This window comes from Sporolactobacillus pectinivorans, from assembly GCF_002802965.1.
In the GTDB taxonomy this organism is placed as follows: Bacteria; Bacillota; Bacilli; order Bacillales; family Sporolactobacillaceae; genus Sporolactobacillus; species Sporolactobacillus pectinivorans.
Map to the genome: position 1 here is coordinate 3605073 of NZ_NXGA01000001.1, position 115343 is coordinate 3720415.

The window sequence follows — 115343 nt, forward strand, 5'->3', positions numbered from 1 at the left end:
CAGCAGGCGTTCCATTTTCATGAACCGATTGATCTCTTTGTTATTCATGCTGACGAAATCGCCCATCAATTTGTGATTGACCTCATGGAGAAACTCAGAAAAGGTCATCACGATCGACTCACTAATCGCCTTAAGGCTGACTTCCTGCTCATTTAAAAGCAGCTTGAAGCCCATAAAAAAGCGATTGTCGATTTGATTTTCACCAATCATTCCGACTAACGCTTCGGTTTGCTCATCGATTTTCCGGTACGCCACGTCTTTCAATTTTCCGGTGATCGCTTTCTTACTGCACTCCTGCGTGGCCCGGATACTGGATTCGGTCGCAATCTGCAAGGCATGGATTTTTCCATCGCGACTCTGGGCGATCAACTGGCGAAAATGGTCATGAACTTCGCTTTTTTCTTCCGGACTCAGAAATGAGTAATTGTAGGGGATCAGCTCATAATAGGCGAAACACTCGCCGTCATGGTTAAAGACGAGGTTGTTCTCAATATACTTGATCGGATACGGCATCGCATTCACTCCTCACAACGGTAATCGCTCCACCAACGATTTCTCTTTTCAGCTTCACAGGCTTTCCAGCGAAGGTGACTTTGGGGCGGAGCAGGTAGGAAAATACGGATTTGAGAAAGCCATAGGGCTTTTTCCCATCAAAGGTCTTCTGTGACATGAACCACGTGAGACCAACCGGAATGCCCACATATTTCAGCAGTACACCATGGATGAGGGAGAGAGGCGGCACGTTGGCAAATAAAATCACGAGCAGCAACGAACAGACAAACCACGCCATCTGCGTGAAGGTGACCGGAAAAGGGAGTTGGAAATCGTTAATGGCGTAAATCACTTTTTCGACGTTCCAGATACTGGTATAACTTCTGATTTTTTTCACCCGTCATCAATCCTTTCTGTTAAAAAATTTCATAAAAAAAGCAGCCCATACAAAGAAAGTACAGACTGCATACCCAAGAAACTTTTTAGTCAACTGGCGTATTCAAAAACACCGTGGGAAGTGACGAGAAAATTTCCTTCTAACTCCAAATCACGCCCATAGGCCTCATAGTCAATATAGTTTTGTAAATGGGAAGGAACTTCGCCGAGCGTGCCGGATTCTTCCAGAAGATAACGGGCCACGTCTTCCATATCGTCACAGTCCGGATAACAGATGATGTCATCTTTATGTTCCACCATTTCTTCAAAGCTGCCGAAAAAAGCGTTCTGGATTTCCCTCATTTCTTCCTCAATCGGCGTGCCTTCCAATTCCTCCGCCAGTGCACACAAACGATTGATTTCCTCAATGAGTGTGTACTCGTCAATGTCAAAAGGTAATTCGAAGTCGTGAATGGCATATTCTTTATACTCGTTATTGAGCCCGATACGTTCCTTGACATCCTCCATATCTATAGGTGGGGTGAACCACGCACCAACTAATTCGCCCTCGTTGTATTTACCCAAATTGGCGATATAGACTTTCATTTCCATGGATTGATCCCTTCTTTTTTCCAAAAAATGTGTACAAAAAAAGCAGTAGATTTTTTGTCTACTGCGCCATGATTACCAGTCAAATTCATTTGGATTACCCGGCATTACATCTATCAAATACCGGATAAAGTCACGATAGATTACAAAGTCATTTTCCAAATCATAAACTGTTCCTATGTCTTTATAGTTGAAAGCATGAATGGCATTTCTCCGATGTTGTATACTTTCAATCCAATTAATAAATTTTTGTCCAGGAGATAAGTTCAAGATATGACTCTTAAAATATATTCTCAGTTTTTCAAATGACAATTTTTCTGGTTTAATGAATTTTCCCTTGCAGTCTAAAATGGGATTATTATTATAATCTTCCAAATGAATAACAAGGAACAATTTTAACCAATCTTCAACCAGTGCTCCTAAATTTGTTCTAGCAAGAATCAATTCTCCATCAGTTAAATCGGCAGCTTTCTTACCCCAGATATCTAAACACTCCGTCAAACTAATAATCCAATCCATCATTATGTGTTCAATCTTATCCGACACTTCATCTGGTGCATATCCTCTTGCTTTTTTCCAAGCGCTCAATTCACGTTCTGTAATTTCTTTGATTTGCTTGATTACCTCTTCATTATCCATGATGGCCTCCCATTTATAAGCCCTATATTTTATATAGTAACATTAGGCTTAAAATAAGAGCGCATCTCCTGCCGCACTTCGTTTGGCGTCCCTGTTTTTTGGGCTGCATAAGAAAGCGTTTATACAACCCAAAAGAACAGGTGTTCAGCTTACGCACCCACCACTCGGTTAAACAGATTCAAAAGGACATCTTTAACCCCAGCCGCATTGAAAACTAAACCCACGGCAATCAGCGCAATGACGAGAAAACCGATAAGTTTGGAAAACTCTCGTTTAAAACCAAGGTAAAGTCCGATGACGACAATCGCCATCAAGACGAGAGACTGGGCATTATTTAAAAACCACGTATATAAATTCCGTCCAAAATTCATGAGCGATTTCTCCTTTTCATCATCCAATTTGTGATTAAAAATTCATTGATGCATCGTTTAAAAATCAAATTTGCCGATGATGATTGGTGATCATCTGTTCTGCCGCATCGGCCTGCTGTTGGACTATTTTTTCGTGGCGTTTCGTGAGCTTTGCATGCCGGATCATGTCATCAATGACGGTCGTGTCTTTAATCTGGTCCAGCCAAAGCGCCACTTTTAATGTTGGGGCTACTTGTCGCTGTAACCAGCCTAAGGTTCGATCAAAAGAATACGGTTCCGGTTGCGTGGTTAATTTCAATTTTTCCCGGTTCTTTCCAATAAACCAAGCCCAGTTTTTATTCATTTTCCATGTGCTGCGTCGTTTATTTTCCACTTTGTCTACAAAACGCAGGTAACGGTTGATGATGGAAAAAGCCGTACGCTCTGCATCGTGGTAAGCCATCAGGTCAAGGATGGCGTGATCGGCACGTTCGTTTTTCAGCCGGATTTCAAATCGGTTTTTGACCTCGGCTTCCTCAATCGGAATATCACTCTTCACATACTGCTCGTAGTCCTTTTCATAAAGGCAGAAATAGATTTCACTTTTTAGAGAACCGATATAGAGCGTGTGCCCCATGGCTTCCTTTTCCTCTCGGCGGATCAGCTCGCCGCTACGGTAACTTTTAAAGCTGCGAAACACAGAAATGCATTCTTCGTTTCGGCATTTCTCCGTCAGCTGCGGAATATCCAGGATGCCTGCCTTGTCATTGATCGCTAAGTCTAACCGTTTGAATACGCCACCCTCGCTGATCACGGTCATAAAAAAATCAAACCAACTTCGGTGTTGCGCTAAAAGAAAGCCTTCGAACTGGCGACACCCTCGACCTTTGAGTTCTAGCAGTACGCCTTTTTGTTCGTCGGGAGAGGCCATCACGAAAATGTCTCCTAAAGCATAATGTTCCGTGTAGGAATAGAAGCCGTAGTCTTCATGGAGCATGTATTCCATTTTCAGAAGCAGCATATCTTCGATGACATGCTGGACGTCCGTGGTGGGGAACCGTATCCGCACGTAGTCAAACAGCATCTCAAGCGGTGCATCAGGGTTGAGTCGTTCCAGTGCTTTCAGCAGAGACGTTTTGATGTCAGTCGACGGGGAAGCTCGGCCATTTTCAATGTCGTTCAAGTACTGCCGGGTCATACCGGCGACGACGGCCAGACGATTTTGCGAAAGGCCATAGGACAATCGCTTTTCTTTCAATCGCTGAACCCAAGTATCAAATTCACTCAATGATCACCCTCCAATCAAAAAGAGGATGTCAACTAAACAAGCGGTAGTTGACATCCTCTAAAAACGCCGGAACCTTCGATCAAATCGAGGGTTCCCTGGATTTTGAAACGGTTTTTTATTGTATTTGTGCCCCCCTGTTAGATACGGGGGGCTAAACCTCTGGCGTGGCTAACGCCACGCCAGCAGCAGACTAGTCCGTCCCTTCGGCTTTCGCTTCGCACGCCGCCGGTCCGTCCAACCTGCTTCTGAGCAGTTTTCCGATTTCATCAATAAAATCATGTCCTTTGGGCACTAAAGGAGTATAAAACTCTGAAATGACACTTCTGCCTGTATCCACATAGCCTCGCCCTTTGATTGGTTTGAGGAAAAAATCTTTTTCAACCTCGCCGAACATCATGTTATAGCCCATTTCCGACATCCGACCCAACGCCACACGGAAATTAAACTGATCGCGAATCCCATCGCCTAAAAACTTGGCATCCGGGCGTTGGCAGGCAAGGATCAGGAAATATCCGGCCTGCCGTCCAAGCATGACGATCTGCTTGAGTTTACTTAAAACCTTCGTGCTTTCTTTCCCAATCATCTCCATGAACGCTACGTATTCGTCAAAGAAGAGAAAGTGGGGCGGCAGACCCAGATACGCATAGTTTTCTCCCGTTTTGTAGCCATTCATCTGTTTCATGGCTTCGCTGCGTGCGATCATCCCTTCATAAAATTGGTTCAGACACGTGATCATGTCCTCTTTCCGGTGGTATACGTTCGGCATCACTTCGGAAAGATCGGCAAGATCCGCATTCTTCGGGTCGAGGACGTAAAGCTTGGCGTCGGTGCGCGCTAAGGCTTCAATAAGTGAGAAGATAAAGTAGGTTTTCCCGCCACCCGTTCCGCCAGCGATCAGCATGTGGGGAAGCTGATCGTAGTCCCACCAGACGTTTTTCATGAGTTTGAGCTTGCCGCGCTCTACGTTGACCTCACGAATCGTAATCCGGTTGGCAATCATATCGTAGAACAGCGTATATTTCACATAGGCATCCTTAAGCTCTTTGTCCACCAGCTCACAGTACAAGCCGCTTTCCAGTTTCTTCTCTAAATGCAAGAGCTGATCTTGATATTTCCCTAATGTGATTTCAACATGGATATGAATCAGCCCGTCTTTCAGTCGGTAATACATCTTTGGAAAGTGGGTGATTTTCTCTTTTGGCTTCCCAGACGACCAATCATTAAAAAATCCGTCATGCTGGACCTGTTCGAATTCATACCATTTATTCTCTAAGATCATTTTTGCCAGCTTTTGACGATGAATAAGCTGTTTCACGCGATCCCGTCGAAAGTGACCATAAAGGAGGGCAACAAGCACGCTCACTCCTACGGCTGCAAGGACACTAAAGATAAGATAGGGTGTGATCGACAGCTGCAAATGGCCATCACGAAAAAGCTGGAACTTCTGCCAATCCAAAGACATGAGCTGCTTCCCATGAAAAGCCAGAACAACGAACAGAAAAACGAGAGTGAGTGAGGTTGCAGCAAAACGAAAGACAAGATGTTGATCGCTCACTCGAATCCGTTTTCCTTTATAGACAAAGTGGTTCATTGGTGATCCTTTCCGGAAAACATAAACGTATTATTTTCCTTTCGCTTGTGGTTGGGGAGTCGCTTGTTTCTTTTTCAGTACAATGTCATCAGCTTTGATATACCAATCCACATCGGCACCTCGGAACGTCGCAGTTGCCACCGTATTTGCCACTGGGTTGACCAGTTCGACTTCGGCATTATAGTCATACTCTTTTAACGGGATGGCGGCCGGAATACTGACCTGTATCATCTGTCCTTGTCCACGGGATTTTAAGTCATAGGTACGTTCCTTGATTTCGTCACTGATTGTGCCATCCTCATTATTCACGCGCACTTCACGGCGGAGTGCGGAGAACTTCAGTGCGCCAAATGTCTTGTCCTTTTCAATCACAATGCCTTCAGCTAATCTCATTTTTTTCCCTCCTTATGATTTCACCAGATCATCTGCGTACAGAATATAATTTGTAAAACCACGAGCACCAATTTTATAGCCTTCCGCAGTAATACGAGGATTGATCAGTTTCACTTTGTCTTCAACTTCAAAATGTTTTTCACCGCGGTGGCAACACCAAAACGATATCGTCTGCTCGCTGGATGTCGGAATACAAATTGTAGCTGCGGGAAAGGATCATCGTCCGACCATTTACTCTGCGCTGTTCCACATTGCCTTCTCCAGCATATTCGAGGTTTCCAAATGTCTTTTCCACGTTTGGGATAATGTGTTTCAGTTCCATATGTTTTACCTCTTTTCTTTGTTCACCATTTTTCTACTATTGATTCCTTGTTCTGCCTGATGAAGAATACCTTCCTGATTTACGCATAAAAATAGACGCTCATTTCTGAACGTCTGAACATGAAGACGAATACTGTTTTCAATCAGTATTCTCTTCATAAAACCTATTCTCTTGTATCCCCACACTCCAGAGGAACAACCACCGAAACCTTGATATGATTTTTTATCACTTTATTCCGCATATTATCGCCCTCTTCCGTGAAGACGAAATGCTTGAAAAAGTGCTTGAAATCAAGGATTTCTACATATCCATTCGTTGTAGTCCCACAACAGTCTCGATGTGCATTGTCTGCGGAAACATATCAACCGGCTGAACTTTTTTTATCTCATATCCACTAGGGACAAGTAGTTTCAGGTCCCGCGCAAGTGTCGCCGGATTACAGGAAACATAGACAATCCGTTTCGGCCGCATCGTGATCATCGTCTTGATCAGAGATGCCTCGCAGCCTTTGCGTGGGGGATCAACGACAATAACATCCGGTTCGATGCCCTGATTTCGCCAATTTGGAATCACATCTTCAGCTTTTCCTGCTTCGAAATAAGCATTGGTAATGTGATTCAGTTCTGCGTTTTTGCGGGCATCTTCAATGGCCTCGGGGACAATTTCAACACCGTAAACCTTCTTAGCTCGTTTTGCCAGAAAAAGCGAGATTGTGCCGATGCCGCAGTAGGCATCGATGACCGTTTCTTCACCGGTCAGCCCGGCATAGTCTAGTGCTTTCCCGTAGAGCACTTCCGTTTGCACCGGGTTGACTTGGAAAAAAGACCGGGCAGAGATCGCAAAGGCCACATCACCAATTTGATCATAGATGACATCGCGCCCCCACAGTGTTTTTGTTTTTTCGCCCAGAATGGCGTTAGTCCGTTTCGGATTGATGTTCTGGACGATGGACTTAATTTCCGGGTGTTTTTCGGTCAGTTCTTTGATAAAATTTTTCCGGAACGGTAGATCTTCGGTTCTCGTGATCAGCACAACCATCACTTCACCGGTTTTCTTGCCAACCCTTGCCATCACATGGCGAAGAATGCCGCGGTTTTTTGATTCGTCATAGGGCGCGATACCTTTTTCTTCAGCAATTCGGCGCACGGTCTGTACAATGTCGTCAATCACCGGATCTGTAATGATGCAGTGATCCATGTTTACGATTTCGTGGCTGTGTTTTTTATAGAAACCAAAGGCGAACCGGCCATCCTGCCAGGCAACGGGCACCTGTATTTTATTGCGGTAATTCCATGGTTCATCCATTCCAAGTGTGGTGTTAATCTCTACATTGGAGAATCCACCGATGCGCTCCAGCGCGTCTTTGACCACTTCTTGCTTATGATCGAGCTGACCTTGCGCACTGAGATGCTGAATGGCGCAGCCGCCGCACTGGTCATAAATCGGGCAGGGCGGATTGGCACGTTCCTCACTCTGCTGAGTCAGCTGGATTAATCGTCCGTATCCATAACCCTTTTTAGTTTTAAGGACTTGAATGGTGCCTTTTTCACCCGGGAGCGCGCCGGGAACAAACAAAGTGTAGCCATCCACTTTTGTGACTCCGGACCCATCCTGAGTCAGGTCGGAAAAAGTAACGTCAATCTGATCATTTTTTTCTACAGGTATTGGTTCAGGCATGATGAGCGCTCCCTTAAATCGATAATGTTGATAAAATATAGGAATCTACCGCAGTTTCTCAGTCTTCCCATGCCTTATCGGTCATTTCAGTATTGGCAATTTAGCAGCCGATTCAGATTTTATAATAAAAAAGCGTACCCCTTCACTTGTATTGGGCACACCTGAACGGTTGAAGATTTATCATTCCGGTGAAGGTTCACTCTTTTCGAATTTTGCAGACTGGGCCTCTGCAACTTCTTTCGGCACCATGAGATGCAAATGTTGATAGAGATTGACGATCTCGCCAGGCAGATCGCCACCGTATTCACCGTCAATATTCAGCTGCATTTTCTCATCCGTCTCAATTCTGACCCGGCTGGCCTGCGCGTAGATTACTTTTGGATCTTTCATATGTTCACCGCGTGCGGCAAGAGATGCCAGGCGGATAAAATCTGCCAGATTAGTTGCCTTTAAAATAACGAGATCAAACATACCGTCATTCAGACAGGCATCAGGTGCGAGTCTCTCAAAACCACCGACGGAATTTGTATTGGATACGAGGAATAACATAATATCGCCGGAAAATGTCCGATCGTCATAGTGAATAGTCACGTTTGTCGGCCGCAGTGATGGGAGCATTTCAATGCCCTTAATAAAATAGGCCATCTGCCCAAGTATGGTTTTCAGCTTGCTGGGCACATCATAGGTCAGTTCAGTCAATTTTCCTGCGCCGGCAATATTAATAAAATAATGGTCGTTGACTTTTCCGATGTCGATCGGCATGTCGTAACCGGCGCAGAGTACATCGCACGCTTTGACGATATCACGGGGAATATTAACGGCCCGTGCAAAATCGTTTGTTGTTCCAAGCGGGAGCACGCCAAGCTTCGGACGAAACTCTTTTTCTGCCAGACCGTTGATCACTTCATTAATTGTTCCGTCACCGCCCGCGGCGATGACCAGATCGAATTTGCGCCTGACAGCTTTTCTCGCGCCCTTTGTGGCATCACCCTTGCTTTTTGTTGCGTAAGCGGAGGCCTCATATCCTGCGTCTTCCAGTCGGTCAAGAATATAAGCAATATTTCTCTTCGCTAATTCTCTTCCAGATGTCGGGTTATATATGATCCGTGCTTTTTTCATAATTGACCACCCAATCAATCTCTATATCCAGGTCCGCCCCCATTCTGTGGAAGCGCTATAGTAAATATCACGATGTCCCTCATGTCTTGTTTTATTATATTGTAAATATTTTTTAAAAGCAAAAAGAGCGGAGGCCGAGCACTGATTGAATCCACTATGTTCCGGATGATTTAAGTTATGGAGGAGTTGCTCCGGAGTACGAACCAGCCAGAATCTTGTTGTTCCATCAGATCCACCGGAAAATAGTCTTGGCCGATATTCTGCTCAACTCGGTTGATCATGTTCACCGATCCACCTCTAGTGAAATTCTTATTTTATTGAACCCCCCCCATTTTCGTTGATAAGAACACAGATCTTGTTGATCGCTCGCCACTTTTTATCGACAGATCGCGAATTTTAGTTGATAATGTTCCCGAATTTATTGATAGTCTCTATTGGATCAGGATTGGAGGTTCACGCGGTCAATATTTTTGATATGTATTCTGTTTTTCACATCTTTTTGCACATAATTTGTCTCCCGCACTGAAACATGGATTAAGCGAAAAAGCCGGGCATCTCAGCCCGGCTTTCTGCTTCACATTAAATATTACAGTTTTTCAATTTCCTCAAGGATGATCTTATTGACCATATTCGGGTTGGCTTTGCCGTGGGACTCTTTCATCACCTGGCCGACTAGGAAGCCAAGCGCACGGTCTTTGCCGTTTTTGTAATCAATCATGGATTGTTTATTGGCTTCGAGGATCGGATCCATCAGTGCATGGAGGGCTCCCTCATCCGAGATCTGGACAAGACCCTTCGCTTTGACGATATCTTCCGGATCGCCGCCTTTTTCAATCAGCGTTTTGAAAACTTTCTTGGCAATCTTGCTGGATATCGTTCCTTCTTCGATCAGCTGAACGAGTTTGGCGAGCGCCTGCGGTGTCAGCGGCACCTCGTCAATGGTTTTATAGTTGCTGTTCAGGTAGGCGGACACATCACCCATCAGCCAGTTGGCGACGAGTTTTGCATCGGCACCACCGCTGATCGCACTTTCAAAGAAGTCGGACATCGTTTTCGCCTGAGTCAGAACCATCGCATCATACTCGGTCAGACCAAGCGCTTCGACGTAACGTTTCTGGCGCGCATCCGGAAGTTCCGGAATCTCATTATGAATTCGGTCAATCCAATCCTGATCGATTTTCAGCTTGATGATATCCGGTTCCGGGAAGTAACGATAATCGTCCGATCCTTCCTTACCACGCATCAGCGTCGTTGTCTTTGTTGCATCATTATAGCGCCGTGTTTCCTGTTCTACCACTCCGCCGGAAAGGAGGATTTTCTCCTGACGCCTCTCTTCAAAAGCAAGCCCTTTTTCAACAAAAGTGAAGGAGTTCAGGTTCTTCAATTCGGTCTTAGTACCGAATTCATTCTGTCCGTATGGGCGGATCGAAATATTGGCATCGCAGCGCAGCGAACCTTCTTCCATCTTAACGTCGGAAACACCGATGTACTGCATGATCGCTTTCAGCTTATCAAGATAAGCATAGGCCTCCTGAGGTGTCCGCATATCCGCTTCGGACACAATTTCAATCAGCGGCGTGCCAACACGATTAAAATCGACCAACGATCCTGAACCGTCTTCGAGATGATTCAGCTTGCCTGCGTCCTCCTCAAGGTGCAGCCGGTGCACGCCGATTCTTTTCTTTTCACCGTCAACTTCGATTTCAATATAGCCATTCCTGCCGATCGGCTGATCGAACTGCGAAATCTGATAAGCTTTTGGGTTGTCCGGGTAAAAGTAGTTCTTGCGGTCAAATTTTGTTTCCCGTGAAATGTCGCAGTTCAGTGCAAGCGCCGCTTTAACCGCATAGTCTACGGCCTGCCGGTTCAGAATCGGCAGAACGCCAGGATGTCCAAGACAGATCGGGCAAGTATGGGTATTCGGCGGCGCGCCGAATTCATTGGCACAGCCGCAGAATGCTTTCGTTTTTGTTTTCAGTTCAACATGGACTTCGAGGCCGATTATCGTTTCAAAATTGCTCATTAGTCATTCGCCCCTTTGATTGCCGGCGCAAGTTTGAATCCGGCTGTCTGCTCGTAGGCATGTGCCGCGCGGTAAAGTGTTTCCTCACCGAACGGCCGGCCGATCATCTGCAGGCCGACCGGAAGGCCGTCCGCCAGGCCGCACGGAAGGCTGATCGCCGGAATGCCTGCCAGATTGACCGGAATGGTCAGAAGATCATTGGCATACATCGTCAGCGGATCATCAATTTTTTCGCCGATTTTGAATGCGGTTGTCGGCGTAGTCGGTCCGACGATAATATCATGATTTTCCAGAACTTTTTCAAAATCCTGTTTGATCAGCGTACGCACCTGCTGCGCCTTTTTATAATAAGCATCGTAATAGCCGGAGCTTAAAGCAAATGTTCCAAGCATGATCCGGCGTTTAACTTCATCGCCAAAGCCTTCGCTTCTCGACCTCTTATACATTTCGATCAGATCGTTAGACTCCGCACGCACGCCATAGCGCACACCGTCAAAACGAGCGAGGTTTGCCGAAGCTTCCGATGAAGCAAGAATATAATAGGTCGGCACCGCATATTTTGAATGCGGCAGCGACACTTCTTCACAGACCGCGCCAAGTGATTCAAGCTGACGGATCGCCGCCTTGATCTTATCTTTTACCGATTCATCGATGCCTTCACCGAGATATTCTTTCGGAACCGCAACACGTAGGCCTTTGATGTCGCCGTTCAGTGCTGCCGAATAATGCGGTACCGGAACATCAGCGCTCGTCGAGTCATGGGCATCCAAACCGGAAATGGTTTCAAGCAAGTACGCATTGTCCTCAACTGTTCGGGTGATTGTTCCAACCTGATCCAGTGAAGAAGCAAAGGCAACGACACCGAAACGGGAAACCCGTCCGTAAGTCGGTTTCATGCCAACAACACCGCAGAATGCCGATGGCTGGCGGATTGATCCGCCAGTGTCCGTTCCGAGTGCGAACAGCACTTCACCGGCAGCAACTGAAGCAGCTGAGCCGCCGCTTGAACCGCCGGGCACCCGGTCCAGATCCCACGGATTATGCGTGATGGCCATACTCGAGTTCTCCGTTGAAGAACCCATAGCGAACTCATCCATATTCAGCTTGCCGATCGTAATGGCCTTCTGAGCTTTGACTTTCCCAATCACTGTCGCGTCAAAAATCGGATCATAGTTTTCAAGAATATGGCTCGCGCAGGTCGTTCTCAGGCCCTTGGTCACGAGATTATCCTTAATTCCGATCGGCATGCCGAGAAGCACCGCGTCATCTGCCGTCCCGTTTTCATCAATTGCACGGGCTTCATTCCTTGCCGCCTCTTCGTTCAGCGTCAGAAAAGCCTTCACTTTGCCGTCCACTTCGCCGATGCGTGAGTACGCTTCATCGACGAGATCGGATGCCTTAATTTCCTTGCTATGTATCTTCTTTTTAAGACGCACAAAGCCTTCTTCAAAAAGTGGCATCTTCCGTCTTCCTCCTTCAGTTTCGATCAGTCAGCTTCCATAATCAGCGGTACTTTAACTTGCCCGTCTTCCTGAACAGGCGCGTTCTTCAGCGCCTCTTTGCAGGGCAAAGAAGGCTCTACAACATCATCGCGCATGACGTTGTACATATCGAGAACATGCGTGGTCGGTTCAATGCCTTCCGTATCGAGCTCGTTCAACTGTTCTGCGAAGCCGATGATCTCGTCCAGCTGTGTCGTAAACCTTTTGATTTCTTCTTCATTAAATGAGAGCCTTGCCAGATGAGCAACATATTTAACCTGTTCCTCAGAAATCCTGCTCATAAAATCACCTCCACCTACATTGTTCCGGGGCTTGCCACTCGTCACCGCAAACTCCAACAATGACTTAATCATATCAAATTCTACCAGTTGTGTGCAATCTTGCGGCAGCCAAACTGACTAAATCCGCAATTATTTTAGAACTTCGATCAGGCATTGCATTGAACTAAAGTTCTTACTGAGAACTCTGTAGCACATTAATACACGAACTGCGAAACATAACTCGTCTACCCATGCCATTTTTATAGAACTAATTTTATGCAAACGCCACTTTTTACACTTTCGATTCGTTTTCAACTTGATTTGGTTCGATATTTTCTTAATTCAATTCGGTTTTAATTCGATTCGGTTCGATTTTAAAAATTCGTATGTTTTCCTGAATCGCTGCTTATTTTAACGGAAAAATGCTGCTTTGGTGCCGTTCTGAGTAAAGAACTTGTATTTATATCAGGAACGGGTACAGCGCCCCCGTTCCAAAACCGATAATGACAAGACCGGATAAACGGTTGATCCAGGTCAGCGCTCTCCTGTCCATCTTTTCCCGAAGCATTCCGACTAATACACTCAACAGGAACCACCATGAAGCAGACCCGCAGAAGACACCGGCAACCAGTAATAGCGAGGATAGGGTACCGCCGTTCCCGTCGGATAAACCAATCCCCGCGAAAATACTAACAAAAGATAAAATGGTCATCGGATTCGTGATTGTCAGAAGCAGCGTTGAAGCATACGCAGCAAACCGGCCGCCGGATCTGCGTGAATCAGCCGGTTTATCCGCCGGCTTCGAAAGCAGTGTCACCAGGCCTAAATAGCATAGGAAGCATCCGCCTGCAAACCGGAGCCACGCACTTTGCCCTGTCAAGAATGCGGAGATTGCGGTCAGTCCAAATCCGGCGATTGAACCGTAAAAAGCGTCAGCTGTCGCAGCACCGATCCCGGAGAGCAGGCCGGACATTCTGCCTTCCGCGAGCGTCCGGCGAATACAAAGCACGCCGATCGGACCGACAGGCGCTGCGATCGCAAGGCCGACGGCAAGCCCTTTAATAAAGAATGGGAAATCCATTTCATTCCCCCTTCTCTCGAAAAAGATCCGGTTTCAATGGAACGCGCGTTGATTCTTTTAGTGTGTTCATTACAATGGTTGTCCGCGTTCTGACCCCGGTCAGTCTTTTTAATTCGCTGCTGATTACCCGGTCAAGATCTTTCGTATTCAGGCAGCGCACTTTCAGCAGATAATCGTAATCTCCAGCAATATGATGGCACTCCTGAACTTCTGCAAGATTTCCGACAAGATTTAGAAAACTGTTCCGCTGCTCGGCGCTCTCCAGTGTTACTGCGACAAATGCGGTGCACGAACAGCCGGCAAATTCGGGATCTACCGCCGCCTCATATCCTCTGATGACCCCTCTTTCTTCAAGCCGGTGTACACGATCCGCAGTCGCGGGGGAAGAAAGGCCAATCATTGCCGCAAGATCCGACCATGTTACCCGGGCATTTTCCATGAGTACGGTCAAAATCTTATTATCGTAGGTATCCAGTCTTATTCACCTTCTTTTATAAATCATTTATATTGTTTTTCTTTAAATATGAATTATTTTATATCATATATTTTTTATATATAAGTGTCAAATAAAGTTTTCAAAAAAAAACTACAGCTTTGCGCTGCAGGAAAAAAATCGAATACCATTAATGCTGATAAATTGAAACATAAGCGTTGTTCATGCTTGGCGTGCGTTCAATCAGTGCATCCTGGACATCGCCTGTTGTAATGTAAATATGAACCGGAACCTGATTTGAAAAGCTGAAGCTGTTATTGACGATTGATGCTACGTAATTTGTAAAACCAATAATCTCTGTCTGATCAACAAATTTATTGAAGTTGATATTCAGTGTTAAATCTTCCAGCGTCTGATCCTGATAGTAGCCCTTTCCGATGACGCCAACATAATCCGGGAAGTATTTCTGTACAGCACTGCTAAAATTGTTGAATTTGCCCGAATCCGATTTGTACTGTGAAGATGCCGTATTTGACGGAAAAATCACATGATTTTCATTCACAGCTGTCCAATTGCCGATTGTTGAAGAACCATTGCCGACATAAGTGCTGGCAAAGAAATTCCCGGAAACCAAAGCTTCCGGTGCGGCGGCCAGATACAGCGTGAAAAAGATCGGCACTTGCTGAAGTCCGCTGACGCTGCGGATCCGCTGCAGAATCTGCTGGGCATGTGCTTTACCCCACGCCTCGACTGTGGACGGATTGAGCTGTTCAGAAATCGGGTTGATAAGGCCCTTGCTGTCCGTAATGCTGTCTGTATAGACAGAATTCAGAGAAACGGCGATTGATACACCACCCAGCGTATATTTTCCGTTCTTGGCTTTTTTCAGATAATCCTGTTCCAGCACATAATTCATATACTTTGGACTGTTCTGTGCCTGCTGCACTGGATTAGAGCCCTTAGCAAGCGGAGGATTGAGCCCGGGCAGGACCTTGCCCTGCTGTCCGCTGCTCTGACTCTGGCTTTTTTCCTGTCCCTGGCGGTAAAGGATGCCGTTTATATCGCTAGGTTTAAGGTACTGGCCACTCTGAAAAACGTATTGATTCGGGCTGAAGGCACTCTTCGACAGATCCATCAGACCAACTTCCAGCTGATCACTGTCTACAAGGTTTGTCTCTCCATACTGAATGTAGCCGCGGACTGGATCATTAGTCTGCGGCCAGAGCATCTTATAATCCTGGTTGCTCTCCCCGGGAACGATTTGCACCGTTTCTGTTTTCCCTGTATTTTTATTTACAACCTTATTTACTGAACTGTTATTAAACCAACAGCCCGACAGAACGAGCTGCAGGCTGAGCACAACAGCAACTGCCGCGCCCGTCTTTTTATATTTCAAACAGGACCCCTCCTCAATCCTTGAGCGCTTCAATAAAATGCGCTTCGTCCCAAATTTCAATGTTCAGATTTTGTGCCTTTGTCAGTTTAGATCCGGCGGTCTCTCCGGCAACGACGAGATCCGTACTGGCGCTGACACTGCCAGTCACCTTGCCGCCGCGCTTCTCAATTTCATTCTTTGCTTCAGTCCGGGTCATTTGCTCCATCTTGCCGGTCAATACAATCGTTTTACCGCTGAACGGCGAATCTGCGGCTTCGGTCTCGTCAGGATCGGGTCCGAGATAACTCATATTCAGACCAGCCATTTTTAATTCACTGATCAGAGCCAACACCTCAGGTTTAGCAAAATAAGCAACGATTGAATCCGCCATTTTTTCCCCGATTTCATCGACCGCCATCAACTCTTCAAGCGAGGAAGAAACAAGCCGGTCCACTGTCCTGAAAGCGCGGGCAAGAATTTGTCCGGCTTTAGCTCCGATAAACCGGATACCGAGGCCGAACAAAAGCCTTTCCAGAGAGTTCTGTTTGGAGCGTTCTATGGCCTCAAGAAGATTTGAAACCGACTTCTCACCCATCCTGTCCATCACAATCAGATCGTCATAGGTTAATTTATAGAGATCGGCGACATCATGGATCAGCTGCTTCTCAAAAAGCTGCGTCATCACTTTTTCACCCAAACCGTCAATATTCATCGCGTTGCGGGATACAAAATGGATCAGCCCTTCACGAATCAGCGCCGGGCATTTCGGGTTAATGCAGCGGAGTGCCACCTCCTCTTCGAGCCTGACAAGTGCACTCCCGCATTCAGGACAGTTCTCCGGCATAGAGAATGGTTTTTCGCTGCCTGTCCGCTGCTCCGCAAGCACATTGACCACTTCCGGGATGATATCTCCCGCTTTACGGATCACGACACGGTCACCGATGCGCAAATCTTTCTCCCGAATTAAGTCTTCGTTATGAAGTGAAGCTCTTCTGACCGTTGTTCCCGCAACCAATACAGGAGTCAGTACGGCAGTTGGCGTGACTGCCCCGGTCCGGCCGACGCTGATTTCAATAGCTTCCAGCGTCGAAACAACTTCTTCAGCCGGAAACTTATAGGCAATCATCCAGCGCGGTGATTTCACGGTATGGCCGAGCTGCGCCTGCTGCGCCATTGAATCCACCTTGACGACAATACCATCAATACCATAGGTCAGCGCGTCACGCTTTTCCGTATATTCATGTATATAGTCAAATACTTCCTGCATGCTTTTGCATCGGCGTGATTCCGGGTTAACCGGCAGACCGAGCGCTTTAATCGATTCCAGCAGTCCATAATGCGATGTGATTTTCTCTCTGTCAAATCTTCCGGCACTGTAAAGAAAAACGGCCAGCCGCCTCTTAGCTGTGATTTTCGGATCAAGCTGGCGAAGCGAACCTGCTGCCGCGTTGCGTGGATTGGCAAAAAGCACCTCTCCATTTTTGCGTCTTTCTTCGTTCAGTTTTTCAAATGACTTTTTGGGCATATAACATTCACCGCGCACTTCGATATCCTCATCGTCCGGAAGCTTCAGCGGAAGTGAGCGCACAGTGCGCAGATTGTTGGTAATGTTCTCGCCAGTATAACCTTATGGGTAAAACAAATATTGTATAAAAGCGTGTACGTATTGCAAAATCAACTTCCTTTTATATAATATTATTCTTTTCTCGCTTAGACAACCTTAGTATATATTTTTCAATATACAGCCTTCTTAAAGTGCCCTATTATGGGCAGCTGAATATTATAGGTAAAATTGCATTTGTACATTTTTGGAAAATATGATATCGTTCAAACATCATATACTTCACAGTTGGTGATTAAACGATGTTTTTAATCAAAGAATATGTTACTCAAAATGGTATTTTCTATAAAAAATTCGTTCTTAGTAGTGACTCAAAAATCGAATTATCAGAAGTTGTGCAAATAATAAACGCCAAAGTTTTGTATGAAGGCACTGAATATGTTTTTCTTTATGATATGGAGATGAATCCCATACCGGAAATTTTTGATTATATAAATTTTGAACTTCAAGATGCGTCTCCCAATTATCGTTACACCGCTTTAAATGCGTTAAAATTTCTATATTATTTTTTATATCTCTATAACCTAAACCTTAGATCTCTTACCAAGAATGACATCAATAACTTTTTATCCTTCCTTCAAGGAGTATCAAGAGATGGCACTTTATATAGGCTAAATCTAGTTACATCACGTGCCCATTCAACAATACAAACCTATATCCCAATTTATCGTAATTTTGTGACATATTTGGGGTATAAAGAATCCCCCTTCTTAAAAAGGAGTAGTAAATATAAACTCATTTATAGTGCCGATTCAGATAGTCCTCTGAAAATCAATCAATACGAAACGAGCATTTCGAATTACAAACCCGAGATTAGTACCCCGAGATATATTAATGTTTTGGAATTCAAACAAATACTTGAAGTAATTAGGGAAGATTTCACTTTAAGAGAAGAATGTATTGTACGTTTGATGTTTGAAAATGGGCTTCGTATTGGAGAAGTATTGGGGTTAACTAATGAAGACATCGTTGAGAATGAACAAGGTAATTTTTTATACATACGTAATCGATGTACCGACTCTTTTGATCAGTTGGCAAAAGGATGCATGAACGTTAAAAACAAGAGAACATATACTTCGAGAGCTTATAAAACAAAAGATATTGGTTATCAGGTCGTATACTTGAACGATTCATTACTAGAAAAAATCAATGATTATGTTAATGAGTATCACACGAATAACAGCCTCAAATTTAGAGAGCGTTATGAAAAGTTAACTTATGCTGATAATATCGAAAAAGGTAGTAATCAAAATTTCTACTTATTTATAAACAATGTTGGCAAACCGTTAAGTGAGAATCTCTGGGGAAAAATTTTACGAAGCATATTTCATAAAGCAGGATTAAATATAGATAAAAAACGTAGAGAAACAAATTTAAGTCACAGATTCAGGCACGGATTCGCTATGTTTATGGTTAAATATAAACATGTTGACGAACGCACTTTACAACTGCTTTTACGGCATCGTAGTATAAATTCAGTTAAGTATTACTATCGGCCTACTGATGAAGAAGTCATACAACTGAGGACAGATTTTGTTAATTCTATGTATACGATTATTCCGGAGTTGAGAATTTAAGGGGGACATATTTTTGCGACACTTTAAACACATTTCCTCAGATATAAGTATCCAGAAAGCGGTCGAGGCATTTGTACATAAAGCAAGCCATAGTTTCTACAAATTTCATCTGGACGATGCCCTGCAAATAGTTAGTCTTCTCCCTGAGAATATCAATATAGATTCTGTCAATTGGAGCTTTCTTCAAGAGTTATTTAATAAGGGCACTGTTATAAAGAAAGCTGAAGGTGTTTGTAAATTAATTAACGAGCTAATCAAACATGATTGCTACTCTGGAAATTATTCGACAATAATTAGTACTTATAAAAGTACCATTAACTTAAGTAATGAATTGCCTTGGCTCTTCAAAAATCACCTTCAGCCCTTTAATCTAATTGTTATAAAGAAGAACACAGGTACGAAGGCACGAGTTGCATGTTTCAAAAACGATTCCTCCAATTTATTTCTATCTAATTTATTGAAAAATTTTGCAGAAAAAAACATAACAGGTAGTCGAGATAGATACCCTTTTTATACATGTTTTCAACAGAGTTTAGGTAATACTCTAATTGCCGACGTAAAGAGTTTTAGTGCCAACACTTTTAAACAACAATTCTATTTCTTTAAGAAATTGGATAATTCAAATTACAGTCATATATTGTTAAAAAAGTTTTATCTATGGCTGTTAAGTTTAGAAGATGGAAAAGACATTTTGAAGTGGCAGGATGGCATTGATCGAAACATGTTAAAATCTCCTTCCTTTAATATAAATTATGACAAAGGTTATTTGCCTATTCCCCTAAATCCACTGGATCCCATTCCAATATTTGATAAATGGTTGATAATTCCAAATGGAGCCGAAGAAATTTCCACTAAAATTAATAGTTTTTCATATAAACCTATCGACTTCTCCATTGCAGCCGATCAAAAATTAAAAATTTGTCTGAAAAATTGGTTCTGGAATTCTACTGTTTCTTTATCTACAAGAATTGATCAGGCAAATATAGGTTTAAAATTCATTAATTTCATTTGGAATCTCCGTAATAAACATAATATTAAGGAGGTAGCATTTTCTCAAAAAGATGTTGATAATTTGAGCGTCGAAGAAATATTCTCCTATGTTCAATTCATTCGATCAACCAGACGAAATATAATCTATATCTATTTTATCCGAACCTTTCTTACATACATTTCCGAAAACAACTTACACCATGTTGATCCAAGTGTGTTCAAATATTTAGTTGCTTCTCCAAATACTGCAAATAATATGGCCAAAGATATTCCCGATAAAGAGCTTATTCAATTGGAAGCAAGAATTAAAGCCAATGCAAATGGAAATTATCTTAACACTATCTATTACATCATTTTTCACATTGCTTTAGCTACGGAATTCCGAATTTCACAAATTATTAATCTCAAGATTGATTGCTTAGTAAACGGTGTAAAAAATGATTATTATTTAATTTCAAACACAAAAGTATCTAGAGGAAAAAAACTAAAAATACCAATCATCGCTTATACTCGAAGATACATAGAATTGGCCATCAAATTCACACAGCCTGTTAGGGATGAATGTACGGATCGTTCTGTAAAGCAACACATTTTTATTCATAACAAAAACGCCTTAAATGTTCGGGTAGCTGTCGTCCGTTCATTTTCGGATTACTTAAAGCGAACGTGTCATAAATTGAATATTCCTGAATACTCTTCACAAAATCTACGAGACACCTATATGACCAAGTCTATAGAGTACGCAATAAAAAATAAATTATCCGATTTGGAAGTCCGAGTTTTGACTGGTCACAAACAAATTAGCACAACTACAAATCATTATGTTGCTGAAAAAATTAAAGATTATCTCGAAGCAACCCATATGGTGGTCATAGGTAACCCAACAATTAATGGAAAAATTCAGCTGAATACTCACTATCAACAAAAAGATTTAGTCAACGACCAATGCGGATATTGTTCTCATACGTCCTGCATAAAAAAAGACGGAACTTTAGATTGCTTAATGTGCTCAGGTTTTATTGCCACCGTTGATAGAATTCCTTTTTATCAAGAAAAAATAGACAGAATTAACAATGAAATTAAATTAACCAATCTGTCTGCAGAAAAAGAACGACTGGTAACAATAAAACGTCTTTATTTGGCTTATTTTGAAAAATTGTTAGAACTTAAGGAGGACTGTTTATGAATAACCAAGTGCAAAATATTCATAACATCGGCTGGCATTTTAGTCATGAATACGATGATATGGTTCTACATGGGATAACTTCGAACAATGTTTTTGAGCATATCAAACGTATAAACAAATTACCAGTTGTATCCAGCGATATATATTTTACCGATGAAATATGGGACTTCCACTCGGCAGCTCTTGAAAGTGTTCCAAAACGGAAATCAACATTTATTTTTACGGATGTTGATACAAATTTTAAAGAAAAAACAAAATTTTATGTATTAACCAAAATGTGGGTTGATAAGGATAAAATCCAAACAATCTACGTATTTTTTTCCAATATCAAACGTTTTATTAATTATTTAGTTTCCAAGGAGATTTATAATCTAGAATACTTAAGCTTATCGACGATCATTGATTTTTTCGAAACTATTAATATGTTAGCACCAAATACCATTCAAAGATATAAAGTAGCAATACAAGATTTTTACGTTTTTTATTCGTCTAATTACGGGCGATTGGACTGGAAAGAAATTAATGCGTTCCTTTCCAAAGCAGACAGTCATGCTCTAAAGGCACAACGGAAAAATAATAAATGGGATACAATCCCTAATGATTATTTTGATCGCCTGCTATCTTGCTTAGTCAATGTTATGAATAATAAAAAGGCTGCTGTGAACGACAGGGGCATAGCAGCAATGACTATCCTTCTTTCTCAAACCGGTTTGAGAAATGGTGAAATAAGGGATATCCCAGCCAACAGTTTAGAAAGCATCCAAATATTAGACGGAACAAAAACAGCCTATCATTTGAGATACCATACTTCAAAAGGTGTTCGCGGTAACGGGAATTATAAAGAAGTATACACTGTTATGACTGAGTTAGCTTGTAAAGCTTATACAGTGTTAGAAAAATTATACGCAAAAAGAAGGGCGGAGATTGGCACTGACCTCCTTTTCGTTCCCCTTAAGGCAAGAACATTGCCTGTTACAGAAAATGTTTTATTTACTATGTTAAAGAGGCTTTGTGTCATTCATGGGCAAGAAATTGGCTGTATTAATGTAAGGGAAAAGTATCCTACATTGTATCATTGTGCCATGAAAACCTACATGAATCGTGGACTGTGTTCAAGGATCTATTTACAACATTATAAACCTACCGATACCATTAGCGTGCCCCGTCCACATCAATTTAGGGTTAAATTATGCAATGAATTAGTCAGCCAAGGGGTTTCAATTTATTATATCCAGAGACACATGAACCACTTAAGAAAAGAAATTACATACAGCTACTTTAGACAAGAACATGAGGGCAATCAGGATAGAATTTTCGCAGAGTCTGTAATGAAGATGCTCGTAACGGGTGAAACTCAAATACTTGGACAAAGCAAGGATTTATTGCTTTTACGCATTAATGATTTTATAAAAAAATCAAAACTAAACGTTGCCACCAATTTAGAAGAAATCATTACCAAGTTGACGAAAGAAATACCCATTAGAGCGAAAAACGGTGGTATATGCATAAAGAGCGGTCCTATTCGTGAATGCAATAAAAATGATGAAACAGATAACTTCTATTGTGCTTTTGGTATGTGCCCCAACCTGTTTCATTCCTTCTTCATGGTTGACATTAATTACGAGAAATATAAAACTTTGATACAGACTATCAAATACAATCATGAGAAAGGATTTATAAAGGCTGCAGAAAAAGAGACGGAGAAACTAAAATGGATTGCAAAGAAATTTTTAATTCCGGAGTTAGAGGAATTAAACGCTGAAATTAATCATAAGGGCGAAGTAACCATAAAGAAAAAGTTCCCTCAAACATCATTTTTTGTAGATAATTATGATCATGTTTATTCGGAGGTCAAGTCATGGCTGATTTAAATCAATCAATTCGTATATTCTTAGAACAAATGAATGTAGATCCCAAATTAGTTGAGCCTAAAAATTGGGATCATCTAGCAAAAATAGAGAAAGTTTTTAATGAACTATTCCTGATTCAGACGGAAAATAACAATGTAATTAAAAGCAATAGACCATCTATTAATAATATAGCTGTAAAATCGAAAATAGCTAGACAAACCATTTATAATAATGAATTGTTAAAAAAATACATTGAATTTAGAATAGACCAATACGACGAGTCTGATCCGTTAAAAAAGAATGATCAACTTCGAGATAAAATTTTGCACCTGGAAAAGCAAATAAGAGCTATGGTCGTCAGAGATGTTAATCTTGAATTAATGCGAAGGAAAATCACTTTGTTGGAGAATGAAATAAAATTAATCAAGCAAGAAAAAGACGAAATACAAATTCGTTATAATAACTTAAAGCAGAAAGCAGATAATATCCAAACACTTGAAAAAAAAGCGGAAGTACTCCCTTTTAATAACAAACAATGACACACATTCTGTTTTTGTATATAGCCACCACAAAAACCTCCCTAAATTGGATGACAAAAAGTATCTCATGGCTCAAGCTTGGGATACCTTCTATATTTTCCTCAATACCTCTCATCTGACCCATACGGTGTTTTTGACTTATGGTTTTTTATGATCTGGAAAGTTTTAGAATAAATTAGACTTTATACTTAAGTCTTGATTTACGCGAATCATTTTTTCATCATCCTTTTTCTGTCTCAGCCAATATAACCAATCAGGGATCAATATTGCTTGAAGTCGATTAAAAATAAAGATAGCATCTTGATATTTTCTACAAGTATGTTTGTTAATTAGATCAAGCTTATTATCATAAAATAGTTCAATAATACCAGCACCCAATGTGTCTATTTTTTTACACTGATCATTTAATTCGTTAGTCGTTTTGAATCCGTAAAGCAACACAGAAATGGAAGGTAATAGCACCTTCAAAATATAGTCTTGTAGGATCATCTGTGTAAAAATGCCTAAAAGCACCGAACAAATTAAATAAATGATGGAGGCAGCATACACCAATTTTGAAAAGTTTCGTTTTAAAGATATTGCCCACATTAAGTTGCTTCGTTGAGCCAAGAGTACATTTGCATAGAAGTGATTTGAAGATACCCCACCATACCAATCTTTTAATTTATTACTATTACCCTTGAAGGACGAAGAATATTCTTTAATCTCTTCAGGCGGTATTTGGGAACCCGCTAGAACTTTGTTCCATTGCAGTTTAAATAAACTGATATCGAACATTTCTTGTATTTTTGTGCCTTTTAAAATATATTTTTTTTCATAAACATCTAATCCATAAGCCAGTAACACCCATATAGACCCAACTGCAGAAAACCATAGACCAGAATTTGATAAATAAATGAACTTACTACTTTGATACACTAAATAACATGCAATGGACATAATTGGGATAATCACACTAACACTTAACCGTGCTGTACTGAACATTTTTGCTTTGTTATAGCAATATCTCATTGCTTTCAAAAGTTCTATATTTCCTTCGCTATTTTGATTCTCAAACAATAAGTGCACTTCCTATCCTTACTTGTTTAGAAGTTACTCCCGAAAACATTTCTCCAACATTCTAATGCTTCATTGCTATATCCCTGATTCTCATAATATATAGCATTATTTATATTTTGGACACATTCGTTAGCTTGACTACTCACTTTTTGCCGAGAATCCCAGTCCAAAGTATTTAGATCTCCCTGTATTCCTTTTGGATCAAGATGGCTATTGAAAATTGATGTACTTAAATCGTTAAAGAAATCTCGAAGTTCCTGAGTTCTCCCATTCCACCAAAACCTGTTTTCAAAATAATCAATGACAATATTTTCTATTAAATAAGACGAAATTTTTATGGAACAGTTTGTGTTCCAATACTTTATCAACCTAATAAATCCTAATATATTTCCATTGAATCTTTGGTTTATATTAGTGGCCCTATCATTATCTAATCGGGGATCAGTTTTTTTCCAGTTTCCAGCCCCATCGGGAATAATATAGTAGTCCTTATTATTACCATCCCTAGTCGTTATAAAGGCTGGAACAATATCAAAAACCCAATCGTATGAGGATAGGTCTAGCGTTGCTGCTTCCTGACGTCTATGAATCTCAGCTTTTTGGTATTGTGGAATGATTGACAAACTACTTTTAATTTTTTCAATTACTCTAATCGAATTTAATACCCCATCATCATTAGTTAATTTTTTTAACAATTCCGCACTATCTGGAACGTTTAGTGTTATCGTTCCATTATTCTCAAAGTAGGTAGTTCCATCCCCTGAAAAAACAAGCATTAAATCAATATCATCTAGTGGGCGAATTTTGGTTCTTCTCCTAAAAGATCCAAAACTCATAACTTCCTTATCTTTATAGAGTATGGGAAAATTCTCAACTTTGTCAGGGAATGTTTTCAACTGATCATACAACCAATCCCGGCTATTTCGTCCGGACGTTGTGATCTTGCCATCCAAGTCAACATAATCTCTTATGAAGTCATTAAATGCACTGTTCACCGTTACCAAAATTCCATCTCCCTTTTTTAGATAGTATAGTTCTTCAATAGCTTCAACTCCAGAACAAATTGGAAAGTATGGAAATTTTAGTTTTTGGTTAACTTTCAATCCATGTCCCATGCTTTTATTGAACGACGTGAAAATGTCTAGAAGGGACTCCCCCACTAATCATAGCATTTAGAAATTCCTGAATTATGATAAAATAAGGTAAATGTTTATTCTTTTAACTCTGCTATGGAGCTGATAAAGTTGAAATTTGATGAAGAATTTGAAATTCTATCGCGAGCTACAAGAAATGAAATATGGTGAAGTTTTTATAAAGAATTACCTTTTTGTCGTTAAAGATGGGCACAAATACATTAATGGTTATATGGGAGATCTCTATCCATATGCAAAAGGATTAGTCGGGGCTGATTTTAAATTTACCGATTTCTATACGAAGTTACGTGAAGCAATTCATTCGGTTGAAAACGCCAATCAAAATTTTACAATTAACTATCTATCACCCGAAAGTGGATTGTCTAGAATCAATAATTTTCAAAAGCAAGCATCTAGCATAAAAGGAAAAGTGAGTGAAAATATTTACTTTAATCATGTTATGAGGGTACCGATGAGTGAGAAACAAGGTGAGAAAGCAAAAGGAATCCTTGATCCGTTACAAATCAAATTTTGTGAGAAAAATAGAATTACACCAGTATTTGTCAAAGACATAAATAGGCAAAAAAGATTCATCATAGAGTAATTTAATCCGGTTAGTTTATATTCTCTGATAATAATCAGAAAACCCTTCGTTCAAGAATGGGATCCTGTGAAGGGGGATACGGTTTAGAGAGATCCAGTTCGTTCTTATACCAAAAATCAGTATATTTTTGTAATAGATCCCAATGTTTTTCTTTATCTTTTTCGCTAAGAGAGCTGTTAGGATTTTCCCATTGTTTGATCGTTTCCGGGTCAAGTTCCCCGTAGGCTTTCACCCATTCTGTAAATGTTATATAGTCCAAACTTTTTTCACCTACCTCAGTATCAAATTTTATTAGGCATTCTTTCTTTCTCATCAATATCGTATAAGCATCATTATCTGGTTATTCCTTTTTGATCAGAAATCAAACAATGACATTTTCAATTTTGCATAACAAAAAAAAGATCTCCACATGGAGATCCTTCTTTGTTATAAATCTAATAGACACATCATTCAAATTCACGGTCAATACGCCAAGGGGCTTTATGCTTTCTTTGATATCTAAACTAAGGTTGAGCATCCATTTTTTGAAGCGTTTCTTTAACGATTGCAATTGATTTTTCAACTTCTGCATCTTGCCTGCGAAGATTTTCCTCCATTTCGCCAAAGTTCACTAAATTCAAGGAATTCAACGCCATCCTTCAGTTTTACACTCATGGGAAAATCTCCCTATAATTAATTTAACGAGGTTAACCAGCGAAACAAAAGCTCTTTGATTTATGATATAATTATATTAAGAAATTATGAGAGTGACTGTTAGTTCATGCCAAGATTGTCAAGAATAATAGATAGTGCTGATTACTATGATAGATTAACTATACCTATATACCACGGGACTGCAATAAATTGGGAACTAATTAAGAGCCCTCTGATTGAGTTCGTCTAATTAAATAATTCGTTTTCTTACCATAAAAAAAGCTACCTCATTTCTGAGATAGCTTTTTGCTTAATTTGATTAATTAATGCCAACGTAGAAAAAAGTATCGCCTTTGACGAAGGACAACTTATGTCCGCCAATCACCACGGTATAATTCTTCCGTGCATTTGAGGCATTATCTGACAGCATCTCTTTTATAACAAAAATAATTCCCAACTAATAAATATAATAAAATCTTAATTGCCATTTGATTCTTCATTGGATTTAATTTCATCTTCGTCAAGAACTCCAAGCGATAGACATTCTACAATATTATCCTCTAGAACTCTTTGCCGTTCGGAATCTAGTTCTCCAACTTTATTTATTAAAAGACTTTTGTGTATTGTGGTAATCTGACTTACATCAATATATTGCTCATATCTCTCATTTTTACAATATACAAAAATAGGATGTTCATCTGTAATTAATTTCTGATACCACGGTTTGATCTTCTCGTTTTCCTTAATTGTGTTTAATGGAGCAACGAGAATATATTCGTATTCTGATGAATTATTAATAAAATCATAAGAAATAACCACAACATGTCTTGGCTTAACAGTCATTACAATTTGTTGTTCTCTTGCTTTCATCTTTCCGTCTTTTAACTGTGGTGAAAAATCACCTCTATATTCGGAGATAATTCCTTGATTTGGGTTATCTTGTAATGGTAAAAAGAAACGTAAAGGTCGTTTAGTATCAGAAGGATATACCATAACAGCATTAAAAATGTTGTTTTTGTGTATATCCTTCCAATTTTCTTTATTCATGTATATTGTTTGAACAACAGTAGACACAGCAACATTATTCCTCTCTATACAAATCGTCCCAAGTAATATTACTTAATCCTCTGGATCCTTTAGAAACACGATTTGCTTCTTTGAAATCTTCTTCAGTAAAATTTGCAAATTTGTTGGTATGACGTTTTAATGTCCTTTTCAATTGTGTGGAGGGTTTACGATAAGTTTGAACAGCTTCCATTTTTTTCTCCCCCTTATTACTACGATTTTTGCTACGATCATCCATGTTATTACCTCCTAAAGGGCATTATCGCCAAGGTAATAACATATTTATGCAACAGATAGCCAGAATATGAAAAAAACAGCTATAGTTAAGTTAACTATATACTAGTTAATTTAACTATAAAGCAAGTCCATGAATTAGTCTACTAGTTTTTCTTTGTACCTAAAAAGAGCTCCCTCGGTACTCAGGAAGCTCTTTCAATATATTTTTTAAGGCACGTGAACAATTTGATTAATTAATTCCAATGTACAGCAAGACTCAGATAATTTCCGCATAATACCGTCCATCAAGAATCCCAAATTCCACATCAGCCGGAAACGGATTAAAATCTTGCTGTGCGAGAAGCATTGAATTTTCAACCCAATCCTTAAAATTATTAGATAAGCGATAAGCCAAAACTTCTCCATGAGTTTCAATAGTTATAATAACATGCTTCTGATTAACTAAACCGACAGATAATACTCTGTAAATCATCCCTTTATCTTTTGTTGACTTCAAGATAGGGATTTCTAAAAAATTGTGCTTAGATACATCCTTATAAATCTTAGCCCCGGCTTGATTTACTACAAACTCATCCATCCCTTATTCCCCCCATTTGACTTATCCTTGGCTCCAATGCATAGGTCCAAACATAATATAATGTATCTATTCTATCATCCTAAATATCGAGATTGCTGCTAATTACCATCAACCTTTGCCTGTTGTGCTGTATTATATAAATACTTTGCGACATAGATTAAACGCTCATCATTCATTTCTAAGTTATTCCTCTTAACAGCATTACAACATCTTTCAATATTCAAAAAAACAGTAATCGAGTCATACTGTCTTGCAGTATCCAGAGCAATTTTTACAACATGTTGCCGCCAACTAATTGATCCTTCTGATAAGTATTTCAATTCACCATCAAGAGTTGTTAAAAAATTGGAATAGACAGCGGAATGAGTCATACATTACCACCCTTTTGGTTTAAATCTTCTTTATGAGCTTTTTAATTCAAGTAAACGCCTATAAATTTGTTCCATTCAAATCTCAATCTCAAATATGCCACAGTATGGAATTTTATCTTGTGTTACAAATTGACTTATCAGTATTTTGTGCGTAACTACTACGATTCTCATACAAGCAACATATTTTATTAACACCTCTTCGGCTCTGTTTCTAACATTGGAGAAACTTTCCCATTGATACTTACAATTGGTATTGTGTGAACCATTAAAATGCTTAACCTCTTTTATAAGCTCTATAAAATGTTCAAAGCCTGAATTCTGATAAGTCAAATCGGGCAACCATTCGTGCAAATCAGTCTCAACTTTAATATTAAGGCCGGTACTTTTAGATATAATTGCGGCAGTTTGTAAAGTCCGAGTGTAAGGTGAAGATAAAATTAAATCAGCTGATTTCAATCTGTCGTCTTTTGCAACCTGTTCCGCCTGTTTAATGCCCTTAGGTGAAAGCTCTGCTAAATCTCTTCCATGACCAACAAAATTTTTACGGGTAACATGTTCATAGCTTGGCTCACCATGTCTAATAAATACCACATGCATTTTATCACCACTCTTTTGATCTAATGAATGATGTAATCTTGATTGATTAATCCTGGGCGTTAAACTTTGGTAAAAAGACGATTTTTTGTAACAAACCCTCTGATTTCTCCCAACCATTCCCATCATTTGATAGATATCCCCAAATACAAGGCCACAGCTAAGGGATATCATAGTTATAAAAGAGATTTCAAAACAACCTATGCTTAGTAAAGGATACAATCCGATAGAACTGTTTCCAGACAGTCATTAAAGCAAATTTTATGACAGGAACAATCAACAGTTAATTCTTAGTCAAAATATTAATTAGTCTTTTGTTCGCTTACAACATAATTATGAATCCACGCAAATTGTCTGGCAATTTTTTCTTCTAAAGAACCTTCTGATGTCCTTGGAAAATCTTTTTCCAATTTTATTTCACCTAATTGCTTTTCAATTGCTACTAATAAATGTTCCGGTTCGATGATCTTAATAATTGAATCATATTGCATTCGATTAAAATCAGATTTTTTAGGTACCCCATCAGGTCCCCATGCTGTTGGTACATATTGCTTGATAAGTTCTAAAGCAAAACCTGGATGCTCATCTAATTTATTTTTAATAAAGTCTTGAGCCTCATTCTTCTCTCCGTATTCTGTCCAAAAATAGCATAAACTTGGCAATTTTTTAGCATGTGTTTCATCCTCAAGAATATTTTCTGTTTTAAACGCTAAGGAAATTCGAGAAGCTAGTTCTCTACCTATTTTCCTCAGATCTTGGATTAAAAAGCCTCTTGGATTAGGATATTCTTTTGTATCTCTTACTAACCAAGTGAAACATTCTGCTGCAAAGTGCAAAGGAATAGCATTATCTATGACTTTAATTGCTAAATTAATCTGGTCATTTTTATCATTTACTGATTCTATTAGTTCGCCAATTAATATTGCTCCTTGACTGTACGGGTTCATTGGTGTGAGAAACTGTCTAGGATTCGGCAAATTATTCCCTAATTTTGAAATTGCCATTGCCAATGTCTCAGCTTGATTTTGACTTAGTGATTTTGCTCTATCTCGAAGTTTTGATATAAAAACCTTTGCATTACGTGCGTCTAAAATTCCGTCAATTTCTTGTTTAATTTCATCTGAAGACATCCTTTCTGTCAATAGAAGTAATTTTTTTATCCCTTGATCAGAAATATCTTCTTTGGGAATAGAATATGAAAAATATCTTTCAAAATATTTATCTGCACACACTCTCTGATTTTCATTCCAGGATTTTTCCCATTCTGAACCATACCGAATATTCCCAAATACAGCATTAAGAGCTGGAAAGAGAAAACATAATACTCTTTTTATCTCCTCTTTAATGTCAAAAGAATAATCTTTAAGAATAGCCTCTATTTCTTCCTTTCTTCTTTTTTCCTCTTCATTGTCTGATCTATATCGCATAGATGGATTAATCATAAATTTATTTTTATTTTCTCTTATAAAGTCATACACATCAGATGAAAATACCCTTAGTCCTTCTATGAGCATTAAGTCTACAGGATTTACCTCTCCTTTGAGGATGGGTAATGAAAAAGTAAGTATATTAGAATACAGCATTGCTTGTCTTGGTGTTTTAAGTTGTTTTTCGATACAAGTAAAATTATTTACAAATAGCTGAGCCTGTTCTTCTGTCAATTCAATTTCTGCTGATTCAAGGGCATTTTCTACCCCTTTTAAACAGAAATTTCTTAAATCATTACTATCTATTATTGGTAATTGTAATGGAACTTGGATTATTTTTTCTAAAAAAGCCCTTCCAGCATTTATATTTCCTGATCCATACCTTTCCTGTAAAGCAGCTGCAACCATTTCCTTATCAAAAGCTAAAACATATGCAGTATATTTAAAATCAGCAGTTAACTTTACCAACCGAAATACAGCATGAATCTCATTTTTTTCCAGTCTGTCAATATCGTCTATCAAAATAACCACACGTTTCTTCTCTTCCTCTAAAACTGATTCAATTCTTTCCTTAAGTTCTACAATGTCCGCAGTTTTAAAAAATGAAGATACTCCGTCAGCTATTTCACCCTTTCCGAAAATACTAGCAACAGGTTTTAAAAATTTTTTAATAAATCCCCCTACTCTTTCTCTTCCTGTTTCGATTGATCGATCTATTGATGTTGCCAAATCATTAAAAAAATTTGCTAACATATGTTCTTCTTTACCATATCGCCATGGATTAAAACGTATGCAAACTACATGCTCTTGCTTATTAAGTTCTCCCTCAATAAAGTTGAAAACAGAAGTTTTCCCTTCTCCCCATGCACCATAAATACCAATAACGATACTGTTAGGATCTTTTCTTTTAGATATAACATTTGCGACCCGTCTTGCAAATGGAAACCTATTGAACTGATCCTGTGACTCATTAGAAACCGGCGAATCTGAAGAATACATCTCTTGATTATTTATCATTATGAATTTTCCTTTCTTTTTCACCGCAGACTGATAAATTCATTTTCGCTACATATGCTGGAAAAATATAATAATCCAATCAAAAATACAATAAATAGAATCCATTCTATCGATAATAATTTTCTCTTGATGCAATAAATATTTAAGAGCTACAAATAATTGCTTTTTATTTTCATTTACACCATAATATTTGCTTTGAAATCAATTCACAATAACAACTTTGATTTTCATGATGGGCGATAGTACTTATAATGAGAAAACTATGTAAAAACAAAAAACACTCTATACAGAGTGCCTTATTTCAATTATCTTGGAAATTTTCTTTGGTTTTCTTTTTTTTCGATTTTCTTCAAGATTCGTTCGTTCTTTTCAACCAATTCTGGGTGACGACTGTTTTTTTCCATGTTTTCCTTGATGATCTTTGCTATATTCATGTCTATCCCCCATTCCATAGTAAAGCCAGCCCTTTATTAAAATTGTACATTATTTTCTAAACAAAACTCAATGTTGAAGGCATTAAATCATTTGCCTAATTTGATCTGTTCCGAATCACAAACATTTTACTTGCAGAATATATAAGTTGATATTAATATAATAATTAGTTTATATAATGGATGGTGGATATATGGAGAAAATTAATGAAAGGATTCAAGAAGTATCGGCTTTTTTAAAACTTATCGGGGACAAAACACGACTGTCTATTCTGTCTTATCTAAAGCACAGAGAAATGTGTGTCTGTGAATTTGTTAATGTATTTGATCTGTCTCAACCAGCCGTTAGCCAGCATTTAAAGAAATTACGCACTGCGGGTGTCATTTGTGAACGTAAACAAGGAACGTGGGTCTATTATCGCTTAAACCCGGATCTCCCAGTCTATATTTCTGATCTTATTCAGACACTCCCAACGTTAAGAATTAAGGAATGCAATTGTCAGACGAACGAAAATCTGGTTCAGTTGGAGTCATCAAAATGAAAAAATTGTCTTTTCTCGATCGCTATTTAACCTTATGGATTTTTTCAGCGATGGTTATCGGCATTGTGCTTGGTCGTCTCATCCCATCTTTTGTTCAGGCTCTGAATGCCCTTCAGATGGGAACAACATCCATACCGATTGCCATCGGGCTCATCATCATGCTGTATCCACCTTTGGCAAAAGTACGCTATGAAGAGTTGGGAAAAGTTTTTAAGGACGTTAAAGTTCTTGCCCTATCCCTCGTACAAAACTGGATTATCGGACCAATTTTAATGTTTTTACTGGCGATCATTTTTTTACACGGATATCCAGCTTATATGACAGGGTTGATTATGATTGGTCTGGCACGCTGTATTGCGATGGTGATCATCTGGAACGATCTGGCTCAAGGGAACCGTGAATACACGGCCGGACTGGTAGCGTTTAACTCGATTTTTCAAATTCTGTTTTATTCTGTTTTTGCATATTTTTTCGTGACTGTGCTTCCAGGATGGCTGGGTTTAGAAGGCCTTCAGATCCATGTCACCATGCTGGAAATTGCTCAAAGCGTCTTCATTTACTTAGGAATACCCTTTTTGGCAGGCGTCTTAACCCGTCTCATATTAGTTTCAATAAAGGGAAAAGAGTGGTATGAGAAAACCTTTTGTCCGCTGATTAGTCCCCTAGCCTTAATCGCACTCCTTTTCACAATTATTGTGATGTTTTCGATTAAAGGAGATATGATTATCCAGTTGCCTCTTGATGTAGTCCGGGTAGCCATACCGCTCATGATTTATTTTGTCATCATGTTTTTCGTCTCCTTTTTTCTCTCACGGAGAATTGGAGCAGATTATGGTAAAACGACGGCCCTGAGCTTTACGGCAGCCAGCAATAACTTTGAACTTGCCATCGCAACGGCTGTAGGGCTGTTCGGCATTCAATCTGGAGAAGCCTTCGCTGCCGTCATTGGTCCACTCGTGGAAGTTCCAGTCATGATTGGCTTGGTTAATGTCGCACTATTCTTTAGAAAAAAATTCAGCTATAAAGCACCCACCACAAACGTGAAGGATGGAATTTAACATGGATAAAAAAATCATTTACTTTCTCTGCACAGGGAATTCCTGCCGTAGTCAAATGGCTGAAGGCTTTGGAAAGAAATATTTAGGAGACAAATTTGATGTGCGTTCGGCCGGCATTGAGGCTCATGGATTAAACCCGAATGCGGTGAAAGCCATGAAAGAAGCTGGCATTGATATTTCGCAGCAAAAATCCAAACTGATCGACATGGCTTTGTTGAATCAGGCTTACCTCGTTGTCACCCTTTGCGGGGATGCTGAGGAACGGTGCCCCATGACGCCTCCAAAGGTGAGACGGGAACACTGGGGCTTCGATGATCCGGCAAAGGCACAAGGTACAGAAGCTGAGAAATGGGCTGTATTCCAGCGTGTCCGCGATGGTATTGAAAAGCGAATAAAACAGTTTGCAGCGGAAGAACAATTGATTAAATAAAAAAGGAGTCGGTAACTATGGCAATAACCAATGATCAAATCAGGCAAAATGTACGGAACCGGTACAAGAAGATCGCTCTTCAGGATGTCTCAGCTCCGTCCTGTGGCTGTTCCTCTGAAGTGGGATGCTGTGATACTCAAGCGGATCGTAACAGTGTATCCCAACAACTCGGCTACTCTGCCGAAGAATTAAATGCGGTACCTGAAGGAGCTAATCTAGGTTTAGGCTGCGGCAATCCCCAGGCTATTGCCTCTTTAAAGCCCGGTGAGCATGTACTGGACCTTGGAAGCGGTGGCGGATTTGACTGCTTCCTTGCCGCTCGCCAGGTGGGCGAAACCGGCCAAGTCGTTGGTGTGGATATGACACCCGAAATGATCAGCCGTGCACGGCAAAACGCTATTAATGGGCAAATCACCCATGTTGATTTTCGTCTGGGAGAAATTGAACATTTACCTGTAGCCGATCAGTCGATTGATGTCATTCTATCGAATTGCGTCATCAATCTTTCACCGGATAAACCTCAAGTATTTAAAGAGGCTTTTCGTGTACTGAAGAAAGGCGGACGGCTCGCGATTTCAGATGTTGTGCTCACTGCTGAATTGCCTGCCGAAATAAAGAGTGACTTGGATGTTTCCTACTCAGGCTGTATTTCGGGAGCTTCCTCGATCGCAAATCTTCAAAACATGCTGGAACAAAATGGATTTACGCAAATTGAGATCCGACCCAAAGACGAATCCAAAGTATTCATCAAAGAATGGGTTCCAGGAGCAAATATCGAAAACTATATTGTATCGTCAACGATTCAAGCTGTTAAGCCTTAATGTAGTGAATAAATAAGAGGTTGTCCCAAAAGGGCGTCAGCCGACAATAACAGATTTTTAAAAGGTTGATAAATCAAGGGTTTGTATAGTAAAAGAGGTTGCCTCAGAGTCAAAAAAACGACTTATGAGACAGCCTCCTTTTTTATTTTCTTATTTCCCAATAACACGGCTCCTACGTTCCACTAGAACAACATCATGCCATGTACCATCAGGCATTTGAGCAATCTTCTCTCTAAACCCGATTTCCCTGAACCCACATTTTTTATGTAATGCTAAGCTTGCTTTGTTTTCCCTGGTGATTGCAGACTGCAAGGTCCAGAAACCATAGCCTTCTGATTCTCGAATCAAGTGATTTAACAGTGCTGTTCCAATCCCTTGCCCTTTGCATACATGGCTAATGTAAATACTGACTTCCCCAATGCCTTTATAACAACAGCGGCTTGAGGTTGGACTTAACGCAGCCCATCCCAATAGGGCGTCTTCTGAACGTGCCACAATTCGACATGCCTTCACATGATTTTGATCCCATTCAGCCCATTCCGGAGCCGCGTTTTGAAAGGTTGCTAATCCCGTTTTAATGCCATCCAGATAAATCTTTTTGACCTGCTCCCAATCCGAATTTTTCATCAGATCCATTTGATAGCCCACTTGATTGATGTCCATTCAGCCTCACTTCTCCCAATCCAAATATAAAAGTGGGATGCATTGGTAATCCCATCCCATGCATCCGTTTAATGCTTATTTTACACTTTTTGTTTCCTCTACTGTCTTTCCTGAAGAACAGCAGGACGACGTTTTCTGATTGTCTGTTTTAACTTCCTCAATCGTGACATTGCAGCAAGACTGCTCCTTCTTTTTCCCAAATAACTTCATAACCCTCACCTCCTTTAAATAATGTAGTGGGTTCATACGATGGATCATCTTCTAGATTAGATAAAACAGGAATCCTGAAAGAGTAGACATGGCAAAGACTGAAACGACAAAAGCTGTGACCAATCTCTTTTGGAAGATGGAATTGAGCAACGTTAGTTCCGGCAAACTTGCACCTGCTGAACTGATCATCAAAGCCATGACAGGAGCAACGGCCATGCCCTTAACAATCAAAATCTGTGACATCGGAATCATCATGGATAGCCGAATGTACAGTGGAATACCAATGATGGCTGCAATTGGTACGATCCACCATTGATTTCCTCCAAAGGTTGTGGAGATCCACTCAGTAGGCACAGCTCCATGGATAACGGCTCCGATTGCAGCTCCGATAATCAAGTAGGGATAAACGGTTTTCATCAATTCAAGCGTTTCTTGAAAGGCTCTTTTCAAACTGAATTTTTGTGAGCTCTCTTCATATCCAGTCATGATGACCTGTTTCACCGATTTTTCAAAGCCCAGTTTTTCGAGCAGTAGACCGATAATGGTTGATAGTATTGATGTAATCACCGTGTAGGCAACCGCAACCTTAACGCCTAACAAAGCCCCCATCAGGGTGATAATGGTTGGATCGAGAACCGGAGAGGAGAACAGGAAAACCATGACAATTCCAAAACGAATCTTTTCTTTTAACAGATTCACAATAACCGGGACAGTCGAGCAGGAGCAAAAGGGCGTGATGAAGGCCAGGAGCAGGGCTGCCAGTACCCCTAAAGTCGTATTTCTCCCACTCAAATAGCGATTTATTTTTTCATAGGGAATCAATCCCTGAATCAAACTAATAAGAAAAGAAATGCTGACAAACAGCACGGTTAACTCAAGAGCAATGGATAAAAAGCTTTGAAAAATACTCTCGACCATCTTGAATCACTCCATTAAATTTGTATTTTGCAAGTATTAGTTCTAAAAAAGATAATTAGCCTGTCTTCCCGTTGTTAATCAAGCGACTGAAATCGAGAATATTTCTTTACAAAATCAGAACAGACAAAACCCATTATTCTGATGTCAAAGATGTTTCTGCTTGCTTGCAGGAAACCGGGGAGCAGCATCCGTCCGACTGGGCCATTGACGCATTAAGCAATCGGATGGAGCGAATAACTGTCTCCTTTTCAAAAGAACTCATATGAGAAAATACATCATCCAAAAAAGTATTCATTTGTTGGTCAATTTGTCCAGCTACTCCTTTTCCCTCTTCAGTCAGACGCAGCACAAACACCCTTCCGTCTTCCGGACTCGGCGATTTTTTCATCAGGCCCATTTTGACAAGCGTCTGAATTTGTCGGCTGAAGGTGGACATTTCCATACCCAACGTTTCAGAAATGGTTTGTATCGACTGTCCGGGCCTGCGATCAACCTCGTAAAGGATATGACTCTGAACAAGTGAAATGTTGTACTCCTCTGTTGAACAACAGTATTTATCTAGAAAGCCGAAACGTCGGATCATAATTTGAAAAAGTTCTCTCAGGTTTTCCATCTTTATTCCTCCTTAACTTGAATTCATTATATGATTTCTATTTGCAAAATGCAATTAGTTAATTCACCAGATCCAAATCTGCATTTCTTTTTTGATATTTATCTATTTTAATCGGCTTCGACAGATAATCGTCTCCAAAAGAAACTTTTCTCCCAAAAATAAATGATATTAAAGAATAGCTAAAAATGATTCCGAATGACACGGACAATCCATATACAATTGAAGCATCAAGTAATTTTGAAATGAGGGGTATCAGAACGATTGATAGGCAGGATACAATCAAATTTTTCATGGACCCCACACGACCTTTAATCGGCCCGGTACACCGCTGCTGAAGGTGAGAAGTAAAAATGGCCACCGAGAAAGCGTTAGCCGCTCCGAACGTCAGCATAATTAGGAATGTAATTAATGGGTTTCTACTCAAGATCAAAAATATAAATAATAGCGATTGAACAAGAAGCCCGAGAAATGCAGAATTATTAATACCAAGCTTCTTGGATAATAGCACAACAAATGTAACAAATATCATGGCTCCGACAGCGAACCCACCATCATAAAGCGAAATATAAAAGCTGTTGTTTTTGTACCAATGTGTCACCATTGGGACTAACATTAAATTAAAGAAAACAATAGAAAGATAATCTCCAGATGCCATAAATAGATGTGCAGCAAAGCTCTTCTCCTTTTTCATGGCTCTGGCTATTTCTTTCCAGTCATTGATTAAGTTAATCCCTATATTTTTGCCAACATCTTTCTTTACACGGACATGAATCACTTTTGCAAAACTAACGAAAAGGGCCGACAGAAAAAAAGTGATTCCATCAATAATCAATGCAGTCGGTGTGTTGAATAAATAAATAATAGGAGCGACTAGTGCACAGCCCAGTAATTGTCCGCCTTGAAATAGAGTTGTAATCATGCTATTAATTTCAAGAAGCTGAGATTCGTCTTTAACGATTGCAGGTAATAAAGCAAAGTTGGCGGAACTGAAAAATGGACTGACGATATTCAGAAGGATTACAGCAATAAATAGATAGACCAATCCTAAATTATTAGTGATCAAAACCACCAGACCACTGCTTAGGACTAAAAATCCGCTTAACACATCACAGATAACCGAAACAAATTTAGGATTATTTCGATCAACCAGGGAGCCTGATAGAAGCTGTACTGAAAGCATGACGAGATATTGAAGAATCAGTACTCCACCGAATGCCAACGCACTATTCGTTCTATCGTACACTAATTTACTAATAGCGATCGTGAACATGCCATTTCCCATATTAGTTATCAATGTTGCCAGCATTATTAGTTTAACTTCTCTGGAATGATGCAGGAATCTGTATAGAAATGATTTATCGTTCATTAACCAAGCCTTCTTTGTATTGTGGTTTTGTGTTGACTTATGGGACATATCAGCAAATATCGACTTATATTTGCGTTATACAAATAAATAATTTAGAAATAAATAAATGGTTATTGATTCACTATCTTGTAAATCGTAGAAAAAAATGTGCAAATTGACGGAAGTCATTAAAAGTCTAAAATAAATTTATCATTGCAACTCCTCCCTTCAGAATAGAATTATATATATTTTATTTGTAATTTGCAAATATAATGTACACATGATCCACTTTTTTAATCTTTATCTAGAATTTTCTCAGAGGGAGCAAAAAAGTAGACAGCTTGTGAGGGTCTCGAAACCATAAGTTGCTCCAAAAAGGCAGCCGAATATGAAAAAAGAGGCTGTCTCAAAAGTCATTTTTGACTCTTAGGCAGTCTCCTAATATCACATCTTATGTCCTTGAAAATCCCAGTGATCATTCACATTTCTATTTTTCCCATCTTGAAAATTCTTCAGAGCTGTTCATTTAACATCTCCTGAAATTCCTTTTCAGTAATTATTGCGACTCCAAGTTGTTGAGCTTTGGTTAATTTACTACCCGCATCTTCCCCTGCTAGAACATACGATGTCTTTTTAGATACACTGCTCGAAACCTGGCCACCATGACTCTGAATCAGTTCTGCGGCTTCACTTCTTTTTAGGTTTGGGAGTGTGCCTGTAATAACAAAACGTTTACCAGACAGTCTTTCATCTCCCTCCTTGTTGCCCGCATTTCTGGATACAGTATTCACTCCAACTTCTTTCAGTTTGGAAATTAATTCTCGGTTGTTTGTCTGCTCAAAAAAATTCAAAACAGCATTGACGATTGTATCACCGAAATCAGGAAGAGCTATTAATTGATCATAGGTTGCATTAATTATGGCATCAATATCTGGAAAATTCAGAGCCAAAACTCTTGCCGTTTGTTTTCCCACATTTTTGATCCCCAAACCTGTAATCAACTTCTCAAGATCATTATTTTTAGATCTCTCAATTGCCTCCAATAAGTTATCTGTTGCCTTATCTCTGCCTACAACACCTTTTTCAATTAACTCTGCTCTGTATCGCTTCAAGTAATAGATATCAACAAGGTTACCGATATAACCGTCAGAAATAAGCGTTTCAACAGAATTTGGGCCTAATCCCTCTATGTCCATGGCCTCTTTAGAAGCAAAATATGCGATTCCTCTTATTTGTTGAGCATAGCACCGATCGCTTACACATCTTAAGTCCGCTCCGTCATCGTCTTTTACAACGGGAGAATCACAAATAGGACATCTTACTGGCATTTCATACTTGATAGCACCATTTGGTCTTTTTTCTACAAGGACTTTTTTGACCTCAGGAATTATATCTCCAGCTTTTTGTATAACAACTGTATCACCAATTCTAATATCCTTTGTATTGATATAATCCTGATTGTGTAAGCTCGCTTTTGATACTGTCGTCCCCGCTATCTTAATTGGTTCTAGTATTGCCAAGGGGGTCAACTTTCCTGTTCTCCCAACCTGTACCTTTATATCCTTTACAACCGTTTCTCTTTGTTCAGGAGGGTACTTATAGGCAATGGCCCATTTAGGAACCTTACTTGTGCTCCCTAACGTCTTTCTGTCATTTAAATCATTTACTTTAATGACTGCCCCATCAATGCCAAATGGTAAATCAAGCCTCTTCTCGCCAATTTCACATACGGCTTCCCACACTTCTTCAGCTGTAGTGCATATTGGAGATCCCGGAACGATAGGAAAACCCATCTTTTTTAACCATTCCAATGATTCATTATGGGTGTTAAATCTCAGCCCTCCTGATACTTCCAAATTAAACACAAAAATGTCAAGATTACGCTCCCTAACAATTTTAGGATCCAATTGCCTCAGTGTGCCGGCCGCCAGGTTTCTTGCTGTTTTGTATGTCTTGCCTCCAGCATTTTTTTGCTTTTCCATGATCATCTCAAATGAGAGGTTTGACATATAGACTTCCCCACGCACCTCTAAATATGGGATGTCAGTAGGAATTTTCTTGGGTATTGGCTGTATTTCTAACGCATTCGCTAAAACTGACTCTCCGATTTCACCATTGCCTCTAGTTATCGCTTCTTTTAACTCGCCATTGTAATACCTCAGCATGAGTGTTAATCCATCTATTTTTGTTTCAACAACATAATGAGGATCATCCACCTGAGAACTTACCCTATGAACAAAGTCAATGACTTCTTCCTTTGAGAATACGTCTTGAAGACTTATAACTGGAATGTCATGTTGAACCCTTTTTAATTCACGCTTTGGCGATCCTCCGACCTCTTGAGTTGGAGAATCTGGATTAACATATTCCGGATGCTTTTTCTCTAAACTTTTAAGCTCATTTGTTAACCGGTCGTACTCATAATCAGTTATTTCTGGCTGATCTTCATCGTAATACCTTTTATTGTGATACCAAATGATTTTGCGTAGTTCTTCAACTCTCGCCTTATCACTCATGCTGCTACGCCTCCCACACGTGAAATCCAAGAATTACTTTCTTCATTCACTGTGATGGAAACACCACATGCACCAAATATCTCTTCACCTAGTTGTCTAAGCAATAGCTGACTTATTTCCATGTTATGCCGTTGTCGGAATACTCCATATCTAGACACGTTCTGTTTTACTGATAACGTGCCATCGCCGCGCGTCGCCCCAAGCACAAAACGCCCCTTTTCATAGGTCAGGGAAATAGCCAGTCCATCAATTTTTAATTCGCAGACGTAAGTCACATCGTCTCCCACGGCCTGGCGGACGCGGCGGTCAAAATCGAGCAGTTCCGCCTCACTGAACACGTCACCAAGGCTGAGCATCGGAATGGCGTGCGTGACTTTATTGAATTCCTTGAGTGGTTCTCCGCCGACACGCTGGGTAGGCGATTCAGGTGTCACCCAGTCCGGGTGTTCCTGCTCAATCGCGATCAACTCCTGCATTAACCGGTCATATTCGCTATCCGGAACACTCGGATTGTCTTCCACATAGTACTCATAACTATATTGATCCAATAATGCGCGCAGGTCACGGACATGCTGAGGCAGATTGTCTACCATGTCTCTTTTTTCTCCTTTTCAAAAGGAATTTCAAAAATAAGAATGAGCCCCGGATTCAGCCGTCATGAATTCCGAATTACACCTTTTCAATCGGCGCAAAAGCGCCGAGCAGCCGTTTCAATCCAACCGGGCTTGGGAAAACAATGTCCAATTCTACACTGTCGCCGCTTCCCTTTGTGCTGACAACCGTCCCTTGGCCCCACTTTTTATGCAGCACTTTGTCTCCCGCATGCCATTCCTCATTTCCTGTCGGCCGTTTCTGAAGCATTGGTGCAGGTTTTTTGTATACGGATGCTAAACGGCTGGCAAATGGTGCACTCGATAGTGAAGGTCTGTCAAAACGGCCGGCCACCTCCTGATGTTCCGGCTCTTCAGTGTCGAGCAGTGCTTCAGGTATTTCCTTGATAAAACGCGATACCGGATTAGTTACGGTCTGCCCGAACAGCATGCGCACCTGGGCCGAAGTCAGGAAAAGGCGCTGCTTAGCGCGGGTGATGCCGACATAGGCCAGCCGCCGCTCTTCCTCCATTTCATTCTCATCATCCAAAGCCCTTGAATGTGGAAAAATGCCCTCTTCCATGCCGACAAGAAATACAACGGGGAATTCCAGCCCCTTAGCCGAATGCAAGGTCATCAAGGTTACTGTATCCTGAACTGCCGTGTCTTCCGTCTCATCAACATCCGTGTCAAGGGCGAGTTCGGTCAAAAAATTGATTAAAGATTTGTCATCGTGCGATGCTTCAAATTCCTTTGTCACGGAAAGCAATTCATCCAGGTTTTCAAGCCGGCTCTGGGCTTCGATGGTCCGTTCGGCTTTCAGTGCTTCGCGATACCCTGATTTATCAAGCACCTCTTCCACTAAGTCTGTAACCGACAGAAACTCCTGCATTTTCGACCAGTTCATGATCATCTCGGAAAATGCTTCCATTTTTTTTGCGGTTCGCGCGGCAATCCCGATCTGGTCTATTTCAGCGATCGCCTGCATGAGTGACAGATCGGCACGGATCGCGTAATCCGCGAGTTTATCCATGGATGAAGCCCCGATGCCACGTTTCGGTTCGTTGATGACGCGTGCCAGACTAATCTCGTCATCCGGGTTGGCCACCAGACGCAGATAAGCCAGAATATCTTTTATTTCCTTGCGGTCATAGAACTTGATACTTCCAACCATCCGATACGGAATATTCGATTTAACAAGCGTCTCTTCAATCACGCGGGACTGCGCATTCGTCCGGTACAGTACCGCCAGATCGGCGTACTTGAACCCATCTTTGTACAGTTCCTGCATTTTCCCGGCCACGTAATAGGCTTCCTCATGCTCCGTTCCAGCCTTGAAATAAGCAATTTTCTGGCCGTCCGCATTTTCAGTCCACAGATTCTTCGGCTTCCGATTGTGGTTATTCTGAATCACATGGTTGGCAGCATCCAGAATCTTCTTTGTTGAGCGGTAATTTTGTTCGAGCTTGATTACCGTTGCATCCGGGTAGTCTTCCTCGAAAGAGAGGATGTTATGAATATCTGCCCCGCGCCACCCATAAATAGATTGGTCCGAATCCCCGACCACACACAGATTTTTGAGGCGGTCCGCCAGCATATGGACAAGCAAGTACTGGGCACGGTTCGTATCCTGGTATTCATCGACATGAATATATTGAAACTTTTTCTGATAGTATGCCAGAGTTTCAGGCACGCGCTGAAACAGATGCACGGTCGTCATAATCAGATCGTCAAAATCAAGGGACTGATTTTGCAGCAGGCGCTTTTCGTACTCTATGTAGACATCCCTGACAACCTCGTCAAACGGTCCCATCGCTATTTTTGCAAAATTTGCCGCCGTTTTCAGCTCATTTTTAGCTCCGCTGATTCTTCCAAGGATGCTGCGCGGAGTAAATTTTTTTGGATCCAGATTCTGGTCTTTCAGAATATGCTTGACCACTGACTGCTGGTCTGTTGAATCGAGAATAGAAAAATTGCGGCTGATCCCAAGCCGGTCAATGTCACGCCTTAGAATGCGCACACACATCGAATGAAAAGTGGACACCCAGACATCATTAACAAGCGGCCCGGCCAGTTTCTCGAGCCGTTCCCTCATTTCTTTTGCCGCTTTATTAGTAAAAGTGATCGCCAGCAGATTCCACGGCGCCACATCCCTTTCAATCATCAGATAGGCCATGCGGTGCGTCAGCACGCGTGTTTTGCCGCTTCCCGCGCCAGCCATAATCAGAAGCGGCCCCTCGTGATGTCTGACCGCCTTAAGCTGCTCAGGATTCAGTCCCTCGAGCAGTTCCTGTGAAATACTGTCCATGGTACCACATCCTAATTCTATTTAAAGATTTCGTCCGTCATTTGCCTGCATTCAACCGGTCAAGTGTCATCTGATAACCTTCATTGCCAAAATTGATACAGCGTTTGACACGGGAGATTGTCGCCGTGCTTGCGCCTGTCTCTTCCTCAATGTGATGATACGTGTGGCCGGCCATCAGCATTCTCGCTACTTCCAGCCGCTGCGACAGCGACTGAATCTCTCCCATGGTGCACAAATCATCAAAAAAACGATAGGCTTCTTCACGGTCTTTTAATGTCAGAATAGCATCAAACAGCTGATCCAGCGCCTTGCCTCTTAATTTATCGATTTGCAAATTCGTCCATTCCCTTCCTGATTGCTCCTGTTGACTATGATCACAGGGATAAAGTCTCCCTGATTGGATTCATTTTCGGGGGCCCTCTCCAACAATTAATTCTCCGTGCATGACATCAAAAAGTCCTTTGGGTGTGATACGGATATAAGGCAGATGCGTCGATGACAGAAACAACAGGCTGAAAAACGGATCGCCAAAAGAATAACCCGCCTGTCGAAGCTGCTTTTCAAATTTTTCTGCCTCTTCAATAAGCTGATCCATCGGCAGTTCGGACATACATCCGAGCAACGGAAGGGCAAGCTCCACAGCGATTTTCCCATCCTTAACGATCACGAGGCCACCTCCCGTCGTTTTCAGCCGGTTAAAGGCGGCAACCATATCCGCCTTATTTCGTCCAATAATCAGGATATCTCCGGTTGTTGAAAAACTACCCGCAAATCCGGACAGATTCCGTGCAAACCCGCGCAAATAAGAATTGACGAACCATTTTCCCGCTTTGTCTGCCAGTGTCAGGTAGAGCGTACCATCGGGAAGCTTGCTGTCCACCGCAACGGGCGCCAGCTCAAAAGGACGGGTGATCACATCGTTCACCATGTCCAATCCAGTTGATGATGCAGAATCAAGATCGCGGGGACTCAGTTGAAAATCCATCTGAATTTTTTCCAGATCATCGGCAAAATTATAGCCGGAAAAAGCATCATCAATCCGTTTCCCATCCCTTAGAACCCACTTGCCCTTTGAAAGCACCGAGACCGGGCGCGGATCGGAAGGGGATTTAAGAAAATTAATATTCGCCACTCTGCCCGGAGCTATGTGACCGATTCGGTCGCCCAGATTATAGTGCGATGCGATATTGCTGGATGCCATCATGTAGGCATCTTCGGCTGGCACGCCTGCCTCGAGGGCGATCCGAATCAGATGATCGCAGACACCATCCTTTAGAAATGCCGGTGTTGAGCCGTCCATGTTCATGTACACATGGTCAAAATGGTGGACACCCTCGTCCAGCATGGCTTTCAGGATATCCGGCAAATCAGGCCGTATTGACGAGTAGCGCAAAGACACCGTATAACCCAGCTTCAAACGCATGACAGCTTCCTTACCGGTCATCGCTTCATGGTCGCAGTCTGCGCCAAAAAGTTTCAGCTGAGTCAGTGTGCGCTCAGATGCTCCCGGAAGGTGAGACTCAATCGGCTTCCTGAGCAGTTTCGTTTCACGCATCCATGAAAGAATCTGGTCATTTCCATGTACAACCTGCGGCCAACCGGTCAGCTCACCGCCCTGAACGACGAGCGGATGATTCAGCCATGCTTTGATCCTTTTGTCATTAAAAAGGGAATGAATCACCTCTGACTGGGGATCGTAGCGGCACCACCAATAAAACGTCGCAGGCAGTTCCGCCAGATGATCGATCACTTTGAATGCTTCTACATCACTCAGGCACCGGAACAAAATAGCGTTATCACAGATTAGCGTTGTTGTGCCGAGCGGCGCCGCGTACGCGGCCAGAGTCACAGGATTATAAAGCTGTCCCGGATGGACATGCGGCTCAATATAGCCGGGAACAAGTACCAATCCGGAACAGTCTACCTGTTCAGTTTTTCCGTTCATCTTTACAGGCAGGCGGTCGCCTACATAGACAATCCGGTCATGGTCAATCCAAATATTCGCACGTTCCCATGACTTCATATAGGTATTCAGATAACGCGCATTCTCAAGCACCAGCGTCGGTGTCTCATTATCTCGGACAATTGCTGTCTGCCGGCGTATCTGGGAAAGCGTCCAATAATAGTCCCGAATCTTGATGCACTTCCCTTAATGATTGTCGCACACTGCTCCATGAAAGTATTCCTTTTAATATCTTACATCAATTAAGCGGCTGGATAAAGCTAAAACAGCTCATTTCTTCCGATCTGGAGATTCACTTTTTAATCACCTTTTCCCTGAAGAACTTTTTTGAAGGATTGTCCGTTTCATCTATCGGAAATCACAGATTTGTGCTAGCCTAAAATTAATCTTAACCGAGAGAGATGGGAGTTGTGTCCCAATGAACATATTATGGGATTTTGACGGTACACTTTTTGATACATACCCGGTCTATGTAAAATTGATGAAAAAAATTCTCGGGCCGGATGTCAACGGCAGTGAAATTTACGCCCAACTGAAAGTGTCTTTCACACATGCGTTCGATTACTTCAATGTTTCTGAATCCCAGGCAAGCCGCTTTTTTTCTTTGTTCCGTGAAACCCCGGCGCAGACATTCAAACCTTTTAAGGATGTGGAAAAAGTTCTGGATTTCGCGGATAAAAGTGTTATCATGACCCATAACAACCGGACCGATCTTTTTAAAATACTGGAGCTCCACGGATTTAAAAAGTATTTTGCCGACGCTGTGACAAGCGATGATCACTTTCCCAGGAAGACCGATCCGGCTTCATACGTGTATCTCAATAACAAGTATTCGATTGATCTGGTAATTGGAGACCGGGAGTTAGACATCATTCCGGGGAAAAAAATCGGCGCAAAAACGTGCCTTTTTCAGAATAAAAAACCTGGTGCAGATTTTTATCTGGATGAGTATAAGGATTTCTTCACCGTAGTCCATGTGTAAAATTCATCAAAATACGCGTAAAAAAACAGAGCGTCTCAAAACGGACGCTCTGTTTTTTATTGCATTTATTTCACTGTGCGGGGGTTCCTTCATGCTCAGCCAGTGTCTGATCAATATAGCCCTTGATCAGTTTTGCCGAGGCATTGAATGATTCCTGCTCTTTGTCACTCAGATGGAAGCGGAGGATCTCCTCTACTCCATTTCTACCCAGAACAATCGGAACACCTGCCGACACATTTTTCTGTCCGTATTCACCGTCAAGGATAACGGAAGCGGGTGTAATGTTACGCGCATCATTTAAAATCGATTTAGCAAAGAAAGCAAGCTGATTGCCGATCCCGAACTGTGTGTTGCCCTTGCGTTTATGAATCTCCCAACCAAAATGGCGAGCTGCGTCTTCGATTTTTTCGCGATCTATTTTCCCAAACCGATCACTGTTCTCAGCTTCATAGTCGTTAAGCGATTGGCCGCCGATCCGGACATGAGACCATGCTGCGATCTGAGAATCTCCGTGTTCGCCGACCATGTAAGCGCTGATGCTGCGCGGATCAATGCCGCCGAGCGCTTCGGAAATCTGTCGGCGCAGCCTCATGCTGTCAAGCGCGGTTCCTGTGCCAATCACCTGATTTTTCGGCAGTCCGGACAGATGATAGAATAAGTAGGTAATTATATCGCATGGGTTCGTTGCGATAACGTAGATGCCATTGAATCCGGCCTTGCGCAGCTTCGGAACGATGTCATATGCAATGGCTGCGGTGCCTTTCAGCAGTTCGAGACGGGAACCCTTCGGAATCTGCGACCTTTCTGTCACGGAAACAAGAATGACGTCACAGGCCGCCAAGCCTTCCAGCGGCACTTCGTAAACACGGGTCCGCGACGGCGTTACTTCAATGCTGTCGGCGAAATCCCATGCCTCACCTTTTGCCCGTTCACTGTCAATATCCGAAAGATACAGCTCGTCCGCAACATTCTCGTGCAGAACGGCCGAAGCGGCCGCCTTCCCGACATTTCCTATTCCAACAATACCAACTTTTCTGACTGTTTTGCTCACTATAATCCTCTCCTCTGCTTTGTATATCCTTTCTATTTATCTGTTGTGACGTTATTCTACACCTTATGTTTTTACGTATCAAGAATCCCGGAGAAATTGACAGGAAAATTTTAAAAAATGATTATGTTAAAGTTCAAAGTTGATTTCACCACTCCGTTGATTGGTGGAAGGTGTGCGGGCTCCTGTAGGAACAGCGAGGAGGCTCGCGGAAAGCGAGCGCATGGAGTGAAAAGCAACAGATGAGTTTAACAAAGCCTAAAAAAACAGTATGGACCCGCAGCATGTGCTTGCTTTTTAAAAACACGTGCCCGATTCAGTTCCGCATCATTTGTTCCAGACCAGGGATAGTCTTCGAATCCCATTTTGAATGTCGCTGTCATTCAAACCTGCAAATCCAAGCAAAATTTGTGGCTGCTCGAGTTTCATCATCGACGCATAATAAATGGACGTGGGATAAACTTTAACACCGACGCTTAACGCTGATTGGATCAGCGCTCCCTCACCCATACCGTTATTCAATTGCAGGATGAGATGGAGGCCGGATTTTTCACCTATAACTAATACTTTTTCATCAAGATACTGTTGAATCGCCTGGATGATCATTTGATGTTTATGTTTATAAAGTGTCCGCATCCGGTCTATATGGTGTTCCCAGTCTCCATTTTTCATAAACAGATAGATGATCTGCTGATTTAGCGAAGACGCGGTTTGCTTGAGCAAAGAAAACGTCTTTAGGTAATGGTCGACGAGTGTGTCCGGAAGAATCATGTAACTGACCCGCAAAGAAGGGATCAGTGATTTTGAAAATGTTCCCAGATAAATTACCGAGCGCCCCTGATCCAATCCCTGCAGCGAAGGAACAGGTTTTCCGGCATAGCGAAACTCGCCATCGTAATCGTCTTCAATAACATATCGATTCTCTTTCTCATTCGCCCACTTGACTAGCTCAATCCGCTTGGAAACCGGGAGAATCATACCCAGGGGGAATTGATGGGACGGCGTCAGGTAGACGATTCCAGTATTCATTTTACAGATCGGGTCGATAGCCAGTCCATCAAATTCAACCGGAATATCCGCTCTAGGAATACCAAGATAATGAACGAGTTCCCGGACACGGTGAAAGCCTGGATTCTCCATCGCAAAAGTCATATTTTGTGGAAGTATCTGCAGCAATTGTCCCAATAAATATTGCGTGCCCGAACCGATAACAACCTGTGATGGGTCGCAAATCACGCCTCTGGATTGATAAAGGTAAGTGGCAATTTCATGACGAAGTGACGGTGAACCTTGGAAAGGTCCATTCTGGAAGAAACGGGACCCCTCTTTCGAATAAAGCTGACGACTGTATTTTCTGAGCAATGGATAGGGAAAATGATCGGTATCCACTTTGCCATGGCTAAAATCAATGAATTCAGATTTTTCATCGTTCGATATTACGTGCTTTTTGCTGATACCTGACTCTTCCTGTCTGTGTGAATTCAGATGTTCATCTTTATAAATGACGAACATGCCGCTGCGCGGTCTGCTTTCGACGTATCCCTCCGCGAGAAGCTGCTGGTACGCACTGTCAATAGTATTCAGGCTAACCTTCAAAAAAGAAGAGAGTTTGCGCTTTGAAGGAAGCTTGCAGCCATAAGGCAGCCGATTCTCTTTTATCTCATTAATGAAATAGGTAAACAGTTGAACATACAAGGGTTGGCTATCCTCACGATTTAATGCCGGAACAACGGTCTTCATTTAACTTCACTTCCATTCAGCAAAGATGAACTGATACCTTGCATATTTAAATTTCTGAACCTTTTGTTACTACCAGTTATCGCATATAATCACTGAAAAAGGAAGGGAAGATGGTCAGATGATTTCTATTAAAGAATTGAAAAATGAAGACGAATGGCGTGACGTTTTTCCAGTCGTGCATCAGCTTCGGACTCAATTGGATGAAACAACTTATTTAAAGCTTGTCCATGAAGCCTGTCACCATGAAGACTATCATCTGTTCGCTCTATACGCACAGCAAGAGCCCGTTTCCATAGTCGGATTTATGCCAATGACAACACTATATTACGGCAGATCTATCTGGGTATGCGACTTAGTTACAGATGAAGCCGAGCGTTCACGTGGATATGGAGGAAAACTGCTCGATTTTGTCCAATCATGGTCAAGAGAGCACGGCTATGCGGTCATTGCACTTTCAAGTGGTTTGCAGAGAAAAGAAGCGCATCGCTTTTATCAGGAAAAGGCGGGATATGACAAAGTCAGTTATGTGTTTAAGAAAAAATTGGATTAACCTTCGCTTGTTCAGAAGCCACATTGCAGATTTATCAACAAATTCAAAAGACCACCCGTTTAAAATGCCTAAATTAGAAAAAGATAAAGAACCCTGACGAAAATAGGATTGGTTTCGCCAGGGTTCTTTATTATCCATTCTTATATGTTACTTTCCTGCCGCTTCCAATGCGCGGTGGCCGATGTCTTTCCTGAAAAACACATTGTCGGTTGCGATGCTTTCAAGGTCGCGATTCACGGCATCGCGCGCTGCACGAAGGTCGTCGCCGAGCCTGGTAACAAGCAGCACTCGACCGCCATTAGTCAGCCAGTCAGCACCAGACTTTTTCGTACCAGCATGGAAAAGCAATGCATCATCGGAAAGTGCCTCCAAATTTCCAAGCTTCTTGCCCTTGGGATAAGATCCCGGGTAACCTTTAGATGCAAGAACCGTTCCGACCGCCGTTTGATCCGACCATAAGAGTTCAGGCTGCTCGCCATTCAGAATGTCCAGCACGACCTGAATCAGGTCGGATTCCATTCGCGGCAGGACGACCTGTGTCTCCGGGTCGCCGAAACGGCAGTTGAATTCGATGACTTTCGGACCGTTCTTCGTCAGCATCAGCCCGGCGTACAGCACGCCGGTGAACGGGCAGCCGTCGAGGACCATACTATCAGCAGCCGGCTTCAAAATTGTTTGGACAGCTTCGTCCACAATCTTTTGTGAAATCTGTGGTACCGGGGAGTAAGCGCCCATTCCCCCAGTGTTCGGTCCTTTGTCCTCTTCGTAAGCGCGCTTGTGATCCTGAGCAATCGCGAGCGGCGCTACTGTACTGCCATTGACCAGCGCCATCAGAGAAAACTCGTCGCCCTCAAGATATTCCTCAATCACCACGCGCGCGCCGGCTTCAGCAAACTTTTTATCCTTCATCAGCGTCTTCAGGCCCTGCTCGGCTTCTGCCAGTGTCAGTGCAACAATTACACCCTTGCCCGCGGCCAGTCCGTCCGCCTTCAGAACAATCGGCGCGCCGACTTTCTGGAGATAATCACTTGCTTCTTGATAGTCTGTGAAAGACTGATAGTGTGATGTCGGAATCTTATACTTTTCCATCAGCGCTTTGGCAAAAGACTTGCTGCCTTCGATCTGTGCAGCGACCTTGGAGGGTCCGAAAACCTTCAGCCCCTGTTTCAAAAAATAATCGACGATGCCGCCGACCAGTGGTTGCTCAGGACCGACAAGGGTCAGATCGACATGATGATTTATAGCAAAAGCAGCGAGCCCTTCAAAATCCATCACGTCAATCGGCACGCATTCGGCTACAGAAGCCATGCCGTCGCTTCCCGGTGCCGCATACAGCTTATCCACTTTCGGGCTTTGTGCGGCTTTCCATGCCATCGCATGCTCACGGCCGCCACCGCCGACAATCAGAATATTCATGTTCCGAGTCTCCTCTCAGCAACAATCAGTGTTTGAAATGGCGCATACCGGTCATAACCATGGCGATGTTGTATTTATTCGCCATGTCGATCGATTCCTGGTCGCGGATCGATCCGCCCGGCTGGATGATTGCCGTGATGCCGGCCTTCGCTGCGACTTCAACGGTGTCACTCATCGGGAAGTAAGCATCAGAGGAAAGAACTGCCCCTTTTGTTTTTTCGCCCGCTTCCTCAAGCGCAATTTTCGCCGCGCCGACACGGTTCGTCTGTCCGCCGCCCATGCCGACCATCCGACCATGATTAACAAGAGCAATTGCGTTGGACTTGACATGTTTGACGATCGTCCAGGCAAACTTCAGGCTCTCCATCTCTTCCTCTGTCGGCTTGCGCTCCGTAACAACCTTCAGATTGTCCTTGATATCTTCATAGCCCTTTGTATCCAGATCCTGTACGAGCATGCCACCGCGTACAGATGTATACTGAATAAAATCCTGAGCATCATCCGTCATCTTCACCTGCAGCAGACGCAAGTTTTTCTTCTTCTTCTCAAGAATGGCGATCGCTTCATCAGAGTATGAAGGAGCAATGATGATTTCCAGAAAAATACCGTGCAGTTTTTCCGCCAGTTCCGCGTCCACTTCCCGGTTCAGAGCAACAATTCCACCGAAAATAGAAACAGGATCCGCTTCATAGGCTTTGTCGTATGCCTCATTGACCGTTTTACCCGTCCCAATACCGCACGGATTCATATGCTTAACCGCTACCGCTGCCGGTTCCTTGAATTCTTTGACAATGCCAAGCGCCGCATCCGCATCGCGAATATTGTTATAGGAAAGTTCTTTTCCATGCAGCTGTTTTGCTGCGGCAATCGTCGATTCATTTTCGATCGGTTCGCCGTAAAAAGCCGCCATCTGATGAGGATTTTCACCGTAGCGCAGCCCCTGCTTCTTTTCATAAGTGATCGTCAGCTTTTCAGGGAATGCCTCACCGACCTGCTTTGTAAAGTAGTCGGCAATCAGCGCATCATAAGCGGCTGTATGGCGGAATACTTTAGCAGCCAGTTTTTGTTTCAGTTCAAAAGGAACCTCGGCATTTTCATCCAGGCTTTCAGCGACCTGATCATAATCCGTGGGATCACAGACAACAGTGACGCTCTTGTGATTTTTTGCCGCCGAACGGAGCATGCTCGGCCCGCCAATATCAATATTTTCGACCGCTTCGTCATAAGCGACATCCGGTCTCGCAATCGTTTCTTTAAAAGGATAGAGATTGACGATCACAAAATCAATCGGCTGGATGTCGTGCTCTGCAATCGCATCCATATGGGTTTTCTTGTCACGTACAGCGAGCAGTCCGCCGTGAATCGCCGGGTGGAGCGTCTTCACGCGTCCGTCGAGGATTTCGGGAAAGCCTGTGACATCGCTGACCGACTTGACTGGAAGGTCTGCCGCTTCAATTGCCCTTTTTGTCCCGCCGGTTGAAATGATTTCAATGCCGGCATCCACTAACTTTTTAACAAAATCGATGAGTCCTGTTTTATCTGAAACACTTACTAAGGCACGTTTTGTCACTTTGATACTTCCCTTCATTATTCTGCGAGCAGTTTCGCGATCGTTTGAGGATAAAGTTTGTGTTCGGTTTCGTGAATACGCGCTTCCAGCGTGTCTATCGTATCGCCGTCTTTAACCGGCACCGCGGCCTGGGCGATAATCGGGCCGGTATCCATGCCCTCATCCACGTAGTGCACCGTCACCCCGGTAATCTTGACTCCCTTGCGGAATGCCTGACCGATGGCGTCCAGTCCGGTAAAAGAGGGGAGCAGCGCCGGGTGGATATTGACGACTTTATGCGGATAAGCTTCAAGCAGCGTTTTACCGAGCAGTTTCATATAGCCGGCGAGAAAAATGAAATCTATATTATGCTGCTTGCAAGCTTCAACAATTGTTTCTTCAAATGCGTGTTTTGTTGGATAATCCTTGCGGGAAACAACCAGCACATCGATACCGGCCTTTTCCGCGCGTTCAATCACAGCTGCACCCGGCTGGTCACAGACCATCAGCGCGACAGTCGCCGCAATTTCACCGCGGGCGACTGATTCAATAATCTCCTGGAAATTCGTTCCGTTTCCGGATGCAAAAACGGCTATCTTATGCTTCATCATCATTCACCAGCGTCAATCCTTGTTTTTCAATCACACGGCCGATCACAAAAGGTGTTTCACCGAATGTTTTCAGCTTATCCATAGCCGGGCGCTCATCCTCAGGCGCTACGGCGAGTACCATGCCGATGCCCATATTAAATGTATGGAACATATCGTCAGTCTCCAGGTCACCAAGCTGCTTCAGCCAGCCGAACACGTCCGGCAGCGGCCACGAAGCTGTGTCGATCTCGGCACCCAGCCCTTCCGGAAACATCCGCGGCACATTTTCATAGAAACCGCCGCCGGTGATGTGGGAAAGTCCCCGGACTTCAACCGACTTCATCAGTTCAAGCACCGGTTTGACGTAGATGCGCGTCGGCTTGAGCAGTTCTTCTCCGACCGTAAGCCGGGGCTCAGGGGCGTAAGCATCGCCAAAATCAAGTCCGGCACCGGCAACAAGTTTGCGAACAAGCGAGAATCCGTTGCTGTGAATCCCGTTTGAGGCCAGACCGATCAGTTTGTCGCCCGTCCGGATTTGATTACCGGTAATTCTTTTAGATTTTTCAACAACACCGACTGCAAAGCCGGCAATATCGTAATCCTCTCCCTGATACATGCCAGGCATCTCCGCCGTCTCCCCGCCGACCAGGGCACAGCCGGCCCGGGCACAGCCATCGGCGATCCCTTTGACGATCGCTTCGGCCTTTTCGGGTTTAAGCGCGCCGCAGGCCATGTAATCGAGAAAATAGAGCGGTTCCGCGCCCTGAGTGATAATGTCATTGACACACATCGCTACCGCGTCTATACCTACCGTATCATGGCGGCCCGTCGCAAAAGCAACCATCAGCTTGGTCCCGACCCCGTCAGTCCCGGAAACCAGTACTGGTTCTTTTATATTCATTTTCGACAGATCAATCGCTCCGCCAAAGCCACCCAGCCCGCCAATGACTTCAGGCCGGAATGTGCGCTGGACATGCTTTTTAATACGATCAACTGTCTCATAACCGGCTTCAACATTCACGCCGGCTTTTTTATATGCATCGGCCATCTCGATCCTCCTCAGACAAGCAGCTCTTTTTCATGCGGCAGAACGGTGTCCGGATAGATCTCGGTCGGATACTTGCCCGTGAAACATGCCAGGCACTGGCCGCAGTTTTTCAGTGCGGGATCTCTGCCGATCGCCTGCATCAGACCATCAACACTCAGGTAAACCAGCGAGTCGGCGCCGATTTCTTTACGGATTTCCTCAACCGAGTGTTTCGAAGCGATCAGTTCGGAAGAGGTTGACGTATCAATTCCGTAAAAGCAAGGATGGGTAATCGGCGGCGAGCTGATCCGCAAGTGAACTTCGGTTGCTCCCGCTTCCCGCATCATGTTGACAATCCGCCGGCTCGTCGTTCCGCGGACAATTGAATCATCAACCAAAACCACCCGTTTGCCCTCAATAATCGCCCTCACGGGGGAAAGTTTCATTTTTACACCCTGCTCTCGCAGTTCCTGCGAAGGCTGGATAAAGGTACGACCGACATAACGATTCTTGATCATACCCAGCTCATACGGAATACCTGTCGCTTCGGCATAACCGATTGCAGCGGAAATACTTGAATCCGGCACTCCGGTGACGACATCCGCTTCGACCGGTGCTTCCTGAGCCAGCATCCGGCCAAGGTTTTTACGCGCCGCATGCACGTTAATGCCCTGAATGTTACTGTCCGGGCGTGAGAAATAAATATATTCCATGCTGCAGATAGCCGGTTCGGCATGATTCGTGAAAAATTCCGAGTGTATCCCTTCATTATCAATGATCACGATCTCACCGGGATTAACATCACGTACAAAAGTAGCCCCGATCAGATCGAACGCGCAGGTTTCCGAAGCGACAACCCAGGCATTGCCCAATTTGCCAATAGACAGCGGACGCAGACCATTTGGATCGAGTGCAGCGATCAGTTGGTGTTCTGTCAGCATCGTCAGTGCGTAGGCGCCCTTGATCACCGACAGGGCGTGCTTCAGGCTTTCAATAAAACTGTCGGCATAATCGCGTTTAATTAGGTGAGCAATGACTTCGGTGTCCGAAGTCGTCTGAAAAATACTTCCGCGTTCTTCCAGTTCCCCCTTCAGCTTATGGGCATTCACGAGGTTGCCATTATGAGCAATGGACAGCGAATCCTTCTGCGAACGGAAAACCAGCGGCTGGACATTGGCATAGCTATTACCGCCCTGTGTTGAATAGCGGACATGCCCGATTGCTGCAAAACCTTTATTGTTTAGATATTCGAGTTTTTCATGGTCAAAAACGTCATTCACAAGGCCAAGGCCTTTGTGGTCATAAATATTTTTTCCATCAGTTACTGCAATTCCTGCACCTTCCTGGCCGCGATGCTGCATGCTGTGAAGCCCGTAGTACGTCAGCTGCGCCGCATGATCATGTCCCCAGATGCCGAATACTGCACATTCTTCATTTAATTCTTTGCCGACATAATGCATGACAGGACTCCTCTCCACTCTTTTTCGAGTTCCAGCCGATTCAAAGTGACAGTAACAGACGTAAATTCAAGATTTATTTTTTCGCTGCGGGTCACTCTGCCGACAAGTACAGCACCATCTACAGCGGATTCAAATGTTTTCATCGATGCTTCAGGAACGGAGATAAGATATCGTGACTGAGTTTCAGAGAAAAGCTCAACCGCAGGATCCGTTGTGAAATGCAGATCCGCACCCAGTGACGTGCCAAAGACCGAATCGACGAGTGCTGCCGCCAGCCCGCCTTCAGAAATGTCGTGAGCAGAAGAAACAATACCGGACGTAATCGCCGCAAGGATCTGAGCCTGACGTTTCTTCTCCAGCTCCAGATCAAGCACCGGCGGTTTTCCACTTGCTTTGCCATCAAGCATGATCTGAAGAGCGCTGCCGCCGAACTCCGCCGCAGCTTTTCCAACCACGTAAACTGCGTCGCCTTCATTTTTAAAGGATGCGGTTGCCACATGATCCAGATCTTCAACCAGGCCGACCATTCCGACAACCGGTGTCGGATCGATCGCAACACGCGCAGTTTCGTTATAAAGGGAAACATTGCCGCTTATGACCGGTGTTTCCAATACTTTGCACGCTTCAGCCATCCCTTTGACCGATTCTTCCATTTCCCAGAAGACTTCCGGGTTTTCCGGAGTACCGAAGTTCAGGCAGTCGGTTATGCCAAGCGGTTCAGCGCCCGAGCAGACGATATTGCGCGCCGCCTCTGCCACCGCGATTTTCCCTCCAACAAGGGGATCGAGCGCCAGATATTTAGCGTTGCAGTCCGTTGTCATCGCAAGGCCCTTCTTCGTACCGCGAACGCGGATCACCGCCGCGTCGGAACCTGGCGCGACGACTGTGTTCGTCTGCACCATGTAGTCATACTGGCGGGTGACCCACTCTTTAGACGCCAGCGTTGGCTGAACGAGCAGTTTTTTAATCATGACCGCATAATCTTCAATCTCAGGAATCCATACGGGCGCCGACTGATTCGCCTTGTATTTTGCCGGCACTTCCGATGGCATATGGCGAACCGGTGCGGAAGCCAGTGCGTCGGACGGCACTTCGGCCACGATCTGGCCTTTGTGTTCCAGGCGCAGCACTTCTTCTTCGATAACTTCACCAACCGCAACAGCATGAAGGCCCCAGCGGGCGAAAATCGCTTTGATTTCTTCCTCGTTGCCCTTCTTGATCACAATCAGCATTCGTTCCTGCGATTCTGAAAGCATCATTTCATAAGGTGTCATATTTGTCTCGCGCTGCGGAATCAGATCCAGATTCATATGGATACCGACACCTGCCTTGGCAGCCATTTCACTGGCCGAGGAAACAAGCCCTGCGGCACCCATGTCCTGGATACCGACTAGCGCCTCATGCTTTGTCAGTTCGAGGCAGGCTTCGACAAGCAGTTTTTCCATAAACGGGTCGCCAACCTGGACTGCTGAACGCTTTTCATCGGATTTCTCCGAAATTTCCTCTGATGCGAATGTCGCCCCGTTGATGCCATCGCGGCCTGTACTTGCACCAACGTACATCACCGTGTTGCCGATGCCGCGTGCCTGCCCTACTTGAATATCTTCATGATTCATGATGCCGACGCACATCGCGTTGACGAGCGGATTGCCATTGTAACAGTTGTCAAACTGCAGCTCCCCGCCGACTGTCGGGATGCCGATGCAGTTTCCATAGCCAGCGATGCCGCTGACAACTTCCTCGAACAGGTAACGCACGCGCGGATTATTCAGATCGCCGAAACGGAGCGAATCCAGCATGGCGACCGGCCGCGCGCCCATCGAGAAAACATCGCGGATAATTCCGCCGACACCGGTTGCCGCACCCTGGTAAGGCTCAATCGCAGACGGGTGATTATGGCTTTCGATCTTGAAAACAACAGCCTGCTCATCGCCGATGTCAATAATTCCCGCACCCTCACCTGGTCCCTGAAGCACGCGCTTTCCGCTTGTAGGGAACTGTTTGAGCAAAGGTTTCGATGTTTTATAGCTGCAGTGCTCCGACCACATAACAGCGAACAGGCCGGTTTCAGTATAGTTTGGCTTGCGTCCGAGCAGCCTTTTGACTTCCTTGTATTCATCCTCCATCAGGCCCATGGTCCGATAGATTTTTTCCTGTTCAATCTGTTCTGGTGACGGTTCAAGATGTGTAAGCGGCATGAGCAGATTCCCTCCAGTGGTTCAAGATTGACTGAAACAGGCGCAGCCCGTCATCGCTTCCGAGCAGAGCGTCCGCCGCGCGTTCAGGATGAGGCATCATCCCAAGCACATTGCCGGCTTTGTTGATGATCCCTGCAATGTTCGCACGCGATCCATTCGGATTTTCACCGTCATAAGTGAAGACAATCTGGTGGTTGTCCTTCAATTCCTGCAATGTTTGATCATCGCAGTAATAGTTGCCCTCGCCGTGCGCAATCGGGATGTGGATAATTTCATCTTTTTTATATAAAGAAGTAAAAAGTGTTTCGCTATTTTCTGCTTTGAGATTCACGGTTTCACAGATAAACTTGAGGTGCTTGTTTTTCAGCATCGCGCCGGGAAGCAGGCCGGCTTCAAGCAGGATCTGGAAACCGTTGCAGACGCCAAGCACCGGTTTGCCGGCTTTGGCAGCCTCAATGACGGCAGGCATGATTCCGGCAAACCGTGCGATCGCGCCCGACCGCAGATAGTCGCCGTAGGAAAAGCCGCCCGGGATCATGACGGCATCAAAGCCATCCAGCGATGTTTCCGCATGCCAGACATAGTCCACTTCTTCGCCGAGCCCGTCTTTAATCGCGTAGTACATGTCCTGATCACAGTTCGATCCTGGAAAAACAATGACCGCGGTTTTCACAAGTGTTCCTCCTCGATTTCATAGCGATAGTTTTCAATCACTGTGTTGGCCAGCAGTTTGTCACAGATTGCGTCGACCTGCTCCGCCACGTCCGCCGAGTCTTCCATCTCAAGTTCAATATACTTTCCGATGCGAACATCTCTCACGTTCCGATAATCCATGTTATGCAGCGACTGCATGACCGCCTGTCCCTGGGGATCAAGTACGCTTTCTTTTAATGTAATGAACACCTTCACCTTTTTCATTTGACAGCCTCCAGTCGGCTCAGCAATTTTTCATAAGTCTCCGGCAGATCGGCAATATTGCGGCGGAACACATCTTTGTCCAGCTTCTCATGCGTCTCCTTATCCCAGAGGCGGCAACTATCCGGAGAAATCTCATCGGCAAGCACCAGATCACCGTTTGATTTCAGTTTGCCGAATTCCAGTTTGAAATCGACAAGCAGAATGCCCGCTTCCGAGAAAAGATTCTGAAGCACTTCATTGACCTTGAGTGCCTGGCGGCGAATGCCAACCAGATCCTCTTCATTGGCAATTTTCAGAGCCAGCGCGTGATCGTCATTGATCATTGGATCACCCAGTTCATCGCTTTTGTAATAAAATTCGATAATCGTTTTTCCGAGTGAAATGCCTTCGTCAAGACCAAAGCGTTTGGCCAGACTGCCGGCAACGATGTTGCGGATCACCACTTCGATCGGAATAATCGATACCGCTTTGACCAGCTGCTCCGTTTCAGAAATTTTATCAATGAAATGCGTCGGCAGATTGTTTTCCTGAAGGACATGAAAAATTTTTGTACAGATGGCGTTGTTAAGTTTACCCTTGCCCGGGAAAACGGCTTTCTTTTTGCCGTTAAAAGCGGTCGCGTCATTTTTGTATTCCACACGCAGGACATTGGGATCGTCCGTTGAAAACATTTTTTTGGCTTTGCCTTCATACAGTAACTCGCTCATGGTTTCTACCTCTTTTTAATAGGATGTGCTAATCAGTTCTGAAATAAGAATCAGTCATTCAGGCCGAGGCGTTCAAAAATCAGATTGACATTTTTCAGATGATACGTTTCATCAAAGCAGGCATCAAGTTCCGTCGGTGAAAGATTGTCTGTGACACGAGTATCCTTCTCAAGCAATTCTCTGAACGGTGTTTCGGTTTCCCATGATTTCATCGCGTTCGGCTGGACAATATCGTAGGCAGTTTCACGGCTCAGGCCTTTTTCAATCAATGCGAGCAGCACGTGCTGAGAGAATGGAAGCCCGAATGTCCGCTTCATGTTACGGCGCATGTTTTCCGGGAATACCGTCAGATTTTCAAGAATATTCGCGAAGCGGTGCAACATGTAATCAAGAGCGATGGTTGCATCCGGAAGGATCACGCGCTCTGCGGATGAATGCGAGATATCGCGTTCATGCCAGAGTGGAACATCTTCATAGGCGGTCATCATATAGCCGCGAATCACGCGCGCCATTCCGCACATGTTCTCGGAACCAATCGGGTTGCGCTTGTGCGGCATTGATGAAGAGCCCTTCTGGCCCTTTGCGAAGCCTTCTTCCACTTCGCGGATTTCCGAGCGCTGCAGGCCGCGGATTTCAACAGCGAATTTTTCAATCGAGGTCGCGATCAGAGCCAGTGTCGCCATGTAATGCGCGTGGCGGTCACGCTGCAACACTTGGGTAGAAATCGGTGAAGCCTTTAATCCGAGATGTTCGCACACATATTTTTCAACGGACGGGTCGATATTCGCGTAGGTGCCCACTGCACCAGACAACTTGCCGATACGGATATCTTCGGCGGCATCCTTAAAACGGGCAAGGTTACGCTTCATTTCTTCGTGCCAGAGCGCCATCACCAGACCGAAAGTGGTCGGTTCAGCGTGAACGCCATGGGTTCTGCCCATCATGACTGTATTTTTATATTTTTTCGCTTTCTCGCGGATCACTTCAACAAAATGTTCAATATCTTTTAATAAAAGATCATTGCATTGTTTGAGCAAATAAGACTGAGCCGTGTCGACAACATCCGTCGATGTCAAACCATAGTGAACCCACTTCTTCTCAGCGCCAAGCGACTCCGAAACCGTGCGGGTAAAAGCAACGACATCATGGCGTGTGATCTGTTCGATCTCGTGCACGCGTTCGACAGTGAATGTTGCATTTTCCCTGAGTTTCTTGCAATCCTCCTTGGGAATTTCACCAATTTCGGACCAGCCTTCGCAAGCAAGAATTTCAACTTCTAGCCAGGCTTTGTACTTGTTTTCTTCCGTCCAGATCGCGCCCATTTCCGGGCGAGTGTAACGATCAATCATGAATTACGACCCACTTCCTGTTCGATTTTCCATATTCCTAATCTCTCTGCTTTGCTGATGGCATCCTGCACCGTGTCACCAAGGATGTTCAGGTGACCCATTTTCCTGCCTGTCCGCGCTTCATCCTTGCCATACAGATGGAGGTGCGCGTCCGACAAAATCGAAATCTTATCCAAAATCGGCTGAACATGTTCGCCTAGAATGTTGACCATGATTACCGGCTTCAGAAGCGCTGCGTTGCCGAGCGGCAGGCCGCAGATGGCACGGATATGCTGCTCGAACTGTGACGTATTACAAGCATTGATTGAGAAATGCCCGGAATTATGCGGGCGGGGTGCTGTCTCATTGACATACACCTTGCCGTCAGTGCCGACAAACATTTCGACAGCAAGTGTGCCGACGAGATGAAGGGCTGCCGCCAGATGAAGCGCATGCTGCGTCGCCTCTTCGCGGAGCGCGTCCGATATTCTCGCCGGCACTAGCGTATGATGCAGGATATTATGCCGATGTATATTTTCAGCAACCGGAAAAACCGATGTTTCTCCGGTCGTGCTGCGGACAACAATGACTGAAATTTCTTTTTCAAAAGGAAGCCATTTTTCAAGTTCAAACGGCGTCTTGCCGATATGCGGAAGGGCCGCCTGCAAATCATCCTCTGATTTCAGCACATACTGTCCCTTTCCGTCGTAGCCGCCCTCCGTCGTTTTCAGTACGGAGGGAAACCCAATCTCAGCAATCGCCGTTTTCAATTCCTCGCTATTTCTGACGGGCAGGTAGGGAACAACCGGCAACCCGGCTTCCTTAATGGCTGCCTTTTCGTTAAGCCTGTCCTTTGTGATTTCAAGCAGATGCCAACCCTGCGGCAAATAGCTGTGTTCCTGCAGATAATCAGCTGTTTTTACCTCGACATTTTCAAACTCATAGGTCACAACGTCCGCACATTCCGCCATTTTTTTCGCTGCTTCCGGATCATCATATCCGGCGACAATTGCTGTATCGGCAACCTGTGCGCACGGACAATCCTCCGCCGGATCAAGAACGGCAATACGATAACCCATTTGTTTCGCTGCAATCGCCATCATCCGCCCCAGCTGGCCGCCGCCAAGAATACCTATTGTCTGTCCCGGCAAAATGGTCTTCTGCTTCACTTTAAATCACTTTCCTTTACTTTCAGTTCCAGCGATTCACGGTAGTTGTCGAGTTTTTCTTTCAGTGACGCATCGAATGCCGACAGAAATTGTGCTGCAAGAAGGCCGGCATTTGTTGCACCTGAGTTGCCAATAGCAACGGTTGCCACAGGAATCCCGGCAGGCATCTGCACGATCGACAGTAGAGAATCCATGCCGTTTAGCGCATGTGACTGTACCGGGACGCCGATTACCGGCAATGTTGTCTTTGCCGCAATCATGCCCGGCAGATGCGCCGCTCCGCCCGCACCCGCAATAATCACTTTCAAACCGCGTTCTCTGGCTGTCTCGGCATACCGGAACATCAGATCCGGCGTGCGGTGTGCTGAAACAACTTTTTTCTCATACGGTATTTCCATAGCGTCCAGAATCGTGCAGGCGTTTTTCATCGTCTCCCAATCCGAACTGCTTCCCATCACAACACCAACTGCTCTGTTACTCACAATACTGCCTCCTCAATAAAGCTGTCCAAAGAGTCATAGGGCACTCTCTGAATGTTTTACAAATCCAGACATAAAAAAGCCCAGAACAGCTGATTCTCTCTTTAAAAAGAGAAAACAAACCGTCTGGTCCACAAACCGCGGGCAGCGGTCCACAAAACAAAACGTCCTTATTTTCCCTTCATAGTCCGGCAATTCTCGGTCGCCAGGTAGAAACAGTTGGGCCATATTCCCAAAAATATATGAGGGTTCGCTTTTCTTTTTTGATACTCCAATCATATCAGTATTATTCAAAATGTGTCAACCCAATAATCGAACATTAATTTAACATTAACGATCTATTGTTCGCCTTTTGTAACATTTAAACGCCCTTCGATGATGCAATACCTTCCAATAACTTCCGGTCCCGATTTTCCTTCACGGAAAATTGGGCGGCTGGCACGCATGACCGGACGGTATCCTTCTTTTTTCATTCGCTCAAGGCATGCGTCTAGCGATTCATTTTCACCAACGATAAATGTTTTTTTCGCTGGCTGCTGTCCCTTATCCCTTGAATCCTTTTCTTTATTTTTCAATCTCGCTTCCCCCACCGAAACTTAGCAATAATATTAATTATAACAACTTGTCAGGTCCGGGGCAGCCATCATTTAAAACATTCGGCTCATTGTGTGTAAAATGCCAGTGCGACAAAGCCAAGTACAATTAACAAAGAGCCTGTTATTCCGGTCGCCACGTGAATTAAATACCCGGGAATATATTCCACAATTTTGCCTTCAATGGTCAAAGCAATGCTTGCTGAATTGTCTTTTCCCTTCTCATGATCGGCATGTTCCAGCAAATGCTTACCCACCGATTTGAGTTTTCCGGTAAAAACAAAACCGGCAGCAAGCAGAATGAAACCGGCCAGCCAGAATAGAACGGCCACAACCAGAGCAATCATCAGAAATCACGTCCTTTTGATTCAGTTATTCTTATCTTGGCTTTGATCAGAGCAAGATATGCAGCCTGCTTCTTTCGCCATTAAAAAATCCCTTCTCCAGTTATTAGAGAAGGGATTTTGAACAGCAATATCAAAATGATTTGTACAGATTAATTTTCGATCATTGCTTTATGAACAGTGCCCAGAAGAAGATAAGGAAAACAACGAACAGAATATAAACAATCGGATGAACTTTTTTCCATTTTCCGGCAGATACCATTGTAATAACATAAGTAATAAATCCAAGCGCAATACCATCGGAAATGCTGTAAGTCAGCGGCATGCCTAGAACGGTCAGAAATGCCGGTACAGCTATTTCAAATTTATCCCATTCAATCTGTTTCAGCGACGAAGCCATGAGTACACCAACAATGATTAACGCCGGAGCGGTCACCTGAGAAGTCACTACTGCAAGCAGCGGCGAGAAGAGCAGGCCAACCAGGAAAAGGATGCCGGTGACAACCGCTGTAAACCCGGAACGTCCGCCGACGGCAATACCTGTGGAAGATTCGATATAGGCAGAGGTCGGAGATGTGCCTAATATCGAACCGACAAGCATTGACGTTGAGTCCGCCAGCAGTGCCCGTCCGACACGCGGCATTTTATTATCTTTAATAAAACCGGCCTGCTGTGCAAGTCCGATCAGTGTGCCAGCGGTATCGAAAAAAGTCACCAGCAGGAACGTAAGAACAACAATGGCCAGCTGTACCGAATTAATGTCAGTGACGTGCCTGATAGCTACGGCGAATGTCGGGCCAAGGCTCGGCGCCGGTGAGATGATCTGTGTCGGGAGCTTGATCAGGCCGCAAATCATTCCGAGAATAGATGTCAAAACCATCCCGATGAAAACCGAACCTGGAATTTTCCGAACCATCAATATAATAGTGACCAGCAGGCCAAAAATGGTCAGCCAGGTCGTGCCAGCAGTCAGCTGATTAAATTTAACCAGCGTACTCGGATCCTTAACGATCAGTCCGCCTTGCTGCAGGCCGATAAATGCAATAAACAGCCCAATACCGGCAGCCATCGCCAGTTTGAGATCCTGTGGAACAGCGTCAATAATCATTTCGCGGATCTTGAAAATGGTGATCAGAAAGAAAATGACCGAGGCAATAAACACGCCAGCAAGAGCAGTCTGCCATGGAACCTTCATGCCGATAACAACAGAAAAAGCAAAGAAGGCATTAACGCCCATGCCCGGTGCAATCGAAATCGGATATTTTGCAACAATGCCCATAATCAGGCAGCCTAACGCACTGGCAAGCGCCGTCGCTGTGAAAACTGCCTTCGGGTCCATTCCTGCGCTAGCCAGCACTGACGGGTTGACAAATAATATGTATGCCATCGCGATAAACGTCGTCAGCCCGGCCAGCGATTCACGTCCCAATGTCGTATTCAGTTCTGAGAACTGAAAGTAGCGGGATAACCAATTTTCCTTCACAATAATCCTCCTCTTTGTGCCGCTCTCCCGATCAGTTCCTGCCATTTTTCCATAGTTATCGAAGCAATAAAGAATTAAGAGAAAAGCCCGAAGTTTGAACGCAGTATAAAGGCTTGATGAAATAACTCTACAATGACAATGGAAAAACTTTGGAAACAATGATCGAGAAAGTAAAACACTTTTCTCTCGCCTATTATAACAGTGAAGATGTGGCTCAGTCAATCAAATGGCGAACATTGAAATGTACTAAAAAGATAATTGTTCGGAATTAATCATTTGTCCCAATATTATTTAACAAAAGATGAGAAAATAACGCCCCATTTCTGCATTCCAGTTTTACGTTTCGAGCCAACATCCGGCTGCCTTAACTGGTTTTTTCCTAAACAGTGGCTCACAGATTCCGTTTACTGTTCAATCAACTAACAGTGATAATCAGGCAGCCGAATCGTAGCAATTGTTCCTTCCTGTTTATTGCTTGTAATAGTTAGTTTCCCGCCGTGCAGCCTGACAATTTGATCTGAAATAGCAAGTCCAAGCCCCGACCCCCTGCCATTGGCGCGCACTTGATAAAAAGCATCCGTAAGATAGGGCAGATCCTTTTCATCAATGACTATTCCTTTATCCTTAACATTTATGATCACTTGATGGTTCTCCTCATAATAATCGATGGAAATCCGTGAACCATCATCTGCGAATTTAATTGCATTGTCGATCAGATTAACAATGGCCTGCTGAAGACGTATACTGTCGCCAGTAAAAGACAGCCTGCCGTTTTCACCTGTCACCAAGATGCATCTCTTCTCTGCCGCTTTGATCTGCAGCGAGGCCGCGGACTGCCTGACTGATACACCAATATCCATTTTTGCCCGATTCAGTTTGATATTATTTCCCTGTAATTTTGAAAAATTGAGCAGATCTCTTACAATAATCTGCAGCCGGTCCGATTCGCTTTTAATTACATTAAGTCCTTCCTCTAACTCAGCGGGACTAAGTGTATGATTGATTATCATGGTTTCGCTCCAGCCTCTAATTCCTGTAAGCGGGGTCAGCAGTTCATGCGAAACGGATGAAATAAACTGGTTTTTCAATTTGTCGTTTTTTTGAATCTCTTCTGCCATAGTGTTCAGTGTTTTAGCGAGGACACCGAGTTCATCACTGTAATGGTCCTTCATGCGCAGGTTGAAGTTTCCTGATGCCATCTCTTCGGATGCACTGATAATATGGCGAATCGGCGTGACAATTGATTTAGCCAGTCTCAGGCTGATAAAGAAAACAAGGGCCGCAATGACTACTGCGCAGACGAATGTTCCCAGATAAATGAGCATCAGTTCGCGATCAATTCCGGACAGCGAAGACACGTATCTTATAATATAAGGCTTACCCATAATCTGAACCGGATAGTAAACAGCCATCACTTTTTCCCCCGTCCGGGGAAACCGCTCAACTCTTGACGTTTCTTTTCCATTAATAATCCGGCTGTTGAGCGGAACACGTGCTGTCTCAGTCAGCCCTGACGATGAAGCAATCAAATCGCCTTCCGGATTCAGTATTTCGACCAATGCATTTCGGGCCCTGAAACTGTCCAGTGCTTCCATAAAGGGGCTGCCCCATCTGTTAATCCGGACATTACCGCTAAATTGGCCGTACAAAGCGTCCGATGCTTCCGCGCGGTTCAGAAGAACCTGCGCGACTCCGCTATAAAAATAATGACGGACGGCAAACGCAAAAGTGACTCCGCCAAGCGCAAGAGTCAGCAGAATAATAGCCATAAAGGAAAGAACGACTCGTTTGATCATTGATTTTCTCCAGTCCATATATACCCTTTTCCCCAATGCGTTGCAATGTACTGGGGACTGGACGGATCGTCTTCTATTTTCTGACGGATGCGCCGTATATTGACATCAATGATCTTCATGTCACCGACAAAATTTTTCCCCCAGACGGATTCTAGAAGCGCTCTGCGGCTCAGGAGTTTGTTCTCATTCTCCATCAAGACTTTCACCAGTTCAAATTCTGTCGGCGTGAGCTCAATCAGCTCGTCCCCTTTATAAAATTGTTCATCATCTAAAGACAGCGTGAATAGGGAAGAACGAATGATTCCATTATTTTGATCGCGTTTTTTTCGCTCAAGATCCATTCTTCTCAGAAGTGCCTGGACACGGGCAAGCATTTCCGCAGGGCTAAAAGGTTTTGTAATATAGTCATCCGCCCCTGTCTTCAGCCCCCTGACCTTGTCCTCCTCCTGAATTTTCGCCGTCAGGATAATGATGCCGATATCCGGATTGCTCTCTCTTATTCTGTGGCACACTTCAAACCCATTGATACCAGGAAGCATAACATCCAGAAGAATCATCCGAATCCGAGGATCCCGCCGCAATTCATCCAACGCTTTTTCCCCTGTATCCGTTTCGATTACGTCGTAACCTGAATGCCTGAGATTCAATGAAATAAAACTGCATATTGATTTTTCATCTTCCACAACTAATACTCTATTCATTCGGTTCACCTCGATCACAGAAGCGTACTCCCCGTCAATCCAATTCGACTATTACTACTTTACCATACTAATGTCATGAAATTTGTTTACTATAGTTTCTGATCAGTTTCCGCTTTTATTTTTGAGCCAGTCATTTTGTATCAGATTACACGATCCGGCAGCAAACCGGTTCATAAAATCGGAAGCACCCAGTGCATGATTTGCATCACACATAAATGATCCGTCTGCTTCCTCGAAAGTTCCCAGACCTAATCGGAAAACAGGTTTTTTCAGTTCCGCCGGATCCCTTTGAACCGGAACAGAAATCAATCTGCCGTTGCTGAAAAATACTTTTGTATTCGATTTACTTCGGAAGGCTCCGCTGATCAGCAATACGCTTTTACCAGAGTTGAGTTGCCCGATACTCATCTGAAAACGGGAATTTGTCGTTTGATTGATTGATGTATTGCCGATCATCACAGGCTGATTCTGCGCGTTCATCTGATAAACGATAATTTCGGCTTTTTTCTGTCCTAATTCGGGTACCAGAAGTGCAAGATCCGGCTGATAATCACCATTCAGATCGCCGGCGACCACCCCTTGCACCGGCAACTGTAAGAGCAATTTCATGCGGCCGTTCATTGTATATACATTCAGCTCATTCTCATAATCATTTCGATAATAGACAAGGATATCCTGCTTCCCGCTTTCTCCGGCATTAACGATTCTCAGCCGTGAAATCCTGTCAGCCTCTGTTTGTTCATCAAAGATTTTATGCCAGCCTTTTTTGACTTCCTTCAGAACAGCAAAATGGATCTGATGATGGTTGGTTTTATAGAAAAAAAGTACATATGGCTTACCCGTGTCATCGAGATAGGAAATTGTGATTTTTTCATTTTCCGCTGATCGTGCAGGGGCAATTAAAGTGGCATGCTCCGGTATCGCTTTTCCGACGTCATACAGCATCCGGCTCTTCGCCGCAGGCAGTCTGGGCTGTTTCATAAGCAACGAGGGCTGTGTTATGATTTGGCAGCCTGTGAGGACGGGAAGAAGCAGTAAACACAGAGCAATGAAATATTTTCTCGTAAAAGGCATAAAGCAAACTCCCAAATTTTCCATTTCAAAACACTGGATAGCCGGACTTCAACGGCATTGTTTCTAACAGTTTCGAATAAAATTAGAAAAGCAGCCGCATTCCCAGGCAATCACATAAACCTCTCCATTGTCTATCATAGAAGCAATCTCGTCCGGAAGTGGTAACAAAACGGTTACGATCAGCCAAAAAGAGACAGCTTTTCAACATGTAGACCTAATTTATCTTATACTATAATGTGATTCCATCGTTCAGCAAAACGCCTGTAATTCATTGCTGCAGGCTTCCAACCATCAGTGACAGTTATTAAGGAGTTTTCAATGATGAAAAGCACCAGGCCCTCTGGAACAGTTCTTGTGATCAGTTTTTTTCTGCTTATCTGCATGCTAGTAGGCGGGATCGTTTTTCGCGCGTACCATGGGTCAATTACATTGATGACACCGCAGCAAAAACACACAAGTGCTTTAACAGACTACAGCCTTAAAAAAAAGGAAATCACTTCTCATCCGGATAAAAAAAGTGATCTGAAAGCCAAAAATGATCTGAAAGTCAGCCAGTTAAATCAGAAAAGAGCAGCTATCGACAACTATTTGCATCGCATTGGTTTTTCCGGATCCGCTGTCGTCGTCAGCCATGGTGAAGTTGTTCTCGACAAAGGTTATGGCTTCCGCAACCTGCGTTTAAAAGCGCCTAATCTTCCATCAACGGAATATTATATCGGCTCAATGACAAAATCTGTGACCGCCGTTGCTTTTATGCAGATGCAGGAACAGGGGCTGATTTCTTTTAACAGCCGGGTTTCTGCATACTATCCCGGATTCCCGCACGGGAGAGACATTTCGATGATTGATTTACTCTGCCACATGTCAGGACTCCACCCGCATGTTGAAACCGCAAGGAGCATGACAAGAGATCAGCTTGTCAGCCACATCGCTGCTGCAAATATCATGCTATTGTCGAAACCGGGCACCCAGTATGCCTATGCAGATGTAAATTACGCACTGCTTGCCGCTATCCTTGACAAAATTTGTATGACTGTCGATCACGAATCTCTGCACCATTATATACAGCAGCATATTTTTCAGCCGACCGGCATGCAGCATGCTGGCTTTGGTACAGCGATGCAGCAATCTCCTTATGCTTCGATTGCTTATGCGCGCCGTGGCCCTGTCTATGCTACAACATGGCTTCCTTCTTTTACCCAGCTGCTCGGCTGCGGTGATGTCTATGCTTCTGCATGGAACATGTATCTGTTTGATCATGCTCTTTCGACCTCCCGTCTGGTATCGCGCAAAAGCTATCAGATGATTTTCACCCGCCACTTCAGCAACGTGAAATATACCCTTGGCTGGTATATCAATCGAGAAGGATGGGGCAATCACGTTTACTCCAATCACGGTGTGCTTGCCGGCTGGAACGGAAGCAACGCATTTTCAGCCGATGGGGAAAATTATGTCGTGCTGTTGATGAATATCAATAATCCAGCCATGGATCTGGGAAAAGCTAACAGCATGATTTTCAGTACATTGACTCAATAAGACTCAATAAGACTCAATAAAAAAGATCTGATGCTTTGAGGAACATTTCCCACAGATTTTTTTTATAAAACAAGTATGGCCATTTTCCGTATATAGCGGATGCAGCAGCATCTTATGACCAGGAGGTTTTTCTAATGAAGTTTCTGATTCAATGCTATGATCAGCCGCTGATACAATGGGTGTTAAAAACTTTTTTTTATCTTGCAATTATACTGGGACTGATTATTATCTACGGTTTCGCCGCTGCCCACACGGGAACCTTTATTTACAATGAATTCTGAGGAGTGATCATGATGAATCTACTGCAGCAAATCGAAAAGTGGGCCGAACAGTCGCCGGACAGAACATGTTATAGATGGAGAGGAAAAAGCCTGACTTACCGCGAGCTGAAAAAAAAGTCGGATGCTCTTGCATGCTGGCTGGCGGAGACATACGTGAATGATTCGGCACCTATCATCATTCATGGGCACATGCAGCCTGAGATGCCGATTCTCTTCCTCGCCTGCGCTAAATCAGGCCATGCCTATATTCCCGTTGATCTGGCTATCCCTGCCGAACGTATTTTGCTCATTGCGGAGAGCTCAGAAGCCGGACTTATATTCAGTGAGGAACCTGGACTGCTTCCTTTTCTTTCCCAAAATGTTGTCGATCCGGATAAACTGGCAGGCATTCTTAAAGACTATGAAAACCAAATTCCTGACGGTAAATCAGAAGTCGCCGGCAATGATACTTTTTATATTATTTACACGTCGGGAAGTACCGGAAAACCCAAGGGTGTCCAGATACCACAAGACGCATTAGCCAGTTTTGTTTCATGGGCCCAAAGTGACTTTGGCTTGACAGAAAAGCAAATTTTTCTAAACCAGGCCCCTTATTCATTTGATTTGTCCGTGATGGACCTCTACCCCTGCCTGACAACCGGAGGTACGCTGCAGACGGTCGACAAAGAAATGATCGCCAGACCGGCCGAACTGTTTGAGACATTTGCTTCTTCAGGGCTCAATGTCTGGACGTCAACACCTTCGTTTGCTGAAATGTGCCTGATGGAGCCTTCTTTTTCCGAACAAATGATGCCTGAGCTGCATACATTTCTTTTCTGCGGGGAAACATTGCCGGTTCATGTCGCCAGAAATCTGTATGAGCGGTTTCCGAGAGCAAAAATTATCAACACATACGGGCCGACAGAGTCGACGGTTGCAGTGACAAGCATCACAATCAGCAAGGAGATGGCCGCATCCGGCCATCCTTTTCCTGTGGGACGTTGTAAATCAGACTGTGCTATCCGTATTCTTGATGTGAACGGACAGCAGGTCCCTGAGGGAGAAAAAGGAGAGATCGTGATCTGCGGACCGAGCGTCGGCAAGGGCTATTTAGGTGACCCGGAAAAAACAAAGGCGGCCTTCGGCATCATTCAAGGCCAGCGCGCCTATCATACAAGCGATATCGGCTCGCTGCAAAACGGTCTGCTGTATTATCACGGAAGAATGGACAGTCAGATCAAGATTCACGGATTCCGGATGGAACTGGGAGAAATCGAACACGCTCTGGCCTCGTGCCGCTACGTCCGGCAGGCTGTTGTCATTCCGGTAAAAAAAGAGGAGCGATACGATCATCTGATCAGCTTCGTTGTTGCCAAAAACAACCCCTTTGAAAAAAATTATCAGCTTTCTTCATCGATCCGCAATGAACTGGCACGCTTTTTGCCGGACTACATGCTGCCACGGAAATTTATCTTTCAATCATCTTTGCCTATGACTGCAAATGGGAAAGTGGATCGAAAAGTTTTGCTCAAAGAGGCTGTCCAATGAACTCTTTTATTCCTTATGCTTCTTTCCAATTTTTCCTGGTAGCTGGAGCACTGCTTATTCCGGTTATTGTGGCAGGACTGCTGGGTAAGCGGATTGGCATTTACAGCGACATCATTGCTATATTTATGATCATCCTGGTTTTCTATAGACAGCCGTCTCAGTTCATTTCACTGATTGCTTTTTTGATCTGGCAGACGGTTCTCGTCAAAAGTTATCTGACACTCAGCAAGAAGAGCAATCGGTCCGGTTATTTTTACACAGCAATTGTTCTGGCCATCGTGCCGCTCTTTCTTGTCAAACTGTCAGCCGATGTGCCGATGTTAAACTTTATTGGTTTTCTCGGTATTTCCTATGTGTCATTCAAGTCAATACAGATCATTATGGACATTCGTGACGGACTGCTGCAGGAGGTTCCCCTGCGCCATTTTCTTAGATTCATTATTTTCTTTCCGACTATTTCATCGGGGCCAATCGACCGCTATCGCCGGTTTGAAAAGGATCTTGAAAAGGTTCCGTCAGGAGAAGAATACAGAACGCTTCTGTATCAGGGCCTGAATAAAATTTTTCTAGGCTTTCTGTATAAATACATTATCGGTTATCTGGTCAACAAATATTGGATCGGCTCACTCGCACTGGAACCGAATACCGTATTCAGCATTTGGATGTATATGTATGCCTACAGTATGTATCTATTTTTCGACTTCGCCGGATACAGCCAGTTTGCGATCGGTTTCAGCTACCTGATGGGGATTCGGACACCGGAGAACTTTAACAAACCGTTTCTCAGCCGCAACATTAAGGACTTCTGGAATCGTTGGCACATGACGCTGTCATTCTGGTTTCGCGATTTCATCTACATGCGCTTTGTCTATACGGCGATTAAAAATAAATGGATAAAAAACCGGTATCTGATATCCGACCTTGGCTTGGCACTTAACTTTCTGGTCATGGGATTCTGGCACGGTTTCCTGCCGCAATACATTATATACGGAATCTATCATGCTGCTGTCTTTATCTCATTTAATCGATTCGACCGGTTTAATAAAAAACATCGGATCTGGCCGAAAGACAACAAATGGATTCATGCACTCTCAGTGGTTATCACTTTTCACGTAATCTGTTTCAGTTTTCTCATTTTCTCCGGAAGACTTAACTTTCTGTGGCAATAAAAATTTCAAAAAAGGTGGCTGATCAGCGTGGCTGAAATCACACAAGCTTTTAAAGATACTGTATTGGATATTCTCGCGGAAGTCTGCGAATCAGATGAAGTTAAAGATGAATTGGACATCCATCTGTTTGATGAGGGGCTGATGGATTCCTTCGCAACTATTTCCCTGCTCGTCGAAGTTGAAAACCGTCTGAAGATTAAAGTTCCGATTTCCGAATTCAATCGTGATCAGTGGTCAACTCCAAACAGGATCATCAACGAATTGGCCGGACGAAAATGAGACAGCCAAGATTTGGCCCGATGATTTTGGCCTCTGTCATTGCCGCCTTCATCGTCTTCATGCCCTCCAGTCTGGAAGAAGCAATGATTAGCAAAAACGATGTCAGCAAGGCTGCTTCAAGTCTTGATCCGCACATCTTTCAGGGTATATTGATGCAGCAGAAAATGATTGACAGTCAGCGTTATTTGCCCATATATGGTTCGTCGGAACTCCACAGGCTGGACAAGTATCATCCAACCAACTATTTTAAGATTGCGCCGGACGGGTTTACCCCGTTTCTGATCGGCAGGGGCGGTATGTATTCCCTCGTTCACTTTCTGAACCTGGCATCTACCGCAGATTCACTGCGAAACCGTAAAATTGTTTTTATATTGTCTCCGGAATGGTTCAACAGTACGGGGCTTGATACGCTGCATTTTTCACCTAATTTTTCAAAGGAGCAGGTGTATCACTTCATTTTTACGAACAATATGGACCGCAGCTTAAAAGAAAAAGCTGCCCGCCGGCTCCTGCAATTCAGTTTTATACGCAACGACGGAACAATTGCGCCACTGCTCAATGGGATTGCCTTTTCCGGGCACAGTTCCTTGCTGACACAGTTCGGAAATTCAATCAGAGGCTGGATATCATATAAGATACTGACACTGCATGACCTGATTCAAATGTATCAAATCACGCCCAACTACTACCAATCTCAATATCAGAATCCGGATCCCCAGCTAAGAGGGAAAAGTTGGGAACAGCTGCTGCAGTCGGCAAGAAGAGAAACGCAAACGATGACGAATTCAAATCCGTTTCACATTGACAATACGCTTTATGCACAATCAATAAAGGGAAGACTGGCACGTTATAAAAATTATTACGCCAACCAGAACTATAGCCAGTCACCCGAATACGGAGATCTTCAGCTTGTCCTCGATCTGTTAAAAGAAAAACATATCCGCGCTCTTTTCATTTCCGTACCTTTTAACGGAGCATGGTATGACTATACAGGTGTTTCCTTAAAAACGAGGGAGGTCTGCTACGAAAAAATAGCACACGAAGTCCGCAGCAACGGATTCCAGCTGGCCGATTTCACCCGTTTCGACAGCGAGCCGTACTTCCTTCAGGACACCATGCATATCGGACCTGAAGGATGGGTATATATTGATCAGGCGATTGAAAATTTCTATAATGAAAAAACATAAATGTATTTACAGATCACACAAACTTTGGAGCGCGGCCTTTTTTCAGAAAAGAGATCGCGCTCTTAATTTATCCATGATTGATCGCATGGCTGACAGAAATAACGGTGAAGAAATAGATAAAAGAATGAGACTAAAAATAAAACGTTTTCACAAAATGTTCACCGATTTATTAAAATTTTATGTCAGCGCTTACTTTTTTATTGATTAACTTTCGAAAATCAATTAAATTATATATGTGAAAAAATTCACAATGTATTCTACCATTTTTTATACCCTTACTAAGGAGGAAAAAATAATGGCAATTGAAGAAAAAAATCTTAATCAGTCTGAATCACTGGAAATAACGATTGACCGGCTTGTCGCCAACGCGCAAACGGCTGCCGAAGCATTTCGCCCTCTTGATCAGCAGCAGATTGATGAAATTGTCCGGCAAATGGCACTTGCAGGTCTCGATCAGCATATGAGGCTGGCAAAGATGGCTGTTGATGAAACAAAGCGCGGTGTATATGAGGATAAAATTATTAAAAACATTTTTGCAACCGAATACATTTACAACTCGATTAAGGCCAATAAAACGGTCGGCGTCATTGCCGAAGATCCATATGAGGAAATTGTCCAGATTGCGGAACCTGTCGGCGTCATTGCCGGCGTCACACCTGTCACCAACCCAACATCAACCACGATGTTCAAATCGCTGATCTCGATCAAAACCAAAAATCCGATTATCTTTGCATTTCATCCGTCGGCCCAGAAATCGAGCAGCGCTGCGGCAAAGATTCTCCTCGACGCCGCTGTCAAAGCAGGCGCCCCGGAAAACTGCATCCAGTGGATTGAAACACCGTCGATTGAGGCGACGCAGATGCTGATGCATCATTCGGGCGTCTCGCTCATTCTGGCAACAGGCGGCCCCGGTATGGTCAAGGCGGCATATAGTTCCGGGAAACCTTCGATCGGCGTCGGTCCGGGTAATGTGCCCTGCTATATCGAAAAAACCGCAGACATTAAGCAGGCGGTCAATGACTTGATTCTCTCCAAGACTTTTGATAACGGAATGATCTGCGCATCCGAACAGGCTGTTATCATCGACCAGCAGATCTACGACGAAGTGAAGCAGGAACTGATCAGCAATAAGTGCTATTTTCTAAATGCTGAAGAGAAGAAAAAAGTTGAAAAACTGGTCATTGATGAGCGGCGCTGCGCGGTCAATCCGCAGATTGTCGGCAAGCCGGCCGCGTTCATCGCCGGGCTGGCGGGTGTCTCTGTCCCGGAAGATACAAAAGTGCTGATTGCCGAACTGAAGACAGTGGGGCCAGAGTCGCCGCTGTCGCGTGAAAAACTCAGCCCTGTTCTCGCCTGCTATAAAGCAAAAACAACAGAGGAAGGCTTTAAACGCGCTGAAGAAATGATTGCCTTTGGAGGCAGCGGCCATTCGGCGGTCATCCACTCAAACGATCAGTCGGTGCTTGATGCATTCGCCCGGCGCGTGAAAGTCGGCAGGATCATCGTTAATGCACCGTCTTCTCTTGGCGGGATCGGCGATATCTACAACCATTTCATCCCATCGCTTACACTCGGATGCGGCACATACGGAGGCAACTCCGTATCAACGAACGTCGGCACGGCGAACCTGATCAATATCAAAACAATGGCCAATCGGAGAAACAACATGCAGTGGTTTAAAGTTCCACCGAAAATCTACTTTGAAAAAAACGCAACCAAATATCTGTCACAGATGCCGGACATCTCGCGCGCATTTATCGTTACCGATCCGGGCATGGTCAAATTCGGCTATGTCGACCGCGTCCTCTATTTTCTGAGAAAGCGCCCGAACCCGATCCACTACGAAATTTTCTCGGATGTAGAACCGGATCCGTCCGTGGCAACAGTTATGAAGGGCACAGAAATGATGCGGAAATTTGAACCGGATGTAATCATCGCGCTGGGCGGCGGTTCGGCAATGGATGCTGCCAAAGGGATGTGGCTGTTCTATGAAAGCCCGGAAACCGACTTTTTCGGTCTGAAACAGAAATTCCTGGATATCAGAAAACGAGTTTTCAAGTTTCCGAATCTTGGTCAGAAAGCAAAATTTGTTGCCATTCCGACAACATCCGGTACCGGATCGGAAGTTACCTCTTTCTCGGTTATAACCGACAAGGAAAATAACATGAAATATCCGCTTGCCGATTATGCACTGACGCCAAATGTTGCGATCATCGATCCCGAATTCGTGATGACCGTGCCGCCGCGTGTGCTTGCGGATTCAGGTCTGGATGTATTGACGCATGCGCTTGAAGCTTACGTTTCCAACATGGCCAATGATTTTACCGACGGGCTCTGCATCAAAGCGATTCAGCTGGTGTTCGAGTATCTGCCGCGTTCCTATAAGGACAGCAACGACAAATTGGCTAAAGAAAAAATGCATAACGCCGCAACGATCGCCGGTATGGCTTTTTCCAATGCTTTCCTTGGCATCAATCACAGCCTGGCACACAAACTCGGCAATGAATTCCACCTGGCTCATGGCCGCTGCTGCGCGATTTTGATGCCTCATGTCATCCGCTACAATGCGAAAAAGCCGACGAAGTTCGCTGCATTCCCGAAATACCGCCACTTTATCGCTGACGAACGTTATGCAGAAATCGCCCGGATTATCGGCGTTCCCGGCAAAACCACAGAAGAAGGCGTCGAAAATCTGGTTCAGGCGATCATTAAATTGGAAAAAGAATTGAACATACCAACGAGCATCGAAGCCAACGGCGTCAGCAAAGAAGCTTTTGAAAAAGCTGTTGACCGGCTCGCGGATCACGCTTTTGAAGACCAGTGTACGACGGCAAACCCCAAATTGCCGCTCGTACCTGAACTGGCCGACATTTACCGCCAGGCATTCAAAGGCGTCTGAAGCCTGTTTGAAATAATGTACCCTTCCTCCTTGAGGAAGGGTACATTATTATTTTCGTTAATTTCTCAAACACTTCCATAGCAATTTGAAATGACATCTTTCTCCCTTTAAGCTCGTCCGTCGTTTCACCCATCATTTTCTCCGGCTTTCATAAATATGGCGGCCAGAACGACAAGTGCAAAAACGGCAGCTATGGAGACCGTAAAAAGGATTTCTGTGATCAAGCGCCTCAGACCTGTCACCAGCAGATAGCCAGTAATAAAGCTCGATTGCGATCAAAAAGGCTCTTTTGTAAATTCGAGGAATTTTTATCCAATACTCTAGAAGTTTCTACAAAATCGGACTCCTCCATATTTCTGACCATTAATCTTAATGCCTCTTATAGCAGCCTATAAATAGAACATTAAGACTTTATTTTTGGTGGCATCCACGATTAAATCTGTTTACGCAGTGGACGAAAAAATGCTCGGATCTCCTCGGCAAGGAGCTCAGGTTCCTCAAAAGCGGCAAAGTGACCTCCCTTCGGCAGTTCAGTCCAACGCTGCACATTGTATGTGCGTTTCGCCCATTCAATCGGCGCACGATTCACAGGCTCAACTGTCAAAGTCACTCCGGTAGGTACCTCGACCCAGCGAGGCGACTGGTCGGGCCCCTTCCGATGTTGGTGGTCGTAATACAAGCGCATGGAAGAATTAATGGTTTCAGTAACCCAATAAATGGTCAGATTCGTCAGCAACTCGTCTTTGCTGAAACGTTGCTCGATATTACCTCCACAGTCGCTCCAGGCTCTGAATTTTTCGATAATCCAAGCAGCCAGACCTACTGGTGAATCGTTCAGCCCGTAAGCGAGTGTCTGCGGGCGGGTGCCCTGCAGATGTTCATAGGCCCCCTCCTCTTTCTCCCATAGTCTAATTTGAGACAAGTAATTTTTTTCCGCGGATGACAGCGGAGCAGCCTCCGGGCCAAGAAAAGGACTGGCAACGGCCGTAATATGAATGCCAATGATCTTCTCCGGGTGCCGGCGCCCAAGATTTGTGGAAACACCCGCTCCGATGTCTCCTCCGTGAGCCCCGAACCGATGATAACCGAGCACGCTTACCATAAGCTGCGCCCAGAGATCTGCAATGGCCTCCAAAGTCATGCTCTTCTGGATTGAGCGCTGCGAAAATCCACACCCGGGAAGTGATGGAACCACGACATCGAAGGCATCATTTGCGTCACCTCCGTTTGCTGCCGGATCGGAAAGTAAGTGAATCATTTTCGTCATCTCAAAAAAAGAGCTTGGCCAGCCGTGAGTCAGAATCAGAGGCATGGGTTTCGGCCCGCGTCCCCGTTCGTGAATAAAATGAAGCTTTACCCCGTCAACATCGGAACTGAATTGTTGGAATTCATTGAGTTGCCTTTCCTGCTCGCGCCAGTCAAAATCATCAATCCAATAATCGGTAATTTGCTGTAAATACTCAAGGCTGGTTCCCCGGTTCCATTCTGATCCTTTCACAGCATCAGGCCATCTTGTCTTCTTCAGGCGAGAACGCAAGTCATCAAGAACGAATTGTTCAACATGAATCTGAAAAGGTTTTACCGCCATGGTCTCCCCCCTGTACATAAAATTATTTTCCTGAAACTTCACAACTTGGAACGCTCTGTGGTTCATTCTCTTGCTCCCAAGAAACATTCACTGCCTTCCCCCACATTATAAATACACTATCCATTCCGATTCCAAACCTTTTATAAAGAAAATCCCACGCTAACCTGCTGTTATTTTCGCACTTAAAACGAATGGAACGATGATCCTATGACGCAAAATAAAAAAACGCCATCCATGACTGGATTTATCCATTGTTCAGTCCGTATCTCCTGCGATACTGCATGATCAGACAGCCCGGTTAATCATTGACTTTGCCGCTTTTCTCCTTAAACACATCAATGCTTTAAACTGGAATCGTTTACAGTCAGACAAAATTCTTCTAAACTGAATGTGAATGAATTCACAGCTGTATTCATTTAAAGGAGGATATATATAATGAACATATTGCTCTTTCATGTAATTAAAGATGAGGAAGAAACTATTCGCTCATGGTCGGAGCAGCATAAAATAAAAGTCGATACCAGTCCTGATATTCTTTCCCTTGACACTGTGGAACAAGTCAAGGGATACGATGGTATCTGCATTCAGCAGACGATTTCCATTGACAATCCCGAAGTTTATAAAAAACTGAAAGAATACGGTATTCGGCAGATCGCAACACGCACAGCCGGATTCGATATGATTGACCTAAATGAGGCGGAGAAAAACGGATTAATTGTCACCAATGTTCCCGCATACTCTCCGTATGCCGTAGCTGAGCTGGCTGTTACCCAGGCGATGCAGCTTGTTCGCCACATCCCCCAGTTCAGTAAACGGATCGAGCGCCATGATTTTCGCTGGAGCGGCTTAATCTCGCGTGAAATACGCTCGCTGACTGTCGGTATTGTTGGCACCGGACGAATCGGAGCAACGGCCGCTCAACTTTTTAAAGGTCTGGGCGCGCGGATCATCGGATTTGACTATTATCCGAACAGTAAATTAAACAGCCTGCTTGATTATCGTCCGACCCTTGAAGATGTATTGAAGGAAGCGGACATTGTCTCCCTCCACACACCGCTTCTGGACACAACGGCCCATATGATCAATAAAAACACACTGAAGCTGATGAAAAAAGATGCTGTTCTGATCAACATTGCACGGGGTGGCCTGGTGGCTACAGATGACTTGATCGATGCACTTGAAAATCATCAAATTGCCGGGGCCGCACTGGATACTTTTGAAGATGAAAGTTTTATTAATCAGGATCTGAGTGACAAAGGCACTGATGACCAGCGCCTGCAGAAACTGATTGATTTGGATCAGGTTGTTCTGACGCCTCACATTGGCTTCTACACAACAACAGCCATTCAGAACATTGTCGAAGGCGGGCTGAACAGCGTCGTTGATGTACTCACAACTGGGACAAGTGACAATCAGGTTCGCAACTGACCTTTTAAAAACTTAAAAAGCAGCCGAAATCCGGCTGCTTTTTTCTATCTACTGATCCATCTTTTTTCAGAGTCTGTCCAACACATCTTCCTCATTTTTCAGCAAGCCTCTCAGGCTCATAGAAATCATGGCCAGAAACTGATCGGTGAAAGGTCTGAGATCATCAATTTTTGTTTCAGGATGAAGCTTTAAATAGCCCAGGGACAGATTTGAATAGTAGTAATAATGGGACTGCAGCACAGCCTGAAGCGTATCGAGATCGACATTATCCTTCAGATCAAATCCATCAATCATTTTTTTGAAAAATTCAGGCACCAGCGACTCCATTTCTTTGAACAGCTTTGTCATTTTATCTGTTAATTCTTTCGGTGGCCTCGTAAAGGCAGTGAGAACGAGTTGATAGATATCCGGGTAATTTTTACAAAACTGAAGTTCCTGTTCGCTGTACTTTTTAAAATTCCCGATGACATTTCCCGTAAAATCCCATTGGTTATAATCCAGTTCATCCATTGAAAAATGGATGGCATAGACGACACTTTCTTCAAAAAGTTTTTCTTTGGAATCATAGTAATGAAAAACAAGCCCCTTGGACACACCGGCAGACTTCGCTATCCGATTCGTTGACGCCTGCGCAAATCCTTTGACAGCAAATTCATGAATGGCAGCTGTCAGAATCGCCTTTTCTTTGGTTTCTTCCATTTACGCTTTCAGATCCTTCCTTCCGTAGATCAAGAAAGTCAATAAAACGGATACGGTCAGCACAATCAGATCGGTCCAGACATAATTCCACTGGATACCGGTTTTGAAAATCGCGCTTGGCAGCGCGGTATCTACAGGCGAAAAATAAACAAGTGTCTTAAATGTATCCTTCAGCTTACCAACAACGCCGAGAATAAAAGTCAGGAACACGAGACCGAGTGACAGGGATGTCGCCGATTTATTTGATGAAAGCAGTGAGGACAGAAGAAATCCGATACTAAGAAACGTCAGCCCCATCACCCATCCGGCAACAGTCAGCTGAGCGAAGGCTTTAAAGAGGCCGGAGACAGAGGCAGCGGATTCTTTAAAAATCATACAGACCAGAAAGGCAACGACCATAGATACAATCCAGTAGAACGAGTAGATCAGAGCATTCGCCAGCATTTTCGATGAAACAATCGAAGCACGTGAAATCGGCTGGGCATACAGATAGCTGATGGTTCCCTCCGATTCTTCACGCGACAGAGCATTCGTTCCGAGCATCGCCGCAAAAATACCCGTTGCGATCATCACGTATTGAAATTCATACCCAAAATAGCCTTTAATTGTAGCGAACGCCGCCATATCTGACAGGTTAAACGCCTTCAGCATTTCTTTCGGCATCGCCTTCAGATCCATTTGCTGCAGGCCCATGCCCTTTATGGACGGGAACAGAGAAACAAGACCCAGTGTCAGCAGTGCAACAACAATCACCCAGACAAGCAGCGTTTTTGTATGTGTTTTGCATTCCAGTCTGAAAAGTGTCATGCTCTTTCCGCCTCCTGATTTTCATACAGCGACATGAATTGTTCTTCCAGGTCGCGATTGTCAACCGTCACATCGTCCAGCCCGGAAGCAATTTTGGACAATGTCTCAAAAAGCAAGGGCAGTCCTTTTTCATATGTCAAGCGTACCTCATTCTTCCCCTGTTTTATAATCTTCCCGCCAATAGCTGTCATCTGTTCAAGAGGCAGATTTTCACCTTTCAAAGTAATGATTTTCACATTTTTGTTGATTGCCGTCAGATCTTCCACGCCCATCAGATGCCCGGCCTTGATAAATGCCACTTTGGAACAGTAATCCTCAACCTCTTTCAGATTGTGGCTGGACAGGAAAATAGTGACACCCTGCTCCTGCTTCTCCTTCATCAGCCGAAACAACCGCGCATGCATTAATGGATCGAGCCCGTTGGTTGGCTCATCCAGGATTAACAGTTCGGGGTGGTGAATCATTGCGCAGACGATCGCTACTTTTTTCTTATTTCCTAGTGAAAGATCACCGAATTTTTTCTTTAAATCGACCTCGAACAGTTCACAGTATCTTTCCAGTTCTTTTTCGTCTTCTTTCAGATGATGAAAATCCAGCGTATAGCGCACCAAATCCTGAACACGGAACTGCGGATAGAAGCGAACATCGCTTGGAACATAGCCGATTCTTTTTTTCACAGCCACATCCGCTCCCGGCATCTCTTGACCGAGCAGCTTGATACTGCCACCGCTGCGTTTAATAAAATTCAAAATCATATTCATCGTGGTTGATTTTCCCGCGCCGTTCGGACCGATAAAGCCAAAAAATTCTCCTTCATCCACATTCAATGACAAATCTTTGACCGCGGCAAATTTGCCAAAATTCTTACTGATGTGATTCAGCTCAATAACTGGCATCCTCCGTCATCTCCTCTTCCGATCGATATTGACCCACTGGTCAAAATGAATATAGCATATATTGACCAATGGGTCAATGGTTGGCCGAATAATGATCATCAAATAGTTTGACAGATCATCTGCCATTATTTCTATGATTTTCTTTCAGAGTGCTATTCTTGACTTGTTAACAATTGTGACGATTTTGTGACCAGTCTAATCAACAATCGGGAGGCAATTCATCATGGCTTTTTCAGAAGCAACACAGACCATTTTAAAGGCTAAAGCAAAAAAGGGACTCACATTTGCGCAAATCGCGGAAGCAGCTGGCTGTTCGGAAGTATTTTGCACGGCCGCTATTTATGGTCAGCAGACTTTAAGCCCTGAACAGGCAAAAGTGGTCGCCGATCTACTCAATCTGCCTGTCGAAGCTGAAAACGATCTGAAATCAATTCCTTTCCGCGGCACTAACTTTTCTGTCCCTCCGACCGATCCGACGATTTATCGGCTTTACGAAATTGTCCTCGTGTACGGGGATACCATTAAGGCACTGATCCACGAAAAGTTCGGCGACGGCATTATGAGCGCAATCGATTTCAGGATGGATCTGGACAAAAAGGAAGACCCGCACGGTGACCGCGTTGTGATCACGCTGAACGGTAAATTTTTGAAATATAAAACATTCTGAGTCCGGCAATGTCCCTCATCTTTAATCGCATAATTCCGCCGTCCCGTGGCAAAATAACGACTACTTGTTACGAGGAGGGATTGCAATGGCTAAGCCGGATGATCGTTCGGACAATGTTGATAAGATTGCAAGAAGTATCGGTCATACACTACAGAACATCGATGATGCCAAAGATTATATCAAAGCCCATGGCGAGGAAATGAGCAAAGAGGAGAAGCAGCAGATTCTCGATAAAAATCAGCGGCGTGAGGAAAGCATTAACGGCCTTCGTGAAGAAATTAAAGACGAGGCCGCCTATAGCAAAACAGCAAAGTTTTAAACAGAGCCGAAACGACGCGGCGCCAACCTATTTTATGGTTGGCGCCGTTTATATAATACGGTAATCGCGCATAAGTATTGAAAGTCATGCATAAAATCGAAAAATCGCTCATAAAATTTTCTAGCATAAAATTTTCTTGATCACTTTCTTTAACTCTTGGCTGACAAATTTGCAGAGCATCGCGTCTTATTTCATTAAATAAACCTCGCCATGAGATACTCGTCAACATAGTGATCGCCCTCCCACATGGCTTCTTTGTCTTCACCATAGATAGAAAAACCCATCTTTTCATAAGCGCTGATTGCATGTTCGTTTGACACCATAACATAAAGGTAAAATTTCTTTACAATCCCTTCATCTTTGGCAATTTCCGTTAATTTCTCGATCATCTGTCTGGAGATTCTCCGGCCCCTGTATTCAGGCTTCACATAGACGGCTTCGAGCGTTGCCCGGTGGCGCATCTTCGGCAGTATCTCCTTCACTAGGGTTACAATGCCGATCAGACTCTTGCCGTCAAAAGCACCGATTGTAATCGCGTGATCTCTCGACAGGCGCTCTTCAAAATCGGAAAGCGAATACTGAACTTCAACAGGATACTCCGAAGCAAATGCCTCCGGACTTTTCATCAGTGCTTCCAGGCGAAGATTTCTATAGGCAGCTGCATCATTTTCTGTTAATGGTTCATAACGAATCATAAACAATGCCTCCTGACGGATCATTCTGTTTTTACTATGATGAATTTATTGTTTGCCGGAAGGCCAGATCTTATCGATGAAGGTGACCGCAATTGAAGACTTTTGGCATTAAGGAGCCGAAAGTAAATTATTCCGTGCAAAGGTGCCTCGCAGTGATCTTTAAAGATCGTACGCGGTCGGAGCTCGTGCTGATCCGGGCCCACCATGGTTCGCAGTGTTTATCTCCGGCATGCAGAGCGCTATTTTCTATCCATATTTCCAGTTTCCCGCCCCATGCTCGGCGAAGGTCATTTTTACACTGTGCAAATGTTTGAAAAAGTTCCGGAACCGATAGAAAAGGATCATTTTCTGGAGTGGGTCGCGGCAGTGATTTCAAATCTCTGATGTTTCACGAACATCAGGCATGGGCGATCAAGCAGGCACTTCTAAAATAACCCTTCCAATATAATTTCATTTTTGATAATAAATGTTTGATTCTTCATCCCTTCTATTACTCTAAAACCGGCGGCGAGATATTGGCAGCTGATTTTAATTTGTTTGGCGCCGGACAAATTGTTCCCGCTGAATGCTGTCTCTCAAAAAACTTTCTACTTCTGTAATTCACCAACCCGCTGATCAATCGGGCAAAAATCGCTGTATGGAAAGCACATTTCATCAGAAAGCAAATCGTCCGAATAATATTTTTTATTTTTTAAACGGCTGAAAGTTTTTTTCTTGACGGAACATAAATTTGTTTATATAGTATAAAAGTTAAATGATATAAATATTTCATTCTCTAACGATTAAGCTGTGGAATCAAAAAAGGGAGGTGATCTGATGTCTCACAGGATCGATGCAATTACAGAGCACTTTGACCAGGCTTTGATCACCACGATGCAAAACCTTGGACCGAAACTTATCCATCGTGTACATCTGGGATTAACTCCCAGTCAGGTTTTTATGCTGCGTTTTATCCAAAAAGAGAAGCAGTGCAGTCTCTCAAGTCTTGCTGATAAAATGGAGGTGAGCGCGAGTGCTGGCACTGTGATGCTCGACCGGCTTGAAAACCACGGACTGGTTGTCCGCACGCGCGATAAAAATGACCGGCGGGTCGTTATCACTCAGCTCACGCCGGAAGGTGAGCATGCCCTGAACGACGTTTTAAAAATCCGCAAAAAAATGGTACAGCACTGCTTGGCCCAGTTTGAACCGGATGAACTGACTCCGTTTGTACAGACTTTGGAGAAACTTGCGGCGATTTCTGCCGAAATGGACGTTCAGGCGGTCATTGGATCAGGAAAAGATTTGGAGGGATAAATGTGGCTTCGTTTCAAACGACGAACCAAATTACAGGTTCTAAAAAGTGGTGGGCACTGGCTACGGTTCTTTTGACTATGTTTTTCTCGTCAATGGATCAGACGGTTGTTTCCACGGCAATGCCCACCATTATTGGTGATTTGCACGGTTTTAATTTGTACGCTTGGGTCTTCACGGCGTATATGATGGCTTCCTCGGTGACGATTCCGATTTATGGCAAGCTGTCGGATGTATTTGGACGAAAACCATTCTATTTGTTTGGGCTGATTATGTTCGGCGTTGGTTCTGCGATATCGGGCCAGGCGCATTCGATGATGGAATTAATTTTTGCACGGGCTTTTCAGGGCATTGGCGCAGGAGCGATGATGAGCATGCCGCGCGCCACGATCGGTGATATTTTCACACCTAAAGAACGTGGCAAATGGATGGGCGTAATGATGGCCGTATTCGGTATTTCAAGTATCATCGGACCGGCAATAGGCGGCTGGATTACGGACACCTTTTCATGGCACTGGGTTTTTTACATTAACTTGCCATTTGCCGTACTGGCAATCATTGGTGTGATCGTAACGCTGCCAAAAGTCCGAGCGGAGCACCGCGTCAAGGTAGACTGGTTAGGCTCTGTATTTCTGGTTATCGGGCTCATCCCCATCCTGCTCGGGTTTACCTGGGCAGGCACCAAATATGCCTGGGGATCTCCTATCGAACTGACACTGTTCATCGGCGGCGCGATTATACTCGCACTCTTTATTTTGTGGGAGCGCAAAGCCACAGACCCGCTGCTCAATCCGCTTCTGTTCAAAAATCGGATTTTTAACACTTCACTGATTTTGGGCATTTTGATCGCAATGACCATGTTCGGCAGTATCATGTTCCTGCCTGTTTATGTTCAGGGCGTGCTGGGGCTCAACGCACAAAACAGTGGATGGGTCATGTCGCCTATGATGATTGGCTTTATTGTCGGCAGTATGACATCCGGTCAAATCATGTCGCGCACAGGGCGTTACAAGTATCTTGCCTGGTGCAGCGGCGCTGTGATTGTCTTAGGTTCTTTTTTGCTGAACCAGATGAATGTTCATACCACCTGGTCCACAGTCGTTTTAAACATGGTTATACTTGGAGTCGGTATTGGTTCCTTGATGCCGTTGATGAATATGGTGGTGCAAAATGCGTTCCCTTACAAAATGATGGGCACTGTAAACTCAACACAGCAGTTCGTGCAATCACTCGGCGGCGTGATTGTCTCTCCGATTTTCGGTTCCATACTCAACAAAGCGTTTTCGAACAAACTGAGTACGTCATTGCCAACTTCTCTGCATCAGTATAAAAGTAAGCTGGCCGGCTTGAATCCGCAGTCGCTCATAACTGCTCAGGCACAAAAATCCATTGCAGCCGAGTTCAAACAGTTTGGTTCTGCGGGGTATCAGATGTATCTTCAACTGATGGATGCAGTCAAAGCATCACTTGCGTATGGCATTCAACATCTGTTAACGCTCGGTTTGATTTTCTCCATCCTGTGCTTCGTCGGAACCTTTTTTCTGCCGGAAATCGGGCTTAAAGGCAAGGAATACTTTCACTCGGAAGATTCCGCTAATGATGATGCACCAAGTACAAGTACTCGGCCATCCTAACTCAGCAAAACGCTTGTCCGGCATTCATGCACATTTTACAGGAATAAAGCAGCGGACAGTCGTATAGATTTATCGATCACGAAAAAGGGGGGTGCTGTAAAGCTCCATTCCGGGCTTTACGCTGAAATGAAAATAGCAAATGGTATAGAAGCACTCGACTTGACAGTGAACATGATGGGACGGCAAAGCGCGCTTCATCCAACATTGATCTGGGACGACAACGAGGTGATCTTAGTGGACACAGGAATCCCGGGTCAGCTTGAGAAGATTCGCAAAGCTGTAACCAGTGCCGGCGCGTCTTTTGACAAACTGAACAAAGTGATTCTGACCCATCAGGACATCGACCATATCGGCAGTCTGCCGGAAATTCTTAAGGGTGCCGGAAGGAAGATCGAAGTCCTTGCACACGAAGAAGATAAGCCGTATATCGAAGGCGACAAACCTCTGATTAAAATGAACCCGGAGCGAATGGCCAAAATGCTTGAATCACTTCCGGAAGAACAGCGTCAGAAAATACAGACGATGTTCGGTGCACGAAGGTCCGCAAAAGTCGATACAACAATTACGGATGGGGAAGTATTGCCATACTGTGGAGGAATGACTGTTATTTTCACACCAGGCCACACGCCCGGTCATATCAGTTTGTACCACCAAAAGAGTAAAACACTGATCGCAGGAGATGCACTTGTGGCAGCGGACGGAGCGCTCCTTCCCCCCAGTCCCCGGACGACACTGGATATGACAACAGCTCTACAATCGATAAAAAAATTTACGAAATACGATATTGACACAGTGATTTGTTACCATGGCGGCGTGTTCAAAGAAAATGTGAATAAACGGCTCGCAGAACTTGCAGACACCCAGTGATTGCACTGAACAATTATAAATGGTAGAAGGGGCACCTGCGACGGTGCCCCTTTTTCTATTTTTCTGATTGAGTCCCGCACCCACAATCTTGACCTAAACCGGCTTCATCAACTATATCCAGAATCGATTATACGCTCAACGTTGGATGAACAGCATCCCCGCCAATGATTCGATCTGCAAATTTTGCAGAATCAGAAGACGTAACGCTGTCTCCATCAATAATCCTATCCGCCACTTTTACAAAATTAGAAGACGTAATGCTGTCTCCGTCAATAATCCTATCCGCCACTTGATTTAAAGTTAAAGAACTTGGGGTAAAGAAAAACAGATAACTAAACACAACAGCAATGAATAAAGTCGATTTAAGTTTCATACTTTTTCCCCTCTTTCATCATTTTTCGTATGGATAGGTTTAGTTCATAATACTTAACAGCCCTTTCAGTATCTCCCACTTTTTGAAAGTGACGTGCAAAATCAACAGAATAATCTTCAATGTCAGGATACAAATTTAATTCTTTTAAAGTCGAAAATTCATGATCAATTACTAATTTGTCTCCAAAACCAGGCAACAATTCTCTTATAAGATTTAATTTGGCAATAAACTCTGTGTCATTCCATTGAGAAGCTTGTTTTATCCCCTCCTTATAAGCTGATTCTGCTTTGTCTCGCAAACCTCTTTTGACGTAAGACTCCATCAGATTAAACAAGGTTTTTGAAACATAGCGATCATTGAGCGCCTGAAACAACGAATACGCTTTTTTTATATAAGGTTCAGCCTCTTGATAAAGTGATTGCAGGTTGTAACCGATGCCGATGTTGAGACTGACAATTGCATCAAGCCGTCTATCCTTGGCAATTATGGATAGCTTGCTTGCTTTCACAAAAGTACTTATAGCTTCATCAAATTGATATTGATCCAAAAGGTTTCCTGCCACGATAAGCTCAGAAAAAAATACTTGTCTTGAATAATCAGGATGTTTGTTATAAATTTTCAATGCCATTTTAGCATACGCAATCGACAGGCCAGTGTATTGCATCCTATAATAAACCTGCGATAATTTATAAAAACATGTAGCTTTTTCTATTTCGTCATTTAACTGATTAACTTTTTCCTCGGCTACTTTGTAATAAGAAATGGCTGATGAATAATTATGGTTTTTAAATTCATACATGCCCTTAAAGAATGAATAATAGTAGCTCAGAATCCCGGTTAAATGATCTTTCCTGTTTTCCAGCTTTTGAAGCGCATCGGTGATATTTTCATGACGTTCAACGTTCTGATCGTTTAACCGTGCACGGAAATCAAGCAGTGAATAATACAATAAAACGTTTTGGTCCTCTTCCATATGCTGTAGCAAGTTCTTAATCTCATTCTGAAGTGAGTGAGATTTCTCCAGATCATAATTTTGAATAACCTTGTACCATTCATTCAGTTTTTCAGCAACATCGATTGATGAAATCTTAATATTTGTCGCTCCCCTCTCAGCACATTTTCATAATACAGCAAAATTTTTAAAATGTTTGTCGGATTTTGTCATCCTTCTTAATTTATTCTGAAAAAATGTGCAAACAAGACAACTAATATGGGCACTACTATTTTTATCTTCGATTAAGTTAGATCGATGTTGATGGATTCTAATTGTTTAAATCAATTTCTCCTCACAATCCTATGAAGCTAGCTATATTATCAATCAATACTTCATCACTTCATCAATTAATCCTATTGTTACTTTTCTTCTCCCAGTTTCACAATCGTTCTTCCCCGCGCCTCGCCCTTAAGCAAAATAGGAAGAATATCCGGAAGCTGTTCAAGCGTTACCTCGTTTTGGACGAAGTTTTCCAAATGTAATGGTTTAAATTCTCCAGCCAGACGGTGCCAGATTCTCCGTCTTGTTTCCATGGGACAGTAAACAGAATCGATGCCTAATAAGCTTATCCCCCGCAAAATGAACGGAAATACTGTTGTCGGTAGTTTAGTGCCGGCTGTCAATCCACTCACTGCGACTGAACCGCCATATTGAATTTGACTAAGCAGTGCGGCAAGCGGTTCACCGCCAACCGGATCAACGGCGGCAGCCCATTTTTGCTTTTTTAATGCTTTTAATGTACCATCATAAATTTCACCACGATTAATCACTGTTTGTGCGCCGATATTTTTCAGGAAGTCATATTCGGCCTCTTTCCCTGTACTTGCCTCAACATGATAGCCACCAGCCGAAAGAATTGAAACAGCAAAGCTTCCAACGCCTCCGGTTGCTCCTGTGACAAGCACTTTGCCTTTTCCGGGTGTTACGTGATTTTCTTCAAGGCGCTGAACGGACAAAGCGGCCGTAAAACCGGCTGTACCGATAATCATTGCTTCTCTGAGTGAAAGACCTTCTGGAAGCGGCACAATCCAATCCGCCGGAATACGTGCAAGCTCACTGTAACCGCCAAAGTGGGAAACGCCTATCCCGTAGCTGGTTGCAATAACCTTGTCACCTTCTCTAAAACGGGAATCCTCTGATGATAGAACAATTCCTGCTAAATCAATGCCCGGCACAAAAGGATAAGATGTCACAATATGACCGTCAGGAATGGCAGCAAGGCTGTCTTTATAGTTCACTCCGGAGTAGCAAACACGTATAAGTACCTCCCCCTCCGGCAAGTCGTTCACAGTCAGCTTTTGAACGTTTATAGAAAATTGTTCTCCTTGCTTATTTACCACGAGCGCATGAAATTGTTTTATCATCCTAAGTCCCCCTTGCCAGATAGCAACCATCATTTTTTTCCGTTTTTCATTGAACCACTGCCTAAGTTAGCTGTTTTAGCAATGTAGCGGGCATGATTCCTGCATATAAAAAACGCCGATCCCACAAACTTATAACATTAAATCACCATTTTAAATAAACACAGAAATAATCACCACAGCCCAAAAAACTGCAAAAAAGATCCAGAAAGATCCTAAGCTATACCCCTCATTTCTTCTTAAGTACCCAAGCCTTTCATCTCTATCAGGTATTGATTTGCGCAACTCAGCTACCTTTTTCACTGCCCTATTTAAATAAATGTAATTCGCACAAATTGTAAACGCTAAGTCAACTCCAAGATCAACAGCGTTAATAATAGATGTAACCACAAAGTCAGTGGGTATAAGATTAACTACTGTTGTCATTGCGAAATAAACGTATACCCAAATATACATACGTCTATAAGCACCCCAAAAAATATTTACAAAACAAGCTGGCCAATGCCAAGATGCTATACTGTTCCGTCTACTCATACTGATCCAGCGCTTTTCATAAACATCCCTGTTGCGCCCAACATATGTTAGGATTTCTTCCTTTAAATCGTCAGCAAAATCCTCGAACTTAATTATATTCACCGCTCTAATCCCCCCAGATACATTCCTGTATTATCAATCTCAGTCGTCTTCTACTTTAATTGATTCAAAGAAATATTGACCTTATATCGTCCATAAGCCAGTAATTCCGTAAAAAAGTCATTCATTTCGTCGGGTGAAAAATGCGCAATCAGGAGATAACACCCATCTCCAGAAATCTTGTGTACCGATTCAACATTTGGCTTCGAAACCATCTTATTTTCAAAAGCCCTGTACTCCTGTGTATCCATATACACAGTAATAAACTCAGTATGTCTGTATGCTACATCCACAGTGAATTTCCTGATGTATTTTTCTTCAATGAGTCGCTCAACACGTGCTCCAATAGCCTGACCTGTCATATGTATTTCTCTCCCAAGGTTCTTCCAGGTCACACGACTATTTTCCTTTAATTTATTAACTATTTTACTATCTATTTCATCCAAATCGATCCATCCTTTCATAGTGAAAATGATTCATCAGAATCTTTTTCATAAACGTCTTCTTTTTCAATCGATTAATCGTTATCCTACTAATATCAATTATAAAGGAGGCTCACCATGAGAGAAGCATTAATCGTCATTGATGTACAAAATGATTATTTTGAGGGAGGGGCTTTCCCCCTTTATCAACCGGAAAAAGCACTGGCGAATATTCTTGTACTGTTAAAAAAGTATACGAAAGAAGACCGTCCCGTATATTTCATTCAGCATATCAGCAAATCTAAAGAAGCTGCTTTCTTTCTTCCTGATACGCGTGGTGTTCACCTGCATTCATCACTTAAACCTTTTTTATTGTCTCATAATGCCTATACGATTGAAAAAACCTATCCAAACAGTTTTTTGCAAACTGATCTTCAAGATAAATTGCAGGAACAGAAAATTGATCGACTTGTCATATGTGGTATGATGACGCATATGTGCGTTGACTCGACAACGAGGCAGGCTAGCGAACTAGGCTACAATATTAAAGTGATTTCTGATGCGTGTGCAACACGAGATCTCTCATTTGATAAAATCACAAACTCTGCCATAAACGTTCAAAATGCCTTTCTTTCTGCATTATCAAGTTTCTCAAAGGTTGAATCGACAGCAGCCTATTTATCGTAAATAGATTTCATATTTATATCATCAAATACGGTCATTGACTCTAAAGCATGGCTGTAATTACTCTATCACTGGGATTTTTATTACAATAGGCTTTATGATATTATGGCATTTTATAGTACTAATTAGTAATCTACGATGGGAGATAATAAGCATGGAAAAGACAGCATTAATCGTTATTGACTTGCAGATAGGCGTTCAATCTGAAACTGCCCCGCTTTATAACTTGGCTAATGTAATTGACGGGGTTAATCAAAGAATTCGTTTATTTAGAGAAGAAAACAAACCGGTCATTTTTGTTCAACATAACGACAGTGACTTAATTCTCAATTCTCCAGAATGGCAGCTTTTCCCGAAACTGGATTGTAAGGATACTGATATCTATGTCAACAAAACGCATGCAAATTCATTTTACAAGACCAATTTGAATGATATACTCACAAAATTAAATATTAATAAGCTTGAAATTTGTGGTGCACAAACTGAATATTGTATTGACACGACTATTAGAATGGCTCATGGACTGGGTTATCATTTATTTATGAAAAAGGGCTTAACTACCACCGTTAACAATGATCTCCTGGGAGCAAAAACAATCATTGCACACCATGAGAATATATGGAATAATCGATTTTTAACTTTTTTATGATTTAAATCATTTGGAAGCAAGTGAAAACAAAGACTGTCTTCCAGAGTAGCGTGGCAACGGCCAGCACCAGCTCAATAACGGTAATGATTACCAGCGATCCGCCGCATTCAGATTGGTCTTCATCTGGTGAGCTTAAGCTAAACCGTCAAAAGTTTGCAGCGCATAGGTCGCCGGAAAAACAAGGCCGCCCGAGACCGGAAATATCATACCGGTGAGCAGCAGCGACGGCAGAAAGATAATCCCGCCCGAAAAAAGATCACGTCGATATACTGACGGACAAAGTTTCCAAAGTGCTCGTCGGGAACTATTCCACAATCTATTACACCAAGCGCTGCGGCGCAAATGGTAAAATTCAAAAAGATGCCATCTTTTTTACTTTACGATTATTTTGAGCCCAGTTCGATTGACTTTATGAAAACCCGTCCTGACTAATTCAAGCTTCAGATTATCCATAACTGATTGTTTTCTCCTTATCGAAGCCGAAAAACCAAATGATGAAAGCCAGGTGACTCTTGTGAACTGGAGAGAAGTTAAAGATCATACGGGTATTAAAAATCTGCTAGACACGTTTGATGGATTCCACGATAGCTGTTTAAAAGAGTTATATATGTGGAACGAAAGCTATGTTGACGAGCATTTATCGATGAGTATGTCCACAGATCTTGATACGAATGTCAGAATCCTTTTCCAAAGACAGTTTCATCATCCTTCCGCGATTGAAATGCTTTTTGAAGGCGTCATTCAATGCCATATCATTCCCGCTCCGATCAATTATGATTGCATCATTTCTGAAGCAACAGTCATAAAACATGAGGGCCTTTTTTATTGGGTTGATGACACTGATTGGAAGCCTGAAGATGCTGCTTATCGTTCTGCCAGCTGGATTTCATCAAAGGCTCTAAAGTGGCGTGATGTCAGTTCATGGATGGGAAAGCAAAACAGATATGGTGTGATCAACCAGGATTAAAGGGCTGTGCAAATCAACAGCATACAAAAAAGTACGGCAGGCTGGCTGATAAGTGACCCAAATCGGCCGATAATGGTGAACGTCCTGCCAATCATTTCGTTCCATCAGCTGGTCATTACGCATCATTATGATTTTCTTTATTAAAGAGTAGAGGAGCAGAAGATCCTTCAGTAAATCTGAGGGTGAATAATGGAATGATTACATGAGCAATAACTTTGTTGCTCAGGGGATGGTTTTATGAAAAAGATTATTCCTAATAAAATACATATTATCGGCTCCGTTGGAAGCGGGAAAACAACGTTAGCGCGAAATCTTTCACATCAGTTTAATATTCCGTTTTATGAATTAGATAATGTGATTTGGACGAGAAATGTATCTGGAGATATACGGAGAACGGACGAGGAAAGAGACAAACTTTTGAGTGCAATCATTCGTTCTGATACTTGGATTATAGAAGGGGTTCATTTTCATAACTGGATATTCCCAAGTTTTGATCATGCTGACTTGATTATATTTTTAGATACAGTTTATTCGAAAAGGAAATTTAGAATCATAAAGCGATTTATCCGTCAAAAATTTGGATTTGAAAAAGCAAACTATAAACCAACTTTTAAACTATTTAAGGATATGTTTAAATGGAATGCAACTTTTGAAAGTCAAACCAAACCAGAACTGAAAAATATGTTAAGTCAACGATATAAAGACAAGACGATAACTTTAAGAGATGACATTGATATCCATAAATTCTTTAACTAAAGAGGTTTTGGGACAACCTTCTGCCATGTCTTACGCAGTAAAAACGAATTTTACTGAGCTAACAGAATAAATAAAGAGAGGTATCTATCTATAGACAAATACCCCTCCAGTTTCAATTTTTATGATTTCGTGCAACAATGAGGAAGCGATGCTCATTGGTTTGCACATATCCTTGCTGCTCTATTTGTTTGTGCAGAGAATAGAGTGTGTCAAAACAGCGTTCCACAGAAAATCCAGGAAATTCCCATGAAATGATCTTAGCATAGTAGACTAGAGCCCCCACATCATAAAAGCGCAAATAAGGGAAACTTTCATAGTGTTGCTCCATTTCAAAACCCGCTTTTTCAAAATCTCCAGCAACTTGCTTTAAAGTATTATGCGGATAGGGACGGTGATACTCTGGAATTAATAATTTGGATAAATCATAGTTGTTATCCGCACCAACCTGTTTCGTAATAAACAAACCGTTAGGCTTCAGTGTCCTTTTAATGTCACGAACATTTATTCCAGCATGTTGGTTGATAATGACATCAAATGCATGATCCTGACATGGAATATCCGCTTCATGATCACTCTTATAAATGTGTATACCTAATGGTTCCAGATGTTTTTCAATTAACTGCACATTAGGGGGCCATGCCTCTGTAACTGACGTTTTTTGATACGGATGATGCAAAGAAAGCAAGAACTCCCCGCCACCCGTTCCGATATCAAGCAACTGATCATTGGGATTTAAATGGGCTAATACTATTTCTCGATAGTTCCATGGCAAATTCTCACTTTTCCATCTTCCTCTAAGATGCGAAAAATCCCATCCATGAAAATCAGCTTGTTCTTCCTGTTGCCACAATCTTTTTAAAGTATGTTTATCCATAACTACGCCTCCGCTTCGTATTGATCACACGGAACGGTGCAGTTAACTGCTCACACGTTTTTATTCTTTTCTACATTACTCGATTCAGTCTGTAAGCAGATTAAATTAACTGCACCGAGTAGCTACCTAGTTTTAATCTCATTTGACAACCTCCCATTTCATGATCATAGTAACATATTATTCATCCTGTATATCTCTACGATTGGAAAAGTTATTTTTTTGATTGTCTGTTCAGACGATCAATTTCCTCGTCAATTTTAGAATGATCAATTGGGGCAAACAGAGGTTCCGCCTTTTCAGGTATTTGTTCCGGGCAATCGATCATTTTCCACACAAATGGATTCAGATGAAGGTATCGACCAAGCTTCTCACTGGAAAACGGAAGAAAGGGGGAAAGTAGTTGAGCAAGATTGGCAAGACTGAAAAGACAGGTATTCAGCGTCTGATAAGCGCTCACTTTATTGATGTGAACCATATTCCATGGCTGTTTTTCATCGAAATATTTATTTAGCCTTCTTATAAACGAGAACAGATCATTCAGTGCTTCTTTAATTTGTGTTTGTTCAATCAGACGGCCTGTTTGCGCATAAATCTCTTCTACAGATTGTCTCATCTCCGGATCGACACTGCTCTTTCTAATCTTAAAGTCGTCTAATTTCTCAATGAATTTCAGTGTTCGATTGACCAAGTTTCCATAGGCACCCAGAAGCTCTCCATTATGGCTCTCTATAAACGCACGCCATGAAAAATCTGCATCATGCGACTCTGGCGCATTGATCAGCATGAAATAGCGGATACTGTCGGCATCGTAGCGGGAAAGGATATCGGGAATCCAAACAGCCCAGTTACGGCTTGTTGAGAGCTTCTTTTTTTCAAGGGTAACATATTCATTGGACACAAGGTGTGTTGGCAGTGCCTTTTTCCCAAGGCACAATAAGATTGCGGGCCAGATAATCGTATGGAATGGAATATTGTCCTTTCCCTGAACATAATAAGAAATGGTCCTTTCATCCCAAAACTCAGAGATATCATGACCCGTTTCCTGTGCCCAGCACTCACTCGCCGAATAATAGCCGGATACCGCTTCAATCCAAACATAGACTTTCTTGTCCTCAAACCCCTTGACCGGGACGGGCACCCCGACCGGCAGGTCACGAGTCACCGCGCGATCCTGCAAACCTTCATCCAAGTAACGCCGGGTCAGCTGAATGGCATTCTCCCGCCAGTCTCCTTTCTCCTCTGCCTTTGCCAATAGTTGTCTGAGCTGCGGTTCAAACTGACTTAAGGCAAAATACAAATGACTGACATTGCGAAGTTCGGGTGTATGGCCGCATATCTTACATGTTGGCTGCAGTAAATCAGTCGGATCAAGAATTGTTGAGCAAGCCTCGCACTGATCTCCACGGGCGTGAGCACCGCAGTGCGGACAGACTCCTTCTACATAGCGGTCAGGCAGGAACTGCTGACAGTGTGTACAGTACATTTGTTTCGTTTCCTTGAGGTAAATATAGTGATGATCATACAGCTGTTTGAAAATCTGCTGCACAATCCTGTGGTGAAGCGGTGTATCCGTTCGTGTATAGCAATCATACGTGAAACCCAGTTTTTCAAAACACGCCGCAAAGGATTGATGGTATCGATCAGCAATCACTTTCGGCGAAACACCCTCCTGCCTCGCCCGAATCGTAATAGGTGTGCCATTACAGTCGCTGCCAGATACGTACAGTACTTTTTCTCCTTTCAAACGATAGTAGCGAGCAAGACAATCTCCCGGAAGTAAGCTGGACAAATGCCCCAGATGAAGTTCACCATTGGCATACGGCCAAGCTCCTGCGATTAATACAGCCATTTCTCATTCCTCCTTAATTAAAGGCTCTGTTAAAACTCAATGTTGATTTTGCTGCTCCGCGGATCGCCCGCAGCAAGCGAGCATCAGGGGCGAAAGCAGCAGCAAGTGTAACATAATTAAAAAATCCCCGTCCTTCTGCAATTTGCAAAAGGACGGGGATGTTATCCACGTGGTACCACCTGATTTTACCGGCAATTCACACTGCCGACCTTGAAAGTACAGGCATTTGAATACCTAATACTCGGGTTTTGCTAACGGAAACCACTCCGTCATCTCTAGCCATGCTCATTAATACATGGTTCAATTTGACCGCTCAGAGGCCATCTTTCAGCGTATGGACTTTGCTTCTCTCACCAAATTGAAGCTCTCTGTGGAAAGTCATACTGCCTACTTCTTCTCGTCATTGCCAAGATCTTAATTTGTATTCAATTATAGTCACCACGTGATTGGAATGCAACGCCGGTTTCATACCCTGTATTCTTAGCAGGGCTGAGCAAGGTTTTCGTCCCTCAAATTTTAGTTATTTTTTAACCGTCCGCTAAATTCATAAATCACTGCTTCATATGGGCGTAACAATAAATGATCCAAATCTCTTGACGAGTCCGGATAATTACTGATCAAGATGCTGATGTCTTCTTTCTTTATTCCTGCTGAATAACGAAAGTCCGCCGGCTTTTCATAAAAGTTGCAAACAATGAGGAGTATCTGATCATCCATGATACGTTTATACGCGTAGACTTGAGTGTTGTCATGGTCCACCAATTCGTATCTGCCTTTGATCAAAATATCATTTTTCTTCCTCAGTGCAATCAGCTTTTGATAATGAAAAAAAACTGAGTCAGGGTCGGCAAGGCTTTGCTCGACATTGACCTTGCGATAATTTAGATTGACTTTCATCCAGGGCTGGACTGTTGAAAAGCCGGCATTTTCGCTGGCATTCCATTGCATCGGGGTTCTTGCATTATCCCTAGCCTTCATATGAATCGATTGCATGATTTCCTCTTCAGAAAATCCGGATGCGATCCGTTCCTTATACATATTCTGCGTTTCGATGTCCGGATAATCATCAATCGACTCAAAGTCCGCATTGGTCATTCCAATTTCCTCACCCTGGTAAATAAAAGGTGTTCCCTTCATGCCATGCAATAAGGTCGCAAGCATCTTTGCCGACAATTCACGATATTCGCGACTATTGCCCCATCGTGACACAATGCGCGGCAAGTCATGATTATTCCAGAATAAGCTGTTCCAACCATCTTCAGAAAAAGAGTTCTGCCATTTGCTCAGTACATCTTTCAAATCGATCAAGACTAATTTTTTTAAATCCCATCTGTGCTTGCCCGGCTGTTTATCCAAATTCATATGTTCAAATTGAAACACCATATTTATCTCTTTACGTCCTGCATCCGTATAGAGGTGGCCGATCTCCGGCGTTGCTCCCCATGTTTCACCTACAGTGACCAAGTCCGCTGGGCCAAAAGTATGCTCATTCATTTCTCTGAGATAATGATGAAGCTTTGGTCCATTTTCTTTAATTTTTTTATCCGGGTTCTTCCCAATCAGGTCGATGACATCCATTCTGAAACCGCCGATACCCTTTTCAATCCAAAAATTCATCATACTATAGATATCCCGGCGCATGTCCGGATTCTCCCAATTCAGATCCGGCTGTTGTTCACTGTAGAAATGCAAGTAATATTGCTTTGTCTTTTCGTCATAGGCCCAGGCAGATCCGCCGAAATTCGATGTTAAATCGTTGGGCTGATCTCTCCAAATATAGTAATCCCGATGCGGATTGTCTTTCGATTTTCTGGATTCGACGAACCATGGATGCTGATCGGAAGTATGATTGACTACCAAATCAATCATAATTTTAATGCCCCTTGCCTTACTTTCTCTTATAATGGTATCCATGTCGTCCATGGAACCGTACAGCTTAGAAATTTGGTAATAGTCGCTGATATCATAACCATTGTCTACTTGCGGAGATTCATAAACCGGACACAGCCAGATTACATCTGCGCCAAGCAATTTTATATAATCTAATTTCTGAATGATCCCGTTAAGATCGCCGATGCCATCATGATTGCCATCTAAGAAACTTTTGGGATAGATTTGATAGACAACACTCTTCTTCCACCAATCGTTCTTCATGACTAAGCTCCTTTACATCCATTCATCCCTTGAATTTGTTCTTGGTAATTCATTGATAAATCCGACTGGATCATTGATCCAACTGGTTTTATGAAAACAGCTACCTTCTTCTAAATTGCCAAATGTAGCTTCGAAAATCTCCTTTTTCATCAGGAACGATTATGCCGGTGTTCATGAGCTCGTCACCGCCAAATACATCTCCATTGGCAAGATTCTCATATAAAGCATCTGAATCGAGACCACGGAACGTAAACGAGTGGAGCACATGTGATGGATCGGCGAGCACTTTAAAGAAAAAACCAATTGCTTCCGACTGATCGGGAGCGACAAAACACCAAGCCGCAAACTTCTCTTTAAACGGATTTTCGATTCTGTAAAAGTCCCCAAATTGAATTAAAGGACGAATTTTTTTATAAAAGGCTACTTGTTTAGCAACTTCCTCTTTGTCTTCAGCGGCCATTTTCGTGAGATCCAGTTCATAACCAAAGTTGCCTGACATCGCAACATGCCCACGCATATCCAGCGAGGTCAAGCGTTCAACTTGATGATTTGGCGAAGCTGAAACATGGGCACCCATCGCGATGGCAGGATAAACGACGCTCGTTCCGTATTGAATCTTCATCCTGCAGATCGCGTCCGTATTGTCACTTGTCCAAGTCTGAGGCATGTAATAGAGCATCCCCGGATCGAAGCGTCCACCACCGCTGGAACAACTCTCAAAAAGAATATCAGGAAAAGCATTTGTGAGTTCGTCGATCAGTTCGTATAGTCCAAGCATGTAGCGATGTGCTGTCTCCCGTTGTCGTTCTGCGGGCAAAATAGCTGAACCGATTTCTGTCATATGCCGATTCATATCCCATTTTAAATAATTAATTTCCGCATTTGAGAGAACAGCTTTTATTGCATGATATAGGTAATCACGGACATCCGCTCGTGATAAATCAAGGACGAGCTGATCACGGCTTAGCGATCGTGGGCGATTTGATACATGAAGGCACCAGTCAGGATGTGTACGGTATAGGTCGCTGTCAGGAGAAACCATTTCCGGCTCAAACCATAAACCAAACTGAAGCCCCATCTGATGAATCTGCTGGGATAACCAGCTAAGCCCATGGGGTAGTTTGTGCCGGTCGACGACCCAATCGCCAAGCGAGCTGCTCTCGTTATCACGATGACCGAACCAACCATCATCGAGGACGAATAATTCAATACCAACCTGGCTTGCTTCTTTGGCAATGTCCAGCAATTTTTGCTCATTGAGTTTGAAATAGGTCGCTTCCCAATTATTAATCAAAATCGGGCGTAACCGATCACGGTATGTTCCGCGCGCGAGCCGTGAGCGATACAGTCGATGGTAAGTTTGTGACATGCCGCTGAGTCCCTGACAGGAATGAACCATAACCACTTCAGGCGCCTGAAATGATTCTCCAGGATTCAGCTGCCATGCAAAATCGAACGGATTAATGCCGATTGACGCGCGTACTGTCCGGTATTGATCTACTTCAATTTGTGCGGAAAAGTTACCACTGTAAACCAGGCTGAATCCAAACACCTCGCCATATTCCTCATCTGCATGTTTGCGCATTAATGCGAAAAATGGATCATGCTGTGGACTGCTGGCACCACGTGAACTTGTAATAACCTGTGTTTCCTCAAAGAGCGGATGCCGATTTATTTTCCGTTCATCATTATGCGTCCCATAGAACGTCAGGCTATCAAAACGATCATCTGGAAAATCGACACTGGCGCTCAACACACGCAACAAACGAAGTGGCGTCTGTCCTTTATTTTCGATTCGAACTGATCTTGTGATCACGTCAAAATCACGAAAAGAGGAATAAGTGAGAACCACGGAAAGTCCCGTCACCTGATCCTGTAGGACGAGATCTAGTGATTGTGCTTCCTGATCATCCTCAACATAAGTCGCCGGAAGTCCGGACAATTTTTTCTTTCCTTCATAGACACGGTGTCCGGTATAACGCAGATCTGTTACTGTCGCCCCATTTTCCTGCTGCACTTGATAAGCAGGATGCGATAATCGCCATTTCCATAAGCCGGATATTCCATTGGCAATGTGCTCAGAGTAAATTCTTTTTTTTCTGTATCTGCATAGGGTGCAAAAGATCTTGGAGCATATATTATTGGGCGGCTTTCCCGATAGGTCTGAATTTTTTTCCCCAATAAAGATGCAGTAAATATCCGTTTACAATCTGTATGACATAGCTTGTATTTCCCGTTTGCAAATGAAAAATATGACGTTGTGTATCACAGTCAATCAAACGATATACCTCCATATATGATTCTTTTAATGGACATCTTTCTCCACCAACTTTTTCCACAACTCAGTTCCGTTAATCCGTTCAGCCCTCGAGTTTTTTCTTGGCAAGCAATAAACCACCGATGATACCTGCCTGATTGTTGAGACCGACAGGCTGGATATACATTTCCAAATCAGGGACTTCAACATAGTCGTTGAGCATAGCATGAAATTCGTTTCTGATTAATTTGAATATCTGTTTCTGTTTCATGAGACCGCCACCAAGAATAATACGCTCAGGCCGTAAAATTAAGGTGTAGCTGATCAGTGCCTGAGCCAGATAATAAGCCTCTAATTCCCATACGAAAGATTGGTCGGCAAGTTCAACGCCCTTCTTGCCCCAGCGCTTCTCGACAGCCGGACCCGAAGCCATACCCTCAAGACAGTTTTTATGAAAAGGACAAATTCCTTCAAATCGATCTTCGGGATGGCGCTTAATGAATACATGCCCCATCTCAGGGTGGCTGAATGCACTTAGAATCTGTCCATTATTTATAAATCCTCCACCGATACCAGTACCAATTGTAAGGTAGAGGCAACTTGTGATCCCGCGCGCATTTCCTAACAAATATTCACCGTAGCCCGCTGCATTGACATCCGTTGTCCATGCAATCGGCACATTGAATTTTTGCTTTAAGGATCCGACAAAATTATAATCTCGCCAAAACGATTTGGGTGTCGACGTAATAGATCCAAAAGTCTCTGATTTTTCATCGACATCAATCGGTCCAAAAGATCCGACACCAATCGCATCTATTTGATAACGAGAAAAGAAGTTAAAAATCTGTTCCATAGTTTCATCGGGTTTTGTGGTCGGAACGGTCACTGTATCGATAATGTCCATTTGTTCATCACCCACTGCGGCAATGAACTTTGTTCCACCCGCTTCTATTGAACCTAATAACATGCGATCCACTCCTAAAAAATTGTCAACTAATAATCAACATACATGCTCTTTTTTACTTTGCAGTCACAGCAATTAATGGGCTTGCCGGCGCAACATGTTCATGCGTAATGCGTTCAACCGAAGCGTACTCTGCCGTATTCGTAATGACTGTGATGACAGCCGGATCGTAACCAAGTGCTTTAATCTTGTCTAAGTCAAAATGGCATAGTTGATCACCTTTGCGTATCTGTTGATCCTTCTTAACGAAGCTTTCAAAATGTTCACCATTTAAATTCACTGTATCAATTCCAATATGGATAAGTACTTCGGCCCCACTGTCTGTTTTAATGCCATAGGCATGATGTGTCGGATACGCCACGGTCACCACACCGTCGCACGGCGCATAAACATCCCCGTTTTCTGGAATGATGGCGGCACCTCTTCCCATAAATTCAGAGGAGAATACCTTGTCATTCACTTCTTTAAGACTGTGCGGGTCACCGGATACCGGTGCATAAACGATTTCGTCAAGAAGTTGAGTGCCTGCTGCCAACGATTCAATATCTTCTTCGGTCGATACTTGCGGATGGCTGCCCTCTGCGGCAGTCTCTGTTACCATGACACGCTTTCCGTAAATAAATGTGGAGAAAAAAGCAATAACAAAGCTAATCAATGCACTGAAAAGAAACGCGGTGATCGACTGTGACCGGATACAGATGAACCCGATTACACTTGCCGGTCCCATAGAAACAGATAGGACATGAAACAAGCCAATAAATATTGACGCAACGCCTGAGCCAATCATGGCACAAACAAATGGATATTTTAGTTTCAAATTAACACCAAAAATGGCGGGTTCGGTAATGCCCAGCATGGCCGAAATACTTGAAGAAGACGCAAGACTTTTCTGTTTTTTATTTTTCGTGATAAAGAACACTGCAAGGCACGCTGCGCCTTGAGCAATATTGGCCATTGATGCAATCGGAAAGATGAACGAACCGCCGGTTTTTGCTATATCCGCGAGCAATGTCGTCTCAATTGCTGGGAAGCTCTGGTGCAGTCCTGTAATGACAATCGCTGAATAAAAGGTACCGAAAACGAGCGTACCAATAGGTCCTGTCGTGTTGTACAGCCACATAATCCCTGTTGTCAAACCGTTGCTGACTTCACGCATTACAGGGCCGACTAAGATAAAGGTTAAAAAGCCGGTAATGATAATGGCAAGCATTGGCGTGAATGTGAAATCGAACGCCTTTGAAATGCGTTTGTGAAAGAATTGTTCCAACTTTGCCAGAATAAAAGAGACAACCAGCACAGGAAGAACCGAACCTTGATAACCCGCCTGTGCAACATGCAGTCCAAAAAGATTCCAGTAAGCAAGCTTTCCGGAAGCTGCCGCTGTTGCTACCTCATATCCGCTAGTAAGCGCGGGATGAACCATAATCATGGCCATTGCTGCGCCTAAATAAGGATTTCCGCCAAAGCGTTTCGTTGCCGAAAACCCAACCAAAATCGGCAAAAAGATAAACGGAGCTGCAGACATCGTATTAATGAAGTCGGCAATACCCTTTAGTCCCGGATAAATTTCGACAATTGATTTAGCGGTAAAAAGATGTTCCGCAGTAAGCACATTATTGAGAGCCATGAGCAGGCCGCCGGCAACCAGCGCTGGAATAATCGGGACAAAAATATCCGATAAAACTTTGATAAATTGCATAAATATATTTCCCTTAGGACCGCTAAACGCCTGGTTGACATCTTCCTTAGTCATATCTGGCAAACCTGCTAACTTAATCAGTTCATCGTACACTTTATCAACGTCTCCGGGGCCGATAATGATTTGAAACTGGCCATTTGTCTTGAATGTCCCTTTAACATCGGGGTGTTCATCTAATGCTGTTTGATTTATCTTCGACTCATCCTTGATTACAAGACGCAGCCTGGTGGCACAGTGCGCAGCTGCCTGAATATTTTCCTTGCCACTGAGGGCAGTCAATACATCTTGAGCAACTTTTACATGGTTCATTTTGTACACCCTTTCAAAAATCGTTTCATTTTTTGCAAGCGCTTTATTATTAATATACGCTCATTTTCTTATATGTCAATCGTACGTCATAAAATTATTTAAATCCATCTTAATATGCTTTATAAATTGTGTTTATTAATGCTATACGTTTGACACATATTTAGATAGGGAGTAAATTAACATTTAAGATAGCGTTTTCTTCATAAGTGGAGGTCCTTTAAAAATGGAATGGGACAGAGCAAAAAGATATAAACGATTTGCGGATTGGTCACAACAAGAAAAAGACGATTTATTGAATAAAGTACAGCACTCCCCTTGGCGAGTGGACATTCATATCCAGCCAAAAAGCGGATTGCTGAACGATCCCAATGGCTTTTCTTACTACAATCAAAAGTGGCATCTCTTTTATCAAAATTATCCGATGGGCCCGGTTCACGGACTGAAAGCTTGGTATCATCTCACTTCAGAAGATCTAACCCATTGGCATGAAGAAGGGCTGGCGATGATTCCGGATAACGAGTTTGACAGCCATGGCTGCTACTCAGGATCCGCACTTCCGGTAGGTGACAAGCTATTTATTATGTACACTGGAAACGTCCGCGATAAGAATTGGGAAAGATACCCTTATCAGTTAGGCGCCTGGATGAATAAAGACCTGCGCATTGAAAAGATAAAGAGTCCATTGATCGCTTCTCAGCCGAAAAACTATACGGATCATTTCAGAGATCCTCAAGTTATTCGCTACAATAGGGCGTACTACGCGCTCATCGGAGCTCAGAACACTCAGCTTAAGGGCGAAATTTTACTCTACAAATCAGCCAATTTAAGCAATTGGATATTTTTAGGCCCATTGACATTCGCCAAACAATCATTAGGTTTTATGATTGAGTGTCCAAATCTTGTTTTTGTTGATGGGGTGCCGCTCCTTATTTTTTGCCCGCAAGGTCTAAATAAAAATGTTCTAGACTATCAAAATATCTATCCCAATGTATATCTGATCGGCAATCATTTTGATCCCGACCATGCTGTATTTGACTCAGAACAGACGATACACAATCTGGATGAAGGTTTTGATGTGTATGCGACTCAGGCAATGAATGCCCCTGATGGCCGAGCATTGGCCGTCAGCTGGATTGGACTGCCGGAAATTGATTATCCGACCGATCAGTACGGCTGGGCACATTGCTTAAGCCTTGTGCGGGAATTAACGATCAAAGACGGCAAACTCTATCAAAGTCCGGTTAAAGAAACCGCTTCGCTGCGCACAAAACATGTTCAACTCGAAGGCCAGTTGGATCATCAATTAACAACGATTATGCATGACTGCGATCGTGCATACGAGTTGGATATTCAATTAAGAGGCGAAGGCAGCGGCAAATTGGCTTTAGCTGACGACGGCTTTAACGCTCTTGATCTTCTATTTGATTTTGAAACGGGCACACTTACACTGGATCGGGGACATTCCGGAGTTCCATTCGCCGAAGAATACGGGGCCACAAGAACCACAACCATTCCCGCAAACGGCCAGATCAATCTCCATATTTTCATTGACAACTCTGTAGCTGAAATTTATGTGAATCATGGTCGCAAAGTACTGACGTCCCGCTTTTTCCCAAAAGATCGCCAAACGCAGATTTCTTTGGAGACAAACAACCATTTAGTTTATAATTGTGATTATTGGAGTCTATTAAACGGAAAAGGATAAATTAGATTGAAGCCCAAACTAAACGATGTCGCAAGAGAAGCCGGCGTTTCTCCGACAACTGTATCCCGCGTGATTAACAATCATGGTTATCTCAGCGAAGAAACAAAAAATAAGGTGTTTCAAGCAATGAAACGGCTCAATTATCAGCCCAACTCCATTGCTCGCTCACTTCACGGTAAGCAGACCAATTTAATTGGCGTGCTCTTTTCTTCTGTTAGCAATCCTTTTTTTGGAGAACTTGTCGAAAAAATAGAGAATAAACTGTTTAAATCCGGGTATAAAACGATCCTGTGCAACAGCGCTGATAATAAAGAAAAAGAGCGTGTGTACTTGAATATGCTTATTGCGAACCAAGTCGACGGTATTATTGCCGGCGCGCATAACCTGGGTATCAAAGAGTACGAAAAAGTCGGTCTGCCGATCATCTCATTTGACCGCTTTTTATCGAGTACCATTCCAATTGTCAGTTCTGATAACTATCAGGGCGGCGTATTGGCCACTCAGGAACTTTATCAAAGCGGCGCCCGAAAGATCTATCTTTTTGCCAGCAGCCATACGCCAAATAGTCCCACAGATAAACGGCGAACCGGTTATCTGCAGACTATGGAGAAATTGCAGCTTGAAGCTCATGAAAAAGTCATCGCTTCAGCAATGGCTTCTAACGTCAAGGCACTGATGATAAAACAGATTTTGAGCACCGAGCAAATGGATAGCATTTTTTGCACAGATGATCTGACTGCACTGATCGTCTTGCGTCAAGCTAAGGAATTAGGTATTCATGTGCCTCAAGATTTGAAGGTAATCGGCTATGACGGCACACAATTTATTCAAAACTACCACCCGGAATTAACAACGATTGCTCAGCCAATTAACGATATGGCAGAGCTGCTCGTCGAATTACTGCTAAAAAGGGTGACCAATGAACAGTCGGAGCTCAAAGAGCATTATGTTCTTCCGATTAAGCTCATACGCAATCAATCAAGCTCACAGTTTATTTAATCAGGGGGCTGCAGGCCAGGCCGGTTACTGAAGTGCATGCAACAGCTGGCCTCTGTACCAGCTGGCTGGCTCGACGCAGCGCCAGCCTTCCAAACTTCAGTCAGCAACCGAACAATCAATTATCGAGAGGCACGGCACAGTTCCGTGGGAAGAGAGAGCGCTCGCCGCTCTGCAATCGGGAACGAACAACCTGTCCCAAGCTGTGACCCGGCTTTCTGACGACTCAAATCAAGCGCTTCGCGGAGCAATGGGCATTTAATCAGGAATGGCCGACGCGGATTCCGGCAACAGCAAACTGGCATCAGAAGCCGAGCAAGTCATGGAGGACATCCAGTCTGTGAAAAACGCTAAGCTTGCCGATGCTTTCGATCATAATTTTCTGATTGCCGGACTCATCTTGCTTATCGTCTCACCGGTCGGTCTGTTTACCGATCGGCGAAGAGAATCTGAAGCGAATCTCGTATCGGTAAAAAAACTGTTTAATCGAAATGGCCTCATCTTGATCTTGCATAGCGTCTTAATAAAAGAAGCATCAGAAAGAAAAATCAGCACTTTTTTCCTTCCTGTGCTTTTTCCCGTGTACAGATCTGGCAGTCATTTTATAATGAAAAGTGTCAACAGTTAGTTTTTAACAAGATGCGGAGTGAATCGTATGTCTTTTCCATATAGCGGGTGGGCAAGACTTAACGGCGTGAGTTTTCAATCAGATAATTTCACGGTACATGCAACAAGAAAAGACGGGAAGATTCAAGTGGATTATTCAATGAACGAAGATGAACATAGAGTGATCACCGCATGTGATGGCCTGTTGAGTCGAATACCTTTCATTCGCAGGGTTTGGCTGGTGATATACAGTCTGTTAAATCAATGGAAATTCTTCTTAGCCTCACTTCTCTGTGCATTTTTAATAGCCACAGGTATAACGTTTTTTCATTTAAAAGATAATGACATTAATGATACTTCCAATTTGATCAATATTCAATTCTATATTGTCGAAATAATACTTTTTGCTATTCATCAAACTTTCAAAAATCGGGAAATATCACGCAGCGGAACATATGTCGAGTAATGCCTTCGATCATTTAAAGAGTTTGGAGTTACGCGATATAACCAGACAGTCACGTATTCATGAACATTGCGGGACGAACCTTCTTGTTTATGTGCTATTTCTGACTACTATTTTGTTTTTATGCTTACATTCATATTCTCTAAGTTTCTTGTCTAGTCAATCCATTGGTTATGCAGTCTTCATTATGTCGAAAAGCAAGGGACTTCGCTTGCTATTATTTCCTTTATATTGGTTGGGAAGAACATGTCAATATTTTTTTTTACCTCAAAACCACAGGAAGAACATCTTGAAGTGGCCCAGGCAGCTTTGCGAAAACTCGTTGAATTGGAAAGTACGTTAGAAGACTAACGTAATCCGTTAAAACTTGAACCGTTGGCAGAATTGAAAAAGGGCAAGAACAAAATTGCTAATGCGGTCTTATCACGCTTCAGATATCACTCAATTACCTGGTTTCTTTCTTGCTGATTTCTTTCTTGCTTGTTTCATTGTTCCTCCACAGAAAGAGCATTCGATTTCAACTTTTTCACCCTTCTTCAAGTAACTAAATATTTCGACGATAAAGTCAGGCACACGGCTACTCGTTCCAACTTGAATACGATAGTTTTAGTTCGGTTCTTTCTTGATTCGGTTCGCTTTTCTGATTTGGTTCGAATTCATTACATCTCGAGCACGTTAAGTGTTCTATAGCTCGTTGAACGGATGTTATCCATGGGTCTATATTTTATCAAGTAGGAAGACAATGATTCGCGTCATCTGCCCCTCAAGGAACCGTGCATACGCTATTTACGCACACGACTCTTCTTGTTCATGGTTCACAGAATATGGCTAAAGTTCTGGCTGAAGTTGATAAATATTGACCCTGATTCGTGGTTGTTGCAGAAGGAATCGTTTGAGAAACTGATTAAAATTTTCCCATGTGAAGAATCGTTTCTGACTTCTTCTGTTCAAACATCAATACAGCAGCCGAATCACCTTTCCTAGACAACAAAAAAATCCCCTGTTCAACAGGCCTTACGATAACACAGATTTGTTACTCTTTTGAACTTCGCAATTTTGGAACAGTAACTTTCTGACGCTCTGTTATACTGAGTTTACCGTACGGTTGGAGGGAATGCTTCATGGACACGAGAGCAATTTTGCAGGACATTCTGGAATATGTTGACGAACATATCACAGATGAGATCAACCCGGATCTTTTAGCAGCACGCGCCGGGTTTTCAACTTGGCATTTCTGCCGGGTATTCCAATGGGGCACCGGATATTCGGCGATGGCCTATGTGCGGAACCGCCGCCTTGCTTTTGCCGCATACGAACTAGCTTCCGGCCGGCGAATTATCGATATTTCGCTGGAATATGGTTTTGAAACCCACTCGGGTTTTAGCAAGGCTTTTCGCCGTTATTTCGGCTGCTCACCGGGAACCTACCGTTTGCATGCGCATTGCGATCGCCCGTTCCCGCCAAGCCTTCCCCGCATGAACAATTATTTGACTGGAGGAATTATTTTGGAACCGAAATTTGTAATACTTCCCGCTGTAAAACTTGCGGGCTTTGCCCTCAAAACGACCTCATCTGATGGAGAAAACAATAAGGCCATCCCGGCTTTTTGGAGTGACTATATGAGTGACGGGAGAATGGACAGACTTCACGCCGAAAGTTTCCTTAAAAAGCACGATGAGTATGGTGCGTGCTTTCCGGAAGACCCGGAGACCGGCGAATTTGAGTATGTGATCGGCGTTGAGCCAAAGGACGGCGCAACAATCCCGGACAGTTATCATGTGTGCGAACTGCCGCCTGCAACCTATGCCGTATTTTCGACGCCGCCCTGCAGTGCAGCAAATTTTGTGTCTTCTATTCAGGGCACATGGAACTACGTCTTTAATGAATGGTTTCCTAAATCCGGATACGAGTACGCGCCGGATAGTGCCGACTTTGAGCTTTATGATGACCGCTGCATGTCGAACGCAGGAAAAGTATGCGATATCTATATTCCGGTCGTAAAAAAACAAAAATAAAAGCTTCATGGAATGAAATGATACAAAAACGGATGCCTCAACTGATGGGTATCCGTTTTTGTGTTGAGTACGCCGACTTTCAATCGCAAGTTTGGATTCTTCAGGCGATGTATCCCCGTGCCGAGTAGAAATAATGTTCTTTATTTACAAAAGTTATTTACTAGACAAAAATTTTTTCCCCGAGAACGTCGATGTTGTGCGATAGATCACAAACTAAGCAGTAACAAACTATAGTATAATTTGATTAAATTTGTTCTGCTTATTATGGACTATGATAAATCAGAAAAAAATATCTAAATCTGAATGTCGATGTCGGGAGGAAGAACAGCCACGATAAAAAAATTAGTCCCAGATATTCTTCTAAATATTTCTTTTCGCCGTTACTGGATCGGTCAGACTGTTTCACTATTTGGTGATGAGATCACTTCTCTTGCACTTCCTCTAACAGCAGTTCTGATTTTACACGCCAGTGCCGGGGTTATGGGAATCCTGACAGCTGCTGGTTGGTTACCCTTTCTGCTCTTGGGCATTCATGCAGGTGCCTGGGTAGATCGTTTGGGGCGGCGCAGACAAATCATGATTATCGCTGATAGTCTAAGGGCACTGTTGCTTATCGCCATACCGATCAGCTATCTTATAGGCTCATTAACTGTGACCGAACTATTAATTATTGCTTTTATAATCGGCATACTTAGCGTATTATTTAACGTCTCAGCAAGCACTCTATTTGTATCAATGGTCCCACGTAAACAGTATGTAGAAGCGAATTCGTTATTAAATGGAAGCCGAGCCGTTGCATTTTTAGGTGGACCGAGCATTGGTGGTTTCTTGGCTCAGTTTCTTTCAGCACCTATCGCTCTCGTTGCAGATGCTTTATCGTTCATAACATCGGCTTTATTTCTTTCTCACATTCACGCAAAGGAACCGTCTCCGGTAAAAGCTGAACCTGGCTATATCGGTACCGGACTTCGTTTCATTCGGGACACACCTATTTTACGTTATCTCCTGATCAGTGTTGCAACGATTAATCTTTTTAACTTTATCTATTCTGCTCTTTTTATATTATATGTGACACGCGTACTCTACATTTCTCCTGGACAACTTGGGTTGGTTTTGGGATGTGGATCGCTCGGATCAGTACTGGGGTCCATTATTGCCAACAAAATGAGCAATCATTTTGGCTTAGGCGTAACATTGCTTTTTGGATCCATTTTATTTCCTCTGCCATTGATTTTAGTACCACTGGCAGGAGGCACCCATCTTCTTATTCTAGTGTTTTTATTTTTCGCAGCGTTTTTTTCCGGACTGGGAGTCATGCTTCTCGATATAAGCAGTGGATCGATTAATGCTGCAGCAATACCTGCTGAAATACGTGCACGAGTCAGCGGTGCATGGGGCTTCGTAAATAATGGAATACGTCCAATCGGTGCGCTCATTGGCAGTATATTGCCTACTTTTTTCGGGCTTCATGGAGCAATGTGGATTGGAACAGTCGGTGCATGTTTTGGCTTTTTGTGGTTATTCCCATCTCATATCATAAAATTGCGCGATGTTAACGATTTTGTGACTGAAGGGGGCGAGTCCAACTCTACGGATCTATAATTGGAATTGCTCCACCATGATGCAATTTCCGTCAACCAAGTAGTTCGTTACTGAGAGTAGACTTGCCGCCAATCAGAACACGTCCCCACAGTTTGAAAAAGCGAAACCCACAACGATTTATTATTCAACGCACTTTTCTAATAGAGTGATCGTTTTATTATCCGCATCCATAGATGCTTTTACTCCAACTGGAATGACTGTATTGGGGCAATTGTGACCAAAATCATCGATTTTTAAAATGGGAAAAGAATATTCTTTGGATACTTTCAAAAGGATATCTTCCATGTGTATATTTTGTTGTTCTTTTCTATCGTCAAATATATGTCCAATGATGACACCTTTAATTTCATCAAAAACACCCATTTGCTTCAATTGGTTAAAAGCGCTGTCACAGACTACTGGATCAAAGCCAAAACTTTCAAGAAATACTATGGCATTATTAAAATCGGGTAAGAAATTGGTCCCTGCCAGTTTTAGTAAACATTTAAGGTTTCCACCAATTAAAGTTCCTTCCGCTTTTCCTCCGCGAATGTTCACTCGATTTCCATTAGATTTTAAGTCACCAATCTTTCCGCTAAATAACCTGTCACTAAATTCTTTTTTATCGTACATCTGTAGCTCACGACCGAATCCCCAAATAATATCATTTCCATGAAAGGTTACTAAACCGGTTTTGAGGAAAATAGCATTTAGTAAAGTCGTTATATCACTAATGCCCATAAAAATTTTTGGATTGCTCCTAATAATATTCCAGTTAACATAGGGCAGGCATGCGTTGGCATTGGCCCCGCCTTGTGAGCAGACAATCGCCTTAATCGACGAATCAGCGAACATATTATTTATATCATCTGCTTTTTCCTTTGGCGTTGCTGAATAGCCCATAGAACAAGACAAACAATTTTTTGATTGGATCGGTGTGAATCCTAGCTCGCTCAAATATTCAGTCCCTTTTTCAAACTGCTCCATTAATTCTTTAGTTATCGGATCTGACGGAGAAATAATGCCAATCTTATCATGCTTTTTTAATCTTAATGGTAACATGTTTTCACTCCTTTCTTAGCTTATTTTACCAAACATACGTTCTTAAATCAACAATGCAGATAGTACTGCACAGTACTTGCCTACTGCGCAGCATTGTAAATTTCTCTATTATAGAACAATCAGTGGTCCTTCGTTAAAGAATATTGTCATGAAATCTATGAGTGAATCATGGAAATGCTGAATACGTAAACAGCTGTGTCACTGATCACTATAAACAAAAAAACGCCGCATGAAGCGGCGCAGTTCATTGCTATCGTCTTAATTCCGCCGCTGGGCTACCTTACTTTGCTGAGGCGGCTGAACAAAAACAGGGTGGCTAAGGCCAGTACCAGCCCAATAACGGCAATGATCACCAACGATCCGCCCGCATTCAGATTGGTTTTCATCTGATAGGCGAAACCGTCAAAAGCTTGCAGCGCGTAGGTCGCCGGGAAAATACGGCCGGCCCACTGCAGCACTTTCGGCAGCAGTGAGGTCGGAAACATCATGCCGCTGAGCAGCAGCGACGGCAGAAAGATGACCATTGCCAGCATTGACGCAAAGGAGGCGTTCTTTGAAATAACACCGATGAACAGACCGACGGCGATGCTGGCGAGCAGATAGATCACCAGAACAGCGAAATAGGCCAGT

108 protein-coding genes, 4 pseudogenes and 1 riboswitch (2 of these 113 cut by a window edge) are annotated in these 115343 nt (G+C 43.3%); of the genes and pseudogenes, 35 read left to right on the forward strand and 77 right to left on the reverse strand.

All coding sequences use genetic code 11. From position 1 onward, the window contains the following. The 19 genes and pseudogenes from tcpF to ligA (COP04_RS17715) all read right to left on the reverse strand — a co-directional run. Positions 1 to 513 carry the 5' portion of a conjugal transfer ATPase TcpF gene (tcpF, locus tag COP04_RS17630; protein ID WP_100489220.1) on the reverse strand. It extends 1938 nt beyond the left edge of the window, so 513 of the gene's 2451 nt are visible here — the first part of the coding sequence; its start codon is at positions 511 to 513; the stop codon falls past the left edge of the window. Further along, positions 488 to 889, reverse strand: coding sequence for a conjugal transfer protein (locus tag COP04_RS17635; RefSeq protein WP_100489221.1), 402 nt, complete (start codon positions 887 to 889; stop codon positions 488 to 490). Before COP04_RS17635 ends, tcpF begins: the two co-directional genes overlap by 26 nt. A gap of 89 nt (positions 890 to 978) precedes the next feature. Continuing rightward, positions 979 to 1479 (reverse strand): antirestriction protein ArdA, encoded by a 501-nt coding sequence (locus COP04_RS17640; protein ID WP_100489222.1) that lies wholly within the window; start codon positions 1477 to 1479, stop codon positions 979 to 981. A 72-nt stretch (positions 1480 to 1551) separates the two neighbouring features. Beyond that, positions 1552 to 2115 (reverse strand): hypothetical protein, encoded by a 564-nt coding sequence (locus COP04_RS17645; RefSeq protein ID WP_100489223.1) that lies wholly within the window; start codon positions 2113 to 2115, stop codon positions 1552 to 1554. Between the two features lie 149 nt (positions 2116 to 2264). Continuing rightward, positions 2265 to 2486 carry a hypothetical protein gene (locus COP04_RS17650; protein ID WP_010023708.1) on the reverse strand — a complete coding sequence of 74 codons (222 nt, stop codon included), beginning with the start codon at positions 2484 to 2486 and terminating at the stop codon, positions 2265 to 2267. 64 nt (positions 2487 to 2550) lie between these two features. Further along, positions 2551 to 3753: a MobT family relaxase gene (gene mobT, locus COP04_RS17655; RefSeq protein ID WP_100489224.1), complete on the reverse strand. Its 1203-nt coding sequence runs from the start codon at positions 3751 to 3753 to the stop codon at positions 2551 to 2553. A 190-nt stretch (positions 3754 to 3943) separates the two neighbouring features. Further along, positions 3944 to 5344, reverse strand: coding sequence for an FtsK/SpoIIIE domain-containing protein (locus COP04_RS17660; RefSeq protein WP_100489225.1), 1401 nt, complete (start codon positions 5342 to 5344; stop codon positions 3944 to 3946). Positions 5345 to 5374: 30 nt separating this feature from the next. Continuing rightward, on the reverse strand, positions 5375 to 5737 hold the full coding sequence (locus tag COP04_RS17665; RefSeq protein WP_100489226.1) for a YdcP family protein: 363 nt from the start codon (positions 5735 to 5737) through the stop codon (positions 5375 to 5377). A gap of 12 nt (positions 5738 to 5749) precedes the next feature. Then, a pseudogene (locus tag COP04_RS17670) lies at positions 5750 to 6059 on the reverse strand (YdcP family protein). Between the two features lie 5 nt (positions 6060 to 6064). Then, entirely contained in the window at positions 6065 to 6217 is a 153-nt protein-coding gene (locus COP04_RS19795) for a hypothetical protein (protein ID WP_157800368.1), read from the reverse strand. A gap of 142 nt (positions 6218 to 6359) precedes the next feature. Then, positions 6360 to 7736: a 23S rRNA (uracil(1939)-C(5))-methyltransferase RlmD gene (rlmD, locus tag COP04_RS17675; protein ID WP_100489227.1), complete on the reverse strand. Its 1377-nt coding sequence runs from the start codon at positions 7734 to 7736 to the stop codon at positions 6360 to 6362. Between the two features lie 180 nt (positions 7737 to 7916). Next, entirely contained in the window at positions 7917 to 8855 is a 939-nt protein-coding gene (locus tag COP04_RS17680; RefSeq protein WP_100489228.1) for a diacylglycerol kinase, read from the reverse strand. Positions 8856 to 9441: 586 nt separating this feature from the next. After that, positions 9442 to 10878, reverse strand: coding sequence for an Asp-tRNA(Asn)/Glu-tRNA(Gln) amidotransferase subunit GatB (gatB, locus tag COP04_RS17685; RefSeq protein ID WP_100489229.1), 1437 nt, complete (start codon positions 10876 to 10878; stop codon positions 9442 to 9444). Next, positions 10878 to 12338: an Asp-tRNA(Asn)/Glu-tRNA(Gln) amidotransferase subunit GatA gene (gene gatA / locus COP04_RS17690; RefSeq protein WP_100489230.1), complete on the reverse strand. Its 1461-nt coding sequence runs from the start codon at positions 12336 to 12338 to the stop codon at positions 10878 to 10880. The genes gatB and gatA overlap by 1 nt, the downstream gene beginning before the upstream one ends. Positions 12339 to 12364: 26 nt before the next feature. Further along, positions 12365 to 12661 carry an Asp-tRNA(Asn)/Glu-tRNA(Gln) amidotransferase subunit GatC gene (gene gatC / locus COP04_RS17695; protein ID WP_100489231.1) on the reverse strand — a complete coding sequence of 99 codons (297 nt, stop codon included), beginning with the start codon at positions 12659 to 12661 and terminating at the stop codon, positions 12365 to 12367. Positions 12662 to 13100: 439 nt separating this feature from the next. After that, entirely contained in the window at positions 13101 to 13721 is a 621-nt protein-coding gene (locus COP04_RS17700) for a LysE family translocator (protein ID WP_100489232.1), read from the reverse strand. A gap of 1 nt (position 13722) precedes the next feature. Next, complete coding sequence (locus COP04_RS17705; RefSeq protein ID WP_338062869.1) at positions 13723 to 14202, reverse strand: Lrp/AsnC family transcriptional regulator; 480 nt, start codon at positions 14200 to 14202, stop codon at positions 13723 to 13725. A 142-nt stretch (positions 14203 to 14344) separates the two neighbouring features. Beyond that, positions 14345 to 15550 (reverse strand): CamS family sex pheromone protein, encoded by a 1206-nt coding sequence (locus COP04_RS17710; RefSeq protein WP_100489234.1) that lies wholly within the window; start codon positions 15548 to 15550, stop codon positions 14345 to 14347. A 13-nt stretch (positions 15551 to 15563) separates the two neighbouring features. Continuing rightward, a pseudogene (gene ligA, locus COP04_RS17715) lies at positions 15564 to 17156 on the reverse strand (NAD-dependent DNA ligase LigA); the annotation flags it as partial. 236 nt (positions 17157 to 17392) lie between these two features. On the opposite strand from ligA (COP04_RS17715), the gene COP04_RS17720 reads away from it, so the two are divergent. The 4 genes from COP04_RS17720 to COP04_RS17735 are packed head-to-tail and all read left to right on the forward strand — an operon-like array spanning position 17393 to position 23292. Beyond that, the gene (locus COP04_RS17720; RefSeq protein WP_100489235.1) at positions 17393 to 18727 is read left to right on the forward strand and encodes a tyrosine-type recombinase/integrase; all 1335 of its coding nucleotides are present in this window, start codon (positions 17393 to 17395) and stop codon (positions 18725 to 18727) included. Between the two features lie 13 nt (positions 18728 to 18740). Next, positions 18741 to 20903, forward strand: a complete 2163-nt coding sequence (locus tag COP04_RS17725) for a site-specific integrase (RefSeq protein ID WP_100489236.1) — start codon at positions 18741 to 18743, stop codon at positions 20901 to 20903. Continuing rightward, a complete protein-coding gene (locus COP04_RS17730) occupies positions 20900 to 22774 on the forward strand; it encodes a tyrosine-type recombinase/integrase (RefSeq protein WP_100489237.1) in 1875 nt (624 codons plus the stop codon). The genes COP04_RS17725 and COP04_RS17730 overlap by 4 nt, the downstream gene beginning before the upstream one ends. Beyond that, positions 22762 to 23292 (forward strand): hypothetical protein, encoded by a 531-nt coding sequence (locus tag COP04_RS17735; protein WP_100489238.1) that lies wholly within the window; start codon positions 22762 to 22764, stop codon positions 23290 to 23292. The genes COP04_RS17730 and COP04_RS17735 overlap by 13 nt, the downstream gene beginning before the upstream one ends. A gap of 165 nt (positions 23293 to 23457) precedes the next feature. Here the strand turns inward: COP04_RS17735 and COP04_RS17740 are convergent, their stop codons facing one another. Together COP04_RS17740 and COP04_RS17745 are read right to left on the reverse strand one after the other, a co-directional pair. Further along, entirely contained in the window at positions 23458 to 24351 is an 894-nt protein-coding gene (locus COP04_RS17740; RefSeq protein WP_100489239.1) for an S-4TM family putative pore-forming effector, read from the reverse strand. Between the two features lie 26 nt (positions 24352 to 24377). Then, positions 24378 to 25454, reverse strand: a complete 1077-nt coding sequence (locus tag COP04_RS17745; protein ID WP_239984929.1) for a nucleotidyltransferase family protein — start codon at positions 25452 to 25454, stop codon at positions 24378 to 24380. Positions 25455 to 25641: 187 nt separating this feature from the next. On the opposite strand from COP04_RS17745, the gene COP04_RS17750 reads away from it, so the two are divergent. Next, the gene (locus tag COP04_RS17750; protein WP_157800369.1) at positions 25642 to 26088 is read left to right on the forward strand and encodes a hypothetical protein; all 447 of its coding nucleotides are present in this window, start codon (positions 25642 to 25644) and stop codon (positions 26086 to 26088) included. Between the two features lie 34 nt (positions 26089 to 26122). Here the strand turns inward: COP04_RS17750 and COP04_RS17755 are convergent, their stop codons facing one another. The 8 genes from COP04_RS17755 to COP04_RS20560 all read right to left on the reverse strand — a co-directional run bounded on the left by COP04_RS17755 (position 26123) and on the right by COP04_RS20560 (position 32443). Next, complete coding sequence (locus COP04_RS17755; RefSeq protein WP_162297124.1) at positions 26123 to 26347, reverse strand: hypothetical protein; 225 nt, start codon at positions 26345 to 26347, stop codon at positions 26123 to 26125. A gap of 851 nt (positions 26348 to 27198) precedes the next feature. After that, positions 27199 to 27795 carry a type II toxin-antitoxin system PemK/MazF family toxin gene (locus COP04_RS17765; RefSeq protein ID WP_100489243.1) on the reverse strand — a complete coding sequence of 199 codons (597 nt, stop codon included), beginning with the start codon at positions 27793 to 27795 and terminating at the stop codon, positions 27199 to 27201. 7 nt (positions 27796 to 27802) lie between these two features. Further along, entirely contained in the window at positions 27803 to 28024 is a 222-nt protein-coding gene (locus COP04_RS17770) for a hypothetical protein (RefSeq protein ID WP_100489244.1), read from the reverse strand. Positions 28025 to 28279: 255 nt separating this feature from the next. Further along, positions 28280 to 28600 carry a hypothetical protein gene (locus COP04_RS17775; protein WP_100489245.1) on the reverse strand — a complete coding sequence of 107 codons (321 nt, stop codon included), beginning with the start codon at positions 28598 to 28600 and terminating at the stop codon, positions 28280 to 28282. A gap of 98 nt (positions 28601 to 28698) precedes the next feature. Further along, on the reverse strand, positions 28699 to 28971 hold the full coding sequence (locus tag COP04_RS17780; RefSeq protein ID WP_100489246.1) for a hypothetical protein: 273 nt from the start codon (positions 28969 to 28971) through the stop codon (positions 28699 to 28701). A 75-nt stretch (positions 28972 to 29046) separates the two neighbouring features. Then, the gene (locus tag COP04_RS17785; protein WP_157800371.1) at positions 29047 to 29694 is read right to left on the reverse strand and encodes a histidine phosphatase family protein; all 648 of its coding nucleotides are present in this window, start codon (positions 29692 to 29694) and stop codon (positions 29047 to 29049) included. A gap of 173 nt (positions 29695 to 29867) precedes the next feature. Continuing rightward, positions 29868 to 32009 (reverse strand): KAP family P-loop NTPase fold protein, encoded by a 2142-nt coding sequence (locus tag COP04_RS17790; protein ID WP_100489248.1) that lies wholly within the window; start codon positions 32007 to 32009, stop codon positions 29868 to 29870. A gap of 305 nt (positions 32010 to 32314) precedes the next feature. Beyond that, a complete protein-coding gene (locus COP04_RS20560; RefSeq protein WP_275656868.1) occupies positions 32315 to 32443 on the reverse strand; it encodes a hypothetical protein in 129 nt (42 codons plus the stop codon). Between the two features lie 191 nt (positions 32444 to 32634). Between COP04_RS20560 and COP04_RS17795 the strand changes: the two genes are divergently transcribed. From COP04_RS17795 to COP04_RS17810, 4 genes are read left to right on the forward strand one after another with little or no spacing between them, the layout of a single operon-like run. Next, positions 32635 to 32982, forward strand: coding sequence for an ArsR/SmtB family transcription factor (locus COP04_RS17795; RefSeq protein WP_100489249.1), 348 nt, complete (start codon positions 32635 to 32637; stop codon positions 32980 to 32982). Further along, complete coding sequence (gene arsB, locus COP04_RS17800; protein ID WP_100489250.1) at positions 32979 to 34040, forward strand: ACR3 family arsenite efflux transporter; 1062 nt, start codon at positions 32979 to 32981, stop codon at positions 34038 to 34040. Before COP04_RS17795 ends, arsB begins: the two co-directional genes overlap by 4 nt. Position 34041: 1 nt before the next feature. Continuing rightward, the gene (arsC, locus tag COP04_RS17805) at positions 34042 to 34470 is read left to right on the forward strand and encodes an arsenate reductase (thioredoxin) (RefSeq protein WP_100489251.1); all 429 of its coding nucleotides are present in this window, start codon (positions 34042 to 34044) and stop codon (positions 34468 to 34470) included. Positions 34471 to 34487: 17 nt separating this feature from the next. Beyond that, positions 34488 to 35291: an arsenite methyltransferase gene (locus tag COP04_RS17810; RefSeq protein WP_100489252.1), complete on the forward strand. Its 804-nt coding sequence runs from the start codon at positions 34488 to 34490 to the stop codon at positions 35289 to 35291. A 150-nt stretch (positions 35292 to 35441) separates the two neighbouring features. Here the strand turns inward: COP04_RS17810 and COP04_RS17815 are convergent, their stop codons facing one another. The 10 genes and pseudogenes from COP04_RS17815 to COP04_RS17855 form a co-directional block, all read right to left on the reverse strand. Beyond that, on the reverse strand, positions 35442 to 35954 hold the full coding sequence (locus COP04_RS17815; RefSeq protein WP_239984930.1) for a GNAT family N-acetyltransferase: 513 nt from the start codon (positions 35952 to 35954) through the stop codon (positions 35442 to 35444). Positions 35955 to 36029: 75 nt separating this feature from the next. Then, positions 36030 to 36164: a hypothetical protein gene (locus tag COP04_RS20565; RefSeq protein WP_275656869.1), complete on the reverse strand. Its 135-nt coding sequence runs from the start codon at positions 36162 to 36164 to the stop codon at positions 36030 to 36032. A gap of 51 nt (positions 36165 to 36215) precedes the next feature. Further along, entirely contained in the window at positions 36216 to 37082 is an 867-nt protein-coding gene (locus tag COP04_RS17820) for a permease (RefSeq protein WP_100489253.1), read from the reverse strand. Between the two features lie 133 nt (positions 37083 to 37215). After that, positions 37216 to 37695, reverse strand: coding sequence for a MarR family winged helix-turn-helix transcriptional regulator (locus COP04_RS17825; RefSeq protein WP_100489254.1), 480 nt, complete (start codon positions 37693 to 37695; stop codon positions 37216 to 37218). Positions 37696 to 37753: 58 nt separating this feature from the next. Continuing rightward, positions 37754 to 39061, reverse strand: a complete 1308-nt coding sequence (locus tag COP04_RS17830; protein ID WP_157800372.1) for an MFS transporter — start codon at positions 39059 to 39061, stop codon at positions 37754 to 37756. A gap of 491 nt (positions 39062 to 39552) precedes the next feature. Next, complete coding sequence (gene ligA, locus COP04_RS17835; RefSeq protein ID WP_100489256.1) at positions 39553 to 41556, reverse strand: NAD-dependent DNA ligase LigA; 2004 nt, start codon at positions 41554 to 41556, stop codon at positions 39553 to 39555. A gap of 110 nt (positions 41557 to 41666) precedes the next feature. Continuing rightward, positions 41667 to 42149 (reverse strand): annotated as a pseudogene (gene ligA, locus COP04_RS17840) (NAD-dependent DNA ligase LigA); the annotation flags it as partial. 76 nt (positions 42150 to 42225) lie between these two features. Then, positions 42226 to 44454 carry a DNA helicase PcrA gene (pcrA, locus tag COP04_RS17845; protein ID WP_100489257.1) on the reverse strand — a complete coding sequence of 743 codons (2229 nt, stop codon included), beginning with the start codon at positions 44452 to 44454 and terminating at the stop codon, positions 42226 to 42228. A gap of 37 nt (positions 44455 to 44491) precedes the next feature. Next, complete coding sequence (locus COP04_RS17850; protein WP_100489258.1) at positions 44492 to 44788, reverse strand: YerC/YecD family TrpR-related protein; 297 nt, start codon at positions 44786 to 44788, stop codon at positions 44492 to 44494. Between the two features lie 69 nt (positions 44789 to 44857). Further along, positions 44858 to 46510, reverse strand: coding sequence for an adenine deaminase C-terminal domain-containing protein (locus COP04_RS17855; protein ID WP_239984931.1), 1653 nt, complete (start codon positions 46508 to 46510; stop codon positions 44858 to 44860). A gap of 325 nt (positions 46511 to 46835) precedes the next feature. On the opposite strand from COP04_RS17855, the gene COP04_RS17860 reads away from it, so the two are divergent. Continuing rightward, the gene (locus COP04_RS17860; RefSeq protein WP_100489260.1) at positions 46836 to 47399 is read left to right on the forward strand and encodes an HAD-IA family hydrolase; all 564 of its coding nucleotides are present in this window, start codon (positions 46836 to 46838) and stop codon (positions 47397 to 47399) included. Between the two features lie 70 nt (positions 47400 to 47469). On the opposite strand, the gene COP04_RS17865 is transcribed toward COP04_RS17860, so the two are convergent. Together COP04_RS17865 and pdxR are read right to left on the reverse strand one after the other, a co-directional pair. After that, entirely contained in the window at positions 47470 to 48450 is a 981-nt protein-coding gene (locus tag COP04_RS17865; RefSeq protein ID WP_100489261.1) for an L-lactate dehydrogenase, read from the reverse strand. A 324-nt stretch (positions 48451 to 48774) separates the two neighbouring features. After that, positions 48775 to 50187 carry a MocR-like pyridoxine biosynthesis transcription factor PdxR gene (gene pdxR / locus COP04_RS17870; protein WP_100489262.1) on the reverse strand — a complete coding sequence of 471 codons (1413 nt, stop codon included), beginning with the start codon at positions 50185 to 50187 and terminating at the stop codon, positions 48775 to 48777. Positions 50188 to 50305: 118 nt separating this feature from the next. Here pdxR and COP04_RS17875 point away from each other — a divergent pair, with 118 nt between their 5' ends. Further along, entirely contained in the window at positions 50306 to 50737 is a 432-nt protein-coding gene (locus COP04_RS17875) for a GNAT family N-acetyltransferase (RefSeq protein ID WP_100489263.1), read from the forward strand. Between the two features lie 147 nt (positions 50738 to 50884). Here the strand turns inward: COP04_RS17875 and purD are convergent, their stop codons facing one another. The 18 genes from purD to COP04_RS17965 all read right to left on the reverse strand — a co-directional run bounded on the left by purD (position 50885) and on the right by COP04_RS17965 (position 69569). Continuing rightward, positions 50885 to 52153: a phosphoribosylamine--glycine ligase gene (gene purD / locus COP04_RS17880; protein WP_100489264.1), complete on the reverse strand. Its 1269-nt coding sequence runs from the start codon at positions 52151 to 52153 to the stop codon at positions 50885 to 50887. 25 nt (positions 52154 to 52178) lie between these two features. Continuing rightward, complete coding sequence (gene purH, locus COP04_RS17885) at positions 52179 to 53723, reverse strand: bifunctional phosphoribosylaminoimidazolecarboxamide formyltransferase/IMP cyclohydrolase (RefSeq protein ID WP_100489265.1); 1545 nt, start codon at positions 53721 to 53723, stop codon at positions 52179 to 52181. Between the two features lie 17 nt (positions 53724 to 53740). After that, complete coding sequence (gene purN, locus COP04_RS17890; protein ID WP_100489266.1) at positions 53741 to 54310, reverse strand: phosphoribosylglycinamide formyltransferase; 570 nt, start codon at positions 54308 to 54310, stop codon at positions 53741 to 53743. After that, the gene (gene purM / locus COP04_RS17895) at positions 54300 to 55340 is read right to left on the reverse strand and encodes a phosphoribosylformylglycinamidine cyclo-ligase (protein ID WP_100489267.1); all 1041 of its coding nucleotides are present in this window, start codon (positions 55338 to 55340) and stop codon (positions 54300 to 54302) included. The genes purN and purM overlap by 11 nt, the downstream gene beginning before the upstream one ends. Positions 55341 to 55351: 11 nt before the next feature. Beyond that, positions 55352 to 56779: an amidophosphoribosyltransferase gene (gene purF, locus COP04_RS17900; protein ID WP_100489268.1), complete on the reverse strand. Its 1428-nt coding sequence runs from the start codon at positions 56777 to 56779 to the stop codon at positions 55352 to 55354. Beyond that, positions 56755 to 58977 carry a phosphoribosylformylglycinamidine synthase subunit PurL gene (gene purL, locus COP04_RS17905; RefSeq protein WP_100489269.1) on the reverse strand — a complete coding sequence of 741 codons (2223 nt, stop codon included), beginning with the start codon at positions 58975 to 58977 and terminating at the stop codon, positions 56755 to 56757. Before purL ends, purF begins: the two co-directional genes overlap by 25 nt. Further along, the gene (gene purQ, locus COP04_RS17910; protein ID WP_100489270.1) at positions 58958 to 59650 is read right to left on the reverse strand and encodes a phosphoribosylformylglycinamidine synthase subunit PurQ; all 693 of its coding nucleotides are present in this window, start codon (positions 59648 to 59650) and stop codon (positions 58958 to 58960) included. Before purQ ends, purL begins: the two co-directional genes overlap by 20 nt. Beyond that, positions 59647 to 59895 carry a phosphoribosylformylglycinamidine synthase subunit PurS gene (gene purS, locus COP04_RS17915; RefSeq protein ID WP_100489271.1) on the reverse strand — a complete coding sequence of 83 codons (249 nt, stop codon included), beginning with the start codon at positions 59893 to 59895 and terminating at the stop codon, positions 59647 to 59649. Before purS ends, purQ begins: the two co-directional genes overlap by 4 nt. Further along, positions 59892 to 60602: a phosphoribosylaminoimidazolesuccinocarboxamide synthase gene (gene purC / locus COP04_RS17920; RefSeq protein ID WP_100489272.1), complete on the reverse strand. Its 711-nt coding sequence runs from the start codon at positions 60600 to 60602 to the stop codon at positions 59892 to 59894. The genes purS and purC overlap by 4 nt, the downstream gene beginning before the upstream one ends. 50 nt (positions 60603 to 60652) lie before the next feature. After that, a complete protein-coding gene (gene purB, locus COP04_RS17925) occupies positions 60653 to 61951 on the reverse strand; it encodes an adenylosuccinate lyase (protein ID WP_100489273.1) in 1299 nt (432 codons plus the stop codon). Next, the gene (purK, locus tag COP04_RS17930; RefSeq protein ID WP_100489274.1) at positions 61948 to 63099 is read right to left on the reverse strand and encodes a 5-(carboxyamino)imidazole ribonucleotide synthase; all 1152 of its coding nucleotides are present in this window, start codon (positions 63097 to 63099) and stop codon (positions 61948 to 61950) included. The genes purB and purK overlap by 4 nt, the downstream gene beginning before the upstream one ends. Then, entirely contained in the window at positions 63096 to 63554 is a 459-nt protein-coding gene (gene purE / locus COP04_RS17935; RefSeq protein WP_100489745.1) for a 5-(carboxyamino)imidazole ribonucleotide mutase, read from the reverse strand. The genes purK and purE overlap by 4 nt, the downstream gene beginning before the upstream one ends. Before the next feature lie 188 nt (positions 63555 to 63742). Continuing rightward, positions 63743 to 63844, reverse strand: a riboswitch (purine riboswitch). Between the two features lie 72 nt (positions 63845 to 63916). Further along, on the reverse strand, positions 63917 to 64153 hold the full coding sequence (locus tag COP04_RS17940; RefSeq protein ID WP_100489275.1) for an NETI motif-containing protein: 237 nt from the start codon (positions 64151 to 64153) through the stop codon (positions 63917 to 63919). 86 nt (positions 64154 to 64239) lie between these two features. Continuing rightward, a complete protein-coding gene (locus COP04_RS17945) occupies positions 64240 to 64518 on the reverse strand; it encodes a hypothetical protein (RefSeq protein ID WP_100489276.1) in 279 nt (92 codons plus the stop codon). 160 nt (positions 64519 to 64678) lie between these two features. Then, positions 64679 to 65998 carry an NCS2 family permease gene (locus COP04_RS17950; RefSeq protein WP_100489277.1) on the reverse strand — a complete coding sequence of 440 codons (1320 nt, stop codon included), beginning with the start codon at positions 65996 to 65998 and terminating at the stop codon, positions 64679 to 64681. Between the two features lie 419 nt (positions 65999 to 66417). Next, entirely contained in the window at positions 66418 to 67812 is a 1395-nt protein-coding gene (locus COP04_RS17955; protein ID WP_100489278.1) for a HAMP domain-containing sensor histidine kinase, read from the reverse strand. Continuing rightward, positions 67791 to 68495: a response regulator transcription factor gene (locus tag COP04_RS17960; protein WP_100489746.1), complete on the reverse strand. Its 705-nt coding sequence runs from the start codon at positions 68493 to 68495 to the stop codon at positions 67791 to 67793. Before COP04_RS17960 ends, COP04_RS17955 begins: the two co-directional genes overlap by 22 nt. Positions 68496 to 68597: 102 nt before the next feature. Further along, positions 68598 to 69569, reverse strand: coding sequence for a hypothetical protein (locus COP04_RS17965; protein ID WP_100489279.1), 972 nt, complete (start codon positions 69567 to 69569; stop codon positions 68598 to 68600). 321 nt (positions 69570 to 69890) lie between these two features. Here COP04_RS17965 and COP04_RS17970 point away from each other — a divergent pair, with 321 nt between their 5' ends. The 7 genes from COP04_RS17970 (at position 69891) to adhE (ending at position 78447) form a co-directional block, all read left to right on the forward strand. Continuing rightward, positions 69891 to 71105: a serine hydrolase domain-containing protein gene (locus tag COP04_RS17970; protein ID WP_157800374.1), complete on the forward strand. Its 1215-nt coding sequence runs from the start codon at positions 69891 to 69893 to the stop codon at positions 71103 to 71105. Between the two features lie 134 nt (positions 71106 to 71239). Then, a complete protein-coding gene (gene dltX, locus COP04_RS17975; protein ID WP_100489281.1) occupies positions 71240 to 71386 on the forward strand; it encodes a teichoic acid D-Ala incorporation-associated protein DltX in 147 nt (48 codons plus the stop codon). 12 nt (positions 71387 to 71398) lie between these two features. Continuing rightward, positions 71399 to 72913, forward strand: coding sequence for a D-alanine--poly(phosphoribitol) ligase subunit DltA (dltA, locus tag COP04_RS17980; RefSeq protein WP_100489282.1), 1515 nt, complete (start codon positions 71399 to 71401; stop codon positions 72911 to 72913). After that, positions 72910 to 74082, forward strand: coding sequence for a D-alanyl-lipoteichoic acid biosynthesis protein DltB (dltB, locus tag COP04_RS17985; protein ID WP_100489283.1), 1173 nt, complete (start codon positions 72910 to 72912; stop codon positions 74080 to 74082). The genes dltA and dltB overlap by 4 nt, the downstream gene beginning before the upstream one ends. Before the next feature lie 36 nt (positions 74083 to 74118). Next, entirely contained in the window at positions 74119 to 74361 is a 243-nt protein-coding gene (gene dltC / locus COP04_RS17990; protein WP_100489747.1) for a D-alanine--poly(phosphoribitol) ligase subunit DltC, read from the forward strand. After that, entirely contained in the window at positions 74358 to 75548 is a 1191-nt protein-coding gene (gene dltD, locus COP04_RS17995) for a D-alanyl-lipoteichoic acid biosynthesis protein DltD (protein WP_100489284.1), read from the forward strand. The genes dltC and dltD overlap by 4 nt, the downstream gene beginning before the upstream one ends. A 295-nt stretch (positions 75549 to 75843) precedes the next feature. After that, entirely contained in the window at positions 75844 to 78447 is a 2604-nt protein-coding gene (gene adhE, locus COP04_RS18005) for a bifunctional acetaldehyde-CoA/alcohol dehydrogenase (RefSeq protein ID WP_100489286.1), read from the forward strand. Between the two features lie 433 nt (positions 78448 to 78880). Here adhE and COP04_RS18010 read toward each other — a convergent pair whose 3' ends face one another. Continuing rightward, positions 78881 to 80035, reverse strand: coding sequence for an epoxide hydrolase family protein (locus COP04_RS18010; RefSeq protein ID WP_100489748.1), 1155 nt, complete (start codon positions 80033 to 80035; stop codon positions 78881 to 78883). A gap of 435 nt (positions 80036 to 80470) precedes the next feature. On the opposite strand from COP04_RS18010, the gene COP04_RS18015 reads away from it, so the two are divergent. Continuing rightward, positions 80471 to 81463 (forward strand): D-2-hydroxyacid dehydrogenase, encoded by a 993-nt coding sequence (locus COP04_RS18015; protein WP_100489287.1) that lies wholly within the window; start codon positions 80471 to 80473, stop codon positions 81461 to 81463. A gap of 66 nt (positions 81464 to 81529) precedes the next feature. Here the strand turns inward: COP04_RS18015 and COP04_RS18020 are convergent, their stop codons facing one another. From COP04_RS18020 to COP04_RS18030, 3 genes are read right to left on the reverse strand one after another with little or no spacing between them, the layout of a single operon-like run. Next, entirely contained in the window at positions 81530 to 82162 is a 633-nt protein-coding gene (locus COP04_RS18020; protein WP_100489288.1) for a TetR/AcrR family transcriptional regulator, read from the reverse strand. Next, positions 82163 to 82969, reverse strand: coding sequence for an ABC transporter permease subunit (locus tag COP04_RS18025; RefSeq protein ID WP_100489289.1), 807 nt, complete (start codon positions 82967 to 82969; stop codon positions 82163 to 82165). After that, positions 82966 to 83865 (reverse strand): ABC transporter ATP-binding protein, encoded by a 900-nt coding sequence (locus COP04_RS18030; RefSeq protein WP_100489290.1) that lies wholly within the window; start codon positions 83863 to 83865, stop codon positions 82966 to 82968. The genes COP04_RS18025 and COP04_RS18030 overlap by 4 nt, the downstream gene beginning before the upstream one ends. 223 nt (positions 83866 to 84088) lie before the next feature. Between COP04_RS18030 and cynS the strand changes: the two genes are divergently transcribed. Together cynS and tlp are read left to right on the forward strand one after the other, a co-directional pair. Next, positions 84089 to 84532, forward strand: a complete 444-nt coding sequence (gene cynS / locus COP04_RS18035) for a cyanase (RefSeq protein WP_100489291.1) — start codon at positions 84089 to 84091, stop codon at positions 84530 to 84532. A gap of 85 nt (positions 84533 to 84617) precedes the next feature. Beyond that, positions 84618 to 84851 carry a small acid-soluble spore protein Tlp gene (tlp, locus tag COP04_RS18040; RefSeq protein ID WP_100489292.1) on the forward strand — a complete coding sequence of 78 codons (234 nt, stop codon included), beginning with the start codon at positions 84618 to 84620 and terminating at the stop codon, positions 84849 to 84851. 194 nt (positions 84852 to 85045) lie between these two features. On the opposite strand, the gene COP04_RS18045 is transcribed toward tlp, so the two are convergent. Continuing rightward, positions 85046 to 85546 carry a GNAT family N-acetyltransferase gene (locus COP04_RS18045; RefSeq protein ID WP_157800375.1) on the reverse strand — a complete coding sequence of 167 codons (501 nt, stop codon included), beginning with the start codon at positions 85544 to 85546 and terminating at the stop codon, positions 85046 to 85048. An 816-nt stretch (positions 85547 to 86362) separates the two neighbouring features. Here COP04_RS18045 and COP04_RS18060 point away from each other — a divergent pair. The 3 genes from COP04_RS18060 to COP04_RS18070 all read left to right on the forward strand — a co-directional run bounded on the left by COP04_RS18060 (position 86363) and on the right by COP04_RS18070 (position 89340). Further along, positions 86363 to 86842: a MarR family winged helix-turn-helix transcriptional regulator gene (locus tag COP04_RS18060; protein ID WP_100489296.1), complete on the forward strand. Its 480-nt coding sequence runs from the start codon at positions 86363 to 86365 to the stop codon at positions 86840 to 86842. A gap of 2 nt (positions 86843 to 86844) precedes the next feature. Beyond that, on the forward strand, positions 86845 to 88473 hold the full coding sequence (locus tag COP04_RS18065; RefSeq protein ID WP_239984932.1) for an MDR family MFS transporter: 1629 nt from the start codon (positions 86845 to 86847) through the stop codon (positions 88471 to 88473). A gap of 126 nt (positions 88474 to 88599) precedes the next feature. Beyond that, entirely contained in the window at positions 88600 to 89340 is a 741-nt protein-coding gene (locus tag COP04_RS18070; RefSeq protein ID WP_100489298.1) for an MBL fold metallo-hydrolase, read from the forward strand. 127 nt (positions 89341 to 89467) lie between these two features. Here COP04_RS18070 and COP04_RS18075 read toward each other — a convergent pair whose 3' ends face one another. The 5 genes from COP04_RS18075 to COP04_RS18095 form a co-directional block, all read right to left on the reverse strand. Then, complete coding sequence (locus COP04_RS18075; protein ID WP_100489299.1) at positions 89468 to 89713, reverse strand: hypothetical protein; 246 nt, start codon at positions 89711 to 89713, stop codon at positions 89468 to 89470. After that, a complete protein-coding gene (locus COP04_RS18080; RefSeq protein ID WP_162297133.1) occupies positions 89703 to 90806 on the reverse strand; it encodes a response regulator aspartate phosphatase in 1104 nt (367 codons plus the stop codon). The genes COP04_RS18075 and COP04_RS18080 overlap by 11 nt, the downstream gene beginning before the upstream one ends. Positions 90807 to 91066: 260 nt before the next feature. After that, positions 91067 to 92071 (reverse strand): NADPH:quinone oxidoreductase family protein, encoded by a 1005-nt coding sequence (locus COP04_RS18085; protein WP_100489301.1) that lies wholly within the window; start codon positions 92069 to 92071, stop codon positions 91067 to 91069. Positions 92072 to 92221: 150 nt separating this feature from the next. Then, positions 92222 to 92704 carry a DUF2628 domain-containing protein gene (locus COP04_RS18090; RefSeq protein WP_100489302.1) on the reverse strand — a complete coding sequence of 161 codons (483 nt, stop codon included), beginning with the start codon at positions 92702 to 92704 and terminating at the stop codon, positions 92222 to 92224. A gap of 50 nt (positions 92705 to 92754) precedes the next feature. Next, positions 92755 to 93147 (reverse strand): Lrp/AsnC family transcriptional regulator, encoded by a 393-nt coding sequence (locus COP04_RS18095; protein WP_162297125.1) that lies wholly within the window; start codon positions 93145 to 93147, stop codon positions 92755 to 92757. A 114-nt stretch (positions 93148 to 93261) separates the two neighbouring features. On the opposite strand from COP04_RS18095, the gene COP04_RS18100 reads away from it, so the two are divergent. The 4 genes from COP04_RS18100 (at position 93262) to COP04_RS18120 (ending at position 96179) form a co-directional block, all read left to right on the forward strand. Beyond that, on the forward strand, positions 93262 to 93810 hold the full coding sequence (locus COP04_RS18100) for a cysteine hydrolase family protein (RefSeq protein WP_100489304.1): 549 nt from the start codon (positions 93262 to 93264) through the stop codon (positions 93808 to 93810). A 151-nt stretch (positions 93811 to 93961) separates the two neighbouring features. Next, positions 93962 to 94456: a cysteine hydrolase family protein gene (locus COP04_RS18105; protein WP_100489305.1), complete on the forward strand. Its 495-nt coding sequence runs from the start codon at positions 93962 to 93964 to the stop codon at positions 94454 to 94456. Between the two features lie 514 nt (positions 94457 to 94970). Continuing rightward, positions 94971 to 95423, forward strand: a complete 453-nt coding sequence (locus COP04_RS18115; protein ID WP_100489307.1) for a hypothetical protein — start codon at positions 94971 to 94973, stop codon at positions 95421 to 95423. A 237-nt stretch (positions 95424 to 95660) separates the two neighbouring features. After that, positions 95661 to 96179, forward strand: a complete 519-nt coding sequence (locus tag COP04_RS18120) for a P-loop NTPase family protein (protein ID WP_100489308.1) — start codon at positions 95661 to 95663, stop codon at positions 96177 to 96179. Positions 96180 to 96291: 112 nt separating this feature from the next. Here the strand turns inward: COP04_RS18120 and COP04_RS18125 are convergent, their stop codons facing one another. From COP04_RS18125 to COP04_RS18150, 6 genes and pseudogenes are all read right to left on the reverse strand, one after another. Continuing rightward, positions 96292 to 97053 (reverse strand): class I SAM-dependent methyltransferase, encoded by a 762-nt coding sequence (locus COP04_RS18125; RefSeq protein ID WP_100489309.1) that lies wholly within the window; start codon positions 97051 to 97053, stop codon positions 96292 to 96294. 211 nt (positions 97054 to 97264) lie between these two features. Then, positions 97265 to 98902 (reverse strand): methionine--tRNA ligase, encoded by a 1638-nt coding sequence (gene metG / locus COP04_RS18130; RefSeq protein WP_100489310.1) that lies wholly within the window; start codon positions 98900 to 98902, stop codon positions 97265 to 97267. 516 nt (positions 98903 to 99418) lie between these two features. Then, entirely contained in the window at positions 99419 to 101056 is a 1638-nt protein-coding gene (locus tag COP04_RS18135) for a glycoside hydrolase family 13 protein (protein ID WP_100489311.1), read from the reverse strand. Positions 101057 to 101156: 100 nt separating this feature from the next. After that, positions 101157 to 103350, reverse strand: a pseudogene (locus tag COP04_RS18140) (alpha-galactosidase). Between the two features lie 66 nt (positions 103351 to 103416). Next, on the reverse strand, positions 103417 to 104280 hold the full coding sequence (locus COP04_RS18145) for an ROK family protein (protein WP_100489312.1): 864 nt from the start codon (positions 104278 to 104280) through the stop codon (positions 103417 to 103419). A 52-nt stretch (positions 104281 to 104332) separates the two neighbouring features. Further along, positions 104333 to 106285, reverse strand: a complete 1953-nt coding sequence (locus COP04_RS18150; protein ID WP_100489313.1) for a sucrose-specific PTS transporter subunit IIBC — start codon at positions 106283 to 106285, stop codon at positions 104333 to 104335. Positions 106286 to 106508: 223 nt separating this feature from the next. Between COP04_RS18150 and COP04_RS18155 the strand changes: the two genes are divergently transcribed. The 7 genes from COP04_RS18155 to COP04_RS18185 all read left to right on the forward strand — a co-directional run bounded on the left by COP04_RS18155 (position 106509) and on the right by COP04_RS18185 (position 113672). After that, entirely contained in the window at positions 106509 to 107990 is a 1482-nt protein-coding gene (locus COP04_RS18155; RefSeq protein WP_100489314.1) for a sucrose-6-phosphate hydrolase, read from the forward strand. 6 nt (positions 107991 to 107996) lie between these two features. After that, positions 107997 to 108989, forward strand: a complete 993-nt coding sequence (locus tag COP04_RS18160; RefSeq protein WP_100489315.1) for a LacI family DNA-binding transcriptional regulator — start codon at positions 107997 to 107999, stop codon at positions 108987 to 108989. 265 nt (positions 108990 to 109254) lie between these two features. Next, positions 109255 to 109614 carry a hypothetical protein gene (locus tag COP04_RS18165; RefSeq protein WP_100489316.1) on the forward strand — a complete coding sequence of 120 codons (360 nt, stop codon included), beginning with the start codon at positions 109255 to 109257 and terminating at the stop codon, positions 109612 to 109614. A gap of 27 nt (positions 109615 to 109641) precedes the next feature. Continuing rightward, positions 109642 to 110058: a hypothetical protein gene (locus COP04_RS18170; protein WP_100489317.1), complete on the forward strand. Its 417-nt coding sequence runs from the start codon at positions 109642 to 109644 to the stop codon at positions 110056 to 110058. Further along, on the forward strand, positions 110048 to 110398 hold the full coding sequence (locus COP04_RS20855; RefSeq protein WP_100489318.1) for a DUF1385 domain-containing protein: 351 nt from the start codon (positions 110048 to 110050) through the stop codon (positions 110396 to 110398). Before COP04_RS18170 ends, COP04_RS20855 begins: the two co-directional genes overlap by 11 nt. 778 nt (positions 110399 to 111176) lie before the next feature. Continuing rightward, on the forward strand, positions 111177 to 112070 hold the full coding sequence (locus COP04_RS18180) for an AraC family transcriptional regulator (protein ID WP_100489319.1): 894 nt from the start codon (positions 111177 to 111179) through the stop codon (positions 112068 to 112070). Positions 112071 to 112373: 303 nt separating this feature from the next. After that, positions 112374 to 113672: an MFS transporter gene (locus COP04_RS18185; RefSeq protein WP_204988054.1), complete on the forward strand. Its 1299-nt coding sequence runs from the start codon at positions 112374 to 112376 to the stop codon at positions 113670 to 113672. 120 nt (positions 113673 to 113792) lie between these two features. Here the strand turns inward: COP04_RS18185 and COP04_RS18190 are convergent, their stop codons facing one another. Both COP04_RS18190 and COP04_RS18195 read right to left on the reverse strand, forming a co-directional pair. Next, entirely contained in the window at positions 113793 to 114713 is a 921-nt protein-coding gene (locus COP04_RS18190; RefSeq protein ID WP_100489320.1) for a S66 peptidase family protein, read from the reverse strand. A 275-nt stretch (positions 114714 to 114988) separates the two neighbouring features. After that, positions 114989 to 115343: the 3' portion of an ABC transporter permease gene (locus COP04_RS18195; protein ID WP_100489321.1), read on the reverse strand. Its footprint extends 386 nt past the window's final position; the window shows 355 of its 741 coding nt (coding positions 387-741); its start codon lies off the right edge, out of view — the gene reads right to left on this strand; the stop codon is at positions 114989 to 114991.

Bases quoted from the DNA above. Each gene is read 5' to 3' on its own strand.
- COP04_RS17640 (WP_100489222.1), bottom strand. From the start codon at position 1,479: ATGGAAATGAAAGTCTATATCGCCAATTTGGGTAAATACAACGAGGGC.
- COP04_RS17645 (WP_100489223.1), bottom strand. From the start codon at position 2,115: ATGGATAATGAAGAGGTAATCAAGCAAATCAAAGAAATTACAGAACGT.
- COP04_RS17650 (WP_010023708.1), bottom strand. From the start codon at position 2,486: ATGAATTTTGGACGGAATTTATATACGTGGTTTTTAAATAATGCCCAG.
- COP04_RS17660 (WP_100489225.1), bottom strand. From the start codon at position 5,344: ATGAACCACTTTGTCTATAAAGGAAAACGGATTCGAGTGAGCGATCAA.
- COP04_RS17665 (WP_100489226.1), bottom strand. From the start codon at position 5,737: ATGAGATTAGCTGAAGGCATTGTGATTGAAAAGGACAAGACATTTGGC.
- COP04_RS19795 (WP_157800368.1), bottom strand. From the start codon at position 6,217: ATGAAGAGAATACTGATTGAAAACAGTATTCGTCTTCATGTTCAGACG.
- rlmD (WP_100489227.1), bottom strand. From the start codon at position 7,736: ATGCCTGAACCAATACCTGTAGAAAAAAATGATCAGATTGACGTTACT.
- COP04_RS17680 (WP_100489228.1), bottom strand. From the start codon at position 8,855: ATGAAAAAAGCACGGATCATATATAACCCGACATCTGGAAGAGAATTA.
- gatB (WP_100489229.1), bottom strand. From the start codon at position 10,878: ATGAGCAATTTTGAAACGATAATCGGCCTCGAAGTCCATGTTGAACTG.
- gatA (WP_100489230.1), bottom strand. From the start codon at position 12,338: ATGCCACTTTTTGAAGAAGGCTTTGTGCGTCTTAAAAAGAAGATACAT.
- gatC (WP_100489231.1), bottom strand. From the start codon at position 12,661: ATGAGCAGGATTTCTGAGGAACAGGTTAAATATGTTGCTCATCTGGCA.
- COP04_RS17700 (WP_100489232.1), bottom strand. From the start codon at position 13,721: ATGGATTTCCCATTCTTTATTAAAGGGCTTGCCGTCGGCCTTGCGATC.
- COP04_RS17720 (WP_100489235.1), top strand. From the start codon at position 17,393: ATGTTTTTAATCAAAGAATATGTTACTCAAAATGGTATTTTCTATAAA.
- COP04_RS17730 (WP_100489237.1), top strand. From the start codon at position 20,900: ATGAATAACCAAGTGCAAAATATTCATAACATCGGCTGGCATTTTAGT.
- COP04_RS17735 (WP_100489238.1), top strand. From the start codon at position 22,762: ATGGCTGATTTAAATCAATCAATTCGTATATTCTTAGAACAAATGAAT.
- COP04_RS17750 (WP_157800369.1), top strand. From the start codon at position 25,642: ATGAAATATGGTGAAGTTTTTATAAAGAATTACCTTTTTGTCGTTAAA.
- COP04_RS17770 (WP_100489244.1), bottom strand. From the start codon at position 28,024: ATGGATGATCGTAGCAAAAATCGTAGTAATAAGGGGGAGAAAAAAATG.
- COP04_RS17775 (WP_100489245.1), bottom strand. From the start codon at position 28,600: ATGGATGAGTTTGTAGTAAATCAAGCCGGGGCTAAGATTTATAAGGAT.
- COP04_RS17780 (WP_100489246.1), bottom strand. From the start codon at position 28,971: ATGACTCATTCCGCTGTCTATTCCAATTTTTTAACAACTCTTGATGGT.
- COP04_RS17785 (WP_157800371.1), bottom strand. From the start codon at position 29,694: ATGATGGGAATGGTTGGGAGAAATCAGAGGGTTTGTTACAAAAAATCG.
- COP04_RS17790 (WP_100489248.1), bottom strand. From the start codon at position 32,009: ATGATAAATAATCAAGAGATGTATTCTTCAGATTCGCCGGTTTCTAAT.
- COP04_RS20560 (WP_275656868.1), bottom strand. From the start codon at position 32,443: ATGAATATAGCAAAGATCATCAAGGAAAACATGGAAAAAAACAGTCGT.
- COP04_RS17795 (WP_100489249.1), top strand. From the start codon at position 32,635: ATGGAGAAAATTAATGAAAGGATTCAAGAAGTATCGGCTTTTTTAAAA.
- arsB (WP_100489250.1), top strand. From the start codon at position 32,979: ATGAAAAAATTGTCTTTTCTCGATCGCTATTTAACCTTATGGATTTTT.
- arsC (WP_100489251.1), top strand. From the start codon at position 34,042: ATGGATAAAAAAATCATTTACTTTCTCTGCACAGGGAATTCCTGCCGT.
- COP04_RS17810 (WP_100489252.1), top strand. From the start codon at position 34,488: ATGGCAATAACCAATGATCAAATCAGGCAAAATGTACGGAACCGGTAC.
- COP04_RS17815 (WP_239984930.1), bottom strand. From the start codon at position 35,954: ATGGACATCAATCAAGTGGGCTATCAAATGGATCTGATGAAAAATTCG.
- COP04_RS20565 (WP_275656869.1), bottom strand. From the start codon at position 36,164: ATGAAGTTATTTGGGAAAAAGAAGGAGCAGTCTTGCTGCAATGTCACG.
- COP04_RS17820 (WP_100489253.1), bottom strand. From the start codon at position 37,082: ATGGTCGAGAGTATTTTTCAAAGCTTTTTATCCATTGCTCTTGAGTTA.
- COP04_RS17825 (WP_100489254.1), bottom strand. From the start codon at position 37,695: ATGGAAAACCTGAGAGAACTTTTTCAAATTATGATCCGACGTTTCGGC.
- COP04_RS17830 (WP_157800372.1), bottom strand. From the start codon at position 39,061: ATGAACGATAAATCATTTCTATACAGATTCCTGCATCATTCCAGAGAA.
- ligA (WP_100489256.1), bottom strand. From the start codon at position 41,556: ATGAGTGATAAGGCGAGAGTTGAAGAACTACGCAAAATCATTTGGTAT.
- pcrA (WP_100489257.1), bottom strand. From the start codon at position 44,454: ATGGACAGTATTTCACAGGAACTGCTCGAGGGACTGAATCCTGAGCAG.
- COP04_RS17860 (WP_100489260.1), top strand. From the start codon at position 46,836: ATGAACATATTATGGGATTTTGACGGTACACTTTTTGATACATACCCG.
- pdxR (WP_100489262.1), bottom strand. From the start codon at position 50,187: ATGAAGACCGTTGTTCCGGCATTAAATCGTGAGGATAGCCAACCCTTG.
- COP04_RS17875 (WP_100489263.1), top strand. From the start codon at position 50,306: ATGATTTCTATTAAAGAATTGAAAAATGAAGACGAATGGCGTGACGTT.
- purD (WP_100489264.1), bottom strand. From the start codon at position 52,153: ATGAATATTCTGATTGTCGGCGGTGGCGGCCGTGAGCATGCGATGGCA.
- purN (WP_100489266.1), bottom strand. From the start codon at position 54,310: ATGAAGCATAAGATAGCCGTTTTTGCATCCGGAAACGGAACGAATTTC.
- purM (WP_100489267.1), bottom strand. From the start codon at position 55,340: ATGGCCGATGCATATAAAAAAGCCGGCGTGAATGTTGAAGCCGGTTAT.
- purF (WP_100489268.1), bottom strand. From the start codon at position 56,779: ATGCATTATGTCGGCAAAGAATTAAATGAAGAATGTGCAGTATTCGGC.
- purL (WP_100489269.1), bottom strand. From the start codon at position 58,977: ATGCCGCTTACACATCTTGAACCGTCACCAGAACAGATTGAACAGGAA.
- purS (WP_100489271.1), bottom strand. From the start codon at position 59,895: ATGAAAAAGGTGAAGGTGTTCATTACATTAAAAGAAAGCGTACTTGAT.
- purC (WP_100489272.1), bottom strand. From the start codon at position 60,602: ATGAGCGAGTTACTGTATGAAGGCAAAGCCAAAAAAATGTTTTCAACG.
- purB (WP_100489273.1), bottom strand. From the start codon at position 61,951: ATGATTGATCGTTACACTCGCCCGGAAATGGGCGCGATCTGGACGGAA.
- purE (WP_100489745.1), bottom strand. From the start codon at position 63,554: ATGGGAAGCAGTTCGGATTGGGAGACGATGAAAAACGCCTGCACGATT.
- COP04_RS17945 (WP_100489276.1), bottom strand. From the start codon at position 64,518: ATGATTGCTCTGGTTGTGGCCGTTCTATTCTGGCTGGCCGGTTTCATT.
- COP04_RS17955 (WP_100489278.1), bottom strand. From the start codon at position 67,812: ATGGACTGGAGAAAATCAATGATCAAACGAGTCGTTCTTTCCTTTATG.
- COP04_RS17960 (WP_100489746.1), bottom strand. From the start codon at position 68,495: ATGAATAGAGTATTAGTTGTGGAAGATGAAAAATCAATATGCAGTTTT.
- COP04_RS17965 (WP_100489279.1), bottom strand. From the start codon at position 69,569: ATGCCTTTTACGAGAAAATATTTCATTGCTCTGTGTTTACTGCTTCTT.
- COP04_RS17970 (WP_157800374.1), top strand. From the start codon at position 69,891: ATGAAAAGCACCAGGCCCTCTGGAACAGTTCTTGTGATCAGTTTTTTT.
- dltX (WP_100489281.1), top strand. From the start codon at position 71,240: ATGAAGTTTCTGATTCAATGCTATGATCAGCCGCTGATACAATGGGTG.
- dltA (WP_100489282.1), top strand. From the start codon at position 71,399: ATGAATCTACTGCAGCAAATCGAAAAGTGGGCCGAACAGTCGCCGGAC.
- dltB (WP_100489283.1), top strand. From the start codon at position 72,910: ATGAACTCTTTTATTCCTTATGCTTCTTTCCAATTTTTCCTGGTAGCT.
- dltD (WP_100489284.1), top strand. From the start codon at position 74,358: ATGAGACAGCCAAGATTTGGCCCGATGATTTTGGCCTCTGTCATTGCC.
- adhE (WP_100489286.1), top strand. From the start codon at position 75,844: ATGGCAATTGAAGAAAAAAATCTTAATCAGTCTGAATCACTGGAAATA.
- COP04_RS18010 (WP_100489748.1), bottom strand. From the start codon at position 80,035: ATGGCGGTAAAACCTTTTCAGATTCATGTTGAACAATTCGTTCTTGAT.
- COP04_RS18015 (WP_100489287.1), top strand. From the start codon at position 80,471: ATGAACATATTGCTCTTTCATGTAATTAAAGATGAGGAAGAAACTATT.
- COP04_RS18020 (WP_100489288.1), bottom strand. From the start codon at position 82,162: ATGGAAGAAACCAAAGAAAAGGCGATTCTGACAGCTGCCATTCATGAA.
- COP04_RS18025 (WP_100489289.1), bottom strand. From the start codon at position 82,969: ATGACACTTTTCAGACTGGAATGCAAAACACATACAAAAACGCTGCTT.
- COP04_RS18030 (WP_100489290.1), bottom strand. From the start codon at position 83,865: ATGCCAGTTATTGAGCTGAATCACATCAGTAAGAATTTTGGCAAATTT.
- cynS (WP_100489291.1), top strand. From the start codon at position 84,089: ATGGCTTTTTCAGAAGCAACACAGACCATTTTAAAGGCTAAAGCAAAA.
- tlp (WP_100489292.1), top strand. From the start codon at position 84,618: ATGGCTAAGCCGGATGATCGTTCGGACAATGTTGATAAGATTGCAAGA.
- COP04_RS18045 (WP_157800375.1), bottom strand. From the start codon at position 85,546: ATGATTCGTTATGAACCATTAACAGAAAATGATGCAGCTGCCTATAGA.
- COP04_RS18060 (WP_100489296.1), top strand. From the start codon at position 86,363: ATGTCTCACAGGATCGATGCAATTACAGAGCACTTTGACCAGGCTTTG.
- COP04_RS18070 (WP_100489298.1), top strand. From the start codon at position 88,600: ATGAAAATAGCAAATGGTATAGAAGCACTCGACTTGACAGTGAACATG.
- COP04_RS18075 (WP_100489299.1), bottom strand. From the start codon at position 89,713: ATGAAACTTAAATCGACTTTATTCATTGCTGTTGTGTTTAGTTATCTG.
- COP04_RS18085 (WP_100489301.1), bottom strand. From the start codon at position 92,071: ATGATAAAACAATTTCATGCGCTCGTGGTAAATAAGCAAGGAGAACAA.
- COP04_RS18100 (WP_100489304.1), top strand. From the start codon at position 93,262: ATGAGAGAAGCATTAATCGTCATTGATGTACAAAATGATTATTTTGAG.
- COP04_RS18105 (WP_100489305.1), top strand. From the start codon at position 93,962: ATGGAAAAGACAGCATTAATCGTTATTGACTTGCAGATAGGCGTTCAA.
- COP04_RS18120 (WP_100489308.1), top strand. From the start codon at position 95,661: ATGAAAAAGATTATTCCTAATAAAATACATATTATCGGCTCCGTTGGA.
- COP04_RS18125 (WP_100489309.1), bottom strand. From the start codon at position 97,053: ATGGATAAACATACTTTAAAAAGATTGTGGCAACAGGAAGAACAAGCT.
- metG (WP_100489310.1), bottom strand. From the start codon at position 98,902: ATGGCTGTATTAATCGCAGGAGCTTGGCCGTATGCCAATGGTGAACTT.
- COP04_RS18135 (WP_100489311.1), bottom strand. From the start codon at position 101,056: ATGAAGAACGATTGGTGGAAGAAGAGTGTTGTCTATCAAATCTATCCC.
- COP04_RS18145 (WP_100489312.1), bottom strand. From the start codon at position 104,280: ATGTTATTAGGTTCAATAGAAGCGGGTGGAACAAAGTTCATTGCCGCA.
- COP04_RS18150 (WP_100489313.1), bottom strand. From the start codon at position 106,285: ATGAACCATGTAAAAGTTGCTCAAGATGTATTGACTGCCCTCAGTGGC.
- COP04_RS18155 (WP_100489314.1), top strand. From the start codon at position 106,509: ATGGAATGGGACAGAGCAAAAAGATATAAACGATTTGCGGATTGGTCA.
- COP04_RS18165 (WP_100489316.1), top strand. From the start codon at position 109,255: ATGGCCGACGCGGATTCCGGCAACAGCAAACTGGCATCAGAAGCCGAG.
- COP04_RS18170 (WP_100489317.1), top strand. From the start codon at position 109,642: ATGTCTTTTCCATATAGCGGGTGGGCAAGACTTAACGGCGTGAGTTTT.
- COP04_RS20855 (WP_100489318.1), top strand. From the start codon at position 110,048: ATGTCGAGTAATGCCTTCGATCATTTAAAGAGTTTGGAGTTACGCGAT.
- COP04_RS18180 (WP_100489319.1), top strand. From the start codon at position 111,177: ATGGACACGAGAGCAATTTTGCAGGACATTCTGGAATATGTTGACGAA.
- COP04_RS18185 (WP_204988054.1), top strand. From the start codon at position 112,374: ATGTCGATGTCGGGAGGAAGAACAGCCACGATAAAAAAATTAGTCCCA.
- COP04_RS18190 (WP_100489320.1), bottom strand. From the start codon at position 114,713: ATGTTACCATTAAGATTAAAAAAGCATGATAAGATTGGCATTATTTCT.